General features: G+C 72.6%; 93 protein-coding genes and 1 pseudogene (2 of these 94 only partly in view). 35 read left to right on the forward strand and 59 right to left on the reverse strand.

Annotation, left to right across the window (positions count from 1 at the left end):
- Together ACH4E8_RS04115 and ACH4E8_RS04120 are read left to right on the forward strand one after the other, a co-directional pair.
- On the forward strand, positions 1-946 hold the 3' portion of the coding sequence (locus ACH4E8_RS04115; RefSeq protein WP_398444114.1) for a helix-turn-helix domain-containing protein. The gene continues 35 nt to the left of window position 1, outside the view; the window shows 946 of its 981 coding nt (coding positions 36-981); its start codon lies beyond the left edge, outside the window; the stop codon is at positions 944-946.
- A gap of 99 nt (positions 947-1,045) precedes the next feature.
- Positions 1,046-1,891, forward strand: coding sequence for an endonuclease/exonuclease/phosphatase family protein (locus ACH4E8_RS04120; RefSeq protein WP_398444116.1), 846 nt, complete (start codon positions 1,046-1,048; stop codon positions 1,889-1,891).
- Positions 1,892-2,055: 164 nt separating this feature from the next.
- On the opposite strand, the gene ACH4E8_RS04125 is transcribed toward ACH4E8_RS04120, so the two are convergent.
- Together ACH4E8_RS04125 and ACH4E8_RS04130 are read right to left on the reverse strand one after the other, a co-directional pair.
- Positions 2,056-4,401, reverse strand: a complete 2,346-nt coding sequence (locus ACH4E8_RS04125) for a chitinase C-terminal domain-containing protein (RefSeq protein ID WP_398444117.1) — start codon at positions 4,399-4,401, stop codon at positions 2,056-2,058.
- Positions 4,402-4,774: 373 nt separating this feature from the next.
- On the reverse strand, positions 4,775-5,257 hold the full coding sequence (locus ACH4E8_RS04130; RefSeq protein ID WP_398444118.1) for a DUF5753 domain-containing protein: 483 nt from the start codon (positions 5,255-5,257) through the stop codon (positions 4,775-4,777).
- On the opposite strand from ACH4E8_RS04130, the gene ACH4E8_RS04135 reads away from it, so the two are divergent.
- The 4 genes from ACH4E8_RS04135 (at position 5,192) to ACH4E8_RS04150 (ending at position 8,563) form a co-directional block, all read left to right on the forward strand.
- On the forward strand, positions 5,192-5,842 hold the full coding sequence (locus ACH4E8_RS04135; RefSeq protein WP_398444119.1) for a DUF6879 family protein: 651 nt from the start codon (positions 5,192-5,194) through the stop codon (positions 5,840-5,842). The genes ACH4E8_RS04130 and ACH4E8_RS04135 overlap by 66 nt on opposite strands.
- Positions 5,839-6,681, forward strand: a complete 843-nt coding sequence (locus tag ACH4E8_RS04140) for a helix-turn-helix domain-containing protein (RefSeq protein WP_398444120.1) — start codon at positions 5,839-5,841, stop codon at positions 6,679-6,681. The genes ACH4E8_RS04135 and ACH4E8_RS04140 overlap by 4 nt, the downstream gene beginning before the upstream one ends.
- A 271-nt stretch (positions 6,682-6,952) precedes the next feature.
- On the forward strand, positions 6,953-7,369 hold the full coding sequence (locus tag ACH4E8_RS04145; RefSeq protein WP_398444121.1) for a hypothetical protein: 417 nt from the start codon (positions 6,953-6,955) through the stop codon (positions 7,367-7,369).
- A 135-nt stretch (positions 7,370-7,504) separates the two neighbouring features.
- On the forward strand, positions 7,505-8,563 hold the full coding sequence (locus ACH4E8_RS04150; RefSeq protein WP_398444122.1) for a trypsin-like serine peptidase: 1,059 nt from the start codon (positions 7,505-7,507) through the stop codon (positions 8,561-8,563).
- Between the two features lie 79 nt (positions 8,564-8,642).
- On the opposite strand, the gene ACH4E8_RS04155 is transcribed toward ACH4E8_RS04150, so the two are convergent.
- Positions 8,643-8,843, reverse strand: coding sequence for a DUF397 domain-containing protein (locus tag ACH4E8_RS04155; RefSeq protein WP_398444123.1), 201 nt, complete (start codon positions 8,841-8,843; stop codon positions 8,643-8,645).
- 37 nt (positions 8,844-8,880) lie between these two features.
- Positions 8,881-9,663: pseudogene (locus tag ACH4E8_RS04160) on the reverse strand (DUF5753 domain-containing protein); the annotation flags it as partial.
- Between the two features lie 549 nt (positions 9,664-10,212).
- Between ACH4E8_RS04160 and ACH4E8_RS04165 the strand changes: the two are divergent.
- Entirely contained in the window at positions 10,213-10,476 is a 264-nt protein-coding gene (locus tag ACH4E8_RS04165) for a hypothetical protein (protein ID WP_398444124.1), read from the forward strand.
- Between the two features lie 22 nt (positions 10,477-10,498).
- On the opposite strand, the gene ACH4E8_RS04170 is transcribed toward ACH4E8_RS04165, so the two are convergent.
- The 4 genes from ACH4E8_RS04170 to ACH4E8_RS04185 form a co-directional block, all read right to left on the reverse strand.
- Entirely contained in the window at positions 10,499-11,488 is a 990-nt protein-coding gene (locus ACH4E8_RS04170; RefSeq protein WP_398444125.1) for a malate dehydrogenase, read from the reverse strand.
- A gap of 237 nt (positions 11,489-11,725) precedes the next feature.
- Positions 11,726-12,733, reverse strand: a complete 1,008-nt coding sequence (locus ACH4E8_RS04175; RefSeq protein WP_398444126.1) for a DUF2690 domain-containing protein — start codon at positions 12,731-12,733, stop codon at positions 11,726-11,728.
- A gap of 225 nt (positions 12,734-12,958) precedes the next feature.
- The gene (locus ACH4E8_RS04180; protein ID WP_398444127.1) at positions 12,959-13,648 is read right to left on the reverse strand and encodes a DUF3017 domain-containing protein; all 690 of its coding nucleotides are present in this window, start codon (positions 13,646-13,648) and stop codon (positions 12,959-12,961) included.
- A gap of 7 nt (positions 13,649-13,655) precedes the next feature.
- A complete protein-coding gene (locus ACH4E8_RS04185) occupies positions 13,656-14,525 on the reverse strand; it encodes a bifunctional methylenetetrahydrofolate dehydrogenase/methenyltetrahydrofolate cyclohydrolase (RefSeq protein ID WP_398444128.1) in 870 nt (289 codons plus the stop codon).
- A gap of 257 nt (positions 14,526-14,782) precedes the next feature.
- Here ACH4E8_RS04185 and ACH4E8_RS04190 point away from each other — a divergent pair, with 257 nt between their 5' ends.
- The 4 genes from ACH4E8_RS04190 to ACH4E8_RS04205 all read left to right on the forward strand — a co-directional run bounded on the left by ACH4E8_RS04190 (position 14,783) and on the right by ACH4E8_RS04205 (position 21,441).
- Positions 14,783-19,414, forward strand: a complete 4,632-nt coding sequence (locus ACH4E8_RS04190; RefSeq protein WP_398444131.1) for a DUF6531 domain-containing protein — start codon at positions 14,783-14,785, stop codon at positions 19,412-19,414.
- A gap of 11 nt (positions 19,415-19,425) precedes the next feature.
- A complete protein-coding gene (locus ACH4E8_RS04195; protein ID WP_398444133.1) occupies positions 19,426-19,983 on the forward strand; it encodes a hypothetical protein in 558 nt (185 codons plus the stop codon).
- Positions 19,980-20,630, forward strand: coding sequence for a DUF4291 domain-containing protein (locus tag ACH4E8_RS04200; RefSeq protein WP_398444135.1), 651 nt, complete (start codon positions 19,980-19,982; stop codon positions 20,628-20,630). The genes ACH4E8_RS04195 and ACH4E8_RS04200 overlap by 4 nt, the downstream gene beginning before the upstream one ends.
- Before the next feature lie 184 nt (positions 20,631-20,814).
- The gene (locus ACH4E8_RS04205) at positions 20,815-21,441 is read left to right on the forward strand and encodes an RDD family protein (RefSeq protein ID WP_398444137.1); all 627 of its coding nucleotides are present in this window, start codon (positions 20,815-20,817) and stop codon (positions 21,439-21,441) included.
- A gap of 87 nt (positions 21,442-21,528) precedes the next feature.
- Here the strand turns inward: ACH4E8_RS04205 and purH are convergent, their stop codons facing one another.
- Together purH and purN are read right to left on the reverse strand one after the other, a co-directional pair.
- Positions 21,529-23,112 carry a bifunctional phosphoribosylaminoimidazolecarboxamide formyltransferase/IMP cyclohydrolase gene (gene purH / locus ACH4E8_RS04210; RefSeq protein ID WP_398444138.1) on the reverse strand — a complete coding sequence of 528 codons (1,584 nt, stop codon included), beginning with the start codon at positions 23,110-23,112 and terminating at the stop codon, positions 21,529-21,531.
- The gene (gene purN, locus ACH4E8_RS04215) at positions 23,109-23,762 is read right to left on the reverse strand and encodes a phosphoribosylglycinamide formyltransferase (protein ID WP_398444140.1); all 654 of its coding nucleotides are present in this window, start codon (positions 23,760-23,762) and stop codon (positions 23,109-23,111) included. The genes purH and purN overlap by 4 nt, the downstream gene beginning before the upstream one ends.
- A 256-nt stretch (positions 23,763-24,018) precedes the next feature.
- Between purN and ACH4E8_RS04220 the strand changes: the two genes are divergently transcribed.
- Positions 24,019-24,783 carry a hypothetical protein gene (locus tag ACH4E8_RS04220; protein WP_398444142.1) on the forward strand — a complete coding sequence of 255 codons (765 nt, stop codon included), beginning with the start codon at positions 24,019-24,021 and terminating at the stop codon, positions 24,781-24,783.
- Positions 24,784-25,067: 284 nt separating this feature from the next.
- Here the strand turns inward: ACH4E8_RS04220 and ACH4E8_RS04225 are convergent, their stop codons facing one another.
- A complete protein-coding gene (locus ACH4E8_RS04225; RefSeq protein ID WP_398444144.1) occupies positions 25,068-26,792 on the reverse strand; it encodes a DUF6350 family protein in 1,725 nt (574 codons plus the stop codon).
- Between the two features lie 167 nt (positions 26,793-26,959).
- On the opposite strand from ACH4E8_RS04225, the gene ACH4E8_RS04230 reads away from it, so the two are divergent.
- Positions 26,960-28,171, forward strand: a complete 1,212-nt coding sequence (locus tag ACH4E8_RS04230; protein WP_398444146.1) for a sigma factor-like helix-turn-helix DNA-binding protein — start codon at positions 26,960-26,962, stop codon at positions 28,169-28,171.
- A 157-nt stretch (positions 28,172-28,328) separates the two neighbouring features.
- Here the strand turns inward: ACH4E8_RS04230 and sucD are convergent, their stop codons facing one another.
- The 5 genes from sucD to ACH4E8_RS04255 all read right to left on the reverse strand — a co-directional run bounded on the left by sucD (position 28,329) and on the right by ACH4E8_RS04255 (position 36,194).
- The gene (sucD, locus tag ACH4E8_RS04235; RefSeq protein WP_398444148.1) at positions 28,329-29,213 is read right to left on the reverse strand and encodes a succinate--CoA ligase subunit alpha; all 885 of its coding nucleotides are present in this window, start codon (positions 29,211-29,213) and stop codon (positions 28,329-28,331) included.
- A gap of 21 nt (positions 29,214-29,234) precedes the next feature.
- A complete protein-coding gene (sucC, locus tag ACH4E8_RS04240) occupies positions 29,235-30,419 on the reverse strand; it encodes an ADP-forming succinate--CoA ligase subunit beta (protein ID WP_398444150.1) in 1,185 nt (394 codons plus the stop codon).
- 701 nt (positions 30,420-31,120) lie between these two features.
- On the reverse strand, positions 31,121-32,344 hold the full coding sequence (locus ACH4E8_RS04245) for a VWA domain-containing protein (RefSeq protein ID WP_398444152.1): 1,224 nt from the start codon (positions 32,342-32,344) through the stop codon (positions 31,121-31,123).
- The gene (locus ACH4E8_RS04250; protein ID WP_398444154.1) at positions 32,341-35,058 is read right to left on the reverse strand and encodes a DUF5682 family protein; all 2,718 of its coding nucleotides are present in this window, start codon (positions 35,056-35,058) and stop codon (positions 32,341-32,343) included. The genes ACH4E8_RS04245 and ACH4E8_RS04250 overlap by 4 nt, the downstream gene beginning before the upstream one ends.
- Positions 35,055-36,194, reverse strand: coding sequence for an AAA family ATPase (locus ACH4E8_RS04255; protein WP_398444155.1), 1,140 nt, complete (start codon positions 36,192-36,194; stop codon positions 35,055-35,057). Before ACH4E8_RS04255 ends, ACH4E8_RS04250 begins: the two co-directional genes overlap by 4 nt.
- A gap of 145 nt (positions 36,195-36,339) precedes the next feature.
- On the opposite strand from ACH4E8_RS04255, the gene ACH4E8_RS04260 reads away from it, so the two are divergent.
- Both ACH4E8_RS04260 and ACH4E8_RS04265 read left to right on the forward strand, forming a co-directional pair.
- Positions 36,340-37,695 (forward strand): SWIM zinc finger family protein, encoded by a 1,356-nt coding sequence (locus ACH4E8_RS04260; protein ID WP_398444157.1) that lies wholly within the window; start codon positions 36,340-36,342, stop codon positions 37,693-37,695.
- A gap of 70 nt (positions 37,696-37,765) precedes the next feature.
- On the forward strand, positions 37,766-39,457 hold the full coding sequence (locus tag ACH4E8_RS04265; protein WP_398444159.1) for a DUF5691 domain-containing protein: 1,692 nt from the start codon (positions 37,766-37,768) through the stop codon (positions 39,455-39,457).
- A gap of 404 nt (positions 39,458-39,861) precedes the next feature.
- Here the strand turns inward: ACH4E8_RS04265 and ACH4E8_RS04270 are convergent, their stop codons facing one another.
- Positions 39,862-40,275, reverse strand: a complete 414-nt coding sequence (locus ACH4E8_RS04270) for a cobalamin B12-binding domain-containing protein (protein WP_398444161.1) — start codon at positions 40,273-40,275, stop codon at positions 39,862-39,864.
- A gap of 285 nt (positions 40,276-40,560) precedes the next feature.
- Here ACH4E8_RS04270 and ACH4E8_RS04275 point away from each other — a divergent pair, with 285 nt between their 5' ends.
- Both ACH4E8_RS04275 and ACH4E8_RS04280 read left to right on the forward strand, forming a co-directional pair.
- Positions 40,561-41,499: an esterase/lipase family protein gene (locus ACH4E8_RS04275; RefSeq protein WP_398444164.1), complete on the forward strand. Its 939-nt coding sequence runs from the start codon at positions 40,561-40,563 to the stop codon at positions 41,497-41,499.
- 219 nt (positions 41,500-41,718) lie between these two features.
- Entirely contained in the window at positions 41,719-43,245 is a 1,527-nt protein-coding gene (locus tag ACH4E8_RS04280) for a M23 family metallopeptidase (protein WP_398444166.1), read from the forward strand.
- Between the two features lie 67 nt (positions 43,246-43,312).
- Here the strand turns inward: ACH4E8_RS04280 and pcrA are convergent, their stop codons facing one another.
- On the reverse strand, positions 43,313-45,814 hold the full coding sequence (pcrA, locus tag ACH4E8_RS04285) for a DNA helicase PcrA (protein WP_398444168.1): 2,502 nt from the start codon (positions 45,812-45,814) through the stop codon (positions 43,313-43,315).
- Positions 45,815-45,971: 157 nt separating this feature from the next.
- Entirely contained in the window at positions 45,972-46,325 is a 354-nt protein-coding gene (locus tag ACH4E8_RS04290; protein WP_398444170.1) for a hypothetical protein, read from the reverse strand.
- Positions 46,326-46,599: 274 nt separating this feature from the next.
- Between ACH4E8_RS04290 and ACH4E8_RS04295 the strand changes: the two genes are divergently transcribed.
- Entirely contained in the window at positions 46,600-47,640 is a 1,041-nt protein-coding gene (locus ACH4E8_RS04295; RefSeq protein WP_398444172.1) for an NlpC/P60 family protein, read from the forward strand.
- Between the two features lie 54 nt (positions 47,641-47,694).
- Here ACH4E8_RS04295 and ACH4E8_RS04300 read toward each other — a convergent pair whose 3' ends face one another.
- Both ACH4E8_RS04300 and ACH4E8_RS04305 read right to left on the reverse strand, forming a co-directional pair.
- A complete protein-coding gene (locus ACH4E8_RS04300) occupies positions 47,695-48,414 on the reverse strand; it encodes a LuxR C-terminal-related transcriptional regulator (RefSeq protein ID WP_398444174.1) in 720 nt (239 codons plus the stop codon).
- Positions 48,411-49,709 (reverse strand): PspC domain-containing protein, encoded by a 1,299-nt coding sequence (locus tag ACH4E8_RS04305; protein WP_398444176.1) that lies wholly within the window; start codon positions 49,707-49,709, stop codon positions 48,411-48,413. Before ACH4E8_RS04305 ends, ACH4E8_RS04300 begins: the two co-directional genes overlap by 4 nt.
- Positions 49,710-49,876: 167 nt before the next feature.
- On the opposite strand from ACH4E8_RS04305, the gene ACH4E8_RS04310 reads away from it, so the two are divergent.
- Entirely contained in the window at positions 49,877-51,214 is a 1,338-nt protein-coding gene (locus ACH4E8_RS04310; RefSeq protein WP_398444178.1) for a PspC domain-containing protein, read from the forward strand.
- Positions 51,201-51,551 (forward strand): hypothetical protein, encoded by a 351-nt coding sequence (locus tag ACH4E8_RS04315; RefSeq protein WP_398444180.1) that lies wholly within the window; start codon positions 51,201-51,203, stop codon positions 51,549-51,551. Before ACH4E8_RS04310 ends, ACH4E8_RS04315 begins: the two co-directional genes overlap by 14 nt.
- Here the strand turns inward: ACH4E8_RS04315 and ACH4E8_RS04320 are convergent.
- From ACH4E8_RS04320 to guaA, 3 genes are all read right to left on the reverse strand, one after another.
- Complete coding sequence (locus ACH4E8_RS04320; protein ID WP_398444181.1) at positions 51,458-51,991, reverse strand: DoxX family protein; 534 nt, start codon at positions 51,989-51,991, stop codon at positions 51,458-51,460. The genes ACH4E8_RS04315 and ACH4E8_RS04320 overlap by 94 nt on opposite strands.
- A 182-nt stretch (positions 51,992-52,173) precedes the next feature.
- Complete coding sequence (locus ACH4E8_RS04325) at positions 52,174-53,016, reverse strand: class II aldolase/adducin family protein (protein ID WP_398444183.1); 843 nt, start codon at positions 53,014-53,016, stop codon at positions 52,174-52,176.
- 105 nt (positions 53,017-53,121) lie between these two features.
- On the reverse strand, positions 53,122-54,717 hold the full coding sequence (guaA, locus tag ACH4E8_RS04330) for a glutamine-hydrolyzing GMP synthase (RefSeq protein WP_398444185.1): 1,596 nt from the start codon (positions 54,715-54,717) through the stop codon (positions 53,122-53,124).
- A 319-nt stretch (positions 54,718-55,036) separates the two neighbouring features.
- Between guaA and ACH4E8_RS04335 the strand changes: the two genes are divergently transcribed.
- Entirely contained in the window at positions 55,037-55,345 is a 309-nt protein-coding gene (locus tag ACH4E8_RS04335) for a chorismate mutase (protein WP_398444187.1), read from the forward strand.
- 779 nt (positions 55,346-56,124) lie between these two features.
- Here ACH4E8_RS04335 and ACH4E8_RS04340 read toward each other — a convergent pair.
- The 7 genes from ACH4E8_RS04340 to ACH4E8_RS04370 all read right to left on the reverse strand — a co-directional run bounded on the left by ACH4E8_RS04340 (position 56,125) and on the right by ACH4E8_RS04370 (position 71,530).
- Positions 56,125-58,140 carry a GMC family oxidoreductase N-terminal domain-containing protein gene (locus tag ACH4E8_RS04340; protein ID WP_398444188.1) on the reverse strand — a complete coding sequence of 672 codons (2,016 nt, stop codon included), beginning with the start codon at positions 58,138-58,140 and terminating at the stop codon, positions 56,125-56,127.
- Positions 58,141-58,199: 59 nt separating this feature from the next.
- Complete coding sequence (locus ACH4E8_RS04345; RefSeq protein WP_398444190.1) at positions 58,200-59,888, reverse strand: succinic semialdehyde dehydrogenase; 1,689 nt, start codon at positions 59,886-59,888, stop codon at positions 58,200-58,202.
- A 209-nt stretch (positions 59,889-60,097) separates the two neighbouring features.
- Complete coding sequence (locus tag ACH4E8_RS04350; RefSeq protein ID WP_398444192.1) at positions 60,098-61,849, reverse strand: serine/threonine-protein kinase; 1,752 nt, start codon at positions 61,847-61,849, stop codon at positions 60,098-60,100.
- A gap of 149 nt (positions 61,850-61,998) precedes the next feature.
- Complete coding sequence (locus tag ACH4E8_RS04355) at positions 61,999-63,840, reverse strand: protein kinase (protein WP_398444194.1); 1,842 nt, start codon at positions 63,838-63,840, stop codon at positions 61,999-62,001.
- A 73-nt stretch (positions 63,841-63,913) separates the two neighbouring features.
- A complete protein-coding gene (locus ACH4E8_RS04360) occupies positions 63,914-66,772 on the reverse strand; it encodes a protein kinase (RefSeq protein ID WP_398444196.1) in 2,859 nt (952 codons plus the stop codon).
- Between the two features lie 122 nt (positions 66,773-66,894).
- The gene (locus ACH4E8_RS04365; RefSeq protein WP_398444198.1) at positions 66,895-69,498 is read right to left on the reverse strand and encodes a protein kinase; all 2,604 of its coding nucleotides are present in this window, start codon (positions 69,496-69,498) and stop codon (positions 66,895-66,897) included.
- A 325-nt stretch (positions 69,499-69,823) separates the two neighbouring features.
- Complete coding sequence (locus tag ACH4E8_RS04370; RefSeq protein ID WP_398444200.1) at positions 69,824-71,530, reverse strand: glycerol-3-phosphate dehydrogenase/oxidase; 1,707 nt, start codon at positions 71,528-71,530, stop codon at positions 69,824-69,826.
- A gap of 481 nt (positions 71,531-72,011) precedes the next feature.
- Here ACH4E8_RS04370 and ACH4E8_RS04375 point away from each other — a divergent pair, with 481 nt between their 5' ends.
- Both ACH4E8_RS04375 and ACH4E8_RS04380 read left to right on the forward strand, forming a co-directional pair.
- A complete protein-coding gene (locus tag ACH4E8_RS04375; protein ID WP_398444202.1) occupies positions 72,012-73,253 on the forward strand; it encodes a nucleotide sugar dehydrogenase in 1,242 nt (413 codons plus the stop codon).
- Between the two features lie 95 nt (positions 73,254-73,348).
- A complete protein-coding gene (locus ACH4E8_RS04380; RefSeq protein ID WP_398444204.1) occupies positions 73,349-73,879 on the forward strand; it encodes a hypothetical protein in 531 nt (176 codons plus the stop codon).
- Positions 73,880-73,964: 85 nt separating this feature from the next.
- On the opposite strand, the gene ACH4E8_RS04385 is transcribed toward ACH4E8_RS04380, so the two are convergent.
- The 4 genes from ACH4E8_RS04385 to ACH4E8_RS04400 all read right to left on the reverse strand — a co-directional run bounded on the left by ACH4E8_RS04385 (position 73,965) and on the right by ACH4E8_RS04400 (position 78,444).
- The gene (locus tag ACH4E8_RS04385) at positions 73,965-75,089 is read right to left on the reverse strand and encodes a GuaB3 family IMP dehydrogenase-related protein (protein ID WP_398444207.1); all 1,125 of its coding nucleotides are present in this window, start codon (positions 75,087-75,089) and stop codon (positions 73,965-73,967) included.
- Positions 75,090-75,221: 132 nt separating this feature from the next.
- Positions 75,222-76,724 (reverse strand): IMP dehydrogenase, encoded by a 1,503-nt coding sequence (guaB, locus tag ACH4E8_RS04390; RefSeq protein WP_398444209.1) that lies wholly within the window; start codon positions 76,722-76,724, stop codon positions 75,222-75,224.
- 269 nt (positions 76,725-76,993) lie between these two features.
- Positions 76,994-77,569 (reverse strand): sigma-70 family RNA polymerase sigma factor, encoded by a 576-nt coding sequence (locus tag ACH4E8_RS04395; RefSeq protein ID WP_361530137.1) that lies wholly within the window; start codon positions 77,567-77,569, stop codon positions 76,994-76,996.
- Positions 77,570-77,832: 263 nt separating this feature from the next.
- Positions 77,833-78,444, reverse strand: a complete 612-nt coding sequence (locus ACH4E8_RS04400) for a response regulator transcription factor (protein WP_003948568.1) — start codon at positions 78,442-78,444, stop codon at positions 77,833-77,835.
- A gap of 417 nt (positions 78,445-78,861) precedes the next feature.
- On the opposite strand from ACH4E8_RS04400, the gene ACH4E8_RS04405 reads away from it, so the two are divergent.
- Entirely contained in the window at positions 78,862-79,188 is a 327-nt protein-coding gene (locus tag ACH4E8_RS04405; RefSeq protein ID WP_398444211.1) for a WhiB family transcriptional regulator, read from the forward strand.
- A 202-nt stretch (positions 79,189-79,390) separates the two neighbouring features.
- On the opposite strand, the gene ACH4E8_RS04410 is transcribed toward ACH4E8_RS04405, so the two are convergent.
- Positions 79,391-80,329 carry a LysR family transcriptional regulator gene (locus tag ACH4E8_RS04410; RefSeq protein WP_398444213.1) on the reverse strand — a complete coding sequence of 313 codons (939 nt, stop codon included), beginning with the start codon at positions 80,327-80,329 and terminating at the stop codon, positions 79,391-79,393.
- A 90-nt stretch (positions 80,330-80,419) separates the two neighbouring features.
- On the opposite strand from ACH4E8_RS04410, the gene ACH4E8_RS04415 reads away from it, so the two are divergent.
- From ACH4E8_RS04415 to ACH4E8_RS04425, 3 genes are all read left to right on the forward strand, one after another.
- Positions 80,420-81,127: an MOSC domain-containing protein gene (locus tag ACH4E8_RS04415; RefSeq protein WP_398444215.1), complete on the forward strand. Its 708-nt coding sequence runs from the start codon at positions 80,420-80,422 to the stop codon at positions 81,125-81,127.
- Between the two features lie 258 nt (positions 81,128-81,385).
- Positions 81,386-82,159 (forward strand): SDR family NAD(P)-dependent oxidoreductase, encoded by a 774-nt coding sequence (locus tag ACH4E8_RS04420; RefSeq protein ID WP_398444218.1) that lies wholly within the window; start codon positions 81,386-81,388, stop codon positions 82,157-82,159.
- A gap of 118 nt (positions 82,160-82,277) precedes the next feature.
- The gene (locus tag ACH4E8_RS04425) at positions 82,278-83,264 is read left to right on the forward strand and encodes a hydroxyacid dehydrogenase (RefSeq protein ID WP_398444220.1); all 987 of its coding nucleotides are present in this window, start codon (positions 82,278-82,280) and stop codon (positions 83,262-83,264) included.
- Between the two features lie 114 nt (positions 83,265-83,378).
- On the opposite strand, the gene groL is transcribed toward ACH4E8_RS04425, so the two are convergent.
- The 4 genes from groL to ACH4E8_RS04445 form a co-directional block, all read right to left on the reverse strand.
- The gene (groL, locus tag ACH4E8_RS04430) at positions 83,379-85,004 is read right to left on the reverse strand and encodes a chaperonin GroEL (RefSeq protein WP_398444221.1); all 1,626 of its coding nucleotides are present in this window, start codon (positions 85,002-85,004) and stop codon (positions 83,379-83,381) included.
- A gap of 196 nt (positions 85,005-85,200) precedes the next feature.
- Positions 85,201-85,509 carry a co-chaperone GroES gene (gene groES / locus ACH4E8_RS04435; RefSeq protein ID WP_003948573.1) on the reverse strand — a complete coding sequence of 103 codons (309 nt, stop codon included), beginning with the start codon at positions 85,507-85,509 and terminating at the stop codon, positions 85,201-85,203.
- Between the two features lie 233 nt (positions 85,510-85,742).
- Positions 85,743-86,234: a hypothetical protein gene (locus ACH4E8_RS04440; RefSeq protein WP_398444223.1), complete on the reverse strand. Its 492-nt coding sequence runs from the start codon at positions 86,232-86,234 to the stop codon at positions 85,743-85,745.
- 19 nt (positions 86,235-86,253) lie between these two features.
- Positions 86,254-87,231: a polysaccharide deacetylase family protein gene (locus ACH4E8_RS04445; protein WP_398444745.1), complete on the reverse strand. Its 978-nt coding sequence runs from the start codon at positions 87,229-87,231 to the stop codon at positions 86,254-86,256.
- A gap of 100 nt (positions 87,232-87,331) precedes the next feature.
- On the opposite strand from ACH4E8_RS04445, the gene ACH4E8_RS04450 reads away from it, so the two are divergent.
- Entirely contained in the window at positions 87,332-88,543 is a 1,212-nt protein-coding gene (locus tag ACH4E8_RS04450) for an SAM-dependent methyltransferase (RefSeq protein ID WP_398444225.1), read from the forward strand.
- 19 nt (positions 88,544-88,562) lie between these two features.
- Here ACH4E8_RS04450 and ACH4E8_RS04455 read toward each other — a convergent pair whose 3' ends face one another.
- The 7 genes from ACH4E8_RS04455 to tsaB all read right to left on the reverse strand — a co-directional run bounded on the left by ACH4E8_RS04455 (position 88,563) and on the right by tsaB (position 94,463).
- A complete protein-coding gene (locus ACH4E8_RS04455; protein ID WP_398444227.1) occupies positions 88,563-89,387 on the reverse strand; it encodes a hypothetical protein in 825 nt (274 codons plus the stop codon).
- Positions 89,388-89,912: 525 nt separating this feature from the next.
- Positions 89,913-91,169: an RNA polymerase sigma factor gene (locus ACH4E8_RS04460; protein ID WP_398444229.1), complete on the reverse strand. Its 1,257-nt coding sequence runs from the start codon at positions 91,167-91,169 to the stop codon at positions 89,913-89,915.
- A gap of 108 nt (positions 91,170-91,277) precedes the next feature.
- The gene (locus tag ACH4E8_RS04465; protein ID WP_398444231.1) at positions 91,278-91,637 is read right to left on the reverse strand and encodes a YciI family protein; all 360 of its coding nucleotides are present in this window, start codon (positions 91,635-91,637) and stop codon (positions 91,278-91,280) included.
- Positions 91,638-91,772: 135 nt separating this feature from the next.
- Positions 91,773-92,039 carry a hypothetical protein gene (locus ACH4E8_RS04470; protein ID WP_398444233.1) on the reverse strand — a complete coding sequence of 89 codons (267 nt, stop codon included), beginning with the start codon at positions 92,037-92,039 and terminating at the stop codon, positions 91,773-91,775.
- 19 nt (positions 92,040-92,058) lie between these two features.
- The gene (gene tsaD / locus ACH4E8_RS04475; RefSeq protein WP_398444234.1) at positions 92,059-93,189 is read right to left on the reverse strand and encodes a tRNA (adenosine(37)-N6)-threonylcarbamoyltransferase complex transferase subunit TsaD; all 1,131 of its coding nucleotides are present in this window, start codon (positions 93,187-93,189) and stop codon (positions 92,059-92,061) included.
- A gap of 3 nt (positions 93,190-93,192) precedes the next feature.
- Complete coding sequence (gene rimI, locus ACH4E8_RS04480; protein WP_398444747.1) at positions 93,193-93,717, reverse strand: ribosomal protein S18-alanine N-acetyltransferase; 525 nt, start codon at positions 93,715-93,717, stop codon at positions 93,193-93,195.
- Positions 93,718-93,767: 50 nt separating this feature from the next.
- Positions 93,768-94,463: a tRNA (adenosine(37)-N6)-threonylcarbamoyltransferase complex dimerization subunit type 1 TsaB gene (tsaB, locus tag ACH4E8_RS04485; protein WP_398444235.1), complete on the reverse strand. Its 696-nt coding sequence runs from the start codon at positions 94,461-94,463 to the stop codon at positions 93,768-93,770.
- Between the two features lie 193 nt (positions 94,464-94,656).
- On the opposite strand from tsaB, the gene ACH4E8_RS04490 reads away from it, so the two are divergent.
- Positions 94,657-95,196 carry a hypothetical protein gene (locus tag ACH4E8_RS04490; protein ID WP_398444236.1) on the forward strand — a complete coding sequence of 180 codons (540 nt, stop codon included), beginning with the start codon at positions 94,657-94,659 and terminating at the stop codon, positions 95,194-95,196.
- Between the two features lie 406 nt (positions 95,197-95,602).
- Here ACH4E8_RS04490 and ACH4E8_RS04495 read toward each other — a convergent pair whose 3' ends face one another.
- The 5 genes from ACH4E8_RS04495 to ACH4E8_RS04515 form a co-directional block, all read right to left on the reverse strand.
- Positions 95,603-95,803: a hypothetical protein gene (locus ACH4E8_RS04495; RefSeq protein WP_398444238.1), complete on the reverse strand. Its 201-nt coding sequence runs from the start codon at positions 95,801-95,803 to the stop codon at positions 95,603-95,605.
- Positions 95,804-95,966: 163 nt separating this feature from the next.
- Positions 95,967-96,506: a tRNA (adenosine(37)-N6)-threonylcarbamoyltransferase complex ATPase subunit type 1 TsaE gene (gene tsaE / locus ACH4E8_RS04500; RefSeq protein ID WP_398444240.1), complete on the reverse strand. Its 540-nt coding sequence runs from the start codon at positions 96,504-96,506 to the stop codon at positions 95,967-95,969.
- Entirely contained in the window at positions 96,481-97,713 is a 1,233-nt protein-coding gene (locus ACH4E8_RS04505) for an alpha/beta fold hydrolase (RefSeq protein WP_398444242.1), read from the reverse strand. The genes tsaE and ACH4E8_RS04505 overlap by 26 nt, the downstream gene beginning before the upstream one ends.
- A 102-nt stretch (positions 97,714-97,815) precedes the next feature.
- Positions 97,816-99,024 (reverse strand): alanine racemase, encoded by a 1,209-nt coding sequence (alr, locus tag ACH4E8_RS04510; RefSeq protein ID WP_398444243.1) that lies wholly within the window; start codon positions 99,022-99,024, stop codon positions 97,816-97,818.
- Positions 99,025-99,249: 225 nt separating this feature from the next.
- The gene (locus ACH4E8_RS04515) at positions 99,250-100,698 is read right to left on the reverse strand and encodes an NAD(P)H-hydrate dehydratase (protein ID WP_398444245.1); all 1,449 of its coding nucleotides are present in this window, start codon (positions 100,696-100,698) and stop codon (positions 99,250-99,252) included.
- A 209-nt stretch (positions 100,699-100,907) separates the two neighbouring features.
- On the opposite strand from ACH4E8_RS04515, the gene ACH4E8_RS04520 reads away from it, so the two are divergent.
- Both ACH4E8_RS04520 and ACH4E8_RS04525 read left to right on the forward strand, forming a co-directional pair.
- On the forward strand, positions 100,908-101,498 hold the full coding sequence (locus tag ACH4E8_RS04520) for a hypothetical protein (protein ID WP_398444247.1): 591 nt from the start codon (positions 100,908-100,910) through the stop codon (positions 101,496-101,498).
- A 3-nt stretch (positions 101,499-101,501) separates the two neighbouring features.
- Entirely contained in the window at positions 101,502-103,592 is a 2,091-nt protein-coding gene (locus ACH4E8_RS04525) for an endoglucanase (protein WP_398444248.1), read from the forward strand.
- A 541-nt stretch (positions 103,593-104,133) separates the two neighbouring features.
- Here the strand turns inward: ACH4E8_RS04525 and ACH4E8_RS04530 are convergent.
- Both ACH4E8_RS04530 and glmS read right to left on the reverse strand, forming a co-directional pair.
- Positions 104,134-104,502, reverse strand: coding sequence for a holo-ACP synthase (locus tag ACH4E8_RS04530; RefSeq protein ID WP_398444250.1), 369 nt, complete (start codon positions 104,500-104,502; stop codon positions 104,134-104,136).
- A gap of 4 nt (positions 104,503-104,506) precedes the next feature.
- A complete protein-coding gene (gene glmS, locus ACH4E8_RS04535) occupies positions 104,507-106,354 on the reverse strand; it encodes a glutamine--fructose-6-phosphate transaminase (isomerizing) (RefSeq protein ID WP_398444252.1) in 1,848 nt (615 codons plus the stop codon).
- 178 nt (positions 106,355-106,532) lie between these two features.
- Here glmS and coaA point away from each other — a divergent pair, with 178 nt between their 5' ends.
- A complete protein-coding gene (gene coaA / locus ACH4E8_RS04540; RefSeq protein ID WP_398444253.1) occupies positions 106,533-107,531 on the forward strand; it encodes a type I pantothenate kinase in 999 nt (332 codons plus the stop codon).
- A gap of 10 nt (positions 107,532-107,541) precedes the next feature.
- Positions 107,542-108,465 (forward strand): DUF389 domain-containing protein, encoded by a 924-nt coding sequence (locus tag ACH4E8_RS04545; RefSeq protein ID WP_398444255.1) that lies wholly within the window; start codon positions 107,542-107,544, stop codon positions 108,463-108,465.
- 15 nt (positions 108,466-108,480) lie between these two features.
- Here the strand turns inward: ACH4E8_RS04545 and ACH4E8_RS04550 are convergent, their stop codons facing one another.
- Complete coding sequence (locus ACH4E8_RS04550) at positions 108,481-109,386, reverse strand: LysR family transcriptional regulator (RefSeq protein ID WP_398444257.1); 906 nt, start codon at positions 109,384-109,386, stop codon at positions 108,481-108,483.
- A 95-nt stretch (positions 109,387-109,481) separates the two neighbouring features.
- Between ACH4E8_RS04550 and ACH4E8_RS04555 the strand changes: the two genes are divergently transcribed.
- Positions 109,482-110,315 carry an oxidoreductase gene (locus ACH4E8_RS04555; protein WP_398444259.1) on the forward strand — a complete coding sequence of 278 codons (834 nt, stop codon included), beginning with the start codon at positions 109,482-109,484 and terminating at the stop codon, positions 110,313-110,315.
- Positions 110,316-110,425: 110 nt separating this feature from the next.
- Positions 110,426-111,499 (forward strand): protein kinase family protein, encoded by a 1,074-nt coding sequence (locus tag ACH4E8_RS04560; RefSeq protein WP_398444261.1) that lies wholly within the window; start codon positions 110,426-110,428, stop codon positions 111,497-111,499.
- A 78-nt stretch (positions 111,500-111,577) separates the two neighbouring features.
- Here ACH4E8_RS04560 and glmM read toward each other — a convergent pair whose 3' ends face one another.
- The 4 genes from glmM to ACH4E8_RS04580 all read right to left on the reverse strand — a co-directional run.
- The gene (gene glmM, locus ACH4E8_RS04565) at positions 111,578-112,936 is read right to left on the reverse strand and encodes a phosphoglucosamine mutase (protein WP_398444262.1); all 1,359 of its coding nucleotides are present in this window, start codon (positions 112,934-112,936) and stop codon (positions 111,578-111,580) included.
- 165 nt (positions 112,937-113,101) lie between these two features.
- Positions 113,102-113,620 carry a 30S ribosomal protein S9 gene (rpsI, locus tag ACH4E8_RS04570; protein ID WP_398444264.1) on the reverse strand — a complete coding sequence of 173 codons (519 nt, stop codon included), beginning with the start codon at positions 113,618-113,620 and terminating at the stop codon, positions 113,102-113,104.
- A gap of 41 nt (positions 113,621-113,661) precedes the next feature.
- The gene (gene rplM / locus ACH4E8_RS04575; protein ID WP_361530235.1) at positions 113,662-114,105 is read right to left on the reverse strand and encodes a 50S ribosomal protein L13; all 444 of its coding nucleotides are present in this window, start codon (positions 114,103-114,105) and stop codon (positions 113,662-113,664) included.
- A gap of 304 nt (positions 114,106-114,409) precedes the next feature.
- A protein-coding gene (locus ACH4E8_RS04580; RefSeq protein ID WP_398444266.1) for an ABC-F family ATP-binding cassette domain-containing protein crosses the window boundary here: on the reverse strand, positions 114,410-115,343 show its 3' portion. It continues 689 nt past the right edge of the window; only the last 934 of its 1,623 coding nucleotides appear in the window; its start codon lies beyond the right edge, outside the window — the gene reads right to left on this strand; it ends in the stop codon at positions 114,410-114,412.

The raw sequence follows: 115,343 nt of genomic DNA on the forward strand, positions 1-115,343 counted from the left end.
CGTCATCGCCAGCACCGTCGCCCCCACCCGCCTCGCGATCGAGGACGCCGCGACCTTCCGAGCCCGGGCCGACACCCTGCACATGGGCGGGCTGACGGCCTCCTGGTTCTCCCACACCACGCTCCGGTCGTGGCGCACGCCCGCACTGATCCGGCGCAGCGACCCCGGCCACTACTGCCTCGCGCTGATGCAGAAGGGCTCGATGTGGGTGACTCAGCGGCGCAACGAAGCCGAGTTCGGGGCTGGTGAGGCGGTCCTCTTCGACTCGTCCCACCCGCTGGTCGCCGGCACGGGGCTACGGCACCGCGGCGCGGAGGTGCTCATTCTGAGCCTCCCCCGGCAGACCCTGGTACTGCCGCAGAACGGGTTGGACAGGCTGATCGCCACCCCGCTGGACGCCCGCCGGGGCATGGGCGCGGTCCTGACCCGTTTCGTCGCTTCCCTCGCCGAGGAGGCCGACGCCTGCACCGGCCCCGAGTTGCAGCGGCTGGGCGGGATGGCGGTCGAGTTGGCCACCGCGTACCTGGCCCAGCGCATCGGCGCCTTCGAGGCGCTGCCGGCCCGTTCCCGGGCGGGGGTGCTGCGGGAGCGCATCGACGCGTTCATCGACGGCAGCCTCGGGGACGCGGACCTCTCGCCCCGGACGGTCGCCGAGCACCACGGGATCTCCCTGCGTTCCCTGTACGCGCTGTTCGAGCCGCGCGGCGAGGGCGTCGCCGCCTCGATCCGGCGCCGCCGGCTGGAGTTGTGCCGCGCCGACCTGGCGCGCCCGGCGCTGCGGCACCGGCCCATCCACGCCATCGCGGCGCACCGCGGCTTCGGCAACGCGGAGGTCTTCAGCCGGGCGTTCAAGGCCGCGTACGGGATCGGGCCGCGCGCCTTTCGACAGCAGGCGCAGCGGGCCGCGGGGGCGGGGCTGCTTCCGGCGTACGACGTCCCGCCGTGACCACGACCCCATAACCTCGTGTGCGAAGACATCAGTGGTCGGCATCAGTCGCCGGCCTGAGTCGTCGGCATCAGTCGTCGTCGTGGTGAGGAGGAGAGGGTGTTCGGAAGGGGCACGTGGTTGCTCGCGGGTGCCGCGATCGTGGCCTGCATGGTGCTCGTCGGCCCCGGTGAGCCGAGCGGTGCCCGCTCCGCCGAACCGCTGCCCGCCGAAGCCGTTCGGGACGTGGTGCCGAACCGGGTCGTGACGTGGAACATCTGCAATCCGTGCGACGAGGGCAACATCGGCCGGGCCGCGGACATCGCAGCGCTCGCGCCGCAGGTCATCGGCATGCAGGAGGCGTGCGTACGGGACGTCGAGCGGATCCGGGAGTACCTGAAGCGCCGGCACGGGCTGGAGTACCACGTCGCGTACGGGTCGGTGCTGCGCAACCGGGGCCGCTGCGGCGGCACCCCGTGGAACCAGGGCGCCTTCGGCCAGGCGATCCTCTCCGCGGCGCCGATGACGGACCGGGTGAGCGTGGAGTACCCGGACGGCGGCTCCGAGGACCGCGGGTACATGGCGGTCACCACCGCGGTGGACGGCCAGCCCGTGCGGGTCTTCAACACGCACCTGGCCCAGCGGCGCCAGGAGTCGGTCCGCGCGGGCCAGGTGCGCGTGCTGGCCGCGGAGGTCGCCCGGCACGAACGCGCGGTCGTGCTCGGCGACTTCAACGCCGTGCCGGGGTCCGCCGAGCTGAAGGCGATGTGGAAGCTGGCGGCGGACGCCGACCCGGGGTGCCGCCCTTCGTCCAGCGGCAACTGCAAGCCGACCACCGACTGGCGGCTCAAGTTCGACTACGTCTTCCTGCGCGGCGGCTCGCCGACCGGGCAGGGCGTGCAGCTCACCCCGAACTCGGACCACGACCTGGTGCACGCGGACGTGTCCCTGAAGGCCGCTCCGTAGCCCCGTGGCACCCGCAGTCCGGGCCCTTGCTCCCCGGCACGGAAGAACCCGGCGGCGCAGGGTCAGGGACTGCGCCGCCGGGCTGTCAGGGAAAACCGTGCTCTTCGGTTATCCGGTGCCACCCGGTGTTCGCGGGTGGCACCCGGTGTGTCCGTCGACCGGGCTCAGCAGGGACCCTGGTCCTGCCAGACGCCCCACTCGCCGGTGGTCCCGGGCTCCTCGCCCTTCGTCCACCACTTCGACTTCCACGCCTTGCCCTTGTGGGAGACGGTCGCGCCGGCGCCGTACTCGCTGGTCGCGCTCCACGGGGCCGCGGTGCACGTACCACCGTTGGCGCCGCCGTTCGCACCGCCATTGGCTCCACCATTGGCGCCGCCGTTCGCGCCGCCATTGGCCCCACCGTTGGCACCGCCGTTGGTCGAGCCGTCGCCCGGCTCGACGACCTTGGTGCCGCGCGCCAGGTCGGCGGCGATGGCGTACGTCTTGCCGCCGAAGGTGACGGTCCAGTTGGACGGCGTCGAGGTCGGCAGGTAGTAGACGAAGTCAAGCTCGACGGAGGCGCCCGGCGCCACCGACTGCCAGGCCGGGAGCTTCAGCGAGACCCGGTGGAAGTCGCCCTTCAGACCGCCCACGTTGTTGCCGGTGTGGTCGCTCTTGATGATCTGGGTGCCGAAGCCCGACTGGTCCTTGGCGTTGGCGGGGGCGGAGGTCCCGTAGTCGAACTGGAACTCCGTGCCGCCCGGCAGGGTCGCCTTGGTGTTGTTGGTGATCTTCAGCTTGGGGCTGATCGGGTAGTTCGAGTCACCCAGCGGGAACTGTCCGAACTCGACGTCGACGTTGATCGCGTCGGTCGGCAGGGCGGTGTTGGACTTCTTCGCCCCGTACGGGGCCGCCGTCTTGTACTTGTTGTACATCAGCGAAACCATCGAGGAACCGGGCTCGTACTGGCCCTTGGCGGCGTTGTAGTCGTAGTCGCCGGCCAGCTCCCAGATCATGGTGCCGCCGAGGCCCTTGTTGACCACGTAGTCGACCTTGGCGCCCATGGACTGCTCGTCCTCGGTGGAGATGAAGACCTTCTTCTCCGCGTTCCACAGCCACGGCGCGGCCATCGTGGCGTCGTACTTGCGCACGTACTTGCCGGTGAGCTTGGTGTCCGCGGGCAGGCCGAACTTGGTCAGGTAGTCGGGGACGACGCCCTTCTCCAGGTTCTTCGCGTGCCACATCGGGTTGAAGCCCGCCGGGGACTCCTTGCCGTTGGTGTCCTTGTCGTGCCAGACGTTGTCGATGCCGACGGCGCCGTCACCGCACTTGGTCAGGCCGGAGCCGGGCGGGCAGGTCGTCGCGGACGCCTTGCCCCACAGTCCGTCGGTGCCGCCCTGGACGTTCTTCCAGCCGCGGGTGTACGTCGGCACGCCGATGTTGATGCGGCCGGCCGGCATCGAGGCGCGGAAGTAGTGGTACGCCCAGTCGGTGTTCAGGTAGCCGATGCCGCCGTACTGCGCGGTCGTGTAGACGCCCGCACCCGCCAGCTCGGAGTCCTTGCCGTCGTCGAACAGCGCGGCGTTCGGGCCGACGTGCTCGTTCCAGGTGCCGTGCAGGTCGTACGACATGATGTTGAGGTAGTCCAGGTACTTCGTGGTCTGGAACGTCTCCATGCCGCGCAGCAGGTACCCGGAGGACGGCGCGGCGACGGTCAGCAGGTAGTGCTTGCCGTCGGTGGCGCTGGCCCGGTCGAGCTTCTCGCGCAGGGTCTTCATCAGCACGTTGTAGCTCTTGTTGAGCCCGGCGCGGCGCGCGTTGGCCTCCGGCCAGTCGGCCGGGTTGCCCGCGTCCTTCATCGACGTCGGGTACTCGTAGTCGATGTCGACGCCGTTGAAGCCGTACTTGCGGATGAACTCGACGGCGGAGTCGGCGAAGGTGTTGATGCCGGCCGCGTTGACGGAGCCGTCGGCGTTCGTCGTCGTCTTGTAGAAGCCGCCGCTGTCCGTCCAACCCCCGACCGAGATCAGGGTCTTGACGTTCGGGTGGGCCTTCTTGAACTTCGTCATCAGGTTGAAGTGGCCCTTGTACGGCAGCGCCGGGTCCATCTCGGCGCCGGCGACTCCCGGCCAGGTCATCCCGGTGTTCGCGTTGTCCGGCCCGTCGGCACCGATGGTGATCTTGTTGGCCGAGTCGATGCCCGCGAAGGCGTAGTTGATGTGGGTGATCTTGTCCCACGGGATGTTGTTGGCGAGGTAGGCCGGGCGGCCGTCCTTGCCGGTGCGCCAGTTGGCGAAGTAGCCGATGATGCGGCGCTGGTGGTCCGCGCCCATCTTCTCGCGGCCTTCGGTGTCGTACACCGAGCAGTACGGCACGTCGACGCCGGGCGTCGTGTAGAGCCCTTCGGGGCGACACTGCTCCTGCGAGGCGGCCTGGGACACGCCTGACGAGAGCGTCGTCGCCAGCAGCGCACCGACGGCGGCGGCGCCAGCGGCGAACAGCGTCGCCCTCGTTCGTCTGGGGGACAGCACTTTCGGATCCTCCTGGTGGGGGGCCCGCGCCCGCCAGGGACGCAGGGTGTTCTAGCCACGCACAAGTTCTATGGGGGGTGGGCGCGTTGACCCCTGGGTAGTGAGGTCCCGGGGGTCGGATCCGCAGAGGTGAACGAGACATTAAAAGGACTAGACCAACCAGTCAATAGGTCTGGACCTTTCAGGCGCGATTCCCATGTGGCCGATACAAGTGCTTTCCACACCGGCCCCGTTCCTCCCGCCCTGCCTCGCGAACACCTCGAACCGGGACGCTACTCGCGCAGGGCGGGCGCTTGGGGGGTTGTGAGAGCACTCTCATGAGCGGGGATGCGGAGTGCGGCGCGCGGCGGCAGGCGGGGGCGGGGCGCACCCCTCAGCCCAGAGCCGCCAGTTCCGCCTCGATCAACTCTCGAGCACCGGTGCCGTAGCGCGTCGACTTCTGTAGCAGCATGAACACCCGTTCATACAGGGCGACTTCAGACGGTTCGGTGATGCTGGCGCTCGCCGAGTACGGCTCGATCTCCACCCGCGCCCCGTCGAAAATGGTGAACGAGTTCGACGGATAGGCGGCCATGGGCGCCCGCGCCGGAATGACCCCGAGCGTCAGCCCCGGAGTGTCCATGGCCTCCAGAATCCGCCGTAGCTGCGCGCGCATGACGTCGACGCCGCCCATGTTCGTGCGCAGTGCCTGCTCGCTGAGCAGTACGTGATACTCACGGCCCTCCCGCCCCAGGTACTGCGCACGAGCCGTCCGTGCGGCGACGCCCGCTTCGACGTCGTCCGGAATCTGGTGGACCTCGACCACGAGGCGCAGCACGGACCGGGCGTAGTCGGGCGTCTGGAGCATGCCCCACACGAGGTTGTCGCAGTAGTGGCGATAGTCGTGCGCCTGCCGAACCAGTTCCAGGAAGGCTTGACGCCCTTCGCCGAGGCATCCCACCTCTTCGAGGAGTTCGAGCACACCGCTTGGAGGCTGGAAACCCAACAGGGCTACGCATCCGACCGCCGGAGCGAGAAGTGGCAGCGGTGGCTGAACGGCGAGGACATCGCCCGCGAACCCGAGAATCGTTGGCACCTCAACGTCCGGGCCCAGACCGCACTCGGCAAGCGCTTCGAGCGCGTCCGCATCGTCGACGACCCGCCGACGGACGGGCAGCGATACCTGTTGGACACCGCGCCGAACAATGTGGCGGCCGGGGAGGACATGCGAAACCTCGCACGCGCGGAGGCGATACGGCTGGGGCTGCCGGAGTTCGACTTCTGGCTGTTCGACTCGCGCGTGATGATGAAGTTCCACTTCGACGCCGAGGGCACAACCCTCGGTGTCGAGGTCATCGAAGACGCCTCTGACGTACTCGCAGCGTGTCAAGCGAGAGATGCCTCCTGGCACTACGCGATCCGCACCCGCGAGTACCGCGAACGGGTACGTTCCACCGTGTGAGCACTGATTTCCAGCGAGCCAGGTCCGCCCTCGGTGCCCGACTTCGCGAGCTGCGCATCGAGGCCGGGCACGACGGCAAACGGATCGCCGAGTGCCTGGGCTGGCAGCGCTCCAAGGTCAGCCGGTTGGAGAACGGGAAGCAGACGCCGTCGCCAGTCGACTTACGGGCTTGGGCGGCGGCCGTCGGGCGGTCGGACCTGGCGGACGACCTGGTGCACCAGGTCGCCAGTCTCGAAACCCGCTACCGATCGTGGCGGCGCCAGCTCGCGGGAGGACATCGCGCCCGCCAGGAACTGGGCATCCAGGTCACCAACGGCACTGACTTCACGCGATCACTGGAGGTCGCGCGCGTACCGGGCTTGCTCCAGACGGCCGACTACGCCAGGAACGTCTTCACCGTCAACGCGGAGTTCCGCGGCACGATCAAGGACACGGAAGAGGCCGTTCGCGCCCGGCTGCGCAGGCAACAGGCACTGTACGAACCTGGCAAGAGGTTCCACTTCCTCGTGTGGGAAGGCGCCTTGCACGTCCTCACCTGCACGAAGCCAGTCATGGCCGCACAACTCGACCGGCTGACCAGCCTGATCGGCCTCGACACCATGTCCCTCGGGATCCTTCCACTCGGCGCCGAACTGCGGCGTGCGCCAACCCACGGCTTCTGCATCTACGACCGTCGCCTCGTGATCGTCGAGACGACGGGCACCGAACTCTGGCTCGACGACGAAGAGAGCATCCGCACCTACGAGCGGGCGTGGGAGTGGTTCGCTGACTGCGCCGTCTACGGAAGCCAGGCGCATCGGCTGATCATTCGGGCCCGAGGTTGCCTCCAAGGCTCCTGAGCAACTGAGCGCATCAAGCGGCGTCTACAAACAATCCCGAGCAATCGCACGGAATTCATCTCATTCACCTCCATAACTTCGGAGTGAGCGCGGAGAAGTGCTCCGCGCCGCGAAGTGTGTTGGAGGACGCATGCGCGATCACTCGGCGAACATCCGGACCGCGGTTGTCGACCCGGAGGACGACGACGGCAAGGGCGGCAACGAAAGCGGCGGCTGCGGGGACGGCAGCGGCTGCGGTCGTCGCTGACCCGCACGGCTCAAGGACAGCGCCTTGCAACGACACCACCACGGCTACACCTGGCTCGGCAGCGGCTTCGACCTCCACCAGGACGGCCCGCGCCGAGCCGTGCACCCCGCCTTCGTCACGAACCCCCTACCACCCCTGGAGGTGGCCCACTGGCTCCTGAAACCCGCCTCGCTCGTGCGCGGCACATTCGCCGAGCCCCACGAGGCCGCGGAGTGGTTCGCCGCCCAAGTGCGCCCTCACATCGCTTCGTTCGCCACGCAGCCGGACGCTCACCCCGTCGATGACCGGATCCCGGCGATCGCCGAGCAGGTCGCGGACGGCGCGGATACCGTCGGCGGCTGGTGGCTGACCGGACAGCGCTTCCTGTCCGTGAGCCTGGTCGCCTGCTCGCCCCACCGTCTCCGACCGACCTACCCCTGCCCGGTCGCCGACACGAGCTGAGCCCCCGCTCTTCCGGAACAACACGACGGAAAGATCCCCCTGACCGGATCCTCACATCGTCGCGCCAGGCTGCTGCGAGCCGGAAGGGCCTGAAGAGGCCGAAGAGCCGGATGATGCGCCAGAGGAAGAGGATCCATGTCCGTACACGCCGACCGTCGTCCCTCCCCCGCCCGACGCGGCGGGGCCCTCGCCGCCGTGGCCGCCGTCGCCTTGCTCGCCGCGCCCGCCGCCGTGGCAGCTCCGGTGGCCACGAGCAGCGGAGCGGAATCCGCGTCGGCCGTCGTGCACCCCGTCGCCCCGACCGCCGCCGACGAGAAGGCGGTACGGGACTACTGGACGCCCGCGCGGATGGCGGCCGTCCTCTCCGACCCGCCGTCGAACCGACCGCCCGCCGGCGGGCCGGACGGAGCCGCCTGGAAGGGATCCGCCGCGCTCTCCAAGTCCGTGGGGCGGCTGTTCTACACCGACCGCGACGGCGAGGACTCCAGCTGCACGGCCACCTTGGTGACCGCCGCCAACCGGAGCACCGTCGTGACCGCCGGGCACTGCACCCTCGGGCACAACCTCCTCGGTGACGACGCCCGGTGGAACACGAACCAGCTCTTCGTCCCCGGCTACCGCGACGCCAAGGCCCCGTACGGCACCTTCGCGGTGCGGCTCGCTTCGGTGCACCCCGAGTGGGTCAAGAGCGGCGAGAACTCCCCGTACGACCAGGCGTTCCTGTCGCTCGGACGCAACGCGGCCGGTGAGCGCGCCGCCGACGCCGCCGGGTCCACCCAGCGGCTCGGGTACGACCGGCCGGGGAACCTGCCGGTCCAACAGTTCGGCTACCCGCGTGCCTCCGCGTACAAGGAGGCGAACCAGGGGCGGCCGGAGTTCACGGGCAAGCGGCTGGCGCACTGCTGGGGCACGGCCAGGGAGACCCTGGGTTGGGGCGATGTGCCGAAGCCCGAGGACCGGTGGGGTGTCCGGTGCGACATGGGCGGCGGCTCCAGCGGCGGGCCCCGGATCGCCGACTTCAACAACTCGACGGGGAAGGGCGCCGTCGTCGGCGTCAACAGCGGCAGCTGGCACATGACCGAGGCCGGCCTGTTCTGTGAGGCGCCTGCGGCGGGCTGTCACCGGTACCTCGTCGGGCCGCGGTTCACCAAGCAGGTCACGCAACCCCTGTTCGCCGCGGTGCAGAACTCGTAGGACGCGCGGCCGGCGCAGCCGAGAGCCCCGCCGCTCCCGAGCACAACGGGTTCGGCGGGGCTCGCAGTTCGGTGGACGACTACGCGTCCGTGCGCCTGGCGTACTCGACCAAGTCGGCGAAGGCCGTGTGCGTCAGGAGCAGGACCGGGCTGTCCTCAAGCTTGCTGTCCCGGACCGGGACGACGGGGAGCCCGTCCACGATTTCGACGCAGTCCCCACCCGCCGCGTTGCTGTAGCTGGACTTGCGCCAAGCGCTTTCGTTGAGCAGAAGTTGGGACACGCGCACTGCTGTCCTCCATCAAAGATCGAATCATGTCGAGCGACATGTGGGATGGTAGGGCTTCCGCCCTGAGCCGATCGTACAAAACGACGTACTTCTTGACATCCGCCGGCTCTTCGACCAACCACCCGAAGTCAAACCCTTCCCGGTAGGCGAGTTCGGCGCCACTCGGCATCTCCAGAACTGCCAACGATCCGCCCATCGCGGCGTGCGCACCGCTGCTGTACGGCATCACCTGAATGGTGATGTTCGGACGCTCAGCCGCGCACAGCAACGCCGATAGTTGCTCTTGCATGACCAAAGGTCCACCGACCGGCCTGTGCAACACCGCCTCGTCCAGCACGACCTAGAAGTCCGGAGCGTCCGGGGCGTACAAACGTTCCTGCCTGTCAAGTCGGGCCGCCACTCGCTCCTCAAGCTGCTCTTCCGACTCCACTGACGCATGGACGCGCAGTGTTTCGCGGGCGTATTCGGGTGTCTGAAGGAGTCCGTGCACGTGGTGGGCGGTGTAGACCTTGATGCCGACAGCTCGCGCTTGAGCGCGCATATACGCTCGCGACCAGTTCGGATACGCCTCCGCGTGGACATACGGCCACAGCTCCTCAAAGAGCCGGTCCGTGTCGAAGATGCGGTCGAACGCCCGTGACAACTGCAGCGTCGGCTTCGCGCCCGTCGCCCGCTCGATCTGCGCGACGCGCGAATGCTCCACCGGGATCATCGCGCCCAACTCCCGCTGGGTCCAACCGCGCCCCTGCCGCAGTCGTCGTAACCGACCGCCGTACAGCTCCGCCATCGACGGGGTGTCCATGTCCTTGGCCATAGCTTCGCCCTCCGTGGATCCAGGGTGTTTACGACCTCGGTCGTCAACACCGACCTCCTGGCGAGGTTATGCACGGAAGTCCAGCCTTGTGAGGCAGAACGAACCATTCCGCCCCGGACGATTTACGAGGAGAGGCGCGGCTATCAGGCATGCCAGAAAACAGCACAACCCCCGCCTGCGCGTTCGAATTGACCGCACTGAATGCGCGAGTGAGAACCGGCGACGTGGTCTTCGACGCCGCCACGCAAAAGGTCGGTCGGGTCATGGACCAGATGTGCTGGCTCGTCCAACTCAGACCGCTGAACGGCGGGCGGGAATGGGACGCGTCACCAGACGACCTCACGCCCGTCCCTCGCGCGTCGGCACCCGTCGTCGGAGCGCGGTGAGATGAGCCCCGTACCCCCCACACTCCCCGCGCCCCTCCCGCCACCCCGCCGCATCTGCGCCGCCACTGCGACGCTCCCGCTCCAACTGGTCGTCCTCACCCAGGACCTGTGGCCCGATCCGCCGGCTCACCCGATCCAGATCGTGACCCGGCTCAGGTGTGCTGTGGAATCGCATGAAAGCGGGCCGCATTTCGACCTCGTACGCGAATTGGACGACAGCGACGGCTGCGAGGTCTGGGCGCAGTGGAAAACCGGAAGGGAACCCTCCACCCTTGCGCTGCTCCGTGACTGCCCGGCGAACAACGGCGCTCCCGGTGGCGCCAATGAAGCATGCGTGCTCTTCGCCGGACATCCCGGCGGGCACAGCTACGAATTCACGGACCCCGAGTACGACGCCATTCGCGATGGCGGTACCCGGGGTCCGTGAAAAGAAATCCGCTACGGCTGGATCAGATGAGGCCGAGCGCGCGGACCGCCTCGCGCTCCTCCGCCAGCTCCTGCACCGACGCGTCGATGCGGGCGCGCGAGAACTCGTTGATGTCCAGGCCCTGGACGATCTCGTACTTGCCGTCCTTGGTCGTGACGGGGAAGGAGGAGATCAGGCCCTCCGGCACGCCGTACGAGCCGTCGGACGGGATGCCCATGGAGGTCCAGTCGCCGTCGGCGGTGCCGTTCACCCAGGTGTGGACGTGGTCGATCGCCGCGTTCGCCGCCGACGCCGCCGAGGAGGCGCCGCGGGCCTCGATGATCGCCGCGCCGCGCTTGGCGACGGTCGGGATGAAGGTGTCCGCCAGCCACGCCTGGTCGTCGATGACCTCCGCCGCGTTCTTGCCGGCGATCTCCGCGTGGAAGACGTCGGGGTACTGCGTGGCGGAGTGGTTGCCCCAGATCGTCAGGCGCTTGATGTCGGAGACGGCCGCACCCGTCTTCGCCGCGAGCTGGGAGATCGCGCGGTTGTGGTCGAGGCGGGTCATCGCCGTGAAGCGGTCGGCCGGTACGTCCGGCGCCGCGGCCTGGGCGATCAGCGCGTTGGTGTTCGCCGGGTTGCCGACGACGAGGACCTTGATGTCGTCCGCGGCGTGGTCGTTGATCGCCTTGCCCTGGGGCTTGAAGATGCCGCCGTTGGCCTCCAGCAGGTCACCGCGCTCCATGCCCTTGGTGCGCGGGCGGGCGCCGACGAGCAGGGCGACGTTCGTGCCGTCGAAGGCGACGTTCGGGTCGTCGGTGATGTCGATGCCGCGCAGCAGCGGGAACGCGCAGTCGTCCAGCTCCATGGCGGTGCCCTGGGCGGCGCCGAGGGCGGGGGTGATCTCAAGAAGGCGCAGCTTGACCGGCACGTCGGGGCCGAGCAGGTGGCCGGAGGCGATGCGGAACAGCAGCGCGTAACCGATCTGGCCGGCCGCGCCGGTCACGGTGACGTTCACGGGGGTGCGGGTCATGGCGATCTCCGTAAGACAGCTGGCGGGTGGGGGTCCGAGCCCCTCGGTCGGATCCCTCTCCGCATCCATCCGCATCCGTCCGCACGCTTCCGCTTCTCACGGAGTTCTCACGAATCTTGATGTGAAGAGACATCCAGCCGTCAGGCTATCCGACCCGCACGACCGCGCCCCTCCGGCCCCTCGTTGCGTTCCTCACGGCGGGACGATCGTGTTCCGCACGGCGTGACGATCGCTTCCTCACGGCGTGACGACCGTGCAGGCCGTGGTGCCGGTCGCCAGCGTCGCGCAACCCTTCGCGTCCGTGCCCTTCTCCGTCGCCGTCATGGGCGTGTACGCATCGGTACCGCTGGTCACGGTGCCCTTCTGGGCGCCCTGGCCGTCGACGCTGATCCGTACGGAGTCGCCGGAGGTCGCGTCGGCGATGCGGGCCCAAGCCGCCCGGCACACCGCGCTGTAGCGGACCTCGATGCTGGCCTCCCCCACGGTCGCCTGCGACACGGTCCGGGCGAACCGGCCGCCGCAGCCCATGGCCTCCGGGTTGCGGCCCGTGCAGTCGTCGCCGGCGCACTTCACGCCCGCGGGCCGGGCGGCGTCGGTGCCGGCGTCGGCAGCGGGGGCGGGGGAACCGCTCGCGGCGGGCGAGGGCAGTGGCGCCTTCGCCACGGGCACGGGGCGGCCACCGTTGTCGTCGTCCGTCGTGCCGCCCAGGTCCGTGAGGAAGACGGCCGCCACGATCACCGCGAGCGCACCGGCGACGCCGGTCAGGAACATCACGACCCTGCGCTTGGTGCCTCGGTCACGGCCGGGGGCCGGCGGCGGGGTCGCCGGGCCCCCGTCGTCGCGCAGGACGGCGTTCCAGCGCGCGGGCTCTCCCGGGGGCGCGGGCTCCATCGCACGGGCGCCCCCGCGCTGCGCGAGCCCCTCCCGCACCTTGGCGACCCGCAACTGCTCCGTCGCGCGGTCCCGCCCCGCCTCCGACCGCCGCGACGCCTGCGCCGCGCGCTCCCGCACCGCGGTCAGGCCCTGCTCGCCCGTGCCGGTCAGCCGGGCCAGCGCCGTGACCGCGCTGTGCGGCGGTACGACGTGCGCGTCGAGGTAGCGCTCCCAGGACGTCGGGTCGAACCCCGTCTCCGCGGCGAGTCCCGCGAGGTCCAGGCCGCTGTGGTCGACGAGTCGGCGCAGTTGCTCGGTGAGCTCCCGGAAGTCCGGGTCGAGCCCGTCCGGCAGCGCCTTCCACTGCGGCATGTCCTACCCCCCTGTGTGCCCCCGACGGTTCAGTCTCCCACCAGGGGACCGCCCGGCGCACGGCACCGGAATCACCACTTCCGAGGCATGCGGCCCAGCCGTCCCCCGAGCCCGCGCCGGTACGTCTGCCGGTACGCCCGCCCGTACTCCTGCCCGTAACGCCCGGCCCGAACACGCGGAAGGCGCCCGGTCCCCGAGGGGGAGCGGGCGCCGTGGAAACCGCCGTCATCTCGTCTCGCGGCCGACCAACACGTGGACCACGTCCTCCAGGAACGGCACGTCCAGCCAGGGGTTCGGCTGCGCCATCGCCGCCAGCAGGCAGATGACCGTGCCCAGCAGCCCGTACGTGATCATGTCCGTGAACCGCGACCGCACGGCCAGCATGCCGACGGACGGCAGGACCCGCCGCATCACGGCGGCCGTGATCAGCGCGGCGCCGATGATCAGCGTGCCCAGTCGGAACGCCCCCGAGAACGGGTCCGTCCCCACGATCACGAGGCCGAGCGCGACCAGGCCCAGCACGGTCAGCAGCGGCCACTGGCGGGCGGGGGCGGGGGCGTCGCCCGGTGCGGCCCGGCCGCCGCCCTCCGGGCGGGCCGTGTCGGTCGTCATCTGCGGCGGCCGACGGGTGAAGCCCTTCCCGGCACCCGAACCGTCCGCGTCGTCGTCGGCGTCGGCGTCGGCGTCGCCCGCATCGTCCACGCCGTCCACGCCGTCCACGTCACTCGAACCGCCCGAACCGTCCGCGCCGTCCACAGCGTCCGAGCTGCCCGAACCGTCCGCGCCGTCCTCCGCGCGTGCCTCTTCGGCGGGAACCGACGCACCCTCGTCGGGCTGCTCGTCGGCGCGGCCCGCCGACAGCGGCCCCTCCGCCTCCCGACCGGTCTCCCGGTCGCCATTCGTCCGTACGCCCATGGCCAACTCAGCCCTCCGCTGACGCTTCCGCCGCGCGCTCCGCCGCCTCGACGACGTTCACCAGGAGCTGGGCGCGGGTCATCGGGCCGACGCCGCCGGGGTTCGGGGCGACCCAGCCGGCCACCTCGGCGACCCCGGGGTGCACATCGCCGACGATCTTGCCCTTCTCGTCCCGGCTGACGCCGACGTCCAGCACCGCGGCGCCCGGCTTGACGTCCTCCGGCTTGATCAGGTGCGGCACGCCGGCCGCGGCCACGATGATGTCGGCCTGCCGCAGGTGCGCGGAGAGGTCACGGGTGCCGGTGTGGCACTGCGTCACGGTCGCGTTCTCCGACTTGCGCGTCAGGACCAGCGGCATCGGCCGCCCGATGGTGATCCCGCGGCCGACGACGACCACGTTCGCGCCCTTGATCTCCACGTCGTGGTGGCGCAGCAACTGCACGATGCCGTACGGGGTGCAGGGCAGCGGGCCGGGCACGCCCAGCACCAGCCGACCCAGGCTCATCGGGTGGAGTCCGTCGGCGTCCTTGGCGGGGTCCATCAGCTCCAGGACGCGGTTGGTGTCGATGCCGTCCGGCAGCGGGAGTTGGACGATGTAGCCGGTGCACTCGGGGTTGTCGTTGAGCTCCCGGACCACCGCCTCGATCTCCTCCTGCGTGGCGGTGTCGGGAAGTTCGCGCTGGATGGACGCGATGCCGACCTGGGCGCAGTCGCGGTGCTTGCCGTTGACGTACCAACGGCTGCCCGGGTCGTCGCCGACGAGGAGCGTGCCGAGCCCCGGGACGACGCCCTTCTCCTTGAGCGCCGCCACGCGGGCGGTCAGTTCGGACTTGATCGCGGCAGCGGTGGCCTTGCCATCGAGAATCTGGGCAGTCATACCCCCATCCTCGCGGATGGCACCGCCCTGGTTCCAATTGCGCCCCCGCGGCTCGCGCGACGAACCGCGGGCACGGCTGCGACCTGCGGTTTCATCACGTGCCGTGGCCCGGTCCGCACGCTCGGTGCCAGACCGCTCCGAACCGGCCCGCCATGTCATGATCACGCAGCACCATGGGTTCCAGTTGCCGCAGCGCCCGCAACGGCGCGGCAGCGCGGCAGCGGGGTGCCCGCAGCAGCAGCACGGGGGAGAACACGATGGGTTACACGATTCCTGAGGGCGTCGACACGATGTTGGACGTCGTGGGCGTGGGCTGGCCGAACGTCGACGAGGACGCGTACCGCGACATGGCGGACGCGTTGCGGGAGTTCGCGGACGACGCGGACGACGACGCCGGCACCGCACACGGACACATCCAACGACTGCTGTCGACCGGGCAGAGCGAGTCCCTGACCGCCCTCGACAAACACTGGAAGAAAGTCCAGGGCAAGAACAAGGACCTCGCCGGCGCGGCCCGCATCATCGCCGGCGCACTCGACCGCGTCGCCGACATCATCGTCGCCCGCAAGATCGCAGCCGTCGGCGAACTCGCGGACCTCTGCGCCACCGTCGGCATCGCCCTCGCCGCCGCCCCCTTCACCGCCGGACTCACCGCCCTCCTCGCCGGCGGGAAGATCGTCGCGACGCGGATCGCGTTCAAGAAGATCCTGAAGGAGATGGCGGAGGCCGCGGTCGCCGAGATCACCGCCACCCTGACCCAGCCCGCCGTCGCCGCGTTGGAGAGCATCGTCACGGATCTGGCGATCCAGACCGCGATGGACGTCACCGGCGCCGACGACAGCACCCAACTCAACTCCGCCGGCGGCGGCGGTAGCGGGGGCGCGGGCGGCACCCTGGGCATCGACCACGACGCCCACGGCAACACCGGCGGAAAGCTCGCGAACGTCCAGATCTCGATGAACGGCCGCGCCAAAGGCAAGATCGACAGAGCCAAGGGACACCACGGCCGCGCCAAGGGCAAGGACTCCCTCACCGCCGTCCTCGACGGCACCATCGAAGGCGTCGTCGAGAAACTCATCAAGGGCCACAACCACCTCGGCAACCACGTCGGCAAGAAACTCCCCGACGCCCTCGGCCAAAGCTCCAAGACCCACCGCAACACCGACAAAGACATCGACGACCGCCTCAAGAAGATCACCGGCAGCGGCAAACGCGACGACGACGACCTCACCCGCAAACGCACCAACCCCAGCGACCCCGCCCGCAAACACCCCGACGACGTCCGTACCCAGCCGGCGTCGCTGGACGACGTCAAGAACGACCCCCGGCGCCATTCCGTCCCCCTCGACAAGAAGACCTGCCGGAACGACCCGATCGACGTCGCCACCGGCGAAATGACGCTGCCGCAGACCGATCTGGTGCTGCCCGGCGTCCTGTCGCTGGCGCTGCGACGCACCCACCTTTCGGGGTACCGCTACGGCCGCTGGTTCGGCCGTAGTTGGGCCTCCACCCTGGACGAGCGCATCGAACTCGACGCCGCCGGCCGGGGCGCGATCTGGGCGCGCGAGGACGGATCCGTACTCGTCTACCCGCGGCTGCCGGCCCCCGACGACCCGGCCGGCGTCCTCCCGCTGGAGGGCCCGCGGCTGCCGCTGGTGCACGGCGGCCAACGGGACGCGGAGACGTCGTACCTGGTCACCGACGCCGCAACGGGCACCGTCCGCACCTTCACCGGCAGCCCGTACGGCGAGTCCGCCGCCTTCTGGCTGCGCGAGATCGAGGACCGCAACGGCAACGGGGTCACCTTCCAGCGCCGCCCCGACGGCGCCCCGACCAGGGTCGTCCACGACGGCGGCTACCACGTCGCCACCACCGTGCACGACGGCCGCATCACCGAACTCTCCCTACGCACCCCCGACGGCCCCGTCACCGTCCTCACCTACGGCTACGACCACGACGGCAACCTCGACGCCGTCACCAACTCCTCCGGCCTGCCCTTCAGGTTCGGCTACGACGCCGACGCCCGCATCACGTCCTGGACCGACCGAAACGACTCCACGTTCCAGTACGCGTACGACCCGGCCGGGCGCGTCGTGCGGACCGTCGGCCCCGACGGGGCCCTGTCGTCCTCCTTCGCGTACGAGACCGACCCCGCGACCGGCGCCCGCACCACCCGCTACACCGACTCCACCGGCGCCACCACCGTCTTCCACCTCAACGACCTGCTCCAGCTCGTCGCCGAGACCGACGCGAACGGCGCGACGAGCCTCTTCGAGCGCGACCGCCACGACCGGCTGCTGAGCAGCACCGACCCGCTGGGCCGCACCATCGGCGTCACGTACGACGCCGACGGCTCCGTCACGTCGGTGACCCGCCCCGACGGCCGCGCGACGACCGTCGAGCACGACGGCGCCGGCCTGCCGGTGCTCGTGACGCAGCCGGACGGCAGGACCGTCCGCCAGGAGTACGACGACCGCGGCAACCGCACGTCCGTGACCGGTCCCACCGGTCTCACCACCCGCTTCGGCTACGACGGCCGGGGCCGTCTGACGTCGACCACCGACCCCCTGGGCCGGACGACCTCGCTGCGCTGCGACGACGCCGGTCTCGTCGTCGAGTCCACCGACCCGCTCGGCGCCGTCACCGGGTACGCGTACGACGCCTTCGGCCGCCCGGTCGCGATCACCGACCCGCTCGGCCGGACGACCCGGCTGACGTGGAGCACCGAAGGCCGGCTGCTGCGCCGGGTGGAGGCCGACGGCAGCGAGCAGACGTGGACGTACGACGGCGAGGGCAACGTGCTCGGCCGCACCGACCCCGCCGGCGGCCGGTCCTCGTACGAGTACGGCGCCTTCGACCGGCTGTCGGCGCGGACGGGCCCGGACGGCGCCCGCCACGAGTTCGCCCACGACACCGAGCTGCGACTCACCCGGGTCACCGACCCGCGCGGGCTGACCTGGACCTACGAGTACGACCCGGTCGGCCGGCTGACGTCCGAGACGGACTTCGACGGCCGGACCCTGCGCTACGGCTACGACCCGGCCGGCCAGTTGACGTCCCGCACCAACGCGCTCGACGAGACGACGCACTACGCGTACAACGCGCTCGGCCAACTCGTCCGCAAGGACGCGGCCGGCGCCGTCACGGAGTTCGCGTACGACGTCTTCGACGAGTTGGCGCGGGCCACCGGGCCGGACGGGACGCTCGACCGGATCCGCGACGCCCTCGGGCTGCTGCGCTCCGAGACGGTCGACGGCCGCACGCTGAGCTTCGCGTACGACGAGTGGGGCCGGCCGGTGCGGCGCACGACGCCCAGCGGGGCCGTCAGCGAGTGGACGCACGACGCGGCGAACAACCTCACCCGGCTGACCACCTCGGGCCGCACGCTCACCTTCCAGCACGACGCGCTCGGCCGCGAGCTGACCCGGACGATCGGCTCGTCCCTCACGCTCACGCACGGCTTCGACGAGTCGGGCCGGCTCACCGAGCAGCACCTGGTCGGGCCGGACGGCACCACCGTGCAGCGGCGCGGCTACGGGTACCGCGCCGACGGCCATCTGACCGACGTGGACGACTCGGTCGGCGGCCGGCGCAGCTACACCCTGGACGCCGGCGCCCGGGTCACCGCGGTCGCGGCGGACACCTGGTCGGAGAGTTACGCCTACGACGCCGCGGGCAACCAGACCGCCGCGACCTGGCCGACCTCGCACCCGGACGCCGACGTGGCCACCGGCGCGCGCTCGTACGACGGCAACCGGCTCACCGAAGCCGGCGGGCTCCGCTACGAGCACGACGCCCAGGGGCGGGTGGTGCTGCGGTGGAAGACCCGGCTGTCCCGCAAGCCGGAGACCTGGCGCTACACCTGGGACGCGGACGACCGGTTGGTGGGCGCGGTGACGCCGGACGGCGCGGTCTGGCGCTATCGGTACGACCCGCTCGGCCGGCGCTCCGCCAAGCAGCGGCTCTCCCCGGGCGGGGAGGTCCTGGAAGAGACCACGTTCACCTGGGAGGGTTCGACCCTCTGCGAGCAGACCACCGCGGCGCACGAGGGGGCGGAGCACCCCGTCACGCTGACGTGGGACCACCGCGGGCTGCACCCCGTCGCCCAGACGGAACGAATCCTTTCGGCCACCCGGGAGGAGATCGCCAGCCGCTTCTTCTCCATCGTCACGGACCTGGTCGGCACCCCGACCGAACTCGTCGACGAACAGGGCGAGATCTCCTGGCGCAAGCGCTCCACGCTCTGGGGCACGACCCTGTGGAACCGGGACGCGACCGCGTACACCCCGCTGCGTTTCCCGGGCCAGTACTTCGACCCGGAAACCGGGCTCCATTACAACGTCTTCCGCACCTACGACCCGGAGACGGCGCGCTATCTGAGCCCCGATCCGCTGGGTCTCTTCCCGGCGCCCAACCCTTCGACGTACGTCCACAATCCGCTCACCTGGTCCGATCATCTGGGACTGGCGCCGGACGAATGCACCATCACGGTGTACCGGAAGCAGACGCGCCATCCGCTCAGCCACCGGATCCACATCGACGAGAACGGCAACGTCCGGATCAGCGGCAAGAACTCGCTCTACGTCAACATGAGCGACGACATCCGGCACACCACCGAATTCCGCAAGGACGAACCGGGGCAGATCGTCTCCTTCGAAGTCCCGAAGAGTTTCGTGGAATACGTCCGACGGGACGCCGTCCCTCAGGAACAGCCGCCGGACCTGGGCTTCACCAAGGCGGAATGGAAGGAGCTGAAGAAGTCCTATCCGGAGATTTCCGACCCGACGCGGGGGACGGATCTCTACGGCCTCCCGAACGAGGTCATCGAAAAAATGCGAAAGGTCATCATTCCGGGCTCTGGTAAGATCGTTCAGGATTTTGATGACTGAAAGTAGTGGAGATGCTGCACGAAATCGAGGGTGTCGAGCAGGAGCGGGAACGCGTTTCCGAGCGGCCTGAAATCGACCCCGATGTGCCCTTGCTTTCTTACGTCGAAGTGACGGTGGCGGGCTCGCCCGAGGCGTACGCGCACCGGCTGCGCGAGGTCCTGGCGGCGGTGTACGACCTCGCCGTGCAGGAGGACTTCGACGAGGAAGTGGTGTCGGTCGACACCCTCCCCGCGTGGTTCGTGGGCGTGTGCCGGGACGGCGGGGGCACCGAGCCGTTCGCTGCCGACGGCCTCGCCGGGTACGTCGAGCGGACCGGCAGCGGGCCCTGGGAGATCCAGGACTGGCTGTCGCGCTTCGACCCCGAACTGGAGTCGCGGGGCTGGGCGTTCTGGGACCTGACCGCGCCACAGGACGGTGGGGACCGGGTGCGGCTGTGGGCGGACACCTGGGGCGAGCCGTTCTTCGCCTGGGAGGAGCTGCGCTTCCTCACGTACGTCTGCGGGGCGCGCGCCGTCGACGACCCGGCGCTGGCGGAGCCCCGGGTGTGGGCCGGGGAGGCGTCCGCATGACCGACGCCGTCCCCCGCGCCGAGACGGACGTCCCCTCGCACGACGCAGTGGCGGACGTCCCCTCGCACCAGGTCCGTGCGGTCTTCACCGAGGAGACGATCACGGTCTACCAGGCGTACGCGACGCGGATCGCGGCCCCCGCGCTGGCGGCCGGCACCTTCGTCGACCCGTTCAAGCGCACCCGGATGACCTGGATCAAGCCGTCCTTCCTGTGGATGATGTACCGCTGCGGTTGGGCGACCAAGCCCGACCAGGAGCGGGTCCTCGCCCTGGACGTCACCCGCGCCGGCTTCGAGTGGGCGCTGTCCCGCGCCTGCCTCAGCCATTGGGACCGCACGCGCTTCACCTCCGAGGCGGAGTGGCGCACGGCCCTCAAGTCCAGCCCGGTCCGCGTCCAGTGGGACCCCGAGCGCGACCTCGGGCTGAACCCGCTGCCGCACCGGGCGATCCAGGTCGGGTTGTCGGGCGAGGCGGTGGAGCACTACGTGGACGACTGGATCACCGCCGTCCGGGACGTGACGCCGCTCGCCCACGAAGTGCACGCGGCCGTGGTCGCCGGCGACCGGGCCGCCGCCGAGGCACTGTTGCCCGCCGAGCGCCCGTATCCGCTCCCCGCCGACCTGGTCGAGCGCGTCGGCCGGTCCTGAAACCGCAGGTTGCACTTGCACAACACCCCGAGCCCGGTCTAGACAAGGGCGCCGCGGCGCCAGCAGGATGTGGGAGAACAGGACAGCGCCGCGTCGGAACACCGGGGGGAACACCGCGAAGTCTGTTCTCCCGTCCTCCCGCTGGACCGCGGAGTCCCCGCACTTCCCACGGAGGAACCTCGCCATGAGCTTCGGCGACCCGAACAACCCCTACGGCCAGCCCCAGGGTCAGCAACCGGGCGGCTACGGCCAGCCCCAGCAGCCGGGGTACGGCCAACAGCCCGGAGGCTACGGGCAACCCCAAGGGCAGCCCGGCTACGGCCAGCCCCAGCAGGGGCCGCCCCAGCAGAGCCAGTACGGCTACCCGCAGGCCCCGCCCGTCCAGCCGTACGACGCCTACCAGCAGCCCGGATACGGCAGCGGGATGCCCGAACTCGCGAACTGGGGCTACCGGTTCGGCGCCGGTCTCATCGACGGCCTGATATCTTCCGGGCCCTACCTGGCCCTCGCGGTGGGCGGCTCCCCGACCATGCTCCTCATCGGGTACGCGTGGCTGATCGCCGCGATGGTGTTCATCGCCTACCGCGAGGGCACCACGGGCCAGTCCCCCGGCAAGCAGGTGCTCGGCATCAAGCTGCTGCGGGAGCAGGACGGCCAGATCGTCGGCTTCGGCAAGGCGTTCCTGCGCCGGCTCGCCCACATCGTCGACGCACTGCCCTGCTACATCGGGTACCTGTGGCCGGCGTGGGACCAGAAGAAGCAGACGTTCGCCGACAAGATCTGCTCGACGGTCGTCATCAAGTCCAACTGAACGACCACTGCACGGCGAAGGCCGCGCCCCCGTTCCCGGGTGGCGCGGCCTTCGTCGTGCGTACCGCGGTCGATCAGTGGGAGTCGATCAGTGGAAGAAGTGGCGCGTACCCGTGAAGTACATCGTCGCGCCCGCCTTCCGCGCCGCCTCCACGACCAGCTCGTCCCGGACCGAGCCGCCCGGCTGGACGATCGCCCGCACCCCGGCGTCGATCAGGATCTGCGCGCCGTCGGGGAAGGGGAAGAACGCGTCGGACGCCGCGTACGAGCCCTGCGCCCGCTCCTCGCCCGCCCGCTCGACCGCGAGCTTCGCCGAGTCGACCCGGTTGACCTGGCCCATGCCGACGCCGACGGAGGCGCCGTCCTTGGCGAGCAGGATCGCGTTCGACTTCACCGCGCGGCAGGCGCGCCAGGCGAACGCCAGCTCCGCCAGCTCGGCGTCCGACAGCGGCTCGCCGGTCGCCAGGGTCCAGTTCGCCGGGTCGTCGCCCTCGGCCTGGAGCCGGTCGGCGACCTGGAGCAGCGCACCGCCCTCGATGAGCTTCAGTTCGACGGGCGAGGCAGGCGCGTCGGGGCAGCGCAGCACCCGGATGTTCTTCTTCTTCGCCAGCACCTCGACGGCGCCGTCCTCGTACGCCGGCGCCACGATGACCTCGGTGAAGATCTCCGCGACCTGCTCGGCCATGGCGACCGAGACCGGGCGGTTCACCGCGATGACGCCGCCGAACGCGGACAGCGGGTCGCAGGCGTGCGCCTTGCGGTGCGCCTCGGCGACGTCCGCGCCGATCGCGATGCCGCACGGGTTGGCGTGCTTGATGATCGCGACGCACGGCTCGGCGTGGTCGTGCGCGGCACGCCAGGCCGCCTCGGTGTCCGTGTAGTTGTTGTACGACATCTCCTTGCCGTGCAACTGCTCGGCCGCCGGCAGCCCGCCCTTGCCGTTGACGTACAGCGCGGCGCCCTGGTGCGGGTTCTCGCCGTAACGCAGCACGCCGGCGCGCTCGTACGTCGCCCCCAGGAACTCCGGGAAGCCCTCGTCCGCGGCGTCGGCGGCGTCGGCGGCGGTCTGCTCGGCGAACCAGGACGCCACGTCGACGTCGTACGCGGCGGTGTGCGCGAACGCGGCGGCGGCGAGGCGGCGGCGCGCGGCCAGGTCGAAGCCGCCGGCCTCGACGGCCGCGAGGACGTCGGCGTACCGCTCGGGGCTGGTGACGACCGCGACCGAGGGGTGGTTCTTCGCGGCGGCGCGGACCATGGAGGGGCCGCCGATGTCGATCTGCTCGACGCACTCGTCCTGGCTCGCGCCGGACGCGACGGTCGCACGGAACGGGTACAGGTTGACGACGACCAGGTCGAACGGCTCCACGCCCAGCTCGGCGAGCTGCTCGCGGTGCGCGTCGAGCCGCAGGTCGGCGAGGATGCCGGCGTGGACGCGCGGGTGCAGCGTCTTGACCCGGCCGTCCAGGCACTCGGGGAACCCGGTCAGGTCCTCGACCTTGACCACGGGCACGCCAGCGGCGGCGATCTTCGCGGCGGTGGACCCGGTGGAGACGAGCTGCACGCCCGCCCCGTGCAGACCGCGGGCGAGGTCTTCGAGGCCCGTCTTGTCGTACACGCTGACCAGCGCCCGCCTGATGGGGCGCGTGCCGCTCGCGGCAGCCTCAACACTCACGGGAAAACAACCTTTCGTCCCTCGATGCGGTAGCCGTCACGGGCCAACCGCCCGACGACCTCGACGAGCAGCACTCGCTCGACTTCCTTGATCCGCTCGTGCAGAGCGGCTTCGTCGTCCTGCTCCCGGACCTCCACCACGCCCTGCGCGATGATCGGCCCGGTGTCGACGCCGTCGTCGACGAAGTGGACGGTGCAGCCGGTGACCCGGGCGCCGTACGCGAGCGCGTCCCGCACTCCGTGGGCGCCGGGGAAACTGGGCAGCAGGGCGGGGTGCGTGTTGACGCAGCGCCCGCCGAAACGGGCGAGGAACTCCTTGCCCACGATCTTCATGAACCCGGCCGACACGACGAGGTCGGGTTCGTACCCGGCGGTGGCCTCGGCCAGCGCGCGGTCCCACGCCTCGCGGGTGGGGTGGTCCTTCACCCGGCAGACGAACGTCGGCAGCCCGGCGCGCTCGGCGCGCTCCAGGCCGCCGGCGCCGTAACGATCCGCCCCGACGGCGACGACGCGCGCGCCGAAGCCGTCCGGGTCGGCGTCGATGGCGTCGAGGAGGGCTTGCAGGTTCGTACCGGATCCGGAGACGAGGACGACGATCCTGGCCGGACGGCGGGCCGGCGCGTCGTCGGGTCGGGCGGAGGCGGGGGCCACGGCGGGACTCTTTCGGGTGCGGCGTGCGGGTGCGCACGGTTTTGTGTGGTCGTACGAACGAATCGCGCCTCTCGATACGGGGAACTCTACGAAAGGGCCGACCGTCAGCAACGATACCGGCACCAAGGAAGGCCCCCGGGGGACGGGGGCGCGGCCGGGAGGTAGCGTCAGGGGACAACCACCCGTCCCTTGACGGACACGAGACGACGACACAAGACCCCAGGTGCACCGGGTCTGAGGGGAAGACGTTCACCAGATGCGGGACCGACGCCGCCGTACGGACCTCCTGTTGCCGCGGGAGCGCCAGTCCACCGACGACAACAACCCCTTCGCGCCGCCGCCGGAGGGCCGGCCCGACCAGCCCTGGCAGCCGCGCCGCCCGGACGAGGCGGGCGGCTCCGCCGACGGATCGGACTCCTCGGATTCCACCGGCTCCTCGGATGCTTCGGGCTCCTCCGGCTCGTCCGGCGGCGGCCGCTCGGGCTGGGGCAGCCAGTGGAGCAGCCGCCAGCCGGGCCGCTCGTCGGGCGACGGCTTCGGCGGTCGTCCCGGAGGATCCTCCGACAACAACGGCTCCTCCCAGGGTTCCGGCCCGCGCTGGGACCCCACGGACCCGGCCCAGCGCCGCGCGCGGTACGCGCTGCTGGCGGGCATGTGGGCGTTCTTCTTCGTCCTCTTCGACTTCACGGAGATCGCGCTCCTGCTGGGCGCCCTGGCGATGTACTGGGCGATCAGCTCCCTGCGCGCCAAGCCGAAGCGCCCGGACCCCACGTCCACCACCGCGCCGGCGACCCCGTCCCCCTCCCCCCAGACGGCCAGCCGCACCCAGCGCACCTCCGCGATCACCGGCCTGGTGATGGCCTCCCTGGCCCTCCTGGTCGTCGCCTCCACGTACGCCGTCCAACTCGTCTACCAGGACTTCTACACCTGCGAACGCGACGCCCTGACGAAGGCGGGCCAGGTCTCCTGCAACAGCAAGCTCCCTGAGCCCCTGCGCGAGATCTACGGCGTGGAGGACTGACGCGCCTCGCCCTCTGCGGCCGGCTGTGCCGTCCGACCTGCCCGCGGATTCCTTGCGGGACGGTGGTGGGCTCGTCGCGCAGTTCCGGCCCCCTGTGCCCCTACGGGCACGGGCCCCTCTAAAACTCCTGCCCGCAGCCGAAGGGCAGGGGCAGCGAAACAGGGGCGCGGAACTGCGCGACGAGCCACAGAGCACCCGCACCGGCCAGTGCTCCCGCAGAGGAACGGCGGGTTCGTCAGCGCGCCGGCGCCCGGGCGGGCGCACCCGCGGCGGGCCACGCCCCGCTAGCGCTTCCCGTCGGGGTCGTTCGGCCAGGGGCTCGGCGGGGCGGCCCAGGGGCGGGACGGGTCCGCCGGCGGGAGGGGGGACGGGGTCGGGCGGTCCGCCCAGGAGTCCAGGGGGAGGAAGTCGTACGGGCCGTCCTGCGCGTCCAGGACCTCCAGCGGGTCCCGACCCTCCAGCGCGTCCAGCGGGCTCATCGACGGCTTCGACGACCTCGGCTGCTCCGCGGCGGCCGCCGCCTTCGACGTGGACTGAGCGCGCTTCATGCCCTTCAGCTTGCTCAAGCCCCTGGCAGGCGGCTTCGGTTGGGCCGTGACGGGCGACGTCTTCACCAGCGGCGCAGTCGTGGGCGCCTTCGCGGGCGGAGCCTTCAAAGGCTCCGCGGGCTCCGACGCGAAGCCGCGGCCGCGGCCCCGCCACGCCCGTACCCCCAGCGCCACCGGCACCCCCAGCACCCCCGTCCACACCAGCGCCGCGCCGCCCGTCAGCCACCACGCGGGGCCGAACTCGGCGAGGCGGTGGGTGCCCAGCGGGCCGCTCGCGAACGCGGCCAGGACCGCGGCGATGGCGCCGCAGCCCGCCGCGGCCAGCAGGGCGTTCGCGGCCGTTCGGCCGGCCGACGCGCCCCGCTCGCCCGCGGCGAACCAGCCCACGGCCAGGCCCGCGACCACCGGCACCGCCGCGCTCGACCAGTTCAGGGGCGTGCCCGGGCCCTGCGCCGGCACGATCGCGACCAGCGGGAAGTGCGGCAGCGCGGGGTCCCCGTACAGCGCGAGGGGCGTCGCCGTCGCACCCGTGCCGAGCGCGAAGCCCGGACCGAGTCCGTACGCCGCGGCCCACACCGCCGCGTTGGGCACGAGCGCGATCCCGAGGAAGAGGACCGCGAGCCGCCCGGACCACTCGTCCGCGAGGTGCAGGAAGGAGTCCTGCGTGGCGTCCGCGTGCCAGACCAGCGACGACGCCACCAGCACCGCCCCGCCGCCGAGCAGGACCAGTGCGCCCGCGGCCGCCGCGCGGGCGGCCACCGCGGCCCGCGCGCCGGCCAGCCAGGCCCGTACGTCGTCCCATGACGGCCACTTCGACCCCGCCCCGGAGTCCCCGTCCGAGTTCGACCCGGTCGGCTTCGACCCGTCCGACTTCGACCCGGTCGGCGGAGCGAGCAGGCGGCCGTTCGCCGTCCACGCCCCGGTCACCGCCGCGGCGAACGTGAGCAGCGGCAGGTGGAACAGCGCGCTCAGCGGGTCGGGGACGAGCGTGCCCTCCCCCGCGTACACCGTCACGCACGCGCCGACGAGCAGATAGCCGGTGGCCACCCCCCACACCGCGTTACGGGTCGAAGGGCGCGGCCGCAGCCCCTCGTCGTCCGAGGTCAGGGCGTCGCGCACGGCGCGGTGGGTGAGCCAGGCGGGCAGCGCGGCGAGCAGCAGCGGCACGACCCCGACGGGGGCGGGAGCGCCGTACAGCGTCTCGACGCGGACGAGTTCGGTGCCGTGGCCCAGCAGCCACAGCGAGGCGGCGACGTGCAGGGCGCCGTCGGGGCCGCTGTCCGGGTAGGGGGAGCTGATCCACAGCATCATCACCAGGACGGTGAGCGCGCCGAGCCCGAGCCCCGCGGCGGTGGCGCCACGCAGGAGGCACCGCACCAGCGCGGCTCTGCGCCCGCCCTGCACGAGGACGGTCTGCGGGAAGTCGGTGGAGGCCGGGCCGTGTTCCGTCGTCTGGGTCACCCGGCCATGCTCCCAACGACACGCGCTTTCGCGGCGTAACGGGCGAATGGCCGTTGTGTCGCTCAATATACGTTTATGTACTTTTCCGATAAGTGCACCGCACGGGTGAGTCCACACCCCGTAGGCCCGTGCCCGACGGGCCCGCGCCCCGGCCACGGGGGCGCGCCATGACCCGGAGCACGGCCCCCTCGCCGGAGACGCCCCTACCGCCCCCGAAGGAACGGCGCAGGTTGCGCGAGGCGCTGTCGCTGAGCGAGGCGCAGGTGGCCAGCGCCGTGGGCGTGACGAAGGCGACCGTCCGGGCGTGGGAGACCGGCCGCAGCGACCCGCGCGGACGACGTCGGGAGGCGTACGCGAAGGTGCTCGCGCGCCCCCTCCCGTCGAACGAAGCGAGCGCGGCCGACACGTCGAGCGAACCGGCCGCAGCGACGACGTCGACGGCACCGGCCGAAGCGACCACCGCGGCTACGCCACCTGCGGCAGTCGAACCCGTGCTCGTGTCCGTGGCCGATTCGGTCTCCACGACCCTCGCGCCGAGCCCGCCGCCGGCTCCGGCAGCGCCCCCCGCGACCGCCGGCCTCACCCCCGCCGAAGCCTTCGACGCCCTCTACGCGCACGCCGCACCCGACCTCGTGCGCCAGGTCTACCTGCTCACGGGCCGACAGCAGCTCTCGCACGAAGCCGTCGAACGCGCCTTCCACATCGCCTGGCAGAACTGGCCGAAGACCGCCCAGGACCGCGACCCGGTCGGCTGGGTGCGCGCCGTCGCGTACGAGTTGGCGCTCTCGCCGTGGCACCGGCTGCGCCCCGCGAACCGGCACCCCGAGAGCCCGCCGCTGGACAAGGCCGGGCGGGAGTTGCTGGACGCCCTGCTGGAGCTGCCGCCGCCGTACCGCCGCACCGTCCTGCTGTACGACGGGCTCGGGCTGGACCTGCCCGAGACGGCGGCGGAGACGGAGGCCACCACCCCGGCCGCGGCGAACCGGCTGCTGCACGCGCGCGAAGCGCTCGCCGAACGGCTGCCGCACCTGGCGGCCACCCCGGAGGCGCTGCGGGAGCAGTTGGGCGTGCTGGTGGCGGGCGGACCTCCGCCGCGACCGGCGCCGGCCGCGACCGTGCGCACCACCAGCGAGCGCCGGGCCTGGTTCTGGACTCGGGCCGCGCTGACCGTGACCGTCCTGATCATGGGCGCCACGGGGATGACGCTCGCGACCGCGCCGACGCGGTACGTACCGGAGATCGCCCCCGCGCAGCGCGTCGGCGGCGTCCCGGGACACGCCGGTCCCCCGCAGCTCAGCCCGCAGCAGACGGTGCTGCGGGACATGCTGCGCGACCTGCCCGGCAGCGGCCCGGGCAAGCTGGTGCCGCAGATCGAGTGAGCGCGGCCGGAACGCGTGTGGGCCCGCGCTCCGTGGTGGAGCGCGGGCCCACAACGCGTCATGCGTCAGCCCTCAGGCGTCGGACGTCAAGCGCCGGACACCGCCCGTCAGCCGTCGGACGCCGAGCGCCATCACATCGGCCGTCGGGCTTCGGGCGTCACGCGGAGAGGATCTCCCGCGCGAGCTTCGCCGTCTCGGTCGGGGTCTTGCCGACCTTGACGCCGGCGGCCTCCAGGGCCTCCTTCTTCGCCTGCGCGGTGCCGGACGAACCGGACACGATCGCACCGGCGTGGCCCATCGTCTTGCCCTCGGGGGCGGTGAAGCCCGCGACGTAGCCGACGACCGGCTTGGTCACGTTCGCCTTGATGAAGTCGGCCGCGCGCTCCTCGGCGTCGCCGCCGATCTCGCCGATCATCACGATGAGCTCGGTCTCCGGGTCGGCCTCGAAGGCCGCGAGCGCGTCGATGTGGGTGGTGCCGATGACCGGGTCGCCACCGATGCCGACGGCCGAGGAGAAGCCGATGTCCCGCAGCTCGTACATCATCTGGTACGTCAGCGTGCCGGACTTCGACACCAGGCCGATGCGGCCCGGCTTGGTGATGTCGCCCGGGATGATGCCGGCGTTGGACTGGCCGGGGGTGATCAGGCCGGGGCAGTTCGGGCCGATGATCCGGGTCTTGTTGCCCTTGGCGACCGCGTACGCCCAGAAGGCGGCGGAGTCGTGCACCGCGATGCCCTCGGTGATCACGACGGCCAGCGGGATCTCGGCGTCGATGGCCTCGACCACGGCGGCCTTCGCGAAGGCCGGCGGCACGAAGAGGACGGAGACGTCGGCCCCGGTCTCCTTCATCGCCTCGGCGACGGTGCCGAAGACCGGCACGGAGGTGCCGTCGAAGTCGACGGTGGTGCCGGCCTTGCGCGGGTTGACGCCGCCGACGATGTTGGTGCCGTCGCCCAGCATCAGCCGGGTGTGCTTCATGCCCGTGGCACCGGTCATGCCCTGGACGATGACCTTGCTGTCCTTGGTCAGGAAGATAGCCATGGTGGTGGTGTTCCTCGTCCCTTACTTCGCAGCGGCCGCGGCGAGCTCGGCGGCCTTGTCGGCCGCGCCGTCCATCGTGTCCACGCGCTGCACGAGCGGGTGGTTGGCGTCGGAGAGGATCTTGCGACCGAGCTCCGCGTTGTTGCCGTCGAGGCGGACGACCAGCGGCTTGGTGACGTCCTCGCCCTTGGACTTCAGCAGCTCCAGGGCCTGGACGATGCCGTTGGCGACCTCGTCGCAGGCGGTGATGCCGCCGAAGACGTTGACGAAGACGGACCGGACGTCCGGGTCGCCCAGGATGATCTCCAGGCCGTTCGCCATCACCTCGGCGGACGCGCCGCCGCCGATGTCGAGGAAGTTGGCGGGCTTGACGCCGCCGTGCGCCTCGCCGGCGTAGGCGACCACGTCCAGGGTGGACATGACCAGACCGGCGCCGTTGCCGATGATGCCGACCTCGCCGTCGAGCTTGACGTAGTTGAGGTCCTTCTCCTTGGCGGCGGCCTCCAGCGGGTTGGCCGCGGCCTTGTCCTCCAGCGCGTCGTGCTCCGGCTGGCGGAAGTCGGCGTTCGCGTCCAGGGACACCTTGCCGTCGAGCGCGATGACCCGACCGTCGGCGACCTTGGCCAGCGGGTTGACCTCGACGAGGAGCGCGTCCTCGGCGACGAAGGTCTTCCAGAGGGTGACCAGGATCTCGGCGACCTGGTCGGCGACCTCGGCCGGGAACTTCGCCGCGGCGACGATCTCGGCGGCCTTCTCCGCGGAGACGCCGACGCTGGCGTCGACCGGGACCTTGGCGAGGGCCTCCGGCTTGGTGGCCGCGACCTCCTCGATGTCCATGCCGCCCTCGACCGACGCCATGGCCAGGAAGGTGCGGTTGGTGCGGTCGAGGAGGTACGAGACGTAGTACTCCTCGGCGATGTCGGGCGCGGTCTCCGCGATCATCACCTTGTGGACCGTGTGGCCCTTGATGTCCATGCCCAGGATCTGGCCGGCCTTCTCGACCGCGTCATCCGGGGTGGTGGCCAGCTTGACGCCGCCGGCCTTGCCGCGGCCGCCCACCTTGACCTGCGCCTTGACGACCGACTTGCCGCCCATACGCTCGGTCGCCGCGCGCGCTGCGTCAGGCGTGTCGATGACTTCACCGGCCAGCACCGGTACACCGTGCTTGGCGAAGAGGTCCCTCGCCTGGTACTCGAACAGGTCCACGCGCGTCCGTCCCTTTTCTGATGATCGCGGTTCGTTGTCTGCGTGGGCGTGCCGCGGAGGGCAACGTGACTGCGATCGTCACAAGGGAGGCGCACACGGTGTCCGGCACGCGGCATGTCCGTCTCGCAGGTTATCCCCGTGAACGGTGGCTCCCTAAATCGCAGCTCACACATGAGTGGTGAGAACGGTCACAGATCCACCCGCCAAACGGCCCCGCCGATGCGCTCCAGACGCCCTCTAGATGCCCTCTACAGGCGCCCACCGCCCGGCCGCGCGCTCGTCCCCGGTGCCCCTGCCACGTCCGGACCCAGCCGCGTCTCCCCTGCGGGAGCGTTGGTCGCCGCGGGCGAGGTCTTTAGGGGCGCTGGGGTCCCCCCACGCCTCTGGGTGTGACGGGGGACCCCGTGCCCGCAGGGCACAGGTGGGGGTCCCCCCGAGCCCGCAGGGCGCAGGGGGAGCGGGGAACTGCGCGAGCAACCCACCACCGGCCGGTGGGGACCGACGCCCGCCGGGAAAACGGCGAGCCAGTCAGGGGTGCAGGGCCCCACGCCTCCGGGCACAGGGGCGCTGGGGCCCCGTGCCCTGCGGGCCCAGGGGGAGGAACTGCGCGACCAGCCACAGGCGGCCCGCAGACACCACACCACAGCCCGCCGCACGGCGACCGCGCGGCGGATCCGGGTGCGGCCTGCGGCCGCAGAAGCTCAGGGCCCCGCCGGCTCCGGCGCAGGCGTCGGTATCGGGCGCTTCTCGATCGCCGCCGCCATGACCTCGGGGAACAGGTCCGGCGTGCAGGCGAAGGCCGGTGCGCCGAGCGCGGCGAGCGCCGCCGCGTGGTCGCGGTCGTACGCGGGCGCGCCCTCGTCGGAGAGCGCGAGCAGCGCCACGAACTGCACCCCGGACGCCTTCATCGCCGCGACCCGCTTCAGCATCCCGTCCCGTATCCCGCCCTCGTACAGATCGCTGATCAGGACGACGACGGTGTCCGCCGGGCGGGTGATGCGCTCCTGGCAGTAGGCGAGGGCGCGGTTGATGTCGGTGCCGCCGCCGAGCCGGGTGCCGAAGAGGACGTCGACGGGGTCGTCGAGCTGGTCGGTGAGGTCGACGACCGCGGTGTCGAAGACGACGAGCCGGGTCGCGACGGACCGCATCGAGGCCAGCACGGCGCCGAAGACGGCCGCGTAGACGATGGACGCGGCCATGGAGCCCGACTGGTCGATGCAGAGCACCACCTCCTTCTTCACCGAGCGGGCCGCCCGGCCGTGTCCGACGAGGCGTTCGGGGACGACCGTGTCGTGTTCGGGGAGGTAGTTCTTCAGGTTGGCCCGGATCGTGCGGTCCCAGTCGATGTCGCGGTGACGGGGGCGGGAGACCTTCGCGGAGCGGTCGAGCGCGCCCGTCAACGTGGACCTGGTGCGGGTGGCCAGCCGCTTCTCCAGGTCTTCGACGACCTTGCGGACGACCGCGCGGGCCGTCTCCTTCGTCGTCTCGGGCATGGCCTTGTTGAGGGAGAGGAGGGTGCCGACGAGGTGCACGTCGGCCTCCACCGCCGCCAGCATCTCCGGCTCCAGGAGGAGCGCGGACAGCCCGAGGCGCTCGATCGCGTCGCGCTGCATGACCTGGACGACGGAGCTGGGGAAGTAGGTGCGGATGTCGCCGAGCCAGCGGGCGACGGAAGGCGCGGATGCGCCGAGCCCGGCCGAACGGCCCCGGCCGCCGCTGCCCTTGGCGCCCCTGGCCCCGCCGCCCTGGCCCTCTCCGTTGCCGTACAGGGCGGTCAGTGCGCCGTCCATGGCGGCGTCGCGGCTGGTCAGGGCGTGCCCGGTGCCGTCGGCGGCGTCGCCCCCGAGGACCAGCCGCCAGCGCCGCAGCCGCTCGGTGGCATCGGCGCCGCTGACCGTGCCGTCCGCGGTCGCGTCGGTCGTCATGTCCCCACCCCCGGGAGTCGATCCGTGTGGTCCGTGCCGCCCGGCCGGGCCGCCGCTTCGGTGGGCGGCGCCAGCAGCAGCCGCACCAGCGGGACCACGGCGTCGGCCCGGACCCGGTCCAGCCCCGGGCCGAAGCCCGGTCTGGCGGCCGTGGCGACCGCGCCGCCGGTCGGCGCGGCGCCCGGCCCCGCCGTCGGTCCGGCGCGCACCAGCTCGCCCAGGGCGCGACGGACGCCCGGCTCGTACGCGGAGAACGTCCGGCGCAGCAGCGGCAGTACGTCCGTGAACGCGTCGGCCGGCACCCCCGTGAGCCAGGCGTCCACCAGGCCGAGCAGCCGCTCGTCGTGGAGCAGCAGCATGCCGCCGCCGGACGCGCCGCCGACGAAGCCCTCGATCCAGGCGGCGGCGTCGGCGGGCGGGGTGCCGGGCGACAGGGCGAGGCTCATCAAGGCGGCGGTCTCGTCCTCGGCGAGGCGCCCGTCGTCGAGCAGCAGGCGGGCGGCCCGGCCGCGGACGACGCCGGCGACGGCGTCCCGGGCGGCGAGCCGGTGCAGCACGGCGCCCCAGCGGTCGGCCAGCTCTTCGGCCGTCGGCAGCAGTCCCATCGCGCCGTGCACGGCGTCCAAGTGCATGCGCATGACGGCGGCGCCGTCCGCGTCCAGCCCCGTGCACGCGGGCGGCAGCCCGACGCAGATCCGCTCGGCCAGCCCGGACGCGACCTCCGCGAGGGCGGCCGTGTCGGTGGACCGCACGTCCCCGTAGCGCAGGGAGCGAGCGAGGGCGGGCAGGGCCTGGGCGAGGTGGCTGACGTCGGTGTCCAGCGCGGCACGGTCGGCGAGGGCGCGCATCACCACGGGCAGGGCGTCGGCCAACTCGGCGCGCAGGCAGTCCTCCGCCAGCTCGGTGACCTCGACGAGCGCGGTGGCGGTGAGGGCTTCGTGTTCGGCCTTGGCCGTGGCGGCGGAGGGAACGGTGGTGCCCCACATGCCGGCTTCGGCGACCTTCACGTACAGCTCGGGCTCCCAGCGCAGCCGCCAGGTCTCGCGGAAGGTGCCGGTGCTGCCGCGGCCGGCGACGGGCTCGCCCCAGCCGACGCCGAGCAGCCGCAGCCGGTGCAGCAACCGGCTCTTCTCGGCGTCGGTGTCCTTGCGCAGGTCGAGTTCCAACTCGCGCTCCAGGGCCTCCGGCTTCAGGCGCAGGCTGCGCTGGCGGCGGCTCAGGTCCCGCTGGAGCGGGACGGCTGGGGCCGCGTCCGGCACCTCCCCCAGCACGTCGCCGACCACGAGCCGGTCCCTGACCAGGGCGAGCTGGACGTCGGAGCCTTCGCACAGCACGGCCCTGACGGCGTCGGTGGTCTCCGTCAGCCCGGCGAGCGGGCGCGCGCGCAGCACGGCCAGTGCTTCCGCGAGCCGTACGGCCTCGATGACATGAGCCGGTGACACGGGCACGTCCTCGTCCCTGAGCAGTCCGGCGACCTTGGTGAGCCAGCGCTCCACCGGCCGGTCCGGCGCCGCGAAGAGGTGTCCGTACCAGCCGGGCGAGTCGATGCCGGCGCCGTATCCACTGCGGCGGGCCAGCCTCCGGTGCGTCCAGGGCACCCAGGTCGTCTCGACCTTGACCTTGGGCAGCCCCTTCAACTGCGCCCGGTCGGCGGCGAGCGTGGTCCGCTCCGTCAGCGCCGGTACGTGCCAGGCCCCGCAGACCACGGCCACGTCGTCGCCGTACTCCTTGCGGGCGGCGCGCAGTTGCAGCCGCATGTGGGCTTCGCGGGCCAGGTCGCGTTCGTGGCCGCCGTGCCCGTACGTCTCGCGCAGCGCCGTCATGGCCTCGGCGAGGGCGGCGAAGGCGGCGAACGGGTCCGCCGCGCCGCGGTGTTCGACGACGTCCTCCCACCAGCGCTCGGGGTCGTCGTACCCCGCGGCCTCGGCAAGCACGGCGATCGGGTCGACCCGCATCCGCGCCGGATCGGCGGCCGCCTCCGCGGGGGCGCGTGCGTGAGCCGCGGTGCCGCGCGGGGCGGTGTCCCACTCGGGGTCCCCTACCCGCCCCCGCGCCGGAGCGGCGTCCCGCCCGGGCACGACGTCCCACTCGGGATCGGCGGCGGCGGCCGGGACCGCGTCCCATTCGGGATCGGCGCTGCTGACGGCCGGCGGGCCGGGCCTGCCGCCGGCCGTGGGGGCGAGCCCCGGAGCCGTGGCCGCGGCCTGGGCCGTCGTGACGTCCCACTCCGGATCGGCCGCCACCGTCGTGCCGCGGTGCGGGCCGGACGCGCCGGTGCGGGATGTGGATCCCCCCGGAACCACATCCGGCGCCGGCCCGCCCTCGCCGCGGCCCGCCTTCCTCGCTGCGGTGGCTTCGGTGGACTCGTCCTCGGCCGCGAGGGCGAGCGAGTGGGCCGCGGGGAGGTCGATGAACCGCACCGGCACCGCCTCGGCGAGCGCCCAGCGGATCGCCACCCACTCGGGGGAGAACTCCGCGAAGGGCCAGAACGCGGCCCGCCCGGGGTCGTCCACCGCGTGGGCGAGCAGGGCGACCGGCGGGCGCATCCCCTCGTCGGCGGCCAGGTGCAGCAAGGCGTCCCCCTCGGGCGGCCCCTCGATGAGCACGGCGCTCGGACGCCCGGCCTCCAGCGCGGCCCGTACGGCACGGGCGGAACCCGGCCCGTGGTGCCGCACGCCGAGGAACAGGGGCCCTGCGGGCGGCGCGGTGCTCATGCGCTCACCTCGCGGCAGGCGCGGTAGAAGTCCTTCCACCCCTCGCGCTCGCGGACGACCGTCTCCAGGTACTCCTGCCAGACGACCCGGTCGGCGGCCGGGTCGCGGACGACCGCGCCGAGGATGCCGGCCGCTACGTCGCCCGGGCGCAGCACCCCGTCGCCGAAGTGGGCGGCGAGGGCGAGTCCGCCGGTGACGACGGAGATCGCCTCGGCCGTGGAGAGCGTGCCGGAGGGCGACTTGAGCTTGGTGCGGCCGTCGAGCGAGACGCCGCCGCGCAGTTCGCGGAAGACGGTGACGACGCGCCGGATCTCCTCCAGCCCTTCGGGCGCGGCGGGCAGGTCGAGGGAGCGGCCGAGCTGGTCGACGCGGCGGGAAACGATGTCCACCTCGTCGTCGGCGGTCGCGGGCAGCGGGAGCACGACGGTGTTGAAGCGGCGGCGCAGGGCGCTGGAGAGTTCGTTGACCCCGCGGTCGCGGTCGTTGGCGGTGGCGATGAGGTTGAAGCCGCGGACGGCCTGGACCTCCTCGCCCAACTCGGGGATCGGCAGGGTCTTCTCGGACAGGATCGTGATCAGGGTGTCCTGGACGTCGGCGGGGATCCGGGTCAGCTCCTCGACCCGCGCCGTCATCCCCTCTGACATGGCGCGCATCACGGGGCTCGGCACGAGCGCTTCCCGGCTCGGTCCGTGGGCCAGGAGCCGGGCGTAGTTCCATCCGTAGCGGACGGCTTCCTCCGGGGTGCCCGCGGTGCCCTGGACGAGGAGGGTCGAGTCGCCGCTGACGGCGGCGGCCAGGTGCTCGGACACCCAGGTCTTCGCGGTGCCGGGCACGCCGAGCAGCAGCAGGGCGCGGTCGGTGGCGAGGGTGGTGACGGCGACTTCGACGATGCGGCGCGGCCCCACGTACTTGGGGGTGATCACGGTGCCGTCGTCGAGGGACCCGCCGAGGAGATAGCGGGACACTGCCCACGGGGACATGCGCCAGCCGGCCGGGCGCGGGCGGTCGTCCGCCGCACGGAGCGCGGCGAGCTCGTGGGCGAAGGCGTCTTCCGCGTGTGGACGGAGCACTTCGACACCCTCACTGACGGTGTCGACAGCGCTGACGGGAGCGTCATGTGTGGTGGTTTCGAGCACGGTGCAGCATCCCCCTCCAGGTCGTTGCGACCGATGCGGTCCGACGTGGTTCCCAGCCTGCACCACCCCACTGACAATCGACCGTTTCCCCAGCTCAGAGCCGACATTGGGGCCGTTGTCAGTGGTGGGTCGTACGGTCGGGTGCATGACTGGACCGGGGGTACGTTGGACGGCGGAGCAGGTGCTCGCGCTGGCTCCTGACGCTGCGTCACGACAGGCGGGCGGGCGGCTCGCCGCGGCCGGCCCGTGGTCGGAGGCGGGCAGCAGCGGCGGGGGCGCCGTGTGGGGCCTGTGCAAGGGCAGCGGTTCGAAGCCGTATCAGACGGTGGTCGACACGACCGGGCCGGCTTGCGCGTGCAGTTGCCCCAGTCGCAAGTTCCCCTGCAAGCACGCGCTGGGGCTGCTGCTGCTCTGGGCGTCCGAGACGGACGCGGTGCGTGACGGCACCGCGCCCGAGTGGGCCGAGCAGTGGCTCGCGGGGCGGCGCGGGCGGGCGGAGCAGGAGCGGGCGCCGGAGGGCCGGGGTCGGCCCGACGGGGCGGCCGCGCCCGATGCGGCCCGGCGCAGGGCGGAGCGCCGGGCCGCGCGGATCACCGCCGGGGCGCTGGAGTTGGAGCAGCGCCTCGCGGACCTGCTGCGCGGCGGCCTCGCCTCCGCCGAGCAGGCGGGGTACGGCCTGTGGGAGGAGACCGCGGCCCGCATGGTCGACGCCCAGGCGCCGGGCCTGGCCGCGCGGGTGCGGGAGTTGGGGTCGATCCCCGGTACGGGGCCGGGGTGGCCGGTGCGGCTGCTGGAGGAGTGCGCCCTGCTCCATCTGCTGGACTCGGCTTGGCTGGGGCGGGAGCTGCTGCCGGCCCCGCTCGCCGCCACGGTGCGCACCCGCGTCGGCCTCACCGCCCCCGCCGACGGCGCTCCCGTACGGGACCGTTGGCTGGTCCTCGCGCAGTACGACTCGTCCGACGGCAAGGTCACCACCCGCCGCGCGTGGGTGTACGGGCAGGGGTCGGGGCGCTTCGCGCTGCTGCTGTCGTACGGGGCGGCGGGGCGCGCGCCGCAGTTGGCGCTGCCGGTGGGCGCGGCGGTCGAGGCGGAGCTGGTGCCGTACGGGGGCGCGGGCCAGTTGCGGGCGGAGCTGAGGGAGGGCTCGTGGGTGCCGGCGCCGGTGGAGGGGCCGCCGCGGGGCGGCCCGGTATCCGCGGCCCTCGATGCGTACGGACACGCCCTGGCCGAGGATCCATGGCTGGACTCCTGGCCCGTGACGCTCACGGACGTCGTGCCGGTGCCGACCCCGGACGGCCACAACTGGCAGTTGGCCGACTCGGCGGGGGAATCGGCGCTGCCCCTGACGCAGGTCGCGCTGAGCCGGCCGGGGTTGTGGAAGCTGGTGGCCCTGTCGGGCGGCGGGCCGGTCACGGTCTTCGCCGAGTGCGGCCAGGCGGGGGTGACGCCGCTCGCCGCGTGGTCGACCGCGACCGGAGCGGAGACGGTGCCCCTGATATGACCCGCCTCCTACGCCCAGAGGGCGTGGGGGGACCCCAGCGCCTGACGGTCCGTCTCCAGGGGAGGACGCGATGACCCGCACCGAAGCCGACCAGACCGACGCAGACCACATCCACATCGCCGTCGACGATGGCGACGGCGACGGCGGGCAAGCCGACGAGGCCGCCCGCTGGCAGGAGTTGGTCACCTCCGCCCTGCTCGGGACCGACCGTCGTACGCCGCCCGGGGAGTTCACGGCGCCGGGCAGGGAAGCACCCGCCGCACTGTTGGACGCCGCGGCCCTGCACACGGTCCGCCGTCGGGCCGGGCTGCTGCCGGCGCGGGCGGCGGCCCGCCCGGAGCCCGCGCCCGATGACGACCGCCCCCGGCTGCCCGCCGCCGCGCGCCGCCGGCTCGCGCTGCTGCTGGCGGACCGCACCGCGCCGTCGTCGTCGGGCCGGCGCGGCGCCGCGCCGGATCTGACGGAGCTGTTGCCGCAGTGGCTGGCCGCCGCCAATGAACGGGGCTATCAGGCCCCGTCGGCGCAGTTGCCCGCGCTGCTGGACGCAGCCCGCGCCAGGACCGACCTCAGGCCGCAGGCGCTCGCGTTCGCCGGGGCGCGCGGGCTGTGGCTGGCCCGGTTCAATCCGGAGTGGAAGTTCGCCCTGCGCGGCTCGGCGGGCGGCGGCGTGCTGCTGCCGGACCCGACGGACGAGGAGGCGGTGCACCGGCTGTGGGACGAGGGGCTGTTCGCCGAGCGCGTCGCCCTGCTCGGTGCCGTACGCGAGGACGACCCGGCCCGGGCCCTCGCCCTGCTCTGCGGGACGTGGGCGACGGAGCGCGCCGAGGACCGGCTGATGTTCCTGGACTCCTTGCGCACGGGCCTCTCGGACGCGGACGAGCCCTTCTTGGAGCGTGCGCTCGCGGACCGCAGCCGCAACGTCCGGGCGACGGCGGCGGAGCTGCTGTCCGCGCTGCCCCGCTCCGCCCTCGCGGGTCGCATGGCGAAGCGGGCGGCGGCCTGCGTACGTCTGGAACGGGCCAGCAGCGGGGAGCCGGCGATCGTCGTGGCGGCGCCCGAGGAGTGCGACGCGGCCATGCAGCGCGACGGCGTCGCGCCCACGCCGCCCACCGGCCGGGGCAAGCGCTCCTGGTGGCTGGGCCAACTCGTGGAGGCGGCCCCGCTCGCCGTGTGGTCCCGCGCGCTCGGCGGCCGCACCCCCAAGGAGGTCGTCGCGCTGCCCGCGGCGGACGACTGGGCCGGCGAACTGCACGCGGCGTGGTGCCGGGCCGCGGTCCGCCAGCGCGACGCGAACTGGGCCCGGGCCCTCCTCGGCACCCCCGGCGCGCCCCCCGAGGTGGGCCCCGGCACGTCGTCCCTGGCCGAGCGGGCGAAACTGCTGGCGACCCTCCCCGAGGGCGAACGGGCCCTCTGGGTCGCCGACTTCATATCCGCCCACGGCCTCTCCGACGCCTTCCAACTCCTCGGAGTCTGCGCGGTCCCCTGGTCCGAGCCCCTGGGCCACTCGGTGGTCGACGCCCTGGAGATAGCCCGCGAAGCCGGCAGCTACCCATGGAGCTTCAGCGGCGTCATGGGCCTGGCGGAACGCTGCCTGGACCCAGCGGAGGCAGGTCGCCTGGCGCTCCTGACGACGCCCGGGGAGGACCCGGCGAACGCGTCACCGGGCGCCTCCGCCTACTGGTCCGAGGCGTTCCAACGTCTGGTCTCCACGCTCCGCCTCCGCGAGTCCATGCACCAGGAACTCACCCCGGACCACACGTGAGCCCGCGTCGCCCCAGCGCCAGGTGACGCACTCGCCGTTACCCTGCGGAAGCCCTGGCCCTGCGGCCCGGTGGGGGTTGCCCACCCAGTTCCTCCCGGTGATCTGCACGGATGTGCACCCCGCCCACGTAGGGAGGTTCTTCACAAACGGCGTCTGCTGTTGCAGCTCTCCTTGCCCACCACGCCCTTGTCGCCCGCAGGGCGATTTAGAGGCGCGGGAGGGTGCCCCGTGCCCGCAGGACACAGGGGGAGGAACCACGCGACAAGGCACGACGCATCCGCACGGACCAGCGCGCCCGCCGCACTACGGCGAGTACGTCACCCGAGCGCCCGACGCCCCCGCAGGCGGCTCGTCTGCGGGGGCGTCGTGTGCACGGGAGGCCGAGGCGAGGGGCCCGGGGGCGGTCAGGTGCCTGCGGGCTCGCGGACATTCGTGCGCACCCATTCGACGATCGTCGTCGTCGTCGCCCCCGGCGTGAAGATCTCCGCCACCCCCAGCCCCTTCAGCGGCGCGATGTCCTCCTCCGGGATGATCCCGCCCCCGAAGACCACGATGTCCTCCGCGTCCCGCTCCTTCAGCAGCTCGATGACCTTCGCGAACAGCGTGTTGTGCGCGCCGGAGAGGATGGAGAGGCCGATCGCGTCCGCGTCCTCCTGGATCGCGGTGGCGACGATCTGCTCCGGGGTCTGGTGGAGGCCCGTGTAGATCACCTCCATGCCCGCGTCCCGCAGCGCCCGCGCGATCACCTTCGCGCCCCGGTCGTGGCCGTCGAGACCCGGCTTCGCCACCACCACGCGGATCGGACCGGTCACACCCATCGCTGCCTCCAGACACTGACTCCGCCGCGACTCCGCGCCGCCGAGTGAACGAGCGTTATCTACAGCATCCCGCACGTGACCGTTTCGCGGTGGACCGGGAGGGGGAAATCACATGTGGGGACACGCAAAACGGGCGTCGTCGCCCCGACCGGGTCATGCCCGACCCGGCGCGGCGGCAGCCGTGTCGCCCGAGGAGCCGCACCAGCGCCCCACCCAGGGCTTGCGCGGCTCCACCAGGGCGTACGGGAGACAGCGTCGCCTCCCGTCGCCGGACGGAGGTGGGCCATGCAGGTTCTGCCTTTCTTCCCCCGGGCCCTCACCGGCCTCGGAGACCTCGGGCCGCTCCTCACCCGCGGACTCTCCGTCGACCAGTTGCGCGAGATCTGCGACCTACCGCGCGACCTGCGGCTACCTTCCGTGTCGCTGCCCGTACCGCTCCGCGCCACCGCCTTCGAGCTGGCGATCCTGGCCGGACACCTGCTGCTGTACCCCTCGGGGCTCACCGCCGAGCACGCCGCGCCGCCCAAGGCACCCGCCGCCCGCAACGGCAGCGACGAGCCGGGGGCCGCCGCGTCCGGCCCGCGGCCCGTGGTCATGCTGCACGGCTTCGTGGACAACCGCTCCGTCTTCGTCCTGCTCCGCCGCTTCCTCGCCCGGCACGGCTGGGGCCATCTGGAGTGCCTGAACTACTCCCCCCTGACCTGCGACATCCGCGCCGCGGCCGAGCTGCTGGGGCGGCACGTCGAGGAGATCACCGCCCGGACCGGCCGGGAGGACGTCGACATCGTCGGGCACAGCCTCGGCGGCCTGATAGCGCGGTACTACGTCCAGCGCCTCGGCGGCGACCGTCGGGTGCGGACCCTGGTGACGCTCGGGACCCCGCACTCCGGCACCACCGTCGCCGCCCTCGCCAGCGCGCACCCCATCGTCCGGCAGATGCGGCCGGACTCCCCCGTCATCGCCGATCTGGGCGGTCCGACCCCCGGCTGCCGCACCCGGTTCGTCTCCGTCTGGAGCGAGTTGGACCACCTGATGGCCCCGGTGGAGACGGCCCGGCTGGACCACCCCGACCTGCTCGTGGAGAACGTCCGGGTCAGCGGGATCGGCCATCTCGCCCTGCTGGTCCACCCCGCCGTCGCCGCCCGCATCCGCGAGGCGCTCCAGGGGCCCGCGACCGACGACGAATCCGCTCACAGGTTCACCCCAAAGGCTCACTTCAGGTGACGATCCGTCGAACGAATTTCGAACGTACGGCCAAAGCTGTCCCCCCGTCCCACCGAAAGGCGCTCGAATGCCCGTTTCCTGACCGCGCAAAACCAGCGGAAGATTGTCGGCGTCGCATACTGCCGGGTACAGTCGCCGCCACTGGTTCCCCTCTGGGTCCCGCCAGCTTCTTCGGCCCCAGAATCCAGCGGTCCTGTTGCCAAGGCGAGAGAGAAGTTGGTGAACGACCAGCACGCCCACGCCGGGTACGGCCACGACGCCTACCCCACGGGCAGCTTTGACACCGACCCGCTCTTCGGTGCACTCCCCGGAACGGCGAATCCGACCCCGGCCGCCGACTACGACGCAGGCCACAGCGGTCAGTACGACGCCTCCGCCTGGGACACCGGTTCCCATCACACCACTTCGGCCACGCCGACCGCCACGGGTTACGGCGGCTACGACGCCTACGCGTCGCCCCGGCACGGCACCGCGGACGGGTACGACACCACCGGCCAGTGGGACGCCGCCGCGTGGAACCAGTCCGGCCAGACCGGGCAGTTCGAGAACGCCGCGGCCGCCTTCACGTACGACACCACCGGCACCTGGACCGGCCCGACCTTCGACTCCGGCAGCTACGACGCCACCGCCTGGAACGGCGCCGTCGAGGCCGAACCCCTTCCGCTCGTACCGCCGCAGTACGCGCCGGAGCAGGAGTTCCCCGACGGGGTGCAGGAGTTCGGCACCGAGGCGGCGGACGAAGTCGCGCCGCAGTACGGCACGGACCCGTCCTTCCACGGCAGCGTCGACACCGCGGCCGCCGTGGACTCCACGGCCGTCATCGACGCCGTCGACGCCGTCCACACCGCTGACACCGTGAGCGTCGCCGTCGCCGCGGACCACCTCGACGCCTCGTACGCCGACTCTCCGTACGCCCTCGACGAGGGCATCGGCACCGAGCCCGCCCGGACGCACGACCCCGCCGCGACGCGCACGGCCCGCCGCAACTCCGGTGGCGGCAGCCGCGGCCGGCGCCGTACGCCCGCCAAGCGCTCCGCGCTGCTCACCGTCGCCGTGCCGTCCGCCTGCGTCATGGGCGTGGCCGGCATCGCCGCCGCGTCCGTCGGCGGCCTCGGCGGCACCGAGCCGAAGAAGGACGACACCACCACGCTGGCCGCCGCCGACACCACGCCCGTCGAGAACGTGGCGGCGAACAGCAAGATGGACACCCAACTCGCCGCGCTCAGCGCCGACGCCCGCGACTTCGGCGACCGCGCCTCCCGCACCCAGGAGCGCATCGACCTGAAGGCCCGCCAGGAGGCGGAGCGGCAGAAGCGCCTGGAGGAGGCCAAGCGCAAGGAGGCGCTGCGGCCCAAGTTCGCCCTCCCCGTGGCGCAGAAGGGCCTGAGCACGTACTACGGCGATTCCGGCGTCAACTGGATGGCCCTGCACACGGGCATCGACTTCCCCGTGTCCTACGGCGCCGAGGTGATGGCCGCGACCGACGGCACCGTGCGCACCCAGATCAACCCGGCGTACGGGAACATGGTCATCGTCACCGCCCCCGACGGCACCGAGACCTGGTACTGCCACCTCGCGAGCGCCAAGATCCGCTCCGGCAAGGTGAAGGCCGGCGACGTCATCGGATACGCGGGCGACTCCGGCAACTCCACCGGCCCGCACCTCCACTTCGAGGTGCGCCCCGGCGGCGGCTCGCACATCAACCCGCTGACCTGGCTCCAGAGCAAGGGCCTCAACCCCCTCTGACCGCCGCCCCCGCAATCGGGAAGGCGGCCGGGCGCCCACGTCGCCCGGCCGCCACCACAAGTGGCCCTTACAGCTTCTCGACGGGTGCGTAACGCAGCAGCAGGCGCTTGGGCTTGGTGTCCCCGAAGTCGATCGTCGCCTGCGCGTCCGAACCCGTTCCCTTGACCTCGATCACGGTCCCGAGGCCGAACTGGTCGTGCGTGACGCGGTCGCCGATCGCCAGCGCGATGACCGGCTTCTCGGACGCCCCGCGCCCGGTGGCGAACCGGGACTGGGCGGCGCGCCGCGACGAACCGCCCGACGCCATGGACGGCATGGACGGCAACCGCGACCCGGACGTCGCCCCGGCGGGCGCGCCCATCGGCCCGGTGCGCTTCCACTCCAGGTGCTGGACCGGGATCTCCTCCAAGAAGCGCGACGGAGGGTTGTACGACGGCTGGCCCCAGGCGCTCCGCATCGACGAACGCGTCAAGTACAGCCGCTCGCGGGCGCGCGTGATGCCCACGTACGCGAGCCGGCGCTCCTCCTCCAACTCCTTCGTCTGGCCGAGGGCGCGCATGTGCGGGAAGACGCCGTCCTCCATGCCGGTGAGGAACACCACCGGGAACTCCAGGCCCTTCGCGGTGTGCAGCGTCATCAGCGTGATGACGCCCGCACCCTCCTCGTCCTCGTCCGGGATCTGGTCGGAGTCTGCGACGAGGGCGACCTGCTCCAGGAACTCGGCGAGGGTGCCGGCGCCCTCCTCGTCCGTGCGGGCCTGCTCGAACTCCAGGGCGACGGCGGCCAGCTCCTGGAGGTTCTCGATGCGGGTCTCGTCCTGGGGGTCGGTGGACGCCTGGAGTTCGGCGAGGTAGCCGGTGCGCTCCAGGACGGCTTCGAGGACGACGGCCGGGCCGGCGCCGGAGTCCACGATCGTGCGCAACTCCTCCATCAGCGCGTTGAACCGCTTGACCGCGTTCGCCGAGCGGGCGGCCATGCCGTACGCCTCGTCCACGCGCCGCAGCGCCTGCGGGAAGGTGATCTTCTCGCGCAGGGCGAGGGCGTCCACCATCGCTTCGGCGCGCTCGCCGATGCCGCGCTTGGGGACGTTGAGGATGCGGCGCAGGGGGACGTTGTCCTCGGGGTTGGCGAGGACCCGCAGGTAGGCGAGGACGTCCCGGACTTCCTTGCGCTCGTAGAAGCGGACGCCGCCGACGACCTTGTACGGCAGGCCGACGCGGATGAAGATCTCCTCGAAGACCCGGGACTGGGCGTTCGTCCGGTAGAAGACGGCGACGTCGCCGGCCTTGGCGTCGCCCGCGTCGGTGAGCCGGTCGATCTCGTCGGCGACGAACTGCGCTTCGTCGTGCTCGGTGTCGGCGACGTAGCCGGTGATCCGGGCGCCCTCGCCGGCGTTCGTCCACAGGTTCTTGGGGCGACGGCTCTCGTTGCGCTCGATGACGGCGTTGGCGGCGGAGAGGATCGTCTGCGTGGAACGGTAGTTCTGCTCCAGCAGGATCGTGGTGGCGTCGGGGTAGTCCTCCTCGAACTGGAGGATGTTGCGGATCGTGGCGCCGCGGAAGGCGTAGATCGACTGGTCGGCGTCGCCGACGACGCACAGCTCGGCGGGGGCCAGGTCCTCGTGGCCGGTGCCCACCAGCTCGCGCACCAGGGTGTACTGGGCGTGGTTCGTGTCCTGGTACTCGTCGACGAGGACGTGGCGGAAGCGGCGCTGGTAGTGCTCGGCGACGTCGGGGAACGCCTGGAGGAGGTGGACCGTCGTCATGATGATGTCGTCGAAGTCCAGGGCGTTGGCCTCGCGCAGCCGCGCCTGGTACATCCGGTACGCCTCGGCCAACGTCTTCTCGAACCCTCCCCCAGAGCCTTCGGCCTGGGAGGTGCCCCCAAGCCTGTCCGCGAACGTCTCCTCGTCGACGAGTTCGTTCTTCAGGTTCGAGACCTGGGCGCTGAAGGACTTCGGCGGGAACTTCTTCGGGTCCAGGTCGAGGTCGCGGCAGACCAGGGCCATCAACCGCTTGGAGTCGGCGGCGTCGTAGATCGAGAACGACGAGGTGAAGCCGAGCTTCTTGGACTCGCGGCGCAGGATGCGGACGCAGGCGCTGTGGAAGGTGGAGACCCACATCGCGTTGGCCCGCGGGCCGACGAGCTGCTCGACGCGCTCCTTCATCTCGCCGGCGGCCTTGTTGGTGAAGGTGATCGCGAGGATCTCGCCGGGGTGGACCCGGCGGGTGGCGAGGAGGTGGGCGATGCGGTGGGTGAGCACCCGGGTCTTGCCGGAGCCGGCGCCGGCCACGATGAGCAGGGGCGAGCCGGTGTGGGCGACGGCGGCGCGCTGCTGCTCGTTCAACCCCTCCAGCAGGGCGTCCGGATCGACGACGGGGCGGGCGGCGCCGTCGCGGTAGTACGCCTCGCGGGCCGGCGGCACGTCGTAGGCGCCCTGGAAGAGGTCGTCCGGGACCTCCTCCCGGGCGTGACCCTCCGGGTCCTCGTGGTCCTCGGGGGGCGGCGGGGGCTCCTCCGCGGAGGGCTGGAGGTTCGCCAGGAAGTCTTCGTCAAAGAGGCTGCTCATCGCTCTCTGAGTCTATGCCTCGGCACTGACAGTCCGCGGCCCCCTGACGAAAGGGGCCGCACCGCCCGTCCGGCGTCACCGGAGGGCGGTCGTCCGATTCACCGGGTGACCTGCGGGTCCGCCGTCCGAGGCGGGCGCCGGGGCCGATCGGGCCGGCTCAGGTCCACAGGGTGGCGATGAAGATGTTCGCCGTCGTGAGGCCGCCGACCGCACCGAAGAGCGCCTTGTCCACCTGCTCCTCGTCCCGCTTGACGTACACCAGCGCGAGGATCACCACCAGGACGGCCATCTTCACTGCGATCTTGACGTTGTTCACCGCCTGGTCGTCGGCCTGGTTGAGCCCGACCAGGGCGACGCCGGTGACCAGCATCGTCAGCGCGCCGTGCAGCATCGCCGGGGTGAAGCGGGCGGTGCCCGCGCCTATCGCCTTCATCTGGGTGAGGAACCCGCCGAGCAGCGAGGCGATGCCGATGACGTGCAGGGCCACGAAGACATTGATGAGTACGTCCATGGGCGGAGCCTAACCAGCGCCATACCACCCCCTTCAGGTCAGGTGGGCCTCATTCGCCGCATCGGTCACTCCAGCACAGGCGACGCACACCCATGGTGACCGACAGTTCACCGAACGTGTCAGGGGTTGGCCATCTTCGGACAGAACCGGTCGTTCCGCCTCCGATCCGTTACCTCGCGCCTAGCGTCCTGCCCCGGACGCACCCACCGTCCAAGACCTCATCCGTCGATCAACCGATCGACCGCCCGACCACCGGAAGGACGTGGACGCCCCCGTGGCAGCGCACCGCAAGACCAGGCAGCAGCGGCGGTACCCGTTCGCCGGGCGCCCCGCCGCCAGGACCGCCACCACCCTGGCGCTGGCCGGCGCGGCGACCGCCACGGCGTTCAACGGCACCGGAGCGGCGGACACCGCGCCCACGCCCGCGCAGATCAAGGCCCGGGTCGACAAGCTCTACCAGGAGGCGGAGGCGGCGACCGAGGAGTACAACGGCGCCAAGGAACAGGCCGACCGGGCGCGCCGGGAGCTGGACCGGCTGCGCGACGAAGCCGCCCGCAGGACGGACCGGCTCAACTCGACCCGCAACGCCCTCGGTTCGATCGCCACCGCCCAGTACCGCGCCGGCACCATGGACGCCGGGCTGCGCATCGCGCTGACGTCCGACCCGGACGAGTACCTGGAGCGGGCCGCGCTCGCCCAGCGCGTCGGCGACCGGCAGGCGGCGGCCGTCTCCCGGGTGCGGCAGCAGCTCGTGGGGATCGACCAGCTCAAGCGGACGGCGGATCGGCAGGCAGCCGAACTGAAGGCCCGGCAGACCGAGTTGGCCGGCCACAAGAGCTCGGTGCAGCGCAAGCTGGCCGCCGCCGAGAGCCTGTTGGCGCAGCTCACGGCGGAGCAGCGGGCGGCGTACGACGCACCGCAGGACGCCCCGTCCACGGCGGCGCCGGCCGCGGTCGGCGCGACGGGCCAGCGGGCGGCGCGGGCCGTGGCGTACGCGTACGGGGCGCTCGGCAAGCCGTACGTGTGGGGCGCGACGGGGCCCGCGTCGTACGACTGCTCCGGGCTGACCCAGGCGGCGTGGCGGGCGGCGGGCATCTCGCTGCCGCGGACGACGTACACCCAGATCGACGCGGGCAAGCGGGTGTCCCGCTCCGAACTCGCCCCCGGTGACCTGGTCTTCTTCTATCCCGGGATCAGCCACGTGGGGCTGTACGTCGGGGGCGGCCGGATGGTCCACGCACCCCGCCCCGGCGCACCGGTACGGATCGCGTCGATCGACGACATGCCCTTCACCGGCGCCACCCGCCCGGCGTGACCTAGATCTTCTCCTCCGGGCCCTACTGGGCTCGCCTGCCTGAGCGAACCCGCGTCAGACGAGGCGCCGTGCGGTCGCCCAGCGGGTCAGCTCGTGGCGATTGGACAGTTGGAGCTTGCGCAGCACCGCGGAGACGTGCGACTCGACCGTCTTCACGGAGATGAAGAGCTGCTTGGCGATCTCCTTGTACGCGTACCCCCGGGCGATCAGCCGCAGCACCTCGCGCTCGCGCTGGGTGAGCCGGTCGAGGTCCTCGTCCACGGGCGGGGCGTCGGTGGAGGCGAAGGCGTCGAGGACGAAGCCGGCCAGCCGCGGCGAGAAGACGGCGTCGCCCTCCTGGACGCGGAAGATCGAATCCACCAGGTCGGTACCGGTGATCGTCTTGGTGACGTAGCCGCGGGCGCCGCCGCGGATCACGCCGATGACGTCCTCGGCGGCGTCGGACACCGACAGCGCCAGGAACCGCACCGGCTGCTCGGACGCCGCCATCAGGGGCGCGCAGCGGCGCAGCACCTCGACGCCGCCGCCGCCCGGCAGGTGCACGTCCAGCAGGACGACCTCGGGGCGGGTGGCGGTGATCACGGTGACGGCCTGGTCCACGTCGGCGGCCTCGCCGACGACCTCGACGCCGGTGCGCTCGGTCTGTCCGATCTCCGCCTGGACGCCGGTGCGGAACATGCGGTGGTCGTCGACGAGGACCACCCGCACCCGGCGCTCCGGGCCGCCGTCCGTCGCCCCGCCGGGGCCCGCCGCGTCCGTGTTCGGGTTGGTCATCCGTCCGCCCTCTCCATGCTCAGCTCCACTTCCGTGCCCTCCCCGGGCGCCGAGGTGAGCCGGGCCGTCCCGCCGTTGCGCTGCATCCGGCCGATGATCGATTCCCTGACGCCCATTCTGTCGTCCGGCACGGAGTCCAGGTCGAAGCCCGGCCCCCGGTCCCGTACGGAGACGAACACCGTACGCCCCTCGACCTCCGCGAAGACCTGGACGGCGCCGCCCTCGCCACCGTACTTGGCCGCGTTGACCATCGCTTCGCGGGCGGCCTGCATGCAGGCGGACAGCTTGTCGTCGAGGGGGCAATCGCCGACGACAACAACCTCCAGCGGGACGCCGTGCTTGTCCTCGACCTCGGCCGCGGCCCGCTTGACGGCCTCCGCCAGGGTCTCGGGCTCCTCGGCCTCCTCCTTGCCGGTGCCCTCCGGTTTGTACAGCCAGTTCCGCAGCTCGCGCTCCTGGGCGCGGGCGAGGCGGCGGACCTCGCCGGGGTCCTCGGCCCTGCGCTGGATCAGGGTGAGGGTGTGCAGTACGGAGTCGTGGACGTGGGCGGCGACCTCCGCCCGCTCCTGGGCGCGGATGCGCATCGTCCGCTCGTCGGAGAGGTCCTGCGTCATCCGCACCAGCCAGGGTCCGGCGAGCAGGGCGATCCCGGCGACGACGGCGACCGCGGCCGTCAGGACGTTCCCCAACTGGGCCGCGGAGCCGCGGACGACCATGAAGACGGTCAGGCCCATGCCGACGAGCGCCACCCCGGCCAGCGCCCGGACGACCTGGAACAGCCTGCGGCGGCGGGAGGCCGCGGCGGTCCAGCTCGCCCGCCGGGCGTTGTCCGCCTGCCGCCACACCAGCACCACGCCGGCGCCGATCAGCAGCGTCGGCCAGACGTATCGGTTGGCGCGGCTGGTGTTGTTCAGGTCGCCGATGAAGATCAGACAGCCGATGGCGAGGGCCATCAGCGCGAACACCTGGCCCTTGTCCGGCTTGCGGAGCCGGCGCCGGCCGTCGTCCGCGACTTCGAAGAGGGAGCGCGGCTCGACGGTGCGCCCGCCGACGCCGAGCGGGACGACGACCCAGAACGCCGCGTACAGCAGTATCCCGAGGCCGTCCGCCATGAGCAGGGCGAGGAAGACCAGCCGCACCCAGACCACGGGCACGCCCAGATGTCCGGCGAGGCCGCGGGCCACTCCGCCCAACAGCCGCCCGTCGGCGCTGCGGTAGAGCCGGCGCAGCGGCACGTCCTCGGGCGCTGCGGCGCGGGAGGACGTGGGAGGCGTGCGGGGCGGGGCGACGGGCATGCATCGATCGTCACACGGACGGGCCCGGGACCGGTATCAGGGGCGACCCGGAGAACGACCCTGAGGTCGAGCGGGGGACGCCCCCCGGTAGTCAGGGTCCGGATATCAGGGACGGGCCAGGGTCGCCCCCGCTCCCGCCGGCGGCCCGCGACCGTCACCATGGACGTATGAACCAGCAGACCAGCGCCGCCCCTCCCGGGCCGCAGGACGACACGGCTGCCACGGCGCCCGCCGCCGGGCTGCCCGGCGGCTTCCGCCAGCTGCGCCGTGACCCGGACCACAAGGTCATCGGCGGTGTCTGCAGCGGTCTCGGGCGGTATTGCGACGTGGATCCGGTGGTGTTCCGCGTGGTGATCGGCGTGCTCGCGGTCACCGGCGGCTTCGGTCTGATCTTCTACGGGTTCGCGTGGCTGCTGATGCCGATGCAGGGCGAGGAGGAGAGCGAGGGCCGCCGGCTGCTGGGCGGCCGGGTCGACGGGGCCGCGCTGACGGCCGTGTTCCTCGCCCTCATCGGCTGCGGCCTGTTCCTCACGATGTTGAACAGCCGGGGGACGCTCGTCTTCGCCGCCCAGCTCGCGGTGGCCGCCATAGGGATCTCGGTGTGGTCCCGGCGTCGTACGGCCGCGCCCGACGGCGCCCCGCTCGACGCGGCCACGGCGCACGCGGTGTCGGACGCCCCGCCGGAGACGAAGGCGCCGCCCGTGCCGGAGAGCCCGTCCTGGTGGCGGGACCCGGTCGCCAGGGGCGGCGGGGTGGCCCCGCCGGGTACGCCGACGGCCTACCTCTGGGGCCCGGAGGAGGAGGCCGGCGAGCGGTCGCGCAAGCCGCTGTGGAGCGGGGGGACGCGCAAATGGAGTCCCCGGATCTCCCGCGGCCCCCATTCGATCGGCGGCGCGGTCGGCAATCTCGCGGTGGTCGCCTGCGTCCTCGGCATCGTCCTCAGCTGGGACCGCCATCCGCTGGGGACGAGCCTGCAGATCGGTTTCACGGCCGCGCTGGCCGTCCTCGGCCTCGGCCTGGCCCTCAGCTCCTTCCTGGGACGCACCGGCTTCGGCACGATCGTGCTGACCGTCGCCGCCGCCCTGCTGCTGGCGGGCTCCGCGGCCCTGCCCAAGGAGATCAGTACGAACTGGCGGGAGACGTCCTGGAAGCCCGCCTCCCCGACGGCCCTCCAGCCGCGGTACGAGTTGGGTTCGGGCGTCGGCACCCTCGATCTGTCGACCCTGGTCGTGCCGCCCGGTCAGACCTTGTCGACCAAGGGCGAGGTCGGCATGGGCAAGCTGAAGGTCGTCCTCCCGGCGAACGCCCCGGTGAAGCTGAGCGCCGAGGCCGGCGTGGGGGACATCACCTTCCCCGACGACCCGAAGAACGACATCGACATCTCCCCCGGCCAGGCGCGTTCGAAGACGCTGCCCGCGCCGAAGGGGGCGAAGGAGTCCGGTGGTTTCGAGCTCCGCCTTGAGGTGGGCGTCGGACAAGTGGAGGTGACCCGTGCCGCGTCCTGACGTGCAGTTCGATCCGACGGTCGACGCCCGAACCCCGGGAGTCGGACCGGCGGGCGGCGACCGGCCGCGCCGCAGGTATCTGCACCCCTTCCGGCTGGGGAAGGCGCTGGCGGGTCAGTCGGTGCTGGCCGCGGCGGTACTCTTCGCGGGCGACGCGGCCGACGCCTGGCACACCCCCTGGTTCGTGGTCTTCCCGGTGGTCTTCGGCGGGCTGCTCCTGGCCGGCACGGTGGGCACCGTGCACTATGTGATGCGCCGTCGGCGGTCCGCGATCAGCGCGTCCACCGACAGCACCGGAGCCCCGCCGAGCAGCAGCGGCAGCCAGGCCATCAGATAGATCAGGTCGTTGCCGTAGTAGTACGGCTCGACCTGCCAGCTGACGGTCAGCCACAGGCTCAGCGAGATCAGCGCTCCGCCGAGCGCGGCGATCCGGGCCAGCAGGCCGAGGAGGGTGCCGATGCCGACGGCGAGTTCACCGAGGGCGATGGCGTAGCCGAAGCTCTCGGGGCTCTTGAGGGCGAGGTCCACCAGCCAGGGCACGGCCGAGGTGTCGCGTACGCCGCGCATCAGGTCGCCGACGGATCCGGTGCCGCTGTCGGCGAAGAACTTGCTGTCGGTGAGCTTGTCGAGCCCGGCGTAGATGAAGGTGACGCCGAGGAAGATCCGCAGCGGCAGCAGGGCGTACCGCGCCGCCTGGTCCTTCACTCCGCGGACGCCGCCCGGCCCGCCGCCCAGGCCGCCGTGTCCGGCCGGCCCCGTGGGAAAGGTGTGTGTCATTGCTGGTCCTGCCTTCGATGGGCGCGTCCGAGCCGTCGGACCCGCTGTCGTTCTATACGTATCCCCGTTGGGTGAGCTCTGTTGACCAATACGTATGGCGACGCCGAACGGATCGGTGGCGGTGGGAGGTTTTTCACCGGGTGGTCGAGTCGATCGGCCGAACGTCCCTCCGGGCCGGTCCGTCAGGTCCCGGCTTCGGGGGCGGGGGCGGGGGCGCCCCAGCGGTGCCACAGGGGTTGGTAGCTGATCCAGGCGACGAGGTCGGTGCCGAGCTGTTCGCGGGTGGCCAGGGCGTCCCGGCGGTGGATCAGCGTGGGCTTGCCGGCGGCGCGGGCCGTGAGCTGCACCCGGGCGCAGCGCTCCATGGTGATGAACCACCAGGCCGCCGCGTCCACGGAGCCGCCGACCGTCAGCAGCCCGTGGTTGCGCAGGACGAGCGCCTTGTACGGGCCCAGCGCGTCGGCGATGCGGCGGCCCTCCGGTACGTCCACGGCGACCCCGGTGTACGCGTCGACCAGGGCGTGGTCCTCGTAGAAGGCGCACGCTTCTTGGGTGAGGGGCTCGACGAGTTCGCCGAGGGCGGCGAGGGCGCGCCCGTGGACGGTGTGGGTGTGGGCGACGGCGACCACGTCCGGCCGGGCCAGATGGATCTGGGCGTGCACGGCGAAGGCGGCCTGGTTGACGCGGTGGCCGCCCTCGACGACCTGCCCCCGTTCGTTGACCAGCAGCAGGTCGTCCGCCGTGACCAGGGCGAGGGGCAGGCCGAACGGATTGACCCAGAAGCAGTCCCGGTACACCGGGTCCCGTGCCGTGACGTGGCCGGACACCCCGTCCTCGTACCCCAGCCGCGCGAAGATCCGGAGCGCTCCGGCGAGGCGTTCCTTGCGGTGCGCGCGCTCGGCTTCGGGGTCGTCGTGGCTCGGCGGGAGGGCGAAGGCGAGCCGTTCGACGGGGACGGGAGGCGGGGCGGGCAGCGGGCCGGGGAAGGGGGACGGGGACGGAGTGCGGGCGGGCGTCTGCGTCATGCGCGGAAGTTAGCGCGCGTCCCCGCAGGTGAACAGAGAGGTGGAACAGAGACGTGCGCGGCCCCTGTCGGAGCCGCGCACGTACGTCTCAGTGACCCCGAGGGCTCACTCCCACTCGATGGTGCCCGGCGGCTTGCTGGTGACGTCCAGCACGACCCGGTTGACGTCGGCGACCTCGTTCGTGATCCGCGTCGAGATCCGGGCGAGCACGTCGTACGGCATCCGCGTCCAGTCCGCCGTCATCGCGTCCTCGGAGGAGACGGGGCGGAGCACGATCGGGTGCCCGTACGTCCGGCCGTCGCCCTGGACGCCGACGCTGCGGACGCCGGCGAGCAGCACCACCGGGCACTGCCAGATGTCCCGGTCGAGACCGGCCGCCGTCAGCTCCTCGCGGGCGATGGCGTCGGCCTCGCGCAGCAGGTCGAGCCGCTCGCGGGTGACCTCGCCGACGATGCGGATGCCGAGGCCGGGGCCGGGGAAGGGCTGCCGCTGGACGATCTCGTCCGGCAGGCCCAGCTCCTGGCCGACCATCCGGACCTCGTCCTTGAAGAGCTGGCGCAGCGGCTCCACGAGCTGGAACTCCAGGTCCTCCGGGAGCCCGCCCACGTTGTGGTGGGACTTGATGTTCGCGGTGCCGGTGCCGCCGCCGGACTCGACGACGTCCGGGTAGAGCGTGCCCTGGACGAGGAAGGCGACCTCTTCGCCGTCGGCCGCGCCCTCGGCGACGATCTCGGCCTGCGCCTTCTCGAAGACCCGGATGAACTCCCGGCCGATGATCTTCCGCTTCTCCTCGGGGTCGGAGACCCCGGCGAGCGCGGACAGGAAGCGCTCCTCGGCGTCGACGACCTTCAGCTGCACGCCGGTGGCCGCGACGAAGTCCTTCTCGACCTGCTCGGTCTCGCCCTTGCGCATCAGCCCGTGGTCGACGTACACGCAGGTCAGCTGGGAGCCGATGGCCTTGTGCACCAGGGCGGCGGCCACCGCGGAGTCCACGCCGCCGGAGAGCCCGCAGATGGCGCGCTTGGTCCCGACCTGCTCGCGGATGGCCGCGACCTGCTCCTCGATGACGTTGCCGGTGGTCCAGGTGGGCTGGATCCCGGCGCCCCGGTACAGGAAGTGCTCCAGCACCTGCTGGCCGTAGGTGGAGTGCATCACCTCGGGGTGGTGCTGCACGCCGTACAGCCGCTTCTCGTCGTTCTCGAAGGCGGCGACGGGCACGAGGTCCGTGGACGCGGTGACGGTGAAGCCCTCGGGCGCGGCGGAGCAGGCGTCGCCGTGCGACATCCACACTTCCTGCTCGGCCGGGGTGCCCTCGAAGAGGGTCGAGCCGGTCTTGGCGACGTGCAGCCCGGTGCGGCCGTACTCGCGCGCGCCGGTGTTGTCGACGGTGCCGCCGAGGGTGGTGGCCATCAGCTGGAAGCCGTAGCACATGCCGAAGACGGGGACCCCGGCCTCGAAGAGCGCGCGGTCGAGGGTGGGCGCCTCCTCCGCGTAGACGGACGAGGGCCCGCCGGAGAGGATGATCGCCTTGGGCTTCTTGGCCAGCATCTCGGCCACGGGCATCGTGGACGGGACGATCTCGCTGTAGACCCGTGCCTCACGGACGCGGCGGGCGATGAGCTGGGCGTACTGCGCACCGAAGTCGACGACGAGTACTACATCGGCGACGGTGGGCGCGGCAGCGGGGGACGCTGATGACACTGGCGGCCTTCCGGCGGGGGTCTGGGCGGGGGTCGGTGTAGCCGATTCTACCGGCCCCCCGCGTTGTCCCGGGCCGGCGACCGGGGCCATACTGTCCCCCATGCGTCACCACACGACCTCCGTCTTTACCTATGGCAACCGGCCCGTCCGGCTGCCACGGTCGTGCGTGTGATCCGCTGACACACGACTTCCCAGGCGCCCCGGGCCGGCTTCGGCCCGGGGCGCCCGTCGTTTTCCGGACCGCAGTGACCGGACCGGGTGCTCCACGGGAGACCGCGACGTCGCGACCGCCCCGCAACGAACCCCGAGGAGCCACACCATGACCACGAGCACCACCGCCGGCACCGCCGAAGTGACGGAGACCACGGGCGCCCGCACCCCCGAGGCCGCGGAGCTGATCGGCTCCGCCCGACAGCGCATCGACGCCCTGGACGACCGGATCATCGGCCTCGTCCAGGAACGGATGGCCGTCTCCGCGGTGATCCAGGACGCCCGGATCGCCTCCGGCGGCCGCCGGGTGAACCTCTCCCGCGAGATGGAGGTCCTCGGCCACTTCCGCGACGCCCTCGGGAAGCCCGGCACCGCGCTCGCGATGACGCTGCTGGAGCTGTGTCGGGGCCGCATCTGAGTTCGGGTCCGCTCTCACCCGTACGGCGCGTGACCGTCGGCGACGGGGCTTCGTTGGTACCGATGTCCGTGCCAGCCAGGGGCGGCCCGAAAGGGAAATCCACGCGTGGCTCGCTGGAGCGTGTGACGTACGCAGTACGTCGTGGGACCTCGCACCAGCGCGCGTGACCGGACGGCAGGGGACAGCAGCCCGGTCACCCCCGCGGCCGGTTCCGGGGACGCCCGGAACCGGCCGCAATCCGGTCCCCCCGGTTGCGCGGCGCGCAGCCGCTCCCCCACGATGCCTCCACGTCCGGCAGGGTCCAGGCCGGGCGGGGCACGAGGATCGACGGGGCCACGGCTCCACCACTCCAGACCAGTTCCGTCGCGGCGCAACCCCCCGGCGCCGCGCCTCGGCACCGACGACGCCCTGACGTCGGTGCTGACCACCAAGGGCCCCGCGGCGCGCACCCCGCGGGGCCCTTGTCTTGCGCGGTCGGCGTCATGCCCGGTCGGCCGGGGCCGCCCACGACGCCCGGAGTCACCATCCAGTGACCTAGGCCACATAAAGTTTTCATCAGTCCGACTGCAACCGTTTCGGCGGGACAAGGGTCGTAGAGGTCATCCACCGCGCACCAACAGCCACGTCTGTGTGCTCGCACCACGCGCGGTCGTGGGGGCCGCTGCACTCGGAGGGGGGTGCAGCGGCCCCTCCCTTTCCCAGGCCGCTGGATGTACCTCAGGGCCGGGCTCGGCGTCCGGCTCGCCTCGGGGTCCGGCCGGCTCAGGGTCCGGCTCGACTCAAGCGTCGATTTCCGGCCGCGCGCAGCCGCCGCCCTCGGCTCCGCTTTCCGTTCCGGCTTCGCTTTCCGCTTCGGTCCCGCCTTCCGTTCCGGTCCCGCTTTCCGCTTCGGTCCCGGTCTCCGGAGTGCGCACGGGCGGCACCGTCGGCATCCCGAGGTCCGTCAGCCGTAGCGCACCGAACGCGTCGTCGGGCACCGCGGGCGACCGCGGTGCCACCGGTGCCAGCCGCCGGTACGGCTCCCCCGGCGCGGGCCGCCCGTCCGCCTCGCCCCGGTTCGGCCACAGCGCCATCGCCCGCTCCGCCTGCGCGGTGATCGTCAGGGACGGGTTGACGCCCAGGTTCGCGGTGACGGCCGCGCCGTCCACGACCGAGATCCCCGGGTGCCCGTACAGCCGGTGGTACGGGTCGATGACGCCCGACGCCGGGTCGGCGCCGATCGGGCAGCCGCCCAGGAAGTGGGCCGTCAGCGGGGTGCCCATCAGCTCCCCGACGTTCGACCCGGCGAAGCCGTTGATCTCCTCGGCCAGCGCGGTCGCCGCCCGGGTCGCCGCCGGGATCTGGTTCGGGTTGGGCGCGCCGTGGCCCTGGCGCGCGGTCAGCAGGCCCTTCCCGACGCCGGCCGGTTTGCGGTACGTGGTGAGGGAGTTGTCCAGCGACTGCATGACGAGTTGGATCAGGGTCTTCTCCGACCAGCGGCGCTGGGAGAGGGTGCGCAGCGCGAGCACCGGGTGGCGGACCATGCCGCCGAGCCAGCCGGTGACCCGGCCGCGGGCGGTGGTGCGGTACGGGACCTGGAGCGTCGTCAACAGCCCCATGGCGTTGGAGCCCCTGCCGTACCGCACGGGCTCGATGTGGGTGTCGGCGTCGGGGTGGACGGAGGAGGTGATGGCCACCCCGCGGGTGAAGTCCACCCGGGGCGCGCCGTGGCGCTTGCGGTAGCGCCGGTCCTCGGTCTGCGCCCCCACCAGGGCTTCGGAGTTCGTCCGGGTCAGTTCGCCGAGGCGGGGCGAGATCCGGGGCAGCAGACCGGTGTCCTTCATCCGGTGCAACAGGCTCTGGGTGCCGTACGTGCCGGCGGCGACGACCACCCGCCGGGCGCGCAGCACCCGCCCCTTCCCCTTCCTGCGGTCGTCGGTGGGCAGGGTGCCGACGGCGTATCCGCCGCGGGAGTCCTCGGTGAGGGTGACCGCGGTCGTCATCGGGTGGACGACGGCGCCCGCCCGCTCGGCGAGGTGGAGGTAGTTCTCGTTCAGGGTGTTCTTGGCGCCGTGGCGGCAGCCGGTCATGCACTCGCCGCACTGGACGCAGGCGCGGCGCGCGGGGCCGACGCCGCCGAAGTACGGGTCGGGGGCGCCGTCGCCGGGGGCCGCCGTGACGCCGCAGCCGTCGGCGCCGTCGCCGAAGAAGACGCCGACGGGCGCCGGGTGGAAGGTGTCGCCGATGCCCATCGCGTCGGCGGCCGCCTTCAGGTGCACGTCGGACGGCGTCATCGTCGGGTTGAGCCGGACGCCGAGCATGCGCCGGGCCTGGTCGTAGTACGGGGCGAGTTCGCCCTGCCAGTCGGCGATGTCCTTCCACTGCGGGTCCTGGAAGAACGCGGCGGGCGGTACGTAGAGGGTGTTGGCGTAGTTGAGGGAGCCGCCGCCCACGCCGGCGCCCGCCAGCACCATCACGTTGCCGAGCAGGTGGATGCGCTGGATGCCGTAGAGGCCGAGCGCCGGGGCCCACAGGAAGTTCTTCAGGTCCCAGGAGTTCTTGGGCAGGGTGGCACGGGTGAAGCGGCGGCCGGCTTCGAGGACTCCGACGCGGTAGCCCTTCTCGGTGAGCCGCAGCGCGGAGACGGAGCCGCCGAAGCCGGACCCGATGACGATGACGTCGTAGTCGTAGTCGTATTCGTTCTCGTATTCGTCTTCGTATTCGCAGTCATGGCCTTCCTTGCCGTCGCGGTCGCCGTCGCGCTCCTCAACCGCCGGCTCCCCGGGGTGTTTTCGGGCAGGGGGCACCTGGGACATGGCTCTCCTCCGTACGAAAGGGGCGGACCGGGCGGGCGGCCGAGGGGCCGGTCAGACGGTCAGCGCAGCCGGAAGGTCTTCATCAGCCGCAGCGAACGGTTCATCAGGGCCGCGTACTTCTCGTCGTCCATGCCGAACGACGGCCCCAACGGCATGAGCCGCTGCTGGGACACCGTCTGCGCCTCGGTGAACTTGAGGATGCCCTCCGAACCGTGGCGCCGGCCCAGGCCGGAGTCCTTCATGCCGCCCATCGGGGACTGGACGCTGCCGTACGCCGGCGCGTACCCCTCGTTGATGTTGACCGTCCCGGTGCGCAGCCGGGCCGCGATCGCGTGGCCCCGCTTGCCGTCCCGCGTCCAGACGCTCGCGTTCAGTCCGTACGACGTCGCGTTGGCGCGCTCGACGACGTCTTCCTCGTCGCTGAAGCGGTAGATCGACACGACCGGGCCGAAGGTCTCCTCGGTGCACACCGCCATCGGCGGCTCGACCCCTTCGAGGATCGTCGGCTCGAAGAAGAGGGGGCCGACGTCGGGGCGGGCGACGCCGCCGGCGACGACGGTCGCGCCCTTGGCCACGGCCTCCTCGACGTGCCGGGTCACGGTCTCCAACTGCCGTTCGCCGACGAGGGACCCCATGTCGGCCCCGTACGCGAGGGACGTCCCGAGCCGCATCGCCCTGGTGCGCGCCGCGAACCGCTCGACGAAGTCGTCCGCGATCGACTCGTGGACGTACAGCCGCTCGATCGAGATGCAGAGCTGTCCCGCGGAGGAGAAGCAGGCGCGCACCGCGCCCGCCGCGGCCTTCTCCACGTCGGCGTCGTGCAGCACGAGCATGGCGTTCTTGCCGCCCAGTTCGAGGGAGACGCCGACGAGTCGGGCGGCGGCGGCCTGGGCGACCTCGCGCCCGGTGCGGGTGGAGCCGGTGAACGAGACGTAGTCGGCGTGCTTGACGACCTCGGGCCCCACGACCGGGCCGTCGCCGAGCACGACTTGGCAGACCGCCGGCGGGAGACCGGCCTCGATCAGCAGGTCACGCGCCCACAGGGCGGTCAGCGCGGTCTCCGTGTCGGGCTTCATCACGACCGCGTTGCCGGCGACGAAGGCGGGCAGCGCGTCGCCGACGGAGAGCTCCAGCGGGTAGTTCCAGGGGGCGATCTGGCCGACGACGCCGCGCGGCTGGCGCAGTTCGGTGGTCTTCGTCAGCACCGGGACGACGCCGGCGTGGCGCTTGGGACGCAGATACGCGGCGGCGCGGCGGCCGTAGTGCCGGGCGGCGACGGCGACGGCCTGGATCTCCTCGTGGGCGTGCATCCGGGCCTTGCCGGTCTCCAACTGGATGAGGTCGAGGACCTCGGCCTGCCGCTGGAGCATCAGGTCGTGGAAGCGCAGCAGGACGGCGGCGCGGGTGCGCACCGGGGTGGCGGCCCAGACCGGCTGGGCGGCGCGGGCCAGGGCGAACGCCTCGGCGACGTCTTCGGGCGTGGACTCTGGCAGGTCGGCCAGCTTGGCACCGGTGAAGGGGGTGTGGTTGGCCGTCCGTCCGGAACCGACGACTCCGCGGGTCAGTTGGGCCACCACCTCGGGCGTCACCACGTCGGCCGCGGTGCGCGCACGGGTCGGCGCGGGGGCCGTGGGGTTGGTGCCGATGGTGGCGGTGGGGCCGGGAGTGCCCGTGGTGCCGCGGTCGGCGCGCCCGCCGTCCTCACCGCCGGCGCCGTCGAGGGTGGTCGGGGCCTTCGAGTCGGTCATGTGGCCGAGCGTATGCCCCGACCGACCCTTTGGGTACCCGTCGGTAACAGCTTTTGGCCGAACCCTGGACCACGCCAGCGATCACTGGCCGAATAAGCCCTGATCAGGGGCGTCGTCAAGGACACCGGCCCGCGCCGCCCCGCCGCCGTCCGTCGTCCCGCTCCCGCCGCCCCTCACTCGTTTCCGCCGTCCGAGTGACTTCGCTCGGCTCAGAGGTCCTCGATCTTCAGGTTCTCCACCACGATGTCGAAGATCCGCTCGCCCTCCTCGGCCGCCCACCCGTCGGCGGGCCCGGCGACCCGCACCCGCCAGTAGACCTCCTTGCCCTCCGCACCGGTGGAGACCACCCGCTCCATCCAGCGGTCGCGGTCCTCGGACTCCTTCGTCGTGGCGCTGTACGGCAGGTGCTCGACGACCAGGTCGAAGGCGGGCTCGCCCTGGTGGCGGGTTTCCTTGACCGTGACCTCCACGTTCTGGATCTCCCGACCGTCGACGCCGCCCGCCTCGTAGTGCCGCTGCCACGCCTCCTTGGTGGGGGCGATCTCGTCGTCGAAGGCGGTGGTGTCGACCTTCTCCACGAAGACGGAGAAGACCCTGCTCGGGTCGCGATAGGTGACGGAGTAGCCGTCGTCGTCCTGCTCGCGGCGGTAGTCGGAGGGCACGGCGACGCTCGCGGAGACCACTTCGCGGTCGTTGCGCACCTCCCAGCCCTCGGGCAGCCCCTCCTTCGCGAACGGATTGACGAAGACCACGGCGAGCGCTGCGGCCAACGCCAGCACCCCGCCGCCGATGCCGTAGCGGGCCTTCTTGCTGGCGTGCAGGACCGGGGGCACCCAGCGGCTGCCGCGCCCCTGCGGCCCGCCCCCGGCGGCCCGGCCGACCTGCGTCAGCTCGTACATCGACGTCTGCGGACGGGCCAGGGATTCCAGCGTCTGTCGGATCTCCGCCACGTCCGGCCGCATCATGGGCTCCTTGCGCAACAGCCGCATCACGAGCGTGCCGAACGCGCCCGCGCCGCGCGACGGCGGCGGGGGCTCGGCGGAGACCACCGCCTGGAGGGTCGCGTGGATGTTGCTGCGCAGGTACGGCGAGACGCCCTCGACCGCCGCGTACAGCACCACGCCCAGGGACCACAGGTCCGCCTCCGGGCCGGGGGCCTGGCCGAGCGCCCGCTCCGGGGCGATGAACTCCACCGTGCCGACGAACCCGCCCGTCTCCGTGAGCCGCTGCTCGCCCTCGACGTGCGCGATGCCGAAGTCCGTCAGCACGACCCGGTCGGCGCGGCCCAGCAGGATGTTGTCCGGCTTGACGTCGCGGTGCAGCACCCCGGCCGCGTGGGCGGCGACCAGCGCGCCGAGCACGTCGACGCCGATCCGGGCGGCCTCGCCGACGTCGAGCGTGCCGTCCCTCAGCCGGGTGGCGAGCGACTGGCCCTGGACCAGCTCCATCACGATCCAGGGCTGTCCGTCCTCGACCACGACGTCGTGGATGGTGACGACGCTGGGGTGGTCGATCCGGGCGGCGGCGCGCGCCTCGCGCTGCATCCGCAGGTGGGCCGTCTCCCGTTCGTCCCGGCTCAAGTGGTCCGGCAGCCGGGGTTCCTTGACGGCGACCTGCCGGTCCACGACCTCGTCGCGGGCCTGCCACACCGTGCCCATGCCGCCCTGGCCGAGCCGGCCCAACAGGCGGTAGCGCCCGCCGATCAGCCGACCGGAGCCGGCGGCGTCCGATGCGCGGGACGCGAGGGCGGTGTCGGCCACGACGGGTCCGGGCGCTGCCGGTCCGGGCTCGGCGGGGGACGGAGCGGGGGCGGGCCGGGCCTCAGGCGGCGGTTCGTGCTGCGCGGCCGGTTCCTGCGGAGGGGCGGGGGTCCCGGTCGCCTGGGCCGGCACCTGCGACGCCTTCGGCGGCTTGAGTACGTAGCTGGTGGGCTCGGTCGCCCGTCCTCCGTCGTTCGTCATGCGCACCATCCTCGTGACGTCGTGCAGGCGGATGCTACCCACGGTGGACAGCGGATGCAGAGCCGTGACAGTGGCGGACCGGGGGACGGTCGTACGCCCACCGCACGACCGCCGCGAGCGCGCCGCCCGTGCGCTGCCGGGCGCCGTGCTCACGCCCCGTCGGGCGCCCGCCACCCCTTCAGCATCGTGTCGAAGTCGCCCCGGGTCTTCGCCCACGTGGCCGCCGGCCCCGACAGATAGAGCGCGTACTCAGTGCCGTTCGCCGTCTGGTAGAGCTGGTCCACGCCGTGGCGGTCACCGGGGAACGCCTGCCGCTCGGTCCAACTGAACTCCCACAGCGCGGCCTTCTCGCGCCCCTGGAAGGTGTTCCGTTTGAGAGTGGTCCGCTCGTAGTTCGGCAGCCGGCGCAGCTCGCGCTCCAACTGGAGGGCAAGGTCGTACGGGTCGTCGGACTCGGGCTGCTCGTTGACGCCGATGCGCAGGAGGTGCTTGCCGCCGTCGGGCGAGTAGTCCGCCTGGCCGTTCTTGGCGGAGATGCGCTCCCAGCCTTCGGGGACGACGACGGAGAAGCCCAACGGATCCTTGAGGCGCTGCCAGCCCTCCGGCACGGTCTGCCCGCCCTCGGGTCCGCCGGACGCGCCTTCCGAAGGTCCGGCGGACCCGGTGGGGCCCCCGGTGGAAGCGCTCGTACGGGTCTGCTCCTTGCCGTCGCCCGAGTCCGCGTACCTCATGGCCGCGTAGCCGGCGGCGCCGCCCACGACGACGGACAGCAGGACGACGATCGCGGCCGTGCGCAGCCGTCCGCCGCGGCGCTTCTTGGACTGCCCGGCCGGGGGATCCGGTTGGGGAGAGTGAGGGGCTTGCGGGGGTGCGGCGTCCCGGTCCGGCTCGCCGGCGGGGAGCTGGGTGGTCGACGCCCGCGCGTCGGGGGGCGCGGCAGCGGGCGGGGTGGCGGTGGGGGCCTCGCCGGCGTCGGCGTGCGGAACGGCCCGGGTGGCGGCGGAGGTGTCGTGGCCGGTTGCGGCGACGGGCGGGGCAGCGGCGGAAGCGGCGGCGGTCACGGGAGCCGGCTCCTGCCGCGTGCGTATCGCGGCGGTCTGCTCGGGCGCGAGCCGTACGGTCCCCTCCAGCTCCGCCACCACCGCCTTGAGCATCCGCTCCACCTCGGGCCCCACCGGCCGCGCCGCCGGCTCCTTGGCCAGCAGCGCCATGATGACCGGCTCCAGCGGCCCCGCGTGCGCCGGCCGCGCCGGCTCCTCGCTGACCACGGCCTGCATGCTCGACAGCGGCGACGTGCGCCGGAACGGCGACTGCCCCTCCAGGGCCGCGTACAGCGTCGCCCCCAACGACCACAGGTCGGACGCCGGCCCCGGATCGGCGCCCCGGACCCGCTCCGGCGCCAGGTAGTCGATGGAGCCGATGATCTCCCCGGTGCGGGTGATGGTCGAGTCGCCCTCGATGGCCGCGATGCCGAAGTCGGTGAGCAGGACGTTGCCGTCCCTGGCCAGCAGCACGTTCGCCGGCTTGACGTCGCGGTGCAGCACCCCGGCCGCGTGCGCGGCGCCCAGCGCGCGCAGTACCCGCAGCCCGATCCGGGCGGCCTCCAGCGCGGAGAGCCCGTCGGCCTCCTTGGCCGCCTCGGCGAGCGAGGGGCCGTCGACGTACTGCATCACGATCCAGGGGCGCTGGTCGTGTTCGAGCACGTCGTGGACGGTGACCACGCCGGGGTGGGTGATCCGGGCGGCGGCCCGCGCCTCCTTCTGGGTGCGGGCGTGGAGCACGATCCGGTCCGCGTCGGACGCGTACTTGCCGGCCGTCAACTCCTTCACGGCGACGACCCGGTGCAGCACCTCGTCCCGGGCGCGCCACACGCGGCCCATGCCGCCGCGGCCGATGGACTCCACGAGCCGGTAGCGGCCCGCGAGCAGCAATCCGGCGCCGACCTGCACGCCCTGTTCGTTCTCCACGTCCGCGAAGTCCCCCTGCCCCATTCCTTGGTGCCCAGACTACGGAAGGGGTCCGTGAGTCGGAAACGCCGGTGCCGTCCGTGGTGCGCCGGCGGCCTCAGCCGTTCTTCCGGTAGGCGTCGACGGCCAGTTCGTACGCCTCCGTGACCTTCTCGGGGCGGTCGCTCGGGCCGATCACCTGGAGGACGTGGTACCGGCCCTCGATGACGATGACCCGGTTGCGCACGAAGACCTCGCGCCCGCTGCCGTCCTGCCAGGTGTACTGCCCCTCGGCCATGACGCGGCGCCCGACCTCGATCCGGCGCAGCCCGCTCGACGACGACCACGACGAGTCGCGGAACGGCTGGAGTTCGCGTTCGCGATCGCGTTGGTAGACCAGCGGGTCCTCGTCCTGGCTGCGGACGGTGTCCCGGCCGGGGACGATGATCAGGACGAAGTCGTCGTCCGCGTAACGGACCTGGCCGGCGTCGTTCATGGGGCGGCGCTGCCAGGTGCGGTCGACGGCGACGCTGAAGCCCTCGGGGTCGCTGCGCAGCTCGTACCCCTTCGGCAGCTTGCCGGCGGAGCCGGCGGCGGGCGCGGAGGTCTGCGCCTGCTCGGAGCCGGGGCTGCTGCTCGCGCCGCCTGGACCGCCGTCGGTCGACGGGTCGCGGGTGCCGCCGGGCGCGGAGCGGGGGTCGCCCTGGGGCGCGGTGCGGTCCTCGGACTCCCCCGACTTCGGCATGAACAGCACGGCGTACGCCACGGCGCCGGCGAGGAGCAGCAACACCAGCAACAGCAACCTGCGGCCGAGGGACTTCGGGCCGCGCTCGCGCCGGGGCTTCTCGGCCCGGCTCTGCTGCCGGGTCTTGCGGTGCCGGTGGCGGCCGTGCTCGACCTCGGCGGGTGCGCTGCGCCGGCGCCGGCGCACCAACTCGCCCTTGCGGCGCAGGATGGGCAGTCGTTCGCCGCCGCCCGCGACGCCGGCGCCGGACGGCAGCGCGACGACGTCCGTGCCGGCTTCGGGCTCCGGCGCCGATCGCACCAGCGAACGCAGCCAGCCCCGCAGCTCCTCGACGTCCGGCCGCTCGGTGGGGTCCTGGCGCAGCAGCGACTCGACGACCGGGCGCAGCGGGCCGCACTCCTCCGCGAAGGCGGGCGGCTCGGAGCACACGAGCTGGACGAGTTCGGCGGCGTTCTCCTCGGGGTAGGGCGCATGGCCCTGGACGGCCCGGTAGAGCAGGGCGCCGAGGGCCCAGAGGTCGGTGGCGGGCCCGACGGGGGCGGCCAACTGCCAGTTCTCGTGGACGGGGCCGGCCTGCTCGGGCGCCCAGCGCTCGGTGACCGCACCGACGATCGCGATCCGGGCCTGGCGTGCCCGCTCGGCCGCGAGCGGGGTCGTGGGGCCCTGGTAGGCGGGCGGACCGTCGTCGTCCGACGGCGCGTCCCAGGCGCCGGCGGACTGGTGCTGCCGGCTCGACGGCACGGCGGGGGCGGGCACCGGCGGGGTCGGGGTGCGCGGGGCGGGGGCCGGCTGGCGCCGTGCGTCCGCGCCGAGCGCACCGCCGCCCGCACGCTCCGGCCAACTGGACTCCGCGCTGCGGTGCGGTGCGTACGGCTCGGGTGCGGGCGGCTCGCCGGCCGGTGGCGGGGTGGCCCCGGGCGCCGGCGCGCCGCCCGGTCTGCCCGCGCGGGCCACGGGCAGGGCGGGCAGCCCCCCGGAACCCGGCGGGAGGGCCCGCACGCCGTAGGGGTCGCTGTCGCGCTGCGGACGACGGGTCGACGCTCCGCCGTCGGGGGCTGCGGGGCCTGGCGTCGAGCCGCCGGCGCTGAGGGGGCGCGGACCGTCGTGGCCGGGCAGTGGCGCGTCGTGCCAGGTGCCGGCGAGCCGGGCGTGACCGGGGGCGGAGTCGCCGTCCTGGTCCGGGTGGTCTTCGGGGCCGGGGGTGACGTGGTCGTGGTAGCGGGGGCCGACGGACCCGGGGTCCTGGGGGCCCTCGCCGGGCTTGCGCGCCCACCAGTCGGGGTCGGAACCGGTCTGCACCGGGGGGTCGTCGGCGCGGCGCTGCTCGTCGTCGGCGCGGGCCGCCGCCCGGGCGCCGGCGCGGTACGCGGCGATGGCGCCGGCTCTCGCGGCCCGTACGTCCGGCACGGCGGGCGGGGCCGCGTCGTCGTACGGGTCCGCTGACGGGCCTGCCGACGGCTCGCCGTCGTCGCCGTCCGCGCCGTCGTCATCGCCTGCCGCGTCGACGTACCCGCCGGAGTCCTCGCTCCGGTCCTCGCCTGCTTCCCCGCCTGATTCCTCGTCGGACCAGCCGTGGTCGTCGACGGATCTCTCGGCGAAGGGGTCGGCGTCGGGTGCGTGCGCGGTCGGCACCGTCGTGTAGCCGCACAGCGCCTCTTCGGCGGCGCCGGACGCGAGGCCGGTGAGCACCACCCGTCCGTCGTCGCAGACGAGGACCGTACGGGCGGAGATGTTGCGGTGGATCCAGCCCTGGGCGTGCAGCACGCGCAGCGCGGTGAGCACGTCGGAGGCGATCTCGGCGGCCCGGTAGGGCGTGAGCGGCTTCTCCACGAGGAGCGCGGCGAGCGGGCGGGAGGCCACGCGCTCGCTGACTATCCACAGCGAGCCGTCCTCCGCGAAGACGTCGAAGACCTGGTCGAGCCGGGGGTGGTCGGGGACCTGCGCCGCGGCACGGGCCGCCTCGATGGCGCGCACGACGGCCGGGTCCGCGGCCCGACGGGCCGCCCGGCTGGCGGCGTGGCCGAGGTGCCGCCCGGATCCGGGGGCGCCGGGCGGGACGTCGGGATCGACCACCTCCGCGTCCACGACCTCCGGCAACGGCACCTGGCGCACCAGGACTTCCTGGCCGCTGTACGTGTCGAAGGCCCGGGTCTCGACCAGCTCGTACTCATCGGACGGGAGCAGCGGAAGGCGGTAGCGGTCGGCCAGCACCCTGCCCGCGTAGTCCTCCATGACGCATCCCCTCCTGCCCCGCTCCTCGGCCCCGGTGAACCCGACGGCCGGTCATGTCCGGTCGGTCAGGGGCGCGGTGTGGTCGTGGCCAGCCCGCGGCCTCTCACGATACGTGTACCCACTCAGTCCTTGGGCTTGAATGTCGCGAACGCGGTCTCCCGCAGGGTCTTGCACTCCGCGGCGTCCCACTCGCTGGCCTTGCAGGAGACCATGATCGAGTAGCCCCGCTTGGCGTCGACCTTGAAGCCGCGGTTCAGGACGCGTATTCGCTCGCCGCCCTGGTTGCGCTCGAACTCCCAGTCCGCGACGGTCGGGTAGCCGTTGTACTCGACGGCCTTGATGCCGATGTGCCGGTAGCCGCTGCTGGCGCCCTTGGTCGCGGCGACGGCGGCGGACCAGGCGGCTGCGGCGTCGTCCTTGGGGCTGTTGTTGAAGTCGACCTGGACGCGGGGGAAGGCGCCTTCGGCGGTGTTGAAGATGCCGCCCGAGTTCCGTCCGGCGATGTCCGTCATGCGGAAGCCCTGGGGCATCGCCATGGTGAAGCGGAACTGGTCGTTCGACACGCTCTGGTACCCGGCCGGCACGCCGCCCTTCACCGGGTCCTGGCCCTTGGGCGGGGTGATGCCGCTGCCCGAACCCGAACCGCCGGGCTGGCCGCTCTGCTTGCCGGGGTCCTGACCGGTCTCCTTGCCGCTGTCGCCCTTGGGCTGCTCCTTGGTTCCCTCGCCGCTCTTGTCGGCGCTGCCGGGGGTGGTGGCACCCGCGGACGAGGTCCGGTCGCCGCCGGGGGCGCTCTTGTCGTCGCCCTCCTCGCCGTCGAGCGTCAGGTAGAGGATGACGCCCACGACCGCCAGCACGATGCCGACGGCCAGGAAGACCAGCGTGCGCCGCGGCACCACGTCCGTCAGGGGCGCGCGCGTGGGCGCGGCCCGCTGCACGGGCGGCTCCGGCGGGCGGGGGGCCTGCGCGGGCGTACGGGGGCCGGTCGCGCCGTGCGCGGCGGCGGGGCGCGCGGACTGGCCCGCCGACGCGTTGCGCACGGACCGCAGGGCCCCGCGCACCCGGTCCGCGGCCGGCGCCTCCGCGCGGGGCGCGGGCGCCGGGGCGGGCGGCGGCATCACGGGCAACGTCATGGCGCGGGTGGCGTCCGCCGGCAGCACGGCTTCGTCCGGGCCGTTCACCACGGCGGTGAGCAGCGCCCGCGCGCCCGCGTCGTCGAGCCGCTGCTCCGGGTCCTTGGCGAGCAGGCCGTAGATGACCTCCTCCAGCGGACCGGCGTGCTTCGGGCGGTCGAGCGGCTCGGTCATGACGGCGGTCAGCGTGGCGATCGCGGACCCCTTGTCGTACGGCGGGGCGCCCTCGACCGCGGCGTACAGCAGGCCGCCGAGCGACCACAGGTCCGCCGCCGGCCCGGGCCGGTGGCCCCGCGCCCGCTCGGGCGAGATGTACGAGGGCGCGCCGACGAGCATGCCGGTGGAGGTGATCGACGGGTCGCCCTCGACCTGCGCGATGCCGAAGTCGGTGAGCACGACGCGGCCGTCGTCCGAGATCAGCACGTTGGACGGCTTCACGTCCCGGTGCAGGATGCCCTCGCGGTGGGCGGAGCGCAGCACGTCGAGGATGGCGAGGCCGACCTCGGCGGCCCGGCGCGGCGTCAGGGTGCCGTCCTCGCGGATGGCTTCGGCGAGGGACTTGCCCTCCACCAGCTCCATCACGATCCACGGCCGGTCGTCCTCGTCGACGACGTCGTACACCGTGACCGCGCTGGTGTTGCGGATCCGGGCGATCGCCTTGGCCTCGCGCAGGGTGCGGGTGATCAGCCGCCGCTTCTCGTCCTCGTCGATGCTGTTGGGGAAGCGCAGTTCCTTGACGGCGACGGTGCGGCTGAGCGTTTCGTCCACGGCGCGCCAGACGGTGCCCATGCCGCCGCGGCCCAGCACTCCGCCGAGCCGGTAGCGCCCGGCGAGCAGCCGGCCTTCGGTCTCCTCCGTGCCGGAACTCCGCCCGGACGCCCCCGCCTTGCCCGCGGACTTGGCACCCGCGCCCCCCGAACCCTTCGCACCCGCAACTTTCCCGCTCGACGCCTTCGTGCCCCGGGCCTTGTCCTCAGCGGCCTTCCCGCCCTGAGCCTCTTCGGCCCGAGCCTTCTCGCCCCGGGCTTCCGAAGTGCCCGCGCGCTTGTCGCCCGCGCCCGCCTTAAGCGTGCTCTTGTCGGGCGCGCCGTCCCCGCCCGAACTCTTGCCACCGGCGCGCGGCTTGCCGTCGGCCCTTTCGCCGGCACGCTCGTCGACCTTCCCGGCGGAGTCGCCGGATGCGCCCTTGGCGGGCCCGGCGGACCGGTCCGCCGAACCGCTGTCGGTCGTCGCCGACTTGGCGTCGACCGGTCGCGCCCCGGAGTCAGACTCCGGCTCGGCAGGGGATGCCGGCTCGGAGGGGGGCTCCGAATCCGGCTCGCGCTCGGCCTTCGACGGCTCGACGGTCGCCTGCCGGGGCACCCGCCGCGCCGGCTTCTTCGGCGCGTTCTCGCCCTTGGCCGGTGCCGAACCGGCCTCTTGGGCCCCGGCGCCGGCACCGTCCTTGCCGTCGCCCTGGTCCGTGGCCGTACGGCCGACCGCATCCGACGTCGACCGGTCGTCGCGCTGCCCGCCGGGCTCCACCGCCGCCGCAGTCCCGTGCTCCTCGGAGCCGTCCCGCTGGGGCTTCCGCGACTGCTCTGCCTCCGACATGCGTCCCCTCTGCGATCCCTGGTCTTCGCCCGCGCCTGCCGCTCCCGCGCGATGCGGTAACACGCCCTGGCAGAGCTTTCATTGTCCCTCACTCCGGGACTGGCGCGTCTTCCGGGTCCGTCACGCGCCCGGGGTGGTGGCGAGGGTAGTACGGAAGGCACCGGGCGCCCACCATGCCACCGATCCGCGCGAAGCTCACCGTCCGGATGGTCACACCCCGATGAACTCTCCCCGCAGCAGCGCCCGGTTCACCCCCGTACCACCGGGGACGTCCAGGAGGGCGGCCCCCGCCGGGCTCGTCAGCGGGCTCGCCCTCCCGGTCGCGTCACAGCGGGACGATGTCCGGCGCCCCCAACCTCGCCGCGTCCGCCGTGAGATCGTCCGGCTGGCGCTGCGACTCCCGCTCCGCTTCCACGCGCTTCTGGTAGTGCTCGACCTCCTTCTCGATCTGCTTGGCGTCCCACCCCAGCACCGGGGCCATCAACTCGGCGCACTCGCGCGCGCAGCGCGTGCCCCGGTCGAAGGTCTCGATGGAGATGCGGGTCCGCCTGGTCAGGACGTCGTCGAGGTGGCGGGCGCCCTCGTGCGACGCGGCGTAGACGACCTCGGCGCGCAGGTAGTCCTCCGCTCCGGCCAACGGCTCGCCGAGGCCGGGGTCATCGGCGATCAGGGCCAGCACTTCCTGGGCGAGCGACCCGAACCTGTTCAACAGGTGCTCCACGCGCACGACGTGGATGCCGGTCCGCGCCGCGATCCTGGCGCGGGCGTTCCACAGCGCGGCGTACCCCTCCGCGCCGACCAAGGGCGTCTCCTCGGTGACGCAGGCGGCCACCCGCTGGTCGAGGCCGTGCACCGCCTCGTCCACCGCGTCCTTGGCCATCACCCGGTACGTGGTGTACTTCCCGCCGGCGACGACGACCAGCCCGGGCACCGGATGGGCGACCGTGTGCTCGCGGGACAGCTTGCTCGTGGCGTCCGACTCGCCGGCGAGCAGCGGACGCAGTCCCGCGTACACCCCTTCGACGTCGTCCCTGGTGAGGGGGGTGGCCAGCACCGAATTGACGTGCTCAAGCAGGTAGTCGATGTCGGCGCTGGAGGCGGCCGGATGGGCCTTGTCGAGGTCCCAGTCGGTGTCGGTGGTGCCGACGATCCAGTGGCGGCCCCACGGGATCACGAAGAGGACCGACTTCTCCGTGCGCAGGATCAGTCCGGTGGTGGAGTGGATCCGGTCCTTCGGCACGACGAGGTGGATGCCCTTGGAGGCGCGCACGTGGAACTGGCCGCGCTCGCCGATCAGCGCCTGGGTGTCGTCCGTCCACACTCCGGTGGCGTTCACGATCTGGCGGGCGCGGATCTCGTACTCCCCGCCGCCCTCGACGTCCTGCACGCGGGCCCCGACGACCCGCTCGCCCTCGCGCAGGAAGCCGATGACCCGGGCCCGGCTGGCGACCTGGGCGCCGTACGTGGCGGCGGTGCGCACCAAGGTGGCCACGAAGCGGGCGTCGTCCATCTGCGCGTCGTAGTACTGCAAGGCGCCGACCAGGGCGTCCTTCTTCAGGCAGGGCGCCACCCGCAGCGCGCGCCGCCGGGAGAGGTGCCGGTGCACCGGCAGGCCGCGGCCGTGGCCCGAGGAGACCGACATCGCGTCGTACAGCGCGACGCCCGACCCGGCGTAGAAGCGCTCCCAGCCCTTGCCCTGGAGGGGGTAGAGGAACGGAACCGGCTTCACCAGATGCGGCGCCAGCCGCTCCAGCAGCAGACCGCGCTCCTTCAACGCTTCGCGGACGAGCGCGAAGTCCAGCATCTCCAGATAGCGCAAGCCGCCGTGAATGAGCTTGCTGGAGCGGCTCGACGTGCCCGATGCCCAGTCCCTGGCCTCCACGATGCCCGTCGAGAGCCCTCTGGTCACCGCGTCGAGCGCGGTGCCCGCGCCGACGACGCCGCCGCCGACCACCAACACGTCCAGCTCCCGATCGGCCATTGCGGCGAGCGCCTGCGCGCGCTCCTCGGGTCCCAGTGTCGCTGTCCTCACTGCGTGCCTCCCGTCGCCCCCGTCTGTCGTGCCCGGGCCCGGACCCCGGCCCTGGCCTACGCCAGGGCCACGTCCACGAACGCCCGCGTCCCGTGCGCGCGTCCAAGTCCCGTACCGCACACGCGCGATCCGCACGTCCGTGCGCTTACCGCGCCGACGTACGCACCGTGCGCCTGCCCGCACGGGCCCGACCCATGTGCCGCGCGCCCGACCGACCGGGCGGACGACGCGGCACGCTGCTGCACCCACCTCCGGGATTCCGCCCCGGTGGCCCGGCTCACAACATCGATTCTGTCCGCACTCGCCGACTTCAGCCACCGCCTGTGGATAACACTCGGGCGGCCACGCGCGGACAATGCCACATATCGGTCATATTTACGCCTAGTCTGACATTGCGCCCGCCCATTCCGCCCACAGGGCTTGCGCCAAAGCCCGTCATCGGTTAAGCCCGCCATCGGTTAAGGGAAGGACGGCCAACGCCATGCCCGCAGATCTCGCCGTCATCGGACTCGGTCACTACGGTCTGCCGCTGGCCCAGGCCGCCGTGGCCTCCGGGGTCCAGACCATCGGCTACGACACCGACCCCCGCCAACTCGCCGAACCCGCGGCCGGCCGCACCCCCGCCGACATCCGGCGCATGGTCTCCAACGGGTTCCGGACCGTCACCGACCCCGCCGAACTGGGGCGGGTGCGCACCGCGGCCCTCTGCGTCCCCACCCCGCTCGGCGCCGACGGCAACCTCGACCTGACCGACCTCGCCGACGCCGCCCGCACCCTCGCCGCCCGCATGCGCCCCCACACCACCGTGCTGCTCGAATCGGCCGTGCAGCCCGGCACCACGGAGGGCTTCCTGCGCCCCCTCCTCGAAGAGGGCTCCGGGCTGCGCGCCGGCCGGGACTTCCACCTCGCGTACTCCCCCGGACGGGTGGATCCCGGCAGCCGCACCCACGGCTACGCCAACACCCCCAAGGTCATCGGCGGACTCACCCCCGCCTGCACCGAAGCCGCCGCCGCCTTCTACGGCCGGCTCAGCGACAAGGTCGTACGCGCCCGCGGCCCCCGCGAGGCCGAGACCGTGCAGGTCCTGGAGACCAACTTCCGCCACGTCAACATCGCGCTGGTCAACGAGATGGCGATCCTCTGCCACGACATCGGCGTGGACCTGTGGGACGTGGTCCGCTGCGCCGAGACCAAGCCCTACGGCTTCCTCGCCTTCCGCCCCGGACCCGGCGTCGGCGGCCACGGCGTCCCGATCGACCCGGGCGTCCTGCCCCACCCCGGCCGCACCCCCGGCCCCCCGCTGCGGATGGTGGGCCTGGCCCAGGAGATCAACAACCGGATGCCCCAGTACGTCATCCAGCGCTGCGCCACCCTCCTGAACGAGCACGGGAAGTCCGCGCGCGGCGCGCGCGTGCTGCTGCTCGGCGTCACCTACCGGCCCGACATCGCCGACCTCCAGGGCTCCCCCGCGACCGAGATCGCCCGCCGCCTGATGGACCTGGGCGCCTCCGTCAGCTACCACGACCCGTACGTCCCCGGCTGGCACGTGCACGAGCGGCCCGTCCCCCGCGCCGACTCCCTCTACGAAGCCGCGTCCGGCGCCGACCTGACGGTCCTCCTCCAGCACCACCGCACCTACGACCTCCAGGGGCTGGCCGTGAAGGCGCAGCTCCTCCTGGACACCCGCGGCGCCACCCCCGTCGGCGCCGCACACCGACTGTGACCGGTAAATGCCGCGGCGCTGTCAGCGGCCGCTGTTAACCTCCCGAACATTGACCCGCACGCCCGTGCGGAAACCAGTCCTGGGGGGATCCACCGATGAGCCAGTCCGTTCCACCGCCGCCCGGCGACCCGTCCGGCAACCCGTTCGCACCGGGCCCGCACGGACCGGGACCGCAGGGCGCACCCTTCGCGCCCGGCGTCCCGCTCGCCCCCGCCCCCGTGCCCGTGCGGCGCAACCCGGGCCTCGGCATCGCGGCCGGCGTGGCCGCGGCCCTGGTGGCGGCGATCGCGTACGGGCTGCTCGCCGGCTCCATCGAGCGCGAGTTCGGCTACGCCGCGCTCGGCGTCGGCGCGCTGATCGGCTTCGCCGCCAACAAGGCCGGCGGACGCCACCCGCTGCTGCCCTTCGCGGCCGCCGTGCTGGCGCCGGCCGCGGTCTACCTGGGCCAGCTCATAGGGCTCTCGATGGTCCTCGCCGAGTTCTTCAAGGTGCCCTTCAGCGAGGTCTTCTTCGAGCAGTTCGGCGCGGTCCGGGACGCCTGGAGCGAGGAGGCGGACTTCGGGACGTACAGCTTCATGGCCGTCGGCGCCCTCGTCGCCTTCGTCACCGCGAGGCGCAGCGACTGACCGGCGCGCGCGCACGGCAGGAAGCACGAGGGCCCGTGTTGGACCGGCCGGTCCAACACGGGCCCTCACCCGCTGAGTACTGGCGTCAGCGCGAGTGCTGGGAGTCCGAGACGGTCACCTCGACGCGCTGGAACTCCTTGAGCTCGCTGTAGCCCGTGGTCGCCATGGCGCGGCGCAGTGCGCCGAAGAAGTTCATCGAACCGTCCGGGGTGTGCGAGGGGCCCGTCAGGACCTCCTCCGTCGTCCCGACGATGCCCAGGTCGACCAGCTTGCCGCGCGGCACGTCCTCGTGCGCGGCCTCCATGCCCCAGTGCCGGCCCCGGCCGGGCGCGTCCGTCGCACGGGCCAGCGGCGAGCCGATCATCACGGCGTCCGCACCGCAGGCGATCGCCTTCGGCAGGTCGCCGGACCAGCCCACGCCGCCGTCGGCGATGACGTGCACGTACCGACCGCCGGACTCGTCCATGTAGTCACGGCGGGCGGCGGCGACGTCGGCCACCGCGGTCGCCATGGGCACCTGGATGCCCAGGACGTTGCGCGTGGTGTGCGCCGCACCGCCGCCGAAGCCGACGAGCACGCCCGCCGCGCCCGTGCGCATCAGGTGCAGGGCCGCCGTGTACGTGGCGCAGCCGCCGACGATCACGGGGACGTCCAGCTCGTAGATGAACTGCTTCAGGTTCAGCGGCTCGGCGGCACCGGAGACGTGCTCGGCGGAGACGGTGGTCCCGCGGATCACGAAGAGGTCCACGCCGGCGTCCACCACGGCCTTGGAGAACTGCGCCGTGCGCTGCGGGGAGAGCGCCGCGGCGGTGACCACGCCGGAGTCGCGCACCTCCTTGATGCGCTGCCCGATCAGCTCCTCGCGGATCGGCGCCTCGTAGATCTCCTGGAGGCGCCGGGTCGCGATGTCGGCCGGCAGCTCGGCGATCTCGTCCAGCAGCGGCTGCGGGTCCTCGTACCGCGTCCAGAGCCCTTCGAGGTTCAAAACGCCCAGACCGCCCAGCTCGCCGATCCGGATCGCGGTCTGCGGGGAGACCACCGAGTCCATGGGGGCGGCGAGGAAGGGCAGGTCGAAGCGGTAGGCGTCGATCTGCCAGGCGATCGAGACCTCCTTCGGGTCCCGCGTGCGCCTGCTCGGTACGACGGCGATGTCATCGAACGCGTACGCCCGCCGCCCGCGCTTGCCGCGCCCGATCTCGATCTCAGTCACCTGTTTGGGCCTTTCCCTCTGTGTCAGCGTCTACCAGTATCCCCGACTCATGCCGAAGGGGCGGTGCCGGGCGGCCCTGAGGACCGCTCCGCACCACCCCTGTGCGCACGCGCGGGGAGTGCCGGCTGGCGCCTACTTCCTGCTGTAGTTCGGCGCCTCGACCGTCATCTGGATGTCGTGCGGGTGGCTCTCCTTGAGGCCCGCCGAGGTGATCCGGACGAACCGGCCGTTCGCCTGGAGTTCGGGCACGGTGCTGCCGCCGACGTAGAACATCGACTGGCGCAGCCCGCCCACCAGCTGGTGGACGACGGCCGACAGCGGGCCCCGGTAGGGCACCTGGCCCTCGATGCCCTCGGGGACGAGCTTCTCGTCGGAGGCCACGCCCTCCTGGAAGTACCGGTCCTTGGAGAAGGAGCGCTGCTCGCCGCGGGACTGCATGGCGCCCAGCGAACCCATGCCGCGGTACGACTTGAACTGCTTGCCGTTGATGAACAGCAGCTCGCCCGGGGACTCCTCGCAACCGGCCAGCAGGGAGCCGAGCATCACCGTGTCGGCGCCGGCGACCAGCGCCTTCGCGATGTCGCCGGAGTACTGCAGACCGCCGTCGCCGATGACCGGAACGCCGGCTTCCTTGGCCGCGAGCGACGCCTCGTAGATCGCGGTGACCTGCGGGACGCCGATGCCGGCGACGACGCGCGTGGTGCAGATCGAGCCCGGGCCGACACCGACCTTGATGCCGTCGACGCCGGCGTCGATCAGGGCCTGGGCACCGTCGCGGGTGGCGATGTTGCCGCCGATGACGTCGACGTGCGACGCATTGGACTTGATCTTGGCGACCATGTCGCCGACCAGGCGGGAGTGGCCGTGGGCGGTGTCCACGACGATGAAGTCGACGCCCGCCTCGATCAGCGCCTGGGCGCGCTCGAAGGCGTCACCGGCGACGCCGACGGCGGCGCCGACGAGCAGCCGGCCGTCCTTGTCCTTGGCGGCGTTCGGGTACTGCTCGGCCTTGACGAAGTCCTTGACCGTGATCAGGCCCTTGAGGATGCCGGCCTCGTCGACCAGCGGAAGCTTCTCGATCTTGTGGCGGCGCAGCAGCTCCATGGCGTCCACGCCGGAGATGCCGACCTTGCCGGTGACCAGCGGCATCGGGGTCATGACCTCGCGGACCTGACGGCCGCGGTCGGTCTCGAAGGCCATGTCGCGGTTGGTGACGATGCCCAGCAGCTTGCCGCTCGGGTCGGTGACCGGGACGCCGCTGATGCGGAACTTGGCGCAGAGCTGGTCGGCCTCGGCGAGCGTGGCGTCGGGGTGCACCGTGATCGGGTCGGTGACCATGCCGGACTCGGAGCGCTTGACCAGGTCGACCTGGTTGGCCTGGTCGGCGATGGAGAGGTTGCGGTGCAGCACGCCCACGCCGCCCTGCCGGGCCATGGCGATCGCCATCCGCGACTCGGTGACCTTGTCCATGGCCGCCGAGAGCAGCGGGATGTTCACCCGTACGTTCTTCGAGATGTACGAGGAGGTGTCGATCTGGTCGGGCGCCATGTCGGAGGCGCCCGGCAGCAGCAGCACATCGTCGTAGGTCAGCCCGAGTGTCGCGAACTTTCCGGGCACTCCGTCGACGTTGGTCATGACACCTTCCCCAAATGGCCTTGATCGGTGCGGATGTCCATGCTAACGGCCCCGGGGACCGTCTCATTCCACGATCAAGATCACCCGGCGGCTTTGTGCGTTGACACACATCCGCTACGGACGGGTACGGGGCATCCGTCACTCAGGAGTACGGGGGAAGGCACCGAACGACTCAGCGCCCGGAGCAAGGGGTGCGGCCCCGGCCAGGGCCTGCCTCACGGATCTCGCTGAGGTCGCACGCCCCGACACCGGACCGCCGGGCGCGGGCGCTACTGACCGGCCAGCGCGCGCAGCCGACTGAGCGCACGGTGCTGGGCGACCCGTACGGCACCGGGCGACATGCCCAGCATCTGCCCGGTCTCCTCCGCGGTCAGCCCCACCGCGACCCGGAGCACCAACAGCTCGCGCTGCGTCTCGGGAAGGTTGGCGAGGAGCTTCTTGGCCCACTCCGCGTCGCTACTGAGCAGGGCGCGCTCCTCGGGGCCGAGGGAGTCGTCGGGGCGCTCCGGCATCTCGTCGGAGGGCACGGCCGTCGAGCCGGGGTGGCGCATGGCGGCGCGCTGGAGGTCGGCGACCTTGTGCGAGGCGATGGCGAAGACGAACGCTTCGAAGGGGCGGCCGGTGTCGCGGTACCTCGGCAGGGCCATCAGGACGGCGACGCAGACCTCCTGTGCGAGGTCTTCCACGAAGTGCCGCGCGTCGCCGGGCAGGCGACTCAGTCGGGTGCGGCAGTAACGCAGCGCGAGGGGGTGGACGTGCGCCAGGAGATCGTGCGTGGCTCGCTCGTCTCCGTCGACGGCACGATGAACGAGGGCACCGATCACCGTGCTCTTGTCGTCACGCATCGGTCCATGGTGCCTCGGTGTCCGTTGTTCCGTGGCACCGCGTCCCATGTTGTGCACCGAAGCGTTATGAGCAGGTGCGCTGGAACTCATCTCCTGCGCCCTCCCCTTCCGCTCGACCGACTCCCCGAGGAACTCCACATCTCAAGGATGCGGCATCGCGCGGGAAACGGGCGCCCGAAGCGGTCCGTCTCCCCGCCCACCACAGTAAGGCGAGCGGGGTTCACCACACCTTCGGGGGACCCGGGCCCCGCCACGGCACGTCCTCAGCGGACCAGACCCCAGCGGAACCCGAGCGCGACGGCGTGCGCCCGGTCCGATGCGCCGAGCTTCTTGAAGAGCCGGCGGGCGTGGGTCTTGACGGTGTCCTCGGAGAGGAACAGCTCGCGGCCGATCTCCGCGTTCGACCGGCCGTGGCTCATGCCTTCGAGCACCTGGATCTCGCGCGCGGTGAGCGTGGGCGCGGCGCCCATCTCCGCCGAGCGCAGCCGCCGCGGGGCGAGCCGCCAGGTCGGGTCGGCGAGCGCCTGCGTGACCGTCGCCCGCAGTTCGGCGCGCGAGGCGTCCTTGTGCAGATAGCCGCGGGCGCCGGCGGCGACCGCGAGCGCGACGCCGTCGAGGTCCTCGGCGACCGTGAGCATGATGATCCGGGCGCCCGGGTCGGCCGAGAGCAACCGCCGGACGGTTTCGACGCCGCCCAGGCCGGGCATGCGCACGTCCATCAGGATGAGGTCCGAGCGGTCCGCGCCCCAGCGGCGGAGGACTTCCTCGCCGTTGGCCGCGGTCGTCACGCGCTCGACGCCGGGCACGGTAGCCACCGCACGGCGGAGCGCCTCTCGGGCAAGCGGGGAGTCGTCGCAAACGAGGACGGATGTCATGACTGACCTCCGTGGCTCTCGCAGCTGATGCGCGTCACCTTGAGCCTCCAGGCTGGGTACGTATCGTCACCTGAGCGGTTGAACGCCCTCGGACATGTGCCCGAGCGCTCATTCCTTCAACCGCCTCGCCCTACCAACGACGGTCACTCGAAAGAGTTACGGGTTCCGCAGCCTTCTTCCACATCTCGCCCGGAGCCGCATGTCCGCCGGGTTTACCCGGAGGCAATGCCCCATTTAGATGCTTTTTCTTCACTTTGGGCAGTGTCTGGGGCTAGATTCGCAATGAATCATATTTACATCTACTTAGATAGTAGATGTACGGTCGTGGGGCATGGTGCGGATGCCTGATGCGGCCCGTATCGCTCACCCGCACGACCCGACCGGATCCACTCAGCACGGTTTCAAGGGGCAAGCGCTATGGCAGATTTCTCCCGCCTTCCCGGACCCAACGCCGACTTGTGGGACTGGCAGCTCCTCGCGGCCTGCCGCGGGGTGGACAGCTCTCTCTTCTTCCACCCCGAGGGCGAGCGGGGTGCCGCACGGAGTGCGCGCGAGAACTCGGCGAAAGAGGTCTGCATGAGGTGCCCGGTGCGCGCCGAATGCGCAGCACACGCCCTGGCGGTCCGAGAGCCGTACGGGGTGTGGGGCGGACTGACCGAAGACGAACGCGAGGAGTTGATGGGGCGCGCCCGCCACCGGCTGATCCCGGCGACGAGCGGCGCACCGGGAGCACGGCACGACTGAATCCGTCGCCGACCCAAGACATCGCAGAAACGTTTCTCTGCTGGCCTGGCGGCCCGGGCCGCCACCTTTGGTGACGCCGGACCGACGGGGCGGATCGCAGAGAGTCCCCCGTAGGGGGACGGATGGGCCGGGGGACGGGGCGGACGCATGCCCGGACGGATCCGGCGAACGTCACGCCACGGTCAGCGGGCCCCGGTGGCGGTCAGCGGGCCGCGGCCAGCGTGAGCTGGTCCAGGGTGGCGGACACGGCAGGCACCTGGGAGAGGTCGGGGAGGGTGAGCGCGACGATCTCCCGGGCCACTTCGGGGGCGAGGGTGACGGCCACGACGCCCTTGGGGCGTACGGATTCCAGCGCCAACTCGGGCAGCACCGCCACGCCCAGGCCCGCGCCGACGAGTCCGACCACCGCGGGGTAGTCGTCCGTGGCGAAGTCGATGCGGGGGGTGAACCCGGCGGCCTCGCACACGTCGACCAGCTGTCGGCGGCAGCGCGGACAGCCCGCGATCCACGGGTCGTCGGCGAGGTCACCGATCGAGACCGTGCCCGCCGCGGCGAGCCGGTGGCCTTCGGGTACGAGCGCCACGAGGCGGTCGGTGAGCAGGGGGCGCACGACGAGGTCGTCCCACTCCGTCTCGGCGCGCTCGGCGCCGGCTTCCCGCTCGCCGTCGACCTCGGTGCGGGCGGCGTCGCCGTACCGGAACGCCAGGGCCACGTCGCAGTCGCCCTCGCGCAGCATCTCCACGGAGCGCGGGGGCTCGGCGTCCACGAGGGAGACCCGGGTGCCGGGGTGGGCGGCCCGGAGCGCGGCGAGGGCGGCGGGGACGAGGGTGGAGCTGCCGCTGGGGAACGAGACCAGGCGCACCCGGCCGGCCCGCAGGCCCGCGATGGCCGCGACCTCCTCCTCCGCCGCGGTGAGCCCGGCGAGGATGCCGGTCGCGTGGCGCACCAGCGCCTCGCCGGCCTGCGTCAGCCGCATCTCACGGCCCGTGCGGATCAGCAACGGGGTGCCCGCGGAGCCTTCCAGGGCCTTCATCTGCTGACTGACGGCGGGCTGGGTGCAGCCGAGCGTCCGGGCGGCGGCGGAGAAGGAACCGGTGCTGGCCACGGCGCGGAGCACTCGGAGGTGACGTGCCTCGATCATCCTTCAAATATAAGTGACGCTTGGACCTCGGGCGACTATCCGCCGAGATGGTTTGAGGTCATGGGTTCCGCGGGGGTTTAGCGTGGGGACATGAAGCTACTGACCGTGAACGTGGGCCGGCCCAGGGCCGTCGACTACACCAATGCGCCCGGGGGTCTCACCGGGATCGACAAGCAGCCGGTCGACGGGCCGGTGCAGGTGGCCGACCCGAACGACCTCGGGCGGACCGACGGCGGCGGCAGCGGGCTGGGCGACGACGCGGTCTGCGACTCGAAGCACCACGGCGGCACCCACCAGGCCGTGTACGCGTACGCCCGGGAGGACCTGGACCGCTGGGAGCGGCGGATGGGGGCGCGGATCGGCAACGGCGCGTTCGGCGAGAACCTGACCACCGTGGGGCTGGACGTGTCCGGGGCGAAGATCGGCGAGCGGTGGCGGATCGGCGACCGGGTCGTCCTGGAGGTCACCAGCGGTCGCGTGCCGTGCCGGACGTTCGCGGGGCGGATGGGGGAGCTGGGGCTGCCGGAGAAGGGCTGGGTGAAGGAGTTCACCCAGCGGGGCGAGCCCGGGGCGTACTTGAAGGTCGTGGTGCCGGGCGAGATACGCGCCGGCGACCCGATCGAGGTGGTGCACCGGCCGGACCACGACGTGACGGTCTCCGTCGCCTTCCGGGCCCAGACCGTCGAGCGCTCGCTGCTCCCGTCGCTCATGGTTGCCGGGGACGCGCTCAACCCCGACCTGGTGAAGCTGGCCCGGGATTACCTGGCGAAGCACGGGGGTCAACAACTCCCGGTGTAGTGCGGCTCCGGATCCTCACAACTCCCGGCGTAGGGGCGGTCAACCGAGGGCGTAGGGGAACCGTGGGGGATTCGGGGGCGGCGGGCTCAGGGGCGAGTGGGGGCTCGTCCCTGATGCCCTGGTGGCGGCGGTTTGCGACGCTGGTCGTACGTTCCGGATGGGGCTCGGACGGCGACCGCGAAGAGACCGCGGGAAGGGGGTGGGACAGGGGAACGGTGCATGCGCGGATGGCGCGCGAAGGGCACTAACGTGCCGTCTATGACGACCGCACTGATTACGGGAGCCACTGCGGGCATCGGTGCCGCGTTCGCGCGGCGACTCGCTGCCGATGGACGCAATCTGGTCCTGGTGGCCCGCGACACCGCACGCCTTCGGGAACAGGCCACCGAACTGCACGATCGGCACGGCATCGAGGCGGAGGTGCTGACCGCCGATCTGTCGACGGACGACGGGATCGCCGCCGTCGAGCGTCGGCTCGGTGACCGTAGGAACGCGGTGGACCTGCTGGTCAACAATGCGGGCTTCGGCAACAAGGGCCGCTTCCTCGAAGTGTCGATGGCCGATGAGTTGACGATGCTGAAGGTGCACTGCGAGGCCGTGCTCCGGCTGACGGCGGCGGCGGTCGAGCCGATGCGCGAGCGCGGTAGGGGCGGTGTGATCAATGTGGCGTCGGTGGCGGCCTTCGTACCCCGCGGAACGTACGGCGCGTCGAAGTCGTGGGTGGTCCAGTTCACCCAGGGCGCGGCCCGGGACATGGCGGGTTCCGGGGTGCGGCTGATGGCGCTCTGCCCCGGCTTCGTACGCACCGAGTTCCACCAGCGGGCCGGGATGGGGACGGACAACATCCCGAGCTGGATGTGGCTCGACGCGGACAAGGTGGTGGAGACCGCCCTCGCCGATCTGGCGCGCGGCAAGGCGGTCTCGATCCCCGACCCCCGCTACAAGGCGCTGATGGGAGTGGTGAAGGTGACCCCGCGCGGGCTGTTGGGCGGAGTCACCTCGAAGACCGGAAGGAAGTACGGGCCGCAGTAGGCGCAGGAGCGCAGGGGGGTAGGGGCGCGGTGTGCGCAGGAGCAGCAGTGGGAGGCGTATGGGAGCCGATACGAGTGCGGGCACGAGCGGGGCGCGGCGGCCCGAGGTGTTGTTGGCCATGGGGGTCGGGGTCGCCGAAGGGCTGTTCAGCGAGCGGCACCTCCGGCGGCTGACCGACCTGGCGCGCACCGATCCCCAGGTGATCGCCCATGACCTGACGGCTCCCCCGCCCCGGGTCCGGGCGGCGCTCGCCTCGGCGGAGGTGCTCCTCACCTGCTGGGGAGCGCCCGTGCTGAGCGCCGAGGTGTTGGCCGAGGCGCCCCGGCTGCGCGCGGTGGTGCATGCGGCCGGGTCGGTGAAGGGGCACGTCACCGCGGCCTGTTGGGAACGCGGCCTCGTGGTGTCGTCCGCGGCGGCGGCCAATGCGCTCCCGGTGGCGGAGTACGCGCTCGCCGCGATCCTCTTCGCGGGCAAGCGGGTCCTGCCGGCGGCGCGCCTGCACGAGCGGTTGCGTGCTCGGCACGACTGGCGGGTCGAGTTGGCGGGCGCGGGCAACTACCGGCGCACCGTCGGCATCGTCGGGGCGTCCCGGGTCGGCCGGCGGGTGATCGAGTTGCTGCGCCCCTTCGACCTGGCCGTGCTGCTGTACGACCCGTACGTGAGCGAGGCTGAGGCGGCGGAGCTGGGGGTGGTGCGGGTGGGGCTTGACGAGTTGTGCGGGCGGAGCGACGTCGTTTCGGTGCACGCGCCGGAGCTGCCCGGGACGCGGCGGATGCTGGACGCGCGGCGGCTGGCGCTGTTGCCGGACGGGGCGACGGTGGTGAACACCTCGCGGGGCTCGCTGGTGGACCAGGACGCGTTGGTGCGGGAGTTGGTGACGGGGCGGCTGTATGCGGTGCTGGATGTGACGGACCCGGAGGTGCCGGCTGCCGACTCGCCCCTGTACACCCTGCCGAACGTCCTGTTGACCCCGCACGTCGCCGGTTCGCTCGGGACGGAGTTGCATCGGATGGCGGACTTCGCGTTGGACGAGCTGGAGCGGTACGGGCGGGGGGTGCCGTTCGTGGCGGCGGTCGCTGCGGGGGACCTCGGGCGTTCGGCGTGAGCTGACTCGGTGGCGGGGCGGCCCGCACCGTTCGCGCGAGAGGCGGGAGGCGGGAACGGCGGAGCCCGGTGCCCCCGCGACGGGGGCACCGGGCTCGGTCGCCGAAGGCGAGCGTCAGTGGGAGTGGCCGTGACCGCCGTGGGCGGCCTCCGCCGGCTCCTCTTCCTTCTTCTCGACGACCAGGGTCTCGGTCGTGAGCAGCAGGGAGGCGATGGACGCGGCGTTCTCCAGGGCGGAGCGGGTGACCTTGACCGGGTCGATGACGCCGGCCTTCACCAGGTCGCCGTACTCGCCGGTGGCGGCGTTGAAGCCCTGGCCCTTGTCGAGCTCGGCGACCTTGGAGGTGATGACGTAGCCCTCCAGGCCGGCGTTCTCGGCGATCCAGCGCAGCGGCTCGACCACGGCGCGGCGGACGACGGAGACGCCGGTGGCCTCGTCGCCCTCCTTGCCGAGGTTGCCGTCGAGCACCTTCGCGGCGTGGACGAGCGCGGAGCCACCACCGGAGACGATGCCCTCCTCGACCGCGGCGCGGGTCGCGGAGATGGCGTCCTCCAGACGGTGCTTCTTCTCCTTGAGCTCCACCTCGGTGGCGGCGCCGACGCGGATCACGCACACGCCGCCGGCCAGCTTCGCCAGGCGCTCCTGGAGCTTCTCGCGGTCCCAGTCGGAGTCCGTGGCCTCGATCTCGGACTTGATCTGGGCGACGCGGCCCGCGACGTCCTCGGCGTTGCCGCCGCCGTCGACGATGGTCGTGTCGTCCTTGGTGATGGTGACGCGGCGGGCGGTGCCCAGCACCTCCAGGCCGGCCTGGTCGAGCTTGAGGCCGACCTCCTCGGCGACGACGGTGGCACCGGTGAGGGTGGCCATGTCCTGGAGCATCGCCTTGCGGCGGTCGCCGAAGCCGGGCGCCTTGACGGCCACGGCGTTGAACGTGCCGCGGATCTTGTTGACGACCAGGGTGGAGAGCGCCTCGCCCTCGACGTCCTCGGCGATGATCAGCAGCGGCTTGGAGCCACCCGACTGGATGACCTTCTCCAGCAGCGGCAGCAGGTCCTGGATGGAGGCGATCTTGCCCTGGTTGATCAGGATGTACGGGTCGTCGAGGACGGCCTCCATACGCTCCTGGTCGGTGACCATGTACGGGGACAGGTAGCCCTTGTCGAAGGCCATGCCCTCGGTGAAGTCCAGTTCGAGGCCGAAGGTGTTGGACTCCTCGACGGTGATGACGCCGTCCTTGCCGACCTTGTCCATGGCCTCGCCGATCAGCTCGCCGACCTGCTGGTCCTGAGCGGAGAGCGCGGCGACGGCGGCGATGTCGCTCTTGTCCTCGATGGGACGGGCGGTGGCCAGCAGGTCGTCCGAGACGGCGCGGACGGCGGCGTCGATGCCCTTCTTCAGGGCGGCCGGGGAGGCGCCGGCGGCGACGTTGCGCAGACCCTCGCGGACCAGCGCCTGCGCCAGGACGGTGGCGGTGGTGGTGCCGTCACCAGCGATGTCGTTGGTCTTGGTGGCCACCTCCTTCACCAGCTGGGCGCCCAGGTTCTCGTACGGGTCCTCGATCTCGACCTCGCGGGCGATGGTGACGCCGTCGTTGGTGATGGTGGGAGCGCCGAACTTCTTGTCGATGACGACGTTGCGGCCGCGGGGGCCGATGGTCACCTTGACGGTGTCGGCCAGCTTGTTGACGCCGCGCTCAAGGGCGCGACGGGCGTCCTCGTCGAACTTCAGGATCTTCGCCATGGGAGCGTTACTGTCCTCTTCTGAAATGCGTCTGAATAAGAACCGCGCCCCCAGCGCCCGGACGTGAGTCCCAGTGGGTGCCAGGGGCGCGGATCAAGACAAGCGGTGCGCGGTTTGCTCGGGTCCCGTCGGGGCGAGTCGGAACTCGCCCCGGGGAACCCTCACTGCCCGGCCTAGGCTCGACTTACTTCTCGGCTTACTTCTCGATGATGGCGAGAACGTCGCGGGCCGAGAGGACGAGGTACTCCTCGCCGTTGTACTTGACCTCGGTGCCACCGTACTTGCTGTAAAGCACGACGTCGCCGGTCTTCACGTCGAGCGGCAGGCGCTCGCCGTTCTCGAAGCGACCCGGGCCCACGGCGAGGACGACGCCCTCCTGGGGCTTCTCCTTCGCGGTGTCCGGGATGACCAGGCCAGAAGCCGTGGTCTGCTCGGCGTCGAGCGGCTGGACCACGATGCGGTCCTCGAGCGGCTTGATGGCAACCTTGGAGCTGGCGGTCGTCACGATCCGACCTCCCCCTTCGGAGATCTCACGGGGTTAACTGTCTGAGGTGGCGACCAGGTCGATCCGTCGTCGCGGGTGCCGGACCTGCCCGTCGCTGTGTTGGCACTCTCCTGCGGGGAGTGCCAGAGCCGAGACTATGACCGCGATTAGCACTCGGTCAAGCGGAGTGCCAATTTGCTCGTACGTGGCGGGTCCGAGCAGCTCGCACGCGACGGGTCGCAGCGGCAGCCCCGTCACCGGGGGGCGTGCCGCTCCGGCAGCGGTCCAGGGGTCACCGGGGGCCGCTGCGGGTCGTGGATCCGGTCGAGCAGCCGCGTCGCGGACTCGGCGAGCACCGGGGCGCGCAGGGCGGGCGTACGGGACGGGCGCGCGGTGCGGGCGTCCGGCGCGGGGCGCTCCGACGGGTCCGGGTCGACGGAGACGGCCGGGGCCACGGACCGGGCCGGGTCGACGGACGGCGTACGCGCCGGGGCGCGCCGCTCCCCCACCGGCGCCCCCGGTGCCCCCTGAGCTCCCGGAGCGCCCCCGCCCGCGGACTGCGCGGGCTGGATCGCCCGGCGCCCCAGGCGCTCGATGGGGTCGACGGAGACGGCCGGGTCCACGGACGGCGAGGAGCAGCCGCCGCAGCCGAGCACGACGGCGGCGACCGCCCCCGCCGCCGTACGCCAACCTGCGCCCGGAGCCGGAGCCGGAGCCGGGGCCGGAACCGGGGTTGCGCCCGTCACCGTCCGCGCCGCCGCGGGCTCACACGTAGTCCTCAAGGCGCGCAACGGCGTACCCCTTGTCCGTGACCACCTTCATCACCTGGCGGACCATGTCGGTCATGGAGCCCTTCCAGTCGTCCGCACCCCGGAAGTGGGTCAGGATGATGTCCCCCGGGTGCAGGTCGCGGTCCCACTCCCGCCACTCCATGTGGTCCGGGAACGCCTCCGCCGCCCACAGCGGCACGGCCTTGACGCCGCAGGACTGCGCGGCGCGCAGGGTGTCGCCGTTGTAGTTGCCGTACGGCGGGCGGAAGAGCGGCGGGCGCTTCCCGTAGAGCTTCTCCAGCTTCTCCTGCTGGCCGCAGATCTCCTGCTCCTGGGCGTCGTAGGAGAGCCCGGGCATGTAGCGGTGGTTCAGCGTGTGGTTGTGCAGGGCGGCGCCCTGTTCGCGCATCCGCTTGAAGTAGCCGTAGTCGTCGTCGATCACGTAGTCGCTGAGGAAGGCGCTGTAGGGGATCTGGAGTTCGTCCATCATCCGGAGGAAGTCGGGGTCCTTCTCCACGCCGTCGTCGATCGTCAGGAAGACGATCCTCTCCTTCACCGGCACGGTCGTGAAGACCGGCGGCAGGGACGCCCCGCCTTCGACCTCGAAGCCCTTGCGGGTGGTGATGAACGGCTTGGACGCGGGCGGTTGCGGCGCCGGCAGCGGGGTCTTGGCCAGGCCCCACTTCTGCGCGGCGACCGCCCGTGCCTTCTGGTTCCGCTCGACCCGTTCCACGTACGCGGCGAGCGATCCGGCCGGGCCGGCCTGTTGCGCGGCCCGCTCCGCCTTCTCGATCTGGGACGCCTCGGCCTGCTGGCCGGAGTGCGGGACCGGGCCGTCGCCGCCGTCGCCCGGCGCCTGGAGGCCGCACGCGGAGCCGAGCAGGCCCACCAGGACCGCGCCGGCGAGCGCACCGATCCGCCGCCCCCGGCCCCGGGGCCGCCCCGTCCGATGGATTTGTCTTACTTGTTGCATTTGTCGTACTAGCTGCATGGCGCTGAATCCTGGCAGCACGGCTCCGCAGGACCCGGACGACACCGCCGGCAGGGGCGGACCGTGACCCTCCTGGCCCACAATGGGCCAGGTGAACGACCTCCCCGAACCCCTCGCCGCGCTGCTCTCCGACGAGGGCCGCGACCTGCTCGCCGCGTTGCGCGATCACGACCCGTCCCAGGAGTTGGCGCTCGCGACGCGGCTGCGCCGCGACCACCCGGCCGCGCTGGTCTCGGCGGCGCTGGGGCAGGCGCGGCTGCGGCAGCGGGCGGTGGCCAAGTTCGGCGCGGAGGACGCGTACCGCATGTACTTCACGGCGAACGGCGTGGAGCAGGCCACCCGCGCGCCGGTCGCCGCGTACCGGGCGGCCCGGTTCGCCGCGCTCGGCGTGCGCAGCGTCGCGGACCTGTGCAGCGGGATCGGCGGCGACGCGATCGCGCTGGCCCGCGCGGGCATCCGGGTGCTCGCGGTGGACCGCGACCCGCTGACCGCCGCGACCGTCCGCGCGAACGCCGCCGCGCTGGGGCTGACCGACCTGGTCGAGGTGCGGTGCGCGGACGTCGCCGAGGTGGACACCGCCGGGTACGACGCCGTCTTCGTCGACCCGGCGCGCCGGGGCGGACGCGGCCGGGTCTTCGACCCCGAGGCGTACTCCCCGCCGCTGTCCTGGGCCCTCGACGCGGCCCGGCGCCGGCCGCACGCCGCGCTCAAGATCGCGCCGGGGATCCCGCACGAGCTGGTGCCGGCGGACTTCTCGGCCGAGTGGATCTCGTACGAGGGGGACGTGAAGGAGGCGGTGCTGTGGTTCGGCGCGGGGGCGGGCGGGGCCGTGTCGGCGACCCTGCTGAGCGGGGCGGGCGCGGGTGCGGAGCCGTGCACCCTGGTCGGGCGCGGTCTGCCGGACCCGGCCGTACGGCCCGTGGGCCGCTATCTGTACGAGCCGGACGGCGCCGTGATCCGCGCCCACCTGGTCGCCGAGGTCGCGGCCGAACTGCCGGGCGGGGGGCTGGTGGACGAGACGATCGCGTACGTCACCGCGGACGGGCTGCGGGAGTTGCCGTACGCCACCGCGTACGAGATCACCGACGTGCTGCCGTTCAACCTGAAGAAGTTGAAGGCGCTGCTGCGCGAGCGCGGGGTCGGGGTGCTGACGGTGAAGAAGCGGGGGTCCGCCGTCGAGCCCGAGGAGTTGCGGCGGAAGGTCAAGCCGCAGGGGCCGAACGCGGCGACGGTGTTCCTGACGCGGGTCGCCGGCGCGCCGACGGTGCTGATCGGGCGGCCGGCGCAGCTCTGACGGGACGCCGGCCCGGGGGTCAGCGGTGCGCACCGCCGCGGGCGCGGGCCGCGGGTACGGGGTCGAGCAGGCGCGCCGCCCAACAGTGGTGCGCGACCGCCTTCGCCACGCCCAACAGCCCCGGCACGGCGAGGGCGACACCGGCGCCGAGCGTGTACGTGAAGCGGCTGTACGTCGTGTCGTCGCTGGCCAGGTAGCCGGCGTCGCCACCGGTCGCGGAGGCGGAAGCGGAGATCAGCACGCCCGCGGTGACGAGCGCGAGGGAGACGAGCAGCCAGCACACGGTGATCGCGGCGCGGTTGAAGCGGGCGTCGCCGATCGGGTCGCGGTCCTCGGCGGCCAGTTCCTTCAACTCGGCGCGTACGGAACGGTCCTGGCGGACCCCGCGCACGAGGAACACGGCGGACGGAACGAGGGCGAGCGCGCCGAGGAGGGTCAGGAAGACGGCGAACACGACGGTGAAGGCGTCCACGATGTCGTCGAGCGCGACGAGGGCGGTGCCGACGAGCGCCCAACCGAGTTCGAGTCCGAGGACGAACAGCAGGAGGAGGCCGAGCTTGGCGGGGCCGATGGATCGGCGGGTGAGGTCGTGGAGCGCGTCTTCGCGGAGTTCGCGGGGCGGTGCGGGGTCGCCTGCGGCGGGCGGGGCGGGGTCGCCTGCGGCGGGCGGGGCTGCGGGGGTGTCGCCTTGGGCCGGGGCGTCTCCGTCGGGCGCTGGAGGCTCTGCGCCTTGCGCCGGGGGCTCGCCCTCGTGCGTCGGGACCTGCGCGGCTTGCTTCGGGGGCTTTGCCGGAGCGGGCGGGGATATGCCGGGGGGTGGTGAGGGTGGGGGGTGCGCGGCCATGGGGCGGAGACTACCGGCCGACGCTGACAGATCGTGCAGTCCCGCCCCTGTTCCCGGAGGACGTGATGGTGCCCCCGCGCGCCTAGACCCACCCGCCGTAAGCCCGCGGGGACGCTGGTCTCCGCGGCCCCGGTGGTGGGCTGGCCGCGCAGTTCCGCCCCTCCGTTCCCGGGGGACGTGGGAGACACCCCGGCGCCTCCTGGACACACCCGCCGTAGGCCCGCAGGGCGGGGTTGGTCACCTCGGCCCGGTGGGTGGCTTGTCGCGCAGTCCTGCCCCCTGTGCCCTGCGGGCGTGGGCACCACCCCCAACTCAGCCGCAGGCCAGTGATGGGGCAGCGAAACAGGGGCTGGGGGTCCCCATTCCCTCTGGCGCAGAAAGCAGAACTGCGCGATCAACCCACCACCGAGCCGCAGAGACCAACCCGCCCGCAGGGCAACGGCGCAGGTGTCCAGGAGGCGCTGGGGGGAATCCCCCTGCTCGCGGGGCTGCGCGACAAGCCGCCCGCCGCGCCGGCGTCGCGGCCTACGCCGGGCCGCACGTCGCCGCGCGGGTCAGGAGGAGGGCGCGTTCACGCGCGTTGTGGGTCAGGGCCGCGGCCCTGGTGAATTGGGCGGCGGCCTCCGCCGGGCGGTCGAGGCGGGCCAGGAGGTCGCCGCGGACGCTCGGGAGCAGGTGGTAGTCCTTCAGCGCCGGATCGTCGGCGACCGCGTCCACCAGGGCGAGGGCCGCTTCCGGGCCGTCCGTCATGGAGATCGCGACGGCGCGGTTGAGTTCGACGACCGGGGAGGGGGCGACCGCGGCCAGTTGCCCGTACAGCACTGCGATCGTGCGCCAGTCGGTGTCCTCGTAGCGCACCGCGCGCGCATGGCACGCGGCGATGGCGCCCTGGAGGACGTACGGCCCCGGCGGCGTCCCCGCCGCGGTCGTCAGGGCGCTCGCGCGGGCCAGCGCCTCGAAGCCGCGGTGGATCAGGAGGCGGTTCCAGCGGGACCGGTTCTGGGCGGCGAGCAGCACGGGCCGGCCGTCGGCGTCGGTGCGGGCCGGGACGCGGGACGCCTGGACCTCCAGGAGCGCGTTCAGCCCGTGGACCTCCGGCTCGGCCGGCATCAGCGCCGCGAGTTGGCGGCTGAGCCGCAGCGCGTCCTCGACGAGCCCGGGCCGGACCCAGTCGTCGCCCTTGGTCGCGGAGTACCCCTCGTTGAAGACCAGGTAGATCACGTCGAGCACGGAGCCGAGGCGGGTCGCGCGATCGGGGCCGTACGGCACCTCGAAGGGGACGCCCGCCTTCGCGAGGGAACGTTTCGCCCGGACGATGCGCTGGGCGACCGTCGCCTCCGGGACGAGGAAGGCGCGGGCGATCTCCTCCGTGGTGAGCCCGCCGAGCAGCCGCAGCGTGAGCGCGATCCTGGCGTCCGTCGACAGCACGGGGTGGCAGGCGGTGAAGATCAGCCGCAGCAGGTCGTCGTCGATCTCGTCCGCGTCCGACGGCACCTCGGGCGGCGGGACGTCCTCCAGGGCCCGGCCGACCTCGGCGAGCTTGCGCGCGTACGTCTCCTTGCGGCGTACGAGGTCGATCGCGCGCCGCTTGGCGACGGAGACCAGCCAGGCGCCCGGGTTGTCCGGGACGCCTGATTCCGGCCACTGTTCGAGCGCGGCGACCATCGCGTCCTGCGCGATCTCCTCGGCTATGCCGACGTCCCGGACGACGCGGGCCGCGGCGGCGATGATCCGGGCGCGCTCGATCCTGAATACCGTTTCCACCGCGTTGGTTGCCGTCACGGCCACCCATCAGAGCAGCCGTGATCGACAGCAGCAAGTCGGACCGACCGCCGGGATCGGCCGGCAGGACCGACCGGAAGGATCAGCCGGCGGGACCGGTCGGCGGGATCAGCCCTCGGCGATCTGCCGGACCTCGCAGGTCACGGTGAACGCTTCGTCGTGGACCTGGAGGAAGCGCTTGGCCCACTCCTCGGCCTCCGCCATGTCCTTGCACTGGGAGATGGAGTAGCCGCCGACGACCTCCTTGGTCTCGGTGAAGGGGCCGTCGGTGGTCGAGAGCTTCCCGCCGGACCAGGTGATGCGCTTGCCCTCGGAGGTGGGGGCCAGGCCGGCGGTGTCCAACATGACCCCGGCCTTGGTGATCTCCTGGAACAGGGCGTCCATGCGGGCGGCCATCTCCGGGGAGAAGCCGGCGGCGTGGGTGGGGTCGTTCTCTTCGATGCGGACCAGCGTCAGAAAGCGGGGCATGTCGCGCTCCTCGGTCGTTCGGTGCGCGGGACGTTTCCCGCGCCTCACCCTTGCGTCGAACGACCGACGCCCGGATCGACACCCCCGCGAAAGAATCTCAAAGATCTTTTCGCGGGGCGTCGTCGGCCCGGCCGCTCAGTCGAGGGCCACGGACTCGAAGCGCCAGCGGTGCACGGGGCGGGTGATCAGTTCCGCAGCCGGCTCCGGCAGCTCCGGCAGGTCACCGGCCGCCGCGGGCTCGGCCTCCCACCAGGTGACGACCAGGACCCGGTCGTCACCGGCGCGGAAGGTCTCGCGCCGCAGCGCGGCGCGCGGCAGCTCCTGGGCGCGGGCCCACTCCAGCAGCTCCGCTCCCCGGCCGCGGACCGCCCGGGCCTCCCACATCAAGGCGATCGTCGTCATCGGCGTGATCACTCGATCCTCACGAGTAGAGGTTCTTCTTGCTGATCTCGTGCACATGATCGTGCGAGTGCGCATGCGAGTGCCCGTGACCGTGCCCGTCCCCGTGGTCCGCGGGCACGTGCGGGTCCGTCACCGGCAGCGACGAGTCCGCCGAGAGGTCCAGCGCCGACGCCGGCCGGTTGCGCGCCACCATCTCCGCGCCCAGCGCCGCCACCATCGCCCCGTTGTCCGTGCACAGCTTCGGCCGCGGCACCCGCAGCCGGATGCCCGCCCGCCCGCAGCGCTCCTCGGCCAGCGCCCGCAGCCGCGAGTTCGCCGCCACGCCGCCGCCGATCATCAGGTGGTCGACGCCCTCGTCCAGGCACGCCCGGACCGCCTTGCGGGTCAGCACGTCGACGACCGCCTCCTGGAAGGACGCCGCCACGTCCCGTACCGGCACGTCCTCCCCCGCCGCCCGCTTCGCCTCGATCCAGCGGGCCACCGCGGTCTTCAGGCCGGAGAAGGAGAAGTCGTACGCGGGGTCCCGGGAGCCGGTGAGGCCGCGCGGGAACGCGATCGCCGTCGGGTCGCCCTCCTTCGCCAGCCGGTCGATCACCGGCCCGCCGGGGAAGCCCAGGTCGAGCACGCGCGCGATCTTGTCGAACGCCTCGCCCGCCGCGTCGTCGATGGTGGCGCCGAGCGGTCGCACGTCGCTGGTGATGTCGGGGGCCAGCAGCAGCGAGGAGTGCCCGCCGGAGACCAGCAGCGCCATCGTCGGCTCGGGCAGCTTGCCGTGTTCGAGCTGGTCCACGCAGATGTGGGAGGCGAGGTGGTTCACCCCGTACAGCGGCTTGCCGAGCGCGTACGCGTACGCCTTCGCCGCCGACACGCCGACCAGCAGGGCGCCGGCGAGGCCGGGGCCCGCGGTGACCGCGATGCCGTCGAGGTCGCGCGCCGAGACGCCCGCCTCCGCCAGCGCGCGCTCGATCGTGGGGACCATCGCCTCCAGATGGGCGCGCGAGGCGATCTCGGGGACGACCCCGCCGAAGCGGGCGTGCGCGTCCACGCTGGACGCGACGGCGTCCGCGAGCAGGGTGGTGCCGCGGACGATGCCGACGCCGGTCTCGTCGCAGGAGGTCTCGATGCCGAGTACGAGCGGTTCGTCAGCCATGAATCAACATTCCCTTGCGTTGCCTTGCACCTGGTGCCGCATCACGAGCGCGTCGACGTTGCCGGGCTGGTAGTAGCCGCGGCGGATTCCGATGGGCTCGAAGCCGAAGCGCTCGTAGAGCTTCTGGGCCCTGGTGTTGTCCACCCGCACTTCGAGCAGGACCTCGTCGCACTCGAAGGCGGTGGCGTGTTGGAGCAGGTCGGACAGGAGGCGGGCGCCGAGGCCGGTGCCCCAGCTCGGACGGGCGACCGCGATCGACAGGACGTCGCCGATGCCGCCGACCGCGGCCAGCGCCGCGTACCCGACGATCCGCCCGGCGCCGTCCCCACCGCCGTCCCCACCGGCGTCCCCACCAGCGTCATCGCCGGCTTCCTCACCGGCTTCCTCCTCGGCGACGACGAAGCGGCGGGTGGCGCGCGGGCCGCGCGACTGGGCGAGGTCGGCCCAGAACATCCCGGCCGTCCACGCGTCCTCCGGGAAGAGGTCGTCCTCCAGGACGAGCACCTGCTCGATGTCCCACCAGCGCATCTCGCGCAGGACGACGGCACCCCCGGCGGGCTGCGGATCGTGCGGGTCACTCACTGCGGGGTGACCACCTTGTAGTTCTTCGGGACCTGCGCGTCGGGCCGGCGCAGATAGAGCGGCTGCGGCGGCAGGAACTCCTCGCCGGCCGCCAGCTTCGCCGCGGCGAGCGCCGCGAGGGCGCCGGCGCTGGCGTGCTCCGGCGGCCCGCCCGCCTCGTCGCGGGGGACGTCGGTGAACGCGTCCGGGTACAGCAGCGCGCCCGCGCCCGTCGCCGGGAGGCCGGCGACGGCCGCCGCGATGTCCGCCGGCCGGTCCACCGAGGGCCCGGCCACGCGCTCGCGCGGCGACGCGTAACGCGCCCAGTAGACCTCCTTGCGGCGGGCGTCGGTCGCCACCACGAAGGGGCCGTCGAAACGACCGTCGAACCGGTCGCTGGCGCCGGCGGCGTACGCGATGCCGTCCAGCGTGCAGAGCCCGTACACCGGCACGCCGAGCACCGAGCCGAAGGTGGCGGCCGTCACCAGGCCGACGCGCAGCCCCGTGTACGGGCCGGGGCCGACGCCCACGACGACTGCGGTGACCGCGTCGAGGGTGACGCCGGCCTCGGCGAGGACGCGGTCGACGGCCGGTAGGAGCAGTTCCCCGTGGCGGCGCGCGTCCACGCTGCTGGACTCGGCGACGACGGACGAGCCGTCGTGCAGGGCTGCGGTGACGGCGGGCGTGGCGGTATCCAGAGCGAGCAAGAGCACGCGAACAGCCTACGGCGCCGGCGACCGGGGCACGGCTCACCCTCGAACGGGGGAGCCTGCTGCTACCGTCGCCACGGAAAGCATCAAGTTCGACAGTCGTTCAGTTCGAGAATCGGTCCGTTGGACAGTCGTTCCTTTCGACTGTCGGTCCGGACCGGACTCCCCCGCTCTCGCACGCGAAAGGTGGCGCACGGTGGCACGCAGCTCGGGAATCGTGGCCGGGCTCACGGCGACCGCTCTGGTCGGCGTGTGTTTCCTCGCCTACCAGGCGCAGGCCAGCGTCTCCGACACCAAGGCGAAGCCGGGAGCGAGCACGGCGCCGGCGAAGACCCCGGCCAAGCCCGTCGACCCGCTGCTCCTGCCGGCGAACTCTGGCACCGGCGTACGGGTCGTCTACGCGCTGGAGTCGCGCCGCGTCTGGCTGGTCGAGGCGAAGAACAAGGTGACGAAGACCTTCGAGGTCATGCCGTCGACGGTGCACCCGAAGCCGGGGCAGTACGCGGTGACCTCGCGCTCCGGGCAGGTCCCGGGGTCGGACGGGCTGACGATCGAGCACGTGGTGCGGTTCGCCAAGGCGGACGGGGTCACGGTCGGCTTCAGCGCCGCGGTGGACGGCTCCATGAAGGCGCCGGACCCGAAGAAGAAGACGGGTGGCGTGCGGATGTCGCGCGAGAGCGGCAACGCGATGTGGAGCTTCGCGACGGTGGGCACGAAGGTCGTCGTCCTCCCCTGACGGACCGTCCGCGCGTCGGCGCGACCCGTCTCGCGCCACCGCGAAGTCGCCCGTACGGAGGACCCGTCATCCTGCCGCAAGGGCGCGTCCGGCTAGCCCACGCGGCCCTTTCCTCCGGCAGTAGACGCCGTTCCCCCGCAGGAGCGTTGGTCTCTGCGCCCCGGAGGTCGCCACGATCGCTCAGCTCCTCCCCCTGTGCCCTGCGGGCACGGGGGCACCCCCACCTACGCCCAGAGGGCGTGGGGGGACCCCCAGCGCCCCTGATTCGCTTCCCACCTCATTCACCTGTGGGCTGGCGGCGGAGGCTTTTAGGGGCGCGGGGAACTGCGCGACCAACCCACCACACCGGCCGGAGGTCGCCACGATCGCTCAGCCGGCGCGGCGGGACCGCGCCCCCGCAGAAGGGCTACGCAGCCGTGCGGCGGGATTCCGGGGACGGGGGCTCGCGGCGCGACGCGGCGTCCGGGTCCGCGGCCGGGTCGGACGCGGAGTCGAAGCTTTCGCGCCGCTCCGCCCGCGGCGGCGTGGAGACCGCGCTCGCCGCGGCACAGGCCGCCAGCAGTTCGCGCATGGACGGCGGTCGGGACTCGCGCTCGGATGCCGACATGGCTGCCTCCTGGAGTACGGGGGCCAGATTAGTTAGGTACACCTAACCAAGCTTCCGTACCATGGGACCACGCACGACGGGCCCGACGCAACTTTTTCCCGACGTCTTGTCGGAAAATCCACGGGCCGCCTCAAACATGCCGCGGACGTGCACCGCGACCGGCTCAGACGGACGCCAGGTCCGCGTCCGCCCACCGCGCGCCGTAACCCCGCAGCGTCACCGTCCGCCGGTCGTCGTCGGTGTCGCCCACGACGCGGTGGATCACCACGTGCAGCCGGTCGTCCGACAGGTCCTCGACCTTCCCGTCGCCCCACTCCACCACCACCACCGAAGCGGGCAGCGAGACGTCGAGGTCCAGGTCCTCCATCTCGTCGAGCCCGCCGCCGAGGCGGTACGCGTCGACGTGCACCAGCGCCGGGCCGCCCGTCAACGAGGGGTGGACGCGGGCGATGACGAACGTGGGCGAGGTGACCGCACCGCGCACCCCCAGGCCCTCCCCGAGACCGCGGGTCAGGGTCGTCTTGCCGGCGCCCAACTCGCCCGTGAGCATCACCAGGTCGCCGGGGCGCAGCAGTTTCGCGAGCCGTCGGCCCAGCTCCTGCATCTCGCCCGCGGAGTCCACCGCGCGGCGGTGGTCGACGGCGGGACCGGACGGAGTGGGGGGCGCGGCCGAGGCGTCAGCCGGGCGGTGCGGTGCTTCCATACGGGCCAACGTTAGCCGCTGTCGACCCGGCGCCGACCCGCGCGAGCAGGTCGGCCAGCCGGTCGGTGACCACCTCCGGGTGCTCCAGCATCACCAGGTGCCCGGCGTCCGGCACGATCACCAACTCCGCGTCCGGCAGCAGGTCGGCGATGGCCTCGCTGTGCGAACTGGGGGTGACCAGGTCCCGGTCCCCGGCCAGCGCCAGCACCGGGACCTCCCGGAAGACGGCCAGGGCGAGGGCCTTGTCGTGCTCGTCGAAGGCCGGGTAGAACTCCGCGACCACGTCGATCGGGGTGGACTCGATCATCCGTTCGGCGAACCGGGCGACGGCCGGGTCGACGTCCCGCGACGAGAACGAGTACCGCTTGATCAGCCCGGCGAACAGGTCGGCCGTGGCGCGCCGGCCCCGCTCCACCAGCTCCGTCTGCGAACCGAGGGCGCGCAGCACCCCGGGCAGCACCCGGCGCACCGCGGCGACGCCGGCGACCGGCAGGCCGTAGCTCACCTCGCCGAGCCGTCCGCTGGAGGTGCCGACGAAGGCGGCGCCGACCACCCGGTCCCGCACCAGCTCGGGGTACTGCTCGCCGAACGCCATCACGGTCATCCCGCCCATCGAGTGCCCGGCGAGCACCAACGGGCCGTCGGGCGCCGCCGCGTCGATGACGGCCTTGAGGTCGCGGCCGAGCTGCTCGATGGAGACGGGTTCGCGGTCCGGGCCCTGCTGGGCGGCGCCGCGCCCGGAGCGGCCGTGGCTGCGCTGGTCCCAGTGGACGGTGCGGACCAGGCCGCGCAGGGCGGCGCGCTGGAAGTGCCAGGAGTCCTGGTTGAGGCAGTAGCCGTGGCTGAAGACGACCGTGACGGGCGCGGGGGCGCGGCGGCCGAAGAGCCGGCGGCGGCGCGGGCCGCGGTCCGGGTCGGCCTCGTCGACCTCGTCCACCTCGTAGTAGAGCGTGGTGCCGTCGTCGGCGAGGGCCTTGCCGGGGGTGCCGCGCAGGGCGCCGTAGGGGCCGGTGGCGTCCAGGGCGAGCCGGGCCTTCTTGCGGATGCCGCGGCCGACGGTGAGGCGTTCGATCGCGACGCCCGCGGCCGCGCCCGCGGCGACCGCTCCTATGGCGACCCCGGCGATCCCGGCGCGGCGCCAGGTGCCGGTGGCGGAGGCCGCCGCCGCTGCCGCGACCACGGCGTCCCCCGTGCTGCTCTCGCTCACCGTGCTGCTCCTCGCTCGTCCCCGGCCTGGTCCTTCAGAAGCTGACCCTTCGAGGCGCCTCCGCCTCAGCGGGCCTCGGCGCCTTAGCCTCCATTTCCTCGATCAGGCGTTCTCATGCACGGTCGGGCCGACCGCCGGTGCGGGCAGTTCGTTGAGGTGGACGCGCGGCACCCGCTTGCCGATGCGGGTGACGATCTCGTACGCGATGGTGTCCGCGGCCCGCGCCCAGTCCTCCGCGGTCGGCTCGCCGCGGTCGCCGGCGCCGAAGAGGACCGCCTCCGCCCCCTCCTGCACCTTGCGTCCGCCGAGGTCGACCACGAACTGGTCCATGGCGACGCGGCCGGCGACGGTGCCCCGTTCGCCCCCGACGAGGACGGGGCCGCGGCCGGAGGCGTGCCGCGGGATGCCGTCCGCGTAGCCGACCGGAACGAGCGCGAGGGTGGTCTCCTCGGCGGTGGCGTACGTGTGTCCGTAGCTGACGCCGTGGCCGGCGGGCACCCGCTTGACGAGGGCGACGTGGGCGACCAGCCGCATCACGGGCCGCAGCCCGAGCTCCTGGTGGGTGCCGACCTCCGGGGACGGCGAGACGCCGTACATCGCGATGCCGGTCCTGACCAGGTCGAAGTGGGACTCGGGGAGGGTGAGGGTGGCCGGGGAGTTCGCCAGGTGGCGGACCTCGGGGTCGATCCCCTCGCCCTCCGCGTACGCCAGCATCTCGCGGAAGGCGTCGAGCTGGTGGCGGATCGAGGGGTGGCCGGGCTCGTCGGCGCAGGCGAAGTGGGACCAGACGCCGGTGACCTTGACCGCGCCCTCGGCTTCGGCGGCGCGGGCGGCGGCGACCAACTCGCGCCAGTCGGCGGGCTGGCAGCCGTTGCGGCCGAGGCCGGTGTCGGCCTTGAGCTGGACGCGGGCGGTGCGGCCGGACTCGCGGGCCGCCGCGACGACCTCGCTCAGCGCCCACATGCCGCTGACGCCCATGTCGAGTTCGGCTTCGATGCCCTCGCGCCAGGGGCCGCCCGGCGTCCACAGCCAGCACATCAGCCGGGAGTCGATGCCGGCGGCGCGCAGCGCCAGCGCCTCCTCGGGGGTGGCGGTCGCGACCCAGGTGGCGCCGGCCTGGAGGGCGGCCCGGGCGCAGGGCACGGCGCCGTGGCCGTACCCGTCCGACTTCACCACGGCCATCAGGGCGGCGCCGCGGGCGCGGGCGCGCATCGTCTCGACGTTGGCGCGCAGGGCCGCCAGGTCGATCTCCGCCCGGGCCCGGGGGTCGCGGGCGTGTCGGGGATGTGTGGTGGTCGGTGTGCTTTTCATCGGGCCCAGTCTCTCAGGCACCGCCGCGCCGCTGCTCGGGCGACTCCCGGTTCCCACCGGCGGCGGTGTTTGCTCGGTCGGGTCCGCCGACCGAGCGGTACGGCTCGGGTACCGGTCGGCGGCGCACCTCATGGCACGGCGGTGCGCGCCCTTGCGCAGCAGCCGGGCGGCCGGGACCGACGCGGGCGGCACCGGCGTGCCGTACGGGTCAGGCGCGTGCGCTCGTCACGCGTCCCGTACGTCCTGCCAGGCGCGGCCCAGTCCCTCCGCCACTTCGTAGGACGTCACGGGGACGCCTTTGGATGCGGCGTGCCGGGCGGCGAGTCCGTGCAGGTACGCCGCGGCCGATCCGGCGTCGCGGGCGGTGAGCCCGGCGGCGAGCAGGGAGCCGGCGAGGCCGGCGAGGACGTCGCCGCTGCCGGCCGTCGCCAGCCAGGGCGTCCCCATGGCGTTGACCCGTACGGGTGAGCGGGGGTCGGGGTCGGCGACGAGGGTCGTGGACCCCTTGAGCAGCACGGTCGCTCCGTAGCGGCCCGCCAGTTCGCGCACCGAGGCGAGCCGGCGCGCCTCCACGTCCGTGCGGGCGCCGCCGAGCAGCGCCGCGGCCTCGCCGGCGTGCGGGGTGAGCAGGGTGGGCGCGGCGCGGGCGCTCAGCCGGTCCGGGTCGACCCGGCGCAGCCCGTCGGCGTCGACGAGCACGGGCACGTCGGAGTCGAGCACCGCGTCGACGGCGTCCAGGTCGTCCCCGAGGCCGGGCCCGACGATCCACGCCTGGACGCGGCCGGCGCGCTCCGGCGGCCCGGCGTGGACCAGGGTCTCGGGGAAGCGGGCGATGACGGCGTCGGCGGCGTGGCCCACGTACCGCACCGCCCCCGCGCCGCCGCGCAGCGCGCCGGCGACCGCGAGCACCGCGGCGCCGGGGTAGCGGGCCGAGCCGGCGACGACGCCGACGACGCCGCGGCGGTACTTGTCGCTGGTGGCGTCGGGCTCGGGCAGCAGCCGGGCCACGTCCCGGTGTTGCAGCGCCTCCAGCGCCGGGACGGAGGGCAGCACGGCGTCCAGCCCGATGTCGACCGGCCGCACCGCGCCGGCGAGGGTGTGCGCGGGGTCGACGAGGAGCGCCGGCTTGTACGTGCCGAAGGTGACGGTGAGGTCGGCGGGCACGGCTTCCCCGTGGACCTCGCCGCTGTCGGCCTCGACGCCGCTCGGCAGGTCGACGGCGACGACGACCGCGTTCGAGCCGCGGGCGGCGCGCACGACGGGGACGGCGTCGGGGCGCAGCCCGCCGGTGCCGCCGATGCCGGTGATGCCGTCGAGCACCAGGTCGGCGGCGGCGAGCACGTCGAAGGGGTCGTCGTGTGCGCCGACGGCGCGACCGCCGGCGGCGGTGAGCGCGGCGAGGCCGCCCGGGTGGGTGCGGTCGGGCGCCAGCAGCACGGCGTGCACGCCGGCGCCGCGGCGGGCGAGGCGGGCGCCGGCGTACAGCGCGTCGCCGCCGTTGTCGCCGCTGCCGACGAGGACCACGACGCGTGCCCCGTACACCCGTCCCAGTAGTTCGGCGCAGGCGGCGGCCAGTCCGGCGGCGGCGCGCTGCATGAGCGCACCGTCGGGGAGGCGGGCCATCAGTTCGGCCTCGGCGCGGCGGACGGTGTCCACGGTGTGGGCGGTACGCATGGTTCCGAGTCTGCACCAGGAGGGGCCGCGGCGCGCTGTGAGGCCCAAGTGGGGCCGGGCCCGACGTAGTTGTCCGTGCGAGACCCGGCTCCGGCGCGGGTCGCCCGGGCTGCGAGCACGGGGTTGACGGCATCTCAAGTCGAACTTAGGTTTGCCTTACCTAACCGGCCGCTTCTCCGGCCGTCCACCTGCGAAAGGTGTCCTCACCCATGCGCTCTGCCGCTCGCCCCACGCCCCGCACCGCCGTTCGCACCACCGCCCGCGCCGGCGTCGCCCTGCTCGGTGCCACCGCCCTCACGCTCGGCCTGGCTTCGTCCGCATCCGCGGCGACCGTCACCAGAACGGTGACCGACGGCGCGACGTACAACCTCTCCCTGACCGCGCCGAGCACCGCCGCCGCGGCCGGCCAGAACGTCACCGTGAGCGGCAGCGGCTACAACCCGACCCAGGGCGTGTACGTGGGCCTGTGCGCCGTCCCCGCGGGCGTGGACGTCGGCAACCCGGCCACGTGGAACTCCAAGCCCACGCCGTGCCTGGGCGGTCAGGACCAGTCGGGCACCACCGGCGCTTCGCACTGGGTCAACAGCGACTGGTGGTGGATGGCGCCGAACAACTCCTCGCCGTACACCGTCTCGAACAACCGCGGCAGCTTCTCGGTGCAGATCCACGTCAAGGCGCAGGTCTCGGCGGGCGTCACCTGCGGTCAGTCCGGGGTGACCTGTGCGATCGTCACCCGCGCCGACCACTTCGACACCAACGACCGCAAGTACGACGTGTACGTCCCGGTGACGTTCTCGTAAGCCATGCCCGACACCCGTCCCACGGGCGCCGCAGGCCCCGGTCGCGTCCGCCGCCTCATTCGGCGGTGCGCGGCCGGGGCCGTGGCCGCGCCCCTGCTGCTGTTCGCCGCGGCCACGGCTGCCCCTTCCGCCGCTTCCGCCGCTTCGGCCCCCGCCGCGTCGCCTGCTGCATCGCCCGGCGAGGCCACCGGACCCACCGGCCAGAAGCTGACCGTCTCCGCGACGCAGGACATCGACCCCGCCGGGCAGAAGGTCACCGTCACCGGCACCGGCTACGACGTCGCCAAGGGCATCTACCTCGCCGTCTGCCACGTCCCCGAACCCGGCAAGGAACCGAGCCCCTGCCTCGGCGGCACCGACTTCTCCGGCGCCTCGGGCTCCTCGTACTGGATCTCCAACAACCCGCCCGACTACGGCCGGGACCTCGTCAAGAAGTTCACCGTCGGCGCCGACGGCAAGGGCGGCTTCACGCTGGAGCTGACCGTCAAGGCCAAGGACAGCAGCGCCGACTGCACCCGGGCCCGCTGCGCCGTCGTCACCCGCGCCGACCACACCCATCTGGCCGAGCGGGACCAGGACGTCGTCGTCCCGGTCGCCTTCGCCGCCGGCGGCGGGACGCCGACGCCGGAAGTCCCGCCGGGCACCGTGCGCCACCAGACCGTGCGCACCCTCGCACCGGCCGGCGGCGCGGCGCAGCACGTGGCCGTCGACCCGAAGGCGGGCCGGCTGTACGTCGCCGTCGACAGCGGCAGCGCACGCCGGCTCGTCACGTACGCCACCGGCGAGGTCGTCGGCGCGCCCGTCCCGCTGCCCGCCGCGGTCACCGCGATGGCGCTGGACACCGGGGCGCGCACCCTGCACCTGGCGCTCGGCAACCGCATCGCCACGTACCACACGGCGAGCGGACGCCTCACCGACGGCCGGGCGGAACTGCCGGGCAACGTCAACCTGCTGGCCGTCGACCCGAAGGCCGGACGCTTGTACGTAGCCGTCCAGCCCACGAAGTCGGTGGCGGTGTACGACACCGGGACCTGGCGGTCCGTCGGCGCGCCGGTCGCCTATCCGTGGCCGGTGGCCGGGCTCGCCGTCGACACCGCGGCGGGCCGCGGCTACACGACGTACGTCGGCCCGAACACCTCGACGAGCCCCATGACCTTCTTCAACATGCTGAACGCGGTCGACGGGCGGACCGGGAAGGCCGTCGGCACCCCGCTCAGCCTCGGCACCACCGCGCTCGGCAGCATGGGCGTCACCGTCGACCCCACCACCCGCACCGGCTACGTCGCCAACCTGGCGGCCGGCACAGTCTTCTCCGTCGACCTGGCGGCGAACAAGGTGACCGGCACGCTCGCGGTCGGCGCCAACCCGAAGGCGCTGGCGTACGACGCGACGACCCGCACGCTGTACGCGGCCCAGACCACGGCGCCGACGGTCGCGGCGGTCGACGTGCGCAAGGGCGCGATCAGCGAGGCGCTGAAGGTCGGGGACCGGCCGTCCGCGCTGGCCCTCGACGACCGGACGCACACGCTGTTCACGGTCGCGGACGGCAAGGTGACCCAGACGCAGCGCCAGGTCTCCCCCGCGGTGACCGCGGCACCGAAGCCGACCACGGTCACCGCCGGCCGGCAGGCCGTCTTCACCGCGTCCGGCACGGGCACGCCGGCGCCGGCCGTGAGCTGGGAAGTGAGCGCGGACGGCACGTCGTGGCAGCGCGTCGCCGGGGCGGCGGGCACGGGTCGAACGCTGACGTTCAAGGCGACGGAGCGGCATGACGGCAACCGGTACCGGGCGGTGCTGTCGAACGCGGTGGGTTCGACACGGACACAGCCGGCGGTCCTGAAGGTGACGGCGGCGCCTGTGCGTCCGTCGCCGCCGCCGTCGGCCGACCCGCCGTCGTCTGACCCGCCGGTCGGGGACCCGCCGTCCACCACGATCGGTGGCACCGGCGGGGGCCTCGCGCCGGCGGGCGGCGAGGGCGGCGGCGGCTCGCTCGCCGCGACGGGCTCGACCGCGCTCCCGCTGGCGGCAACGGCGGCGGCGCTGACGGCGGCGGGCGCGTCGCTTGTCCTCCTCCACCGCCGCGCCCGTCGGTAGAGCCGCGGCCCTGACAAACCCGCCGTTCCCCTACGGGTGCTCCTGACCCGCCCGCCCGGTCCGTGACGGGGGCACGGCACCCCCGCGCCACCTGACCAACCCGCCGTAATCCATACGGACGTTTGGTCTCCGCGCCCCGGTGGTGGGTTGTTCGCGTAGTTCCGCCCCCTACGCCCAGAGGGCGTGGTGGTACCCCCAGCGCCCCTGTTTTGCTGCCCCCGTCTCTTGAGTGCGGGCCGGGGCAGGGGGTTTTCAGGGGCGCTGGGGGTAGGGGGCGGAACTATGCGAACAACCCACCACCGGCCGGTAGAAACCAACCAGCCCCGCAGGGCGCAGGGGGATGGTGCGCGAGAACCGTCTACGGTCCGCGGAGAGCGACTCGACCCGCCGCCCGGGCGCGCCGGAGGGCGAGTGAGCCGAAGGGGTGCGCGGGGGAGTAAGGGAGAACACGCGCAGGCCGTGAGGTACGAACGGCTGAGCATGATCGACCGTCGAGCACGCTAAAGCACCCCGGAGGCGAACCGAGCCACCAAAAAAGCGGCTAGCCCTCTGCGATCACCACCGCCGAGGCCACCCCCGCGTCGTGGCTCAGCGACACGTGCCACGACCGCACCCCCAGCGCCTCCGCCCGCGCCGCCACCGTCCCCCGCACCCGCAGCCGCGGGCGGCCCGAGTCCTCCACGTACACCTCCGCGTCCGTCCACAGCAGGCCCGCCGGCGCGCCCAGCGCCTTCGCCACCGCCTCCTTCGCCGCGAAGCGCGCCGCCAGCGAGGCGTAACCGCGCCGTTCGCCGCTCGGCAGCAGCAACTCCCGCTCCAGGAAGAGCCTCGTCGCCATGCCCGGCGTACGCCGCAGCGACGCCGCGAACCGGTCGATCTCGGCGACGTCGATCCCCACCCCGATAATCATCTGCTCACTCCACCGTCACGGACTTCGCCAAATTGCGCGGCTGATCGACCTCATTGTCCCGGGCCGTCGCCAACTCGCACGCGAAGACCTGCAACGGCACGGTCGCCACCAGCGGCTGGAGCAGCGTCGGCGTCACCGGCACCCGGATCAGGTGGTCCGCGTACGGCACCACCCCCTCGTCGCCCTCCTCCGCGATCACGATCGTCCGCGCCCCGCGCGCCCGGATCTCCTGGATGTTGGAGACGACCTTGTCGTGGAGGACGGAGCGTCCGCTCGGCGACGGCACCACCACGACCACCGGCAGCCCCGGCTCGACCAGCGCGATCGGCCCGTGCTTCAACTCGCCCGCGGCGAAGCCCTCGGCGTGCATGTACGCGAGTTCCTTCAGCTTCAGCGCGCCCTCCAGCGCCACCGGATAGCCCACGTGCCGCCCCAGGAAGAGGACGGTGTCCTGGTCGGCGAGGGAGCGCGCGAGCTCCCGTACCGGCTCCATCGTCGACAGGACCCGCTCCACCGCCTCCGAGCTGCGGGCCAGGTCCCGGACGACGGTGCGGACCTCGTCGCCCCAGGTCGTGCCGCGCACCTGCCCCAGGTAGAGCGCGACGAGGTAGCAGGCCACCAGTTGGGTGAGGAACGCCTTCGTCGACGCGACGGCGACCTCCGGCCCGGCGTGGGTGTAGAGCACCGCGTCCGACTCGCGCGGGATCGTCGAGCCGTTGGCGTTGCAGATCGCCAGCACCTGCGCGCCCTGCTCCCGCGCGTGCCGCACCGCCATCAGCGTGTCCATGGTCTCGCCGGACTGCGAGATGGCGATCACCAGGGACCGCCGGTCCAGGATCGGGTCCCGGTAGCGGAACTCGCTCGCCAACTCCACCTCGCACGGGATGCGGGTCCAGTGCTCGACGGCGTACTTGGCGATCAGCCCGGCGTGGAAGGCGGTGCCGCACGCCACGACGACGACCTTCTCCGTGGACCGCAGCACCGACGCCGGGATGCGCACCTCGTCCAGCGTCAGCGCACCGTCCTCGTCGATCCGGCCGAGCAGGGTGTCCGCCACCGCCTTCGGCTGCTCGGCGATCTCCTTGAGCATGAAGGACGGGTAGCCGCCCTTCTCGGCCGCGGAGGCGTCCCAGTCGACGTGGTACGGCCGTACGTCCGCGGGCGCGCCCTCGAAGTCGGTGACCCGGACCCCGTCCCGGCGCAGCTCCACCACCTGGTCCTGGCCCAGTTCGATCGCGGAGCGGGTGTGGTCGATGAAGGCGGACACGTCGGACGCGAGGAAGGACTCGCCCTCCCCCACCCCCACCACCAGCGGAGAGTTGCGGCGCGCCCCGACGACCGTGTCGGGCTCGTCCGCGACCACCGCGACCAGGGTGAACGCCCCCTGGAGCCGTCGGCACACCTGCCGCATGGACTCCGTCAGGTCGCCGCAGGACGAGAAGGATTCGGCGAGCAGGTGCGCCACGACCTCGGTGTCCGTCTCGGACGCCAGGTCGTGGCCGCGGGCGGCCAGCTCGGCGCGGAGCGCGGCGAAGTTCTCGATGATGCCGTTGTGGACGACGGCGACCCGGCCGGAGTTGTCGAGGTGGGGGTGGGCGTTCGCGTCGTTCGGCGCGCCGTGGGTGGCCCAGCGGGTGTGTCCGATCGCCGTGGAGCCGGTCGGCAGCGGCCGCTCGACCAGCGCCTTCTCCAGGTTGACGAGCTTGCCGGCGCGCTTGGCCGCGGCGAGCCCGCCGTCGGCGAGCACGGCGACGCCCGCGGAGTCGTAGCCGCGGTACTCCAGCCGCCTCAGCCCGGCGACGACCACGTCGAGCGCCGACTGACCACCGACATAACCCACGATTCCGCACATATGGCGCAGCCTACGTCCGCGGCGTCGCACGGCCCGGGTGCGACCCGGACGGCACCCGCCGGCCACCCGCGTGACCGATCGGACGTCCGCGCGCCCCGGCGGCACCCCCGTGCCGCACCGCCACCCGCGTGACCGAGCACACGACCCGCGCCCCAGCAGGTTCCCCGACAATGTCCGTGTGATCACGTCGCCGCCGAACAACACCCACCGCCGGGCCACCGAGCACGCGGCCACCCCGTACGTCGACCTGACCCGCGCCGAGTGGAGCGCCCTGCGCGACCGGACTCCGCTGCCGCTGACCGCCGACGAGGTGGAGCAGTTGCGCGGGTTGGGCGACGTGATCGACCTGGACGAGGTGCGGGACGTCTATCTGCCGCTGTCCCGGCTGCTGAACCTGTACGTACGGGCCACCGGCGAGCTGCGCGGTGCGCTCAACACCTTCCTGGGGTCGGCCGGCGGCGGCCAGGGCGCGCAGCGCGGCACGCCGTTCGTCATAGGGGTCGCGGGCTCCGTCGCCGTCGGCAAGTCGACGGTCGCCCGGCTCCTGCGCGCGCTGCTGGCGCGCTGGCCCGAGCACCCGCGCGTGGAACTGGTCACCACGGACGGGTTCCTGCTGCCGATGAAGGAGCTGAAGGCCCGCGGGCTGATGTCGCGGAAAGGTTTCCCCGAGTCGTACGACCGACGCGCCCTGACCCGTTTCGTCGCCGACATCAAGGCGGGCAAGGACGAGGTGACCGCGCCCGTCTACTCGCACCTCACGTACGACATCGTCCCCGGCGAACGCCTGGTGGTGCGCCGCCCCGACATCCTCATCGTCGAGGGCCTGAACGTGCTCCAGCTGGCGCTGCCGGGCAAGGACGGCCGCACCCGGGTGGGGCTCGCGGACTACTTCGACTTCTCCGTGTACGTCGACGCCCGCCCGGAGGACATCGAACGCTGGTACCTCAGCCGCTTCCGGGCGCTGCGCGAGACCGCGTTCCGGGACCCCTCCTCGTACTTCCGCAAGTACACGCAGGTCTCCGAGGAGGAGGCGCTGGAGTACGCCCGCACGATGTGGCGCACCATCAACAAGCCCAACCTGCTGGAGAACGTGGCGCCGACCCGGGGCCGTGCCACCCTGATCCTGCGCAAGGGCCCCGACCACAAGGTCCAGCGGCTCTCCCTGCGCAAGCTCTGAGGAGTCCGGCGTGCTGCACGTACGACTGATCACCCCCGCCGACCGCACCGACGAGGTCGTCCGGCTGATCGAGGCCACCCCGGGCACCGCCCACGTGGCGGTCCTCCCGGGCGCCGCCCGCAATCCGGCGGGCGACGTGGTCATGTGCGACGTGGCACGCGAGGCCGGGGACCTGTTGATCGGCGGCCTGCGCGCCCTCGGCGTCGACGAGAAGGGCTCGATCGCGGTCGACGACATCGACCTCTCGCTCTCCCGCCGTGCCGCCAAGGCGGAGGCCGAGGCCCCCGGCGAGGCGGCGGACGCGGTGCTGTGGGAGCACCTGGAGGACGCCACCCACGAGGAGTCCACGCTCTCCGCCACGTACCTCGCCTTCATGACGGTCGCCACGATGATCGCGGCCTGCGGCGTCGTCCTGGACAACGCGATCCTCATCGTCGGCGCGATGGCGGTCGGCCCGGAGTTCGGCCCCCTGGCCGGCATCTCCACCTCCCTGGTCCGCCGCACCCCCCGGCTGGCCGTCCGCTCGCTGCTCGCCCTGCTCGTCGGCTTCGCCACCGCGATGGTCGTCACGGTCGGCTTCAGCCACCTGATGACCGGCCTCGACCTCTTCCACGCCGCCGACCTGGAAGCCCCCCGCCCCAACACCAACTTCATCTACCAGCCGGACGCCTTCTCCTTCGTCGTCGCCATCCTCGCGGGCATCGCCGGCACCCTCTCCCTCACCTCCGCGAAGTCCGGCGCGCTGGTCGGCGTCGCCATCTCCGTGACGACGATCCCGGCGGCGGCGAACGCGGCGGTCGCCTTCAGTTTCGACGAGTACCGCCAGGCGTGGGGCTCCACCGAACAACTCCTCCTCAACCTCTTCGCCATCGTCCTCGCCGGCACCCTGACCCTGCTGGCCCAAAAGATCTTCTGGGCACCGCGCAAGCGATGACCGCCCGGGCGCACGTCACCGGGGCCTCCCCGTCGCCCGCCCGCACGCGCGCACGTAGTCCTGCACCAACTCGCGGCGGTCGTCCGCGCGCCAGGCCAGGGCGAAGCGGCTGGGGGCGAGGTCGGGGACCGGGCGCGTGGTGACCTGGCCGAGGGTGATCAGGGGGGCGTTGCCCGCCGCCAGGAGCACCACGCCGAGGCCGGCGACCAGGGCCTCGTACGTCTCCTCTGCGCTCGCCACCTCCGCGCCGATGCGTGGCGGGCGGCCGGCGCGGGCGTCGAGGGCGAGCCAGTAGTCGCGCAGCGGGCCGGCGCTCGCGGGGAGGGCGAGGAAGGGCTCGTCCAGCAGGTCGGCGAAGGGGACCTCGGGGCGGGCGGCCAGCGGGTGGCCCTCGGGGAGGGCGACCAGCCGGGGTTCCTCGGCGACCACGAGCCATCGGTAGCGCTCCGGGTCGGGCAGCGGCAGCCAGACGAACGCGGCGTCGCTGGAGCCGTCGGCGAGGCCCGCGGTCGGATCCTGCCAGGTGACCTGGCGCAGCGACACCCGGGCGTCGGGGCGGGCCGCGGTGAAGCGGGAGCGGATCGCCGGCAGGACGCCGCCGCGCCCGGGGCTGGTGCTCATCCCGAGGACGAGGACGGCGGCCCGGTCGGCGACGGCCCGGGCGACCGCGTCCCGCGCCCCGTCCCACTCGGCGAGCATCCGCCGGGCGTACGGCAGGAGCGCCGCACCGACCTCGCTGAGGCGCACCTCGCGCCGGTCGCGCTCGAACAGCGCGGCGCCCACCTGTTTCTCCAGCATTCTGATCTGCTTGCTCAGCGCGGGCTGCGAGACGTACAAGCGCTCGGCCGCGCGGGTGAAGTGCAGCTCCTCGGCGACCGCAACGAAGTACCTCAGGTCCCGTCCGTGAACGTCCATAACCATCGGCTATCACGACACGTCTTGGACGGACAACTGCCTTTCGCTGCACGGTGGTTCACACGATCGACGGGACGACGGAACGACAGAGGGAGCAGCACATGAACAGGGTCTGGCTGGTCACCGGTGCGAGCAGCGGCTTCGGACGGGCCGTCACCGAGGCCGCGGTGGCCGCCGGTGACGTCGTGGTCGCCGCCGCCCGCCGCACCCCGCTCCTGGACGACCTCGTCGCCGCCCACCCCGACCAGGTCGAGGCGCTGCCGCTGGACGTCACCGACACCACGGCCGTGCGGGCCGCGGTGGACGGCGTGGTGTCCCGGCACGGGCGCATCGACGTCCTGGTGAACAACGCCGGACGCGGCCTGGTCGGCGCGGTCGAGGAGACCACCGACGAGGAGCTGCGGGACCTGATGGACCTGCACTTCTTCGGCCCGGTCGCACTCACCCGGGCCGCGCTGCCGCACATGCGCCGCCGCGGCTCCGGCGCCGTCGTGCAACTGTCCAGCATGGGCGGCCGGTTCGCGTTCGCCGGCGTCGGCGGCTACTGCGCCACCAAGTTCGCTCTGGAAGGGCTCTCCGAAGCCCTGGCCGCCGAGGTCGCCCCGCACGGCATCCGGGTGCTGATCGTCGAGCCCGGCGCCTTCCGCACCTCCTTCGCCGGCGCCGGCGCGCTCCAGCAGTCCACCGCGCTGGACGCCTACGAGGAGACCGTGGGACCGGTCCGCGCCGGCCTCGCGGGCGGCAGCGGCCGGGAGCCCGGCGACCCGGCCAAGGCCGCCGCCGCGATCCTCACCGCGCTGGACTCCGACGAGCCCCCGCTGCGGCTGCCGCTCGGCAACGACGCCGCGGACGCGATCACCGCCCAACTCGACCGCGCCCGCACCGAACTCCGCGTCTGGGAAGGACTCGCCCGCTCCACCGACTTCGACGCCTAGACCGCCTCCGGAACGTCCCGCCCCCTGCGCGGGTGGACGCAGCGAAGCGCCCTACGCCCCGGGGCGCGTACGGTGCCGGAAACCCGACGCCGAAGCGAGGTCCCGCCCGGATGCAAACCGCACTCCCCGCCCGCCTGGCCGCCCACCGCAAGGTCGCCACCGCCCTCGCCCCGCTCGGCGACCGCCGGCTCGCCGAGTTGCTGTCCGGGGCCCGCCCCCTCGGCTCCGGCATCGGCGGCACGTCCGCCCTGCTGGAGGTGGACGGGGTGCCCGTCTTCGTCAAGCGCGTCCCCCTGACGGACACCGAGCGCCGGCCCGAACACCGGCACTCCACCGCGAACCTCTTCGGCCTCCCGCCGTACTGCCAGTACGGCATGGGCGCCCCCGGCAGCCCCGGCTTCGGCGCCTGGCGCGAACTCGCCGCCCACACCGCGACCACCACCTGGGTGCTCACCGGCGGCCCCGACTGCTTCCCGCTCACGCACCACTGGCGGATCCTGCCGGACGCCCCGCCCGCGCTCCCCGACGAACTCGCCGACGTGGACCGCGCCGTCGACTACTGGGGCGACGGCGTACGGCGGCGCATCGAGGAGCTGGCGCGGGCCTCCGCGAGCCTGGTGCTCTTCCTGGAGCACGTCCCCCGCACGCTCCACGACCACCTCGCCGAAGAGCTGCGCTCGGGCGACGAGCAACGCGCCGACGAGGCCGTACGACGGGCGGAGCGGCAACTCGCCACCGGGGTCGCCGCCATGAACGACCACGGGCTGCTGCACTTCGACGCACACTTCCGCAACGTCCTCACCGACGGACGCCGCCTGTACTTCGCCGACTACGGCCTCGCGCTCTCGTCCCGCTTCGGCCTCTCCCCCGCCGAGGCCGACTTCCTCGCCGCGCACGCCACCCACGACCGCGCGTACGCCCTGAGCTATCTGGTGAACTGGCTGATCACCACCGTGTACGGGCACGACCGCACGGAGCGCGAAGCGCTCGTCCACGCCTGCGCGCAAGGGGAACGGCCACCGGACGGCCCCGCCGCGGTCCGGGCCGTGATCGAACGTCACGCGCCGATCGCCGCCCTCGTCACCGACTTCTACGGCAGGTTCACCGACGGCAGCCGCGAGACCCCCTACCCCGCCGAAGCAATCGGCCGGGCCCTGAAGAGCCCTGACGCCCTGACGCCCTGACGCCCTGACGCCCTGACGCCCGCAGACGCACGAAGGGGCCCGCACCGTCACCGGTGCGGGCCCCTTCACGACCGAAAACTAGCCGAGCGCCGACTTCACCGCGTCCGCCAGCCGCTCCGCGACCGCCCGCGCCTGCTCCAGGTCGGCCGCCTCGACCATGACCCGTACCAGCGGCTCCGTACCGGAGGGCCGCAGCAGTACGCGACCGGTCGCGCCCAGCTCCCGCTCGGCCTCCGCGACCGCGGCCGCCAGCTCACCGGAGGTGCGGACCCGGGACTTGTCGACGTCCGGAACGTTGATCAGCACCTGCGGCAGCCGCTCCATCACCGCGGCCAGCTCCGCCAGCGAACGGCCCGTCGCGGCCACCCTCGCCGCCAGCATCAGCCCGGTCAGCGTGCCGTCGCCGGTCGTCGCGTGGTCCAGCACGATGACGTGGCCGGACTGCTCGCCGCCGAGCGCGTAACCGTGCTCCTTCATCGACTCCAGGACGTAGCGGTCGCCCACCGCCGTCTGCACCAGCGCCAGGCCCTCCCGCTCCATGGCGAGCTTGAAGCCCAGGTTCGACATCACGGTCGCCACCACGGTGTCGCCGCGCAGCGTGCCCGCCTCGCGCATCGCCAGCGCGAGCACCGCGAGGATCTGGTCGCCGTCGACCTCGTCGCCGGCGCCGTCGACGGCCAGGCAGCGGTCCGCGTCGCCGTCGTGCGCGATGCCGAAGTCCGCACCGTGCTCGACCACGGCCGCCCGGAGCTGCTCCAGGTGGGTGGAGCCGCAGCCCTCGTTGATGTTCAGCCCGTCGGGGGCCGCGCCGATCGTGATGACCTCGGCACCGGCCCGGGCGAACGCCTCCGGGGAGACCCGGGACGCCGCGCCGTGCGCCTCGTCGAGGACGACCTTCAGACCGTCGAGCCGGTTCGGGAGCACCGCGACGAGATGGGCGACGTACTTGTCGAAGCCCTCGTCGTAGTCGCTGACCCGGCCGACGCCGGCGCCGGTCGGCCGGTCCCACGGCGCGCCGGTGCGGTGCTGCTCGTACACGGTCTCGATGCGGTCCTCCAGCTCGTCGGCGAGCTTGTGGCCGCCGCGGGCGAAGAACTTGACGCCGTTGTCGGGCATGGCGTTGTGACTGGCGGAGAGCATCACGCCGAGGTCGGCGCCGAGGGCGCCGGTGAGGTACGCGACCGCGGGCGTCGGCAGCACGCCGACCCGCAGCACGTCCACGCCCGCGCTGGCGAGGCCGGCCACGACGGCCGCCTCCAGGAACTCTCCCGACGCACGCGGATCTCGCCCGACCACGGCGGTGGGCCGGTGGCCCTCAAAGGTGCCCGCCTCGGCGAGCACGTGCGCCGCCGCGACCGAGAGGCCGAGCGCCAGTTCCGCCGTCAGATCCGCGTTGGCGACGCCGCGCACGCCGTCCGTGCCGAAGAGTCGTCCCACAACCGTCCTCCGAAAGTGCCTCGTGAGCCATGCTCCGAACAGAAGACCTGACGAGCCGGGCGGAACCGCACGCTCCGCCGTCACCAAGCCTGGGGAAAACGTACGCCCCGGTGGCATGGAACGGAGCCACCGGGGCGTACGTACGAACAGCCGAGCAGGCGATGTTTAGCGCTTGCTGTACTGCGGGGCCTTGCGGGCCTTCTTCAGACCGGCCTTCTTGCGCTCGACCGAACGGTCGTCGCGGCTCAGGAAGCCGGCCTTCTTCAGCGGGCCGCGGTTGTTGTCCACGTCCGCCTCGTTCAGCGCGCGGGCCACGCCGAGGCGCAGGGCGCCGGCCTGACCGGAGACACCGCCGCCGGAGATGCGGGCGACGACGTCGTAGCGGTCGTCGAGCTCGAGCACCTTGAAGGGCTCGTTGACTTCCTGCTGGTGCACCTTGTTGGGGAAGTAGTCCTCAAGGGTGCGACCGTTGATCTTCCACTTGCCGGAGCCCGGAACGATCCGGACGCGGGCGATGGCGTTCTTGCGGCGGCCCAGGCCGGCGGCCGGCTGCGGGTCGCCGAAGCGGGAGGCCAGCGACTCGCTGGTGTACTCGCCCTCGACGGGCGCCTCCGACTCGAAGGTGGTGACCTCTTCGTAGGTCTCTTCGCCCTCGACGGGGATCTCAGTGGTGGTCTCGGCCACGGTGTTCCTCAGATTCTCTTCAGTCTTTGGGATGGCCGGACTTACTGCGCGACCTGGGTGATCTCGAACGGAACCGGCTGCTGAGCAGCGTGCGGGTGGTTCTCGCCCGCGTAGACCTTCAGCTTCGAGAGCATCTGACGGCCCAGGGTGTTCTTCGGGAGCATGCCCTTGACGGCCTTCTCGACGGCCTTCTCCGGGCTCTTCTCCAGCAGCTCGTCGTAGCGGACGGAGCGCAGACCACCCGGGTAGCCGGAGTGGCGGTACGCCATCTTCTGGGTCCGCTTGTTGCCGGACAGGTGCACCTTGTCCGCGTTGATGATGATGACGAAGTCACCAGTGTCGACGTGGGGCGCGTAGATCGGCTTGTGCTTGCCCCGGAGAAGGGTGGCGGCGGTAGTGGCCAGACGGCCCAGGACGACGTCCTGCGCGTCGATGATGTGCCACTGGCGCGTCACATCGCCGGGCTTGGGGCTGTACGTACGCACGGTCGTAGCCTTCGCTTCTTCAGTGAGTGAGTCTCCCCCCGTCCACGAGGGACAGGAAGAGGAGGTCCTGACAAGGCCACCCGAACGATCACGACAGCCTTGGCAGCACGCCGGGGACGCAACCCGTGTGCTCGCCGCTGGTCATCGGTCCGGTGAACCGGCGTAAGGGCCTCTCACGTGAGATAGAGCAAGCCAATACGCATAACGAAGCAGAAGCTTACCCGCCGCCCTCCGGACGGGTCAAAGTCGCCCGGCGCTACCCCCGCGTCACCCACCGGACATCCAACGCAGAGCGACCGTCCGGCTACCGTACGCGCTGCACCCGCCGCTCGTCCCACACCGGCTCCCGCGTCTCCCGCACCACCCCGTCCGAGCCGAAGACCAGATAGCGGTCGAAGGAGCGGGCGAACCACCGGTCGTGGGTGACGGCGAGCACCGTCCCCTCGTACGCCTCCAGACCGTCCTGGAGCGCCTGCGCGGACTCCAGGTCCAAGTTGTCCGTCGGCTCGTCCAGCAGCAGCGCCGTCGTCCCCGCCAGCTCCAGCAGCAGGATCTGGAAGCGCGCCTGCTGGCCGCCGGAGAGCCGGTCGAAGGGCTGGTCGCCCTGGCGCTCCAGCTCGTACCTGCGCAGTACGGACATGGCGCCGCCGCGGTCCTTCGCGTGCTCCGTCCACAGGATGTCCACCAGCGGACGGCCCAGGAGCTCCGGGTGCGCGTGCGTCTGCGCGAAGTGGCCGGGCACCACCCGGGCGCCCAGCTTCCACAGCCCGGTGTGCGCCACCGTCCCATCGCCCGCCAGCAGCCGCAGGAAGTGCGACTTCCCGGAGCCGTTCGACCCCAGCACCGCCACCCGCTCGCCGTAGAAGACCTCCAGGTCGAACGGCTTCATCAGCCCGCTCAGCTCCAGCGCCTCGCAGGTCACGGCGCGCACCCCGGTCCGGCCGCCCTTCAGCCGCATCCGGATCTCCTGCTCCCGCGGCGGCTCCGGCGGCGGACCCGCCTCCTCGAACTTCCGCAGCCGGGTCTTCGCCGCCTGGTAGCGGGAGGCCATCTCGTCGCTGCGCGCCGCGTACTGCTGGAGGTCCAGCACCAGCTTCTTCAGCTTCGCCCGCTGCTCGTCCCAGCGCCGCCGCAGCTCCTCGAAGCGCGCGAAGCGCTCCTTGCGGGCCTCGGGGTACGTGTCGAAGCCGCCGCCGTGCACCCACACGTCCGAGCCCGCGGCGCCCGGCTCGACGCTG

It is taken from the genome of Streptomyces sp. NPDC017979 (assembly GCF_044328175.1).
Lineage (GTDB): Bacteria > Actinomycetota > Actinomycetes > Streptomycetales > Streptomycetaceae > Streptomyces.

What these genes read in the sequence shown, in the direction of transcription:
- ACH4E8_RS04150 (WP_398444122.1), top strand. Translation starts at nt 7,505, where the DNA reads ATGTCCGTACACGCCGACCGTCGTCCCTCCCCCGCCCGACGCGGCGGG.
- ACH4E8_RS04170 (WP_398444125.1), bottom strand. Translation starts at nt 11,488, where the DNA reads ATGACCCGCACCCCCGTGAACGTCACCGTGACCGGCGCGGCCGGCCAG.
- ACH4E8_RS04175 (WP_398444126.1), bottom strand. Translation starts at nt 12,733, where the DNA reads ATGCCGCAGTGGAAGGCGCTGCCGGACGGGCTCGACCCGGACTTCCGG.
- ACH4E8_RS04180 (WP_398444127.1), bottom strand. Translation starts at nt 13,648, where the DNA reads ATGGGCGTACGGACGAATGGCGACCGGGAGACCGGTCGGGAGGCGGAG.
- ACH4E8_RS04185 (WP_398444128.1), bottom strand. Translation starts at nt 14,525, where the DNA reads ATGACTGCCCAGATTCTCGATGGCAAGGCCACCGCTGCCGCGATCAAG.
- ACH4E8_RS04190 (WP_398444131.1), top strand. Translation starts at nt 14,783, where the DNA reads ATGGGTTACACGATTCCTGAGGGCGTCGACACGATGTTGGACGTCGTG.
- ACH4E8_RS04195 (WP_398444133.1), top strand. Translation starts at nt 19,426, where the DNA reads ATGCTGCACGAAATCGAGGGTGTCGAGCAGGAGCGGGAACGCGTTTCC.
- ACH4E8_RS04200 (WP_398444135.1), top strand. Translation starts at nt 19,980, where the DNA reads ATGACCGACGCCGTCCCCCGCGCCGAGACGGACGTCCCCTCGCACGAC.
- ACH4E8_RS04205 (WP_398444137.1), top strand. Translation starts at nt 20,815, where the DNA reads ATGAGCTTCGGCGACCCGAACAACCCCTACGGCCAGCCCCAGGGTCAG.
- ACH4E8_RS04220 (WP_398444142.1), top strand. Translation starts at nt 24,019, where the DNA reads ATGCGGGACCGACGCCGCCGTACGGACCTCCTGTTGCCGCGGGAGCGC.
- ACH4E8_RS04230 (WP_398444146.1), top strand. Translation starts at nt 26,960, where the DNA reads ATGACCCGGAGCACGGCCCCCTCGCCGGAGACGCCCCTACCGCCCCCG.
- sucD (WP_398444148.1), bottom strand. Translation starts at nt 29,213, where the DNA reads ATGGCTATCTTCCTGACCAAGGACAGCAAGGTCATCGTCCAGGGCATG.
- ACH4E8_RS04245 (WP_398444152.1), bottom strand. Translation starts at nt 32,344, where the DNA reads ATGACGACCGACGCGACCGCGGACGGCACGGTCAGCGGCGCCGATGCC.
- ACH4E8_RS04250 (WP_398444154.1), bottom strand. Translation starts at nt 35,058, where the DNA reads ATGAGCACCGCGCCGCCCGCAGGGCCCCTGTTCCTCGGCGTGCGGCAC.
- ACH4E8_RS04260 (WP_398444157.1), top strand. Translation starts at nt 36,340, where the DNA reads ATGACTGGACCGGGGGTACGTTGGACGGCGGAGCAGGTGCTCGCGCTG.
- ACH4E8_RS04265 (WP_398444159.1), top strand. Translation starts at nt 37,766, where the DNA reads ATGACCCGCACCGAAGCCGACCAGACCGACGCAGACCACATCCACATC.
- ACH4E8_RS04270 (WP_398444161.1), bottom strand. Translation starts at nt 40,275, where the DNA reads ATGGGTGTGACCGGTCCGATCCGCGTGGTGGTGGCGAAGCCGGGTCTC.
- ACH4E8_RS04275 (WP_398444164.1), top strand. Translation starts at nt 40,561, where the DNA reads ATGCAGGTTCTGCCTTTCTTCCCCCGGGCCCTCACCGGCCTCGGAGAC.
- pcrA (WP_398444168.1), bottom strand. Translation starts at nt 45,814, where the DNA reads ATGAGCAGCCTCTTTGACGAAGACTTCCTGGCGAACCTCCAGCCCTCC.
- ACH4E8_RS04290 (WP_398444170.1), bottom strand. Translation starts at nt 46,325, where the DNA reads ATGGACGTACTCATCAATGTCTTCGTGGCCCTGCACGTCATCGGCATC.
- ACH4E8_RS04300 (WP_398444174.1), bottom strand. Translation starts at nt 48,414, where the DNA reads ATGACCAACCCGAACACGGACGCGGCGGGCCCCGGCGGGGCGACGGAC.
- ACH4E8_RS04305 (WP_398444176.1), bottom strand. Translation starts at nt 49,709, where the DNA reads ATGCCCGTCGCCCCGCCCCGCACGCCTCCCACGTCCTCCCGCGCCGCA.
- ACH4E8_RS04310 (WP_398444178.1), top strand. Translation starts at nt 49,877, where the DNA reads ATGAACCAGCAGACCAGCGCCGCCCCTCCCGGGCCGCAGGACGACACG.
- ACH4E8_RS04320 (WP_398444181.1), bottom strand. Translation starts at nt 51,991, where the DNA reads ATGACACACACCTTTCCCACGGGGCCGGCCGGACACGGCGGCCTGGGC.
- ACH4E8_RS04325 (WP_398444183.1), bottom strand. Translation starts at nt 53,016, where the DNA reads ATGACGCAGACGCCCGCCCGCACTCCGTCCCCGTCCCCCTTCCCCGGC.
- ACH4E8_RS04335 (WP_398444187.1), top strand. Translation starts at nt 55,037, where the DNA reads ATGACCACGAGCACCACCGCCGGCACCGCCGAAGTGACGGAGACCACG.
- ACH4E8_RS04340 (WP_398444188.1), bottom strand. Translation starts at nt 58,140, where the DNA reads ATGTCCCAGGTGCCCCCTGCCCGAAAACACCCCGGGGAGCCGGCGGTT.
- ACH4E8_RS04345 (WP_398444190.1), bottom strand. Translation starts at nt 59,888, where the DNA reads ATGACCGACTCGAAGGCCCCGACCACCCTCGACGGCGCCGGCGGTGAG.
- ACH4E8_RS04350 (WP_398444192.1), bottom strand. Translation starts at nt 61,849, where the DNA reads ATGACGAACGACGGAGGACGGGCGACCGAGCCCACCAGCTACGTACTC.
- ACH4E8_RS04355 (WP_398444194.1), bottom strand. Translation starts at nt 63,840, where the DNA reads ATGGGGCAGGGGGACTTCGCGGACGTGGAGAACGAACAGGGCGTGCAG.
- ACH4E8_RS04360 (WP_398444196.1), bottom strand. Translation starts at nt 66,772, where the DNA reads ATGGAGGACTACGCGGGCAGGGTGCTGGCCGACCGCTACCGCCTTCCG.
- ACH4E8_RS04365 (WP_398444198.1), bottom strand. Translation starts at nt 69,498, where the DNA reads ATGTCGGAGGCAGAGCAGTCGCGGAAGCCCCAGCGGGACGGCTCCGAG.
- ACH4E8_RS04375 (WP_398444202.1), top strand. Translation starts at nt 72,012, where the DNA reads ATGCCCGCAGATCTCGCCGTCATCGGACTCGGTCACTACGGTCTGCCG.
- ACH4E8_RS04380 (WP_398444204.1), top strand. Translation starts at nt 73,349, where the DNA reads ATGAGCCAGTCCGTTCCACCGCCGCCCGGCGACCCGTCCGGCAACCCG.
- guaB (WP_398444209.1), bottom strand. Translation starts at nt 76,724, where the DNA reads ATGACCAACGTCGACGGAGTGCCCGGAAAGTTCGCGACACTCGGGCTG.
- ACH4E8_RS04395 (WP_361530137.1), bottom strand. Translation starts at nt 77,569, where the DNA reads ATGCGTGACGACAAGAGCACGGTGATCGGTGCCCTCGTTCATCGTGCC.
- ACH4E8_RS04400 (WP_003948568.1), bottom strand. Translation starts at nt 78,444, where the DNA reads ATGACATCCGTCCTCGTTTGCGACGACTCCCCGCTTGCCCGAGAGGCG.
- ACH4E8_RS04405 (WP_398444211.1), top strand. Translation starts at nt 78,862, where the DNA reads ATGGCAGATTTCTCCCGCCTTCCCGGACCCAACGCCGACTTGTGGGAC.
- ACH4E8_RS04410 (WP_398444213.1), bottom strand. Translation starts at nt 80,329, where the DNA reads ATGATCGAGGCACGTCACCTCCGAGTGCTCCGCGCCGTGGCCAGCACC.
- ACH4E8_RS04415 (WP_398444215.1), top strand. Translation starts at nt 80,420, where the DNA reads ATGAAGCTACTGACCGTGAACGTGGGCCGGCCCAGGGCCGTCGACTAC.
- ACH4E8_RS04420 (WP_398444218.1), top strand. Translation starts at nt 81,386, where the DNA reads ATGACGACCGCACTGATTACGGGAGCCACTGCGGGCATCGGTGCCGCG.
- ACH4E8_RS04425 (WP_398444220.1), top strand. Translation starts at nt 82,278, where the DNA reads ATGGGGGTCGGGGTCGCCGAAGGGCTGTTCAGCGAGCGGCACCTCCGG.
- groL (WP_398444221.1), bottom strand. Translation starts at nt 85,004, where the DNA reads ATGGCGAAGATCCTGAAGTTCGACGAGGACGCCCGTCGCGCCCTTGAG.
- ACH4E8_RS04445 (WP_398444745.1), bottom strand. Translation starts at nt 87,231, where the DNA reads ATGCAACAAGTAAGACAAATCCATCGGACGGGGCGGCCCCGGGGCCGG.
- ACH4E8_RS04450 (WP_398444225.1), top strand. Translation starts at nt 87,332, where the DNA reads ATGGGCCAGGTGAACGACCTCCCCGAACCCCTCGCCGCGCTGCTCTCC.
- ACH4E8_RS04455 (WP_398444227.1), bottom strand. Translation starts at nt 89,387, where the DNA reads ATGGCCGCGCACCCCCCACCCTCACCACCCCCCGGCATATCCCCGCCC.
- ACH4E8_RS04465 (WP_398444231.1), bottom strand. Translation starts at nt 91,637, where the DNA reads ATGCCCCGCTTTCTGACGCTGGTCCGCATCGAAGAGAACGACCCCACC.
- ACH4E8_RS04470 (WP_398444233.1), bottom strand. Translation starts at nt 92,039, where the DNA reads ATGACGACGATCGCCTTGATGTGGGAGGCCCGGGCGGTCCGCGGCCGG.
- tsaD (WP_398444234.1), bottom strand. Translation starts at nt 93,189, where the DNA reads ATGGCTGACGAACCGCTCGTACTCGGCATCGAGACCTCCTGCGACGAG.
- rimI (WP_398444747.1), bottom strand. Translation starts at nt 93,717, where the DNA reads ATGCGCTGGTGGGACATCGAGCAGGTGCTCGTCCTGGAGGACGACCTC.
- ACH4E8_RS04495 (WP_398444238.1), bottom strand. Translation starts at nt 95,803, where the DNA reads ATGTCGGCATCCGAGCGCGAGTCCCGACCGCCGTCCATGCGCGAACTG.
- tsaE (WP_398444240.1), bottom strand. Translation starts at nt 96,506, where the DNA reads ATGGAAGCACCGCACCGCCCGGCTGACGCCTCGGCCGCGCCCCCCACT.
- alr (WP_398444243.1), bottom strand. Translation starts at nt 99,024, where the DNA reads ATGAAAAGCACACCGACCACCACACATCCCCGACACGCCCGCGACCCC.
- ACH4E8_RS04515 (WP_398444245.1), bottom strand. Translation starts at nt 100,698, where the DNA reads ATGCGTACCGCCCACACCGTGGACACCGTCCGCCGCGCCGAGGCCGAA.
- ACH4E8_RS04520 (WP_398444247.1), top strand. Translation starts at nt 100,908, where the DNA reads ATGCGCTCTGCCGCTCGCCCCACGCCCCGCACCGCCGTTCGCACCACC.
- ACH4E8_RS04525 (WP_398444248.1), top strand. Translation starts at nt 101,502, where the DNA reads ATGCCCGACACCCGTCCCACGGGCGCCGCAGGCCCCGGTCGCGTCCGC.
- ACH4E8_RS04530 (WP_398444250.1), bottom strand. Translation starts at nt 104,502, where the DNA reads ATGATTATCGGGGTGGGGATCGACGTCGCCGAGATCGACCGGTTCGCG.
- glmS (WP_398444252.1), bottom strand. Translation starts at nt 106,354, where the DNA reads ATGTGCGGAATCGTGGGTTATGTCGGTGGTCAGTCGGCGCTCGACGTG.
- ACH4E8_RS04550 (WP_398444257.1), bottom strand. Translation starts at nt 109,386, where the DNA reads ATGGTTATGGACGTTCACGGACGGGACCTGAGGTACTTCGTTGCGGTC.
- ACH4E8_RS04555 (WP_398444259.1), top strand. Translation starts at nt 109,482, where the DNA reads ATGAACAGGGTCTGGCTGGTCACCGGTGCGAGCAGCGGCTTCGGACGG.
- ACH4E8_RS04560 (WP_398444261.1), top strand. Translation starts at nt 110,426, where the DNA reads ATGCAAACCGCACTCCCCGCCCGCCTGGCCGCCCACCGCAAGGTCGCC.